The organism is Neobacillus sp. Soil_C_43, from assembly GCF_057656715.1.
In genome coordinates, this window is sequence record NZ_JBDGJV010000015.1 from 1 (window position 1) to 115,343 (window position 115,343).

104 protein-coding genes, 1 rRNA gene and 1 riboswitch (1 of these 106 running past the window's edge) are annotated in these 115,343 nt (G+C 40.8%); of the genes, 84 read left to right on the forward strand and 21 right to left on the reverse strand.

Going from position 1 to position 115,343, the window contains the following annotated elements; all coding sequences use genetic code 11:
* Positions 1–76, forward strand: a 5S ribosomal RNA gene (rrf, locus tag AC3A54_RS18285); the annotation flags it as partial.
* A 203-nt stretch (positions 77–279) separates the two neighbouring features.
* Here the strand turns inward: rrf and AC3A54_RS18290 are convergent.
* Complete coding sequence (locus tag AC3A54_RS18290; protein ID WP_487655598.1) at positions 280–1,515, reverse strand: translocation protein TolB; 1,236 nt, start codon at positions 1,513–1,515, stop codon at positions 280–282.
* Between the two features lie 113 nt (positions 1,516–1,628).
* Between AC3A54_RS18290 and AC3A54_RS18295 the strand changes: the two genes are divergently transcribed.
* From AC3A54_RS18295 to purD, 15 genes are all read left to right on the forward strand, one after another.
* Positions 1,629–2,522: a mechanosensitive ion channel family protein gene (locus tag AC3A54_RS18295; RefSeq protein WP_487655599.1), complete on the forward strand. Its 894-nt coding sequence runs from the start codon at positions 1,629–1,631 to the stop codon at positions 2,520–2,522.
* A gap of 56 nt (positions 2,523–2,578) precedes the next feature.
* On the forward strand, positions 2,579–3,121 hold the full coding sequence (locus tag AC3A54_RS18300) for a DUF2179 domain-containing protein (RefSeq protein WP_487655600.1): 543 nt from the start codon (positions 2,579–2,581) through the stop codon (positions 3,119–3,121).
* Positions 3,118–3,312 carry an NETI motif-containing protein gene (locus AC3A54_RS18305; RefSeq protein WP_308081419.1) on the forward strand — a complete coding sequence of 65 codons (195 nt, stop codon included), beginning with the start codon at positions 3,118–3,120 and terminating at the stop codon, positions 3,310–3,312. The genes AC3A54_RS18300 and AC3A54_RS18305 overlap by 4 nt, the downstream gene beginning before the upstream one ends.
* 90 nt (positions 3,313–3,402) lie before the next feature.
* A riboswitch (purine riboswitch) is annotated at positions 3,403–3,504 on the forward strand.
* 167 nt (positions 3,505–3,671) lie between these two features.
* The gene (gene purE, locus AC3A54_RS18310; RefSeq protein ID WP_308081418.1) at positions 3,672–4,154 is read left to right on the forward strand and encodes a 5-(carboxyamino)imidazole ribonucleotide mutase; all 483 of its coding nucleotides are present in this window, start codon (positions 3,672–3,674) and stop codon (positions 4,152–4,154) included.
* Positions 4,138–5,292, forward strand: coding sequence for a 5-(carboxyamino)imidazole ribonucleotide synthase (gene purK, locus AC3A54_RS18315; protein WP_487655601.1), 1,155 nt, complete (start codon positions 4,138–4,140; stop codon positions 5,290–5,292). The genes purE and purK overlap by 17 nt, the downstream gene beginning before the upstream one ends.
* Before the next feature lie 3 nt (positions 5,293–5,295).
* The gene (purB, locus tag AC3A54_RS18320) at positions 5,296–6,594 is read left to right on the forward strand and encodes an adenylosuccinate lyase (RefSeq protein WP_487655602.1); all 1,299 of its coding nucleotides are present in this window, start codon (positions 5,296–5,298) and stop codon (positions 6,592–6,594) included.
* Positions 6,595–6,980: 386 nt separating this feature from the next.
* Positions 6,981–7,694: a phosphoribosylaminoimidazolesuccinocarboxamide synthase gene (purC, locus tag AC3A54_RS18325; RefSeq protein ID WP_487655603.1), complete on the forward strand. Its 714-nt coding sequence runs from the start codon at positions 6,981–6,983 to the stop codon at positions 7,692–7,694.
* Complete coding sequence (gene purS, locus AC3A54_RS18330) at positions 7,687–7,941, forward strand: phosphoribosylformylglycinamidine synthase subunit PurS (protein ID WP_335544458.1); 255 nt, start codon at positions 7,687–7,689, stop codon at positions 7,939–7,941. Before purC ends, purS begins: the two co-directional genes overlap by 8 nt.
* Complete coding sequence (gene purQ, locus AC3A54_RS18335; protein WP_487655604.1) at positions 7,938–8,621, forward strand: phosphoribosylformylglycinamidine synthase subunit PurQ; 684 nt, start codon at positions 7,938–7,940, stop codon at positions 8,619–8,621. The genes purS and purQ overlap by 4 nt, the downstream gene beginning before the upstream one ends.
* The gene (gene purL, locus AC3A54_RS18340) at positions 8,605–10,830 is read left to right on the forward strand and encodes a phosphoribosylformylglycinamidine synthase subunit PurL (protein ID WP_487655605.1); all 2,226 of its coding nucleotides are present in this window, start codon (positions 8,605–8,607) and stop codon (positions 10,828–10,830) included. The genes purQ and purL overlap by 17 nt, the downstream gene beginning before the upstream one ends.
* Complete coding sequence (purF, locus tag AC3A54_RS18345; protein ID WP_487655606.1) at positions 10,806–12,209, forward strand: amidophosphoribosyltransferase; 1,404 nt, start codon at positions 10,806–10,808, stop codon at positions 12,207–12,209. The genes purL and purF overlap by 25 nt, the downstream gene beginning before the upstream one ends.
* Before the next feature lie 15 nt (positions 12,210–12,224).
* On the forward strand, positions 12,225–13,259 hold the full coding sequence (gene purM / locus AC3A54_RS18350; RefSeq protein ID WP_335544462.1) for a phosphoribosylformylglycinamidine cyclo-ligase: 1,035 nt from the start codon (positions 12,225–12,227) through the stop codon (positions 13,257–13,259).
* Complete coding sequence (gene purN, locus AC3A54_RS18355; RefSeq protein WP_335544463.1) at positions 13,256–13,858, forward strand: phosphoribosylglycinamide formyltransferase; 603 nt, start codon at positions 13,256–13,258, stop codon at positions 13,856–13,858. Before purM ends, purN begins: the two co-directional genes overlap by 4 nt.
* Positions 13,833–15,371 (forward strand): bifunctional phosphoribosylaminoimidazolecarboxamide formyltransferase/IMP cyclohydrolase, encoded by a 1,539-nt coding sequence (gene purH, locus AC3A54_RS18360; protein WP_487655607.1) that lies wholly within the window; start codon positions 13,833–13,835, stop codon positions 15,369–15,371. The genes purN and purH overlap by 26 nt, the downstream gene beginning before the upstream one ends.
* 15 nt (positions 15,372–15,386) lie before the next feature.
* Positions 15,387–16,658: a phosphoribosylamine--glycine ligase gene (gene purD, locus AC3A54_RS18365; RefSeq protein WP_487655716.1), complete on the forward strand. Its 1,272-nt coding sequence runs from the start codon at positions 15,387–15,389 to the stop codon at positions 16,656–16,658.
* Here purD and AC3A54_RS18370 read toward each other — a convergent pair.
* Positions 16,655–16,768 carry an EYxxD motif small membrane protein gene (locus tag AC3A54_RS18370; protein ID WP_487655608.1) on the reverse strand — a complete coding sequence of 38 codons (114 nt, stop codon included), beginning with the start codon at positions 16,766–16,768 and terminating at the stop codon, positions 16,655–16,657. The two genes, purD and AC3A54_RS18370, sit on opposite strands and share 4 nt — an antisense overlap.
* A gap of 935 nt (positions 16,769–17,703) precedes the next feature.
* Positions 17,704–18,009 carry a YgaP family membrane protein gene (locus AC3A54_RS18375; RefSeq protein ID WP_487655609.1) on the reverse strand — a complete coding sequence of 102 codons (306 nt, stop codon included), beginning with the start codon at positions 18,007–18,009 and terminating at the stop codon, positions 17,704–17,706.
* 167 nt (positions 18,010–18,176) lie between these two features.
* Between AC3A54_RS18375 and AC3A54_RS18380 the strand changes: the two genes are divergently transcribed.
* From AC3A54_RS18380 to pruA, 8 genes are all read left to right on the forward strand, one after another.
* Positions 18,177–19,925 (forward strand): adenine deaminase C-terminal domain-containing protein, encoded by a 1,749-nt coding sequence (locus AC3A54_RS18380; protein ID WP_487655610.1) that lies wholly within the window; start codon positions 18,177–18,179, stop codon positions 19,923–19,925.
* Between the two features lie 54 nt (positions 19,926–19,979).
* Positions 19,980–21,035: a DUF3048 domain-containing protein gene (locus AC3A54_RS18385; RefSeq protein WP_487655611.1), complete on the forward strand. Its 1,056-nt coding sequence runs from the start codon at positions 19,980–19,982 to the stop codon at positions 21,033–21,035.
* Positions 21,036–21,062: 27 nt separating this feature from the next.
* Entirely contained in the window at positions 21,063–21,377 is a 315-nt protein-coding gene (locus tag AC3A54_RS18390; RefSeq protein WP_335544469.1) for a YerC/YecD family TrpR-related protein, read from the forward strand.
* A gap of 334 nt (positions 21,378–21,711) precedes the next feature.
* Complete coding sequence (pcrB, locus tag AC3A54_RS18395) at positions 21,712–22,395, forward strand: heptaprenylglyceryl phosphate synthase (RefSeq protein ID WP_487655612.1); 684 nt, start codon at positions 21,712–21,714, stop codon at positions 22,393–22,395.
* A gap of 72 nt (positions 22,396–22,467) precedes the next feature.
* Positions 22,468–24,735, forward strand: a complete 2,268-nt coding sequence (gene pcrA / locus AC3A54_RS18400) for a DNA helicase PcrA (RefSeq protein WP_308081399.1) — start codon at positions 22,468–22,470, stop codon at positions 24,733–24,735.
* Positions 24,736–24,787: 52 nt separating this feature from the next.
* On the forward strand, positions 24,788–26,794 hold the full coding sequence (ligA, locus tag AC3A54_RS18405) for an NAD-dependent DNA ligase LigA (RefSeq protein ID WP_487655613.1): 2,007 nt from the start codon (positions 24,788–24,790) through the stop codon (positions 26,792–26,794).
* 12 nt (positions 26,795–26,806) lie between these two features.
* Entirely contained in the window at positions 26,807–27,967 is a 1,161-nt protein-coding gene (locus AC3A54_RS18410) for a CamS family sex pheromone protein (RefSeq protein WP_487655614.1), read from the forward strand.
* A 112-nt stretch (positions 27,968–28,079) separates the two neighbouring features.
* Complete coding sequence (gene pruA, locus AC3A54_RS18415; protein ID WP_487655615.1) at positions 28,080–29,627, forward strand: L-glutamate gamma-semialdehyde dehydrogenase; 1,548 nt, start codon at positions 28,080–28,082, stop codon at positions 29,625–29,627.
* Between the two features lie 46 nt (positions 29,628–29,673).
* Here pruA and AC3A54_RS18420 read toward each other — a convergent pair whose 3' ends face one another.
* Positions 29,674–30,486, reverse strand: a complete 813-nt coding sequence (locus AC3A54_RS18420) for a hypothetical protein (RefSeq protein ID WP_487655616.1) — start codon at positions 30,484–30,486, stop codon at positions 29,674–29,676.
* A 148-nt stretch (positions 30,487–30,634) separates the two neighbouring features.
* Between AC3A54_RS18420 and AC3A54_RS18425 the strand changes: the two genes are divergently transcribed.
* From AC3A54_RS18425 to AC3A54_RS18435, 3 genes are all read left to right on the forward strand, one after another.
* Positions 30,635–30,871, forward strand: coding sequence for a hypothetical protein (locus tag AC3A54_RS18425; RefSeq protein WP_487655617.1), 237 nt, complete (start codon positions 30,635–30,637; stop codon positions 30,869–30,871).
* A gap of 22 nt (positions 30,872–30,893) precedes the next feature.
* Positions 30,894–31,880: a hypothetical protein gene (locus AC3A54_RS18430; RefSeq protein ID WP_487655618.1), complete on the forward strand. Its 987-nt coding sequence runs from the start codon at positions 30,894–30,896 to the stop codon at positions 31,878–31,880.
* Between the two features lie 188 nt (positions 31,881–32,068).
* Positions 32,069–32,350, forward strand: a complete 282-nt coding sequence (locus AC3A54_RS18435) for a hypothetical protein (RefSeq protein WP_487655619.1) — start codon at positions 32,069–32,071, stop codon at positions 32,348–32,350.
* Between the two features lie 164 nt (positions 32,351–32,514).
* On the opposite strand, the gene AC3A54_RS18440 is transcribed toward AC3A54_RS18435, so the two are convergent.
* Positions 32,515–33,393 carry an alpha/beta fold hydrolase gene (locus AC3A54_RS18440; protein ID WP_487655620.1) on the reverse strand — a complete coding sequence of 293 codons (879 nt, stop codon included), beginning with the start codon at positions 33,391–33,393 and terminating at the stop codon, positions 32,515–32,517.
* Between the two features lie 208 nt (positions 33,394–33,601).
* Here AC3A54_RS18440 and nirB point away from each other — a divergent pair, with 208 nt between their 5' ends.
* From nirB to aceA, 6 genes are all read left to right on the forward strand, one after another.
* Entirely contained in the window at positions 33,602–36,034 is a 2,433-nt protein-coding gene (nirB, locus tag AC3A54_RS18445; protein WP_487655621.1) for a nitrite reductase large subunit NirB, read from the forward strand.
* Positions 36,031–36,351, forward strand: coding sequence for a nitrite reductase small subunit NirD (gene nirD / locus AC3A54_RS18450; protein WP_335544480.1), 321 nt, complete (start codon positions 36,031–36,033; stop codon positions 36,349–36,351). The genes nirB and nirD overlap by 4 nt, the downstream gene beginning before the upstream one ends.
* A gap of 79 nt (positions 36,352–36,430) precedes the next feature.
* Positions 36,431–37,885: a uroporphyrinogen-III C-methyltransferase gene (gene cobA, locus AC3A54_RS18455; protein WP_487655622.1), complete on the forward strand. Its 1,455-nt coding sequence runs from the start codon at positions 36,431–36,433 to the stop codon at positions 37,883–37,885.
* The gene (locus AC3A54_RS18460) at positions 37,875–38,495 is read left to right on the forward strand and encodes an NAD(P)-binding protein (protein ID WP_487655623.1); all 621 of its coding nucleotides are present in this window, start codon (positions 37,875–37,877) and stop codon (positions 38,493–38,495) included. Before cobA ends, AC3A54_RS18460 begins: the two co-directional genes overlap by 11 nt.
* A 213-nt stretch (positions 38,496–38,708) precedes the next feature.
* Entirely contained in the window at positions 38,709–40,301 is a 1,593-nt protein-coding gene (aceB, locus tag AC3A54_RS18465) for a malate synthase A (RefSeq protein ID WP_487655624.1), read from the forward strand.
* A 54-nt stretch (positions 40,302–40,355) separates the two neighbouring features.
* On the forward strand, positions 40,356–41,639 hold the full coding sequence (gene aceA, locus AC3A54_RS18470; protein ID WP_308081385.1) for an isocitrate lyase: 1,284 nt from the start codon (positions 40,356–40,358) through the stop codon (positions 41,637–41,639).
* A 548-nt stretch (positions 41,640–42,187) separates the two neighbouring features.
* Here the strand turns inward: aceA and AC3A54_RS18475 are convergent.
* Positions 42,188–43,099, reverse strand: a complete 912-nt coding sequence (locus AC3A54_RS18475; protein WP_487655625.1) for a nuclease-related domain-containing protein — start codon at positions 43,097–43,099, stop codon at positions 42,188–42,190.
* A 164-nt stretch (positions 43,100–43,263) separates the two neighbouring features.
* Here AC3A54_RS18475 and AC3A54_RS18480 point away from each other — a divergent pair, with 164 nt between their 5' ends.
* Both AC3A54_RS18480 and fosM read left to right on the forward strand, forming a co-directional pair.
* Positions 43,264–43,695, forward strand: coding sequence for a YueI family protein (locus AC3A54_RS18480; RefSeq protein ID WP_487655626.1), 432 nt, complete (start codon positions 43,264–43,266; stop codon positions 43,693–43,695).
* 85 nt (positions 43,696–43,780) lie between these two features.
* Entirely contained in the window at positions 43,781–44,218 is a 438-nt protein-coding gene (gene fosM / locus AC3A54_RS18485; protein ID WP_487655717.1) for a FosM family fosfomycin resistance protein, read from the forward strand.
* Here the strand turns inward: fosM and AC3A54_RS18490 are convergent.
* Positions 44,215–44,682 carry an OsmC family protein gene (locus AC3A54_RS18490; protein WP_487655627.1) on the reverse strand — a complete coding sequence of 156 codons (468 nt, stop codon included), beginning with the start codon at positions 44,680–44,682 and terminating at the stop codon, positions 44,215–44,217. The genes fosM and AC3A54_RS18490 overlap by 4 nt on opposite strands.
* Positions 44,683–44,780: 98 nt before the next feature.
* On the opposite strand from AC3A54_RS18490, the gene AC3A54_RS18495 reads away from it, so the two are divergent.
* Positions 44,781–45,263: a VanZ family protein gene (locus AC3A54_RS18495; protein ID WP_487655628.1), complete on the forward strand. Its 483-nt coding sequence runs from the start codon at positions 44,781–44,783 to the stop codon at positions 45,261–45,263.
* 5 nt (positions 45,264–45,268) lie between these two features.
* On the opposite strand, the gene AC3A54_RS18500 is transcribed toward AC3A54_RS18495, so the two are convergent.
* Entirely contained in the window at positions 45,269–45,931 is a 663-nt protein-coding gene (locus AC3A54_RS18500) for a lysozyme family protein (RefSeq protein WP_487655629.1), read from the reverse strand.
* A gap of 218 nt (positions 45,932–46,149) precedes the next feature.
* Between AC3A54_RS18500 and gatC the strand changes: the two genes are divergently transcribed.
* The 6 genes from gatC to AC3A54_RS18530 all read left to right on the forward strand — a co-directional run bounded on the left by gatC (position 46,150) and on the right by AC3A54_RS18530 (position 51,556).
* A complete protein-coding gene (gene gatC / locus AC3A54_RS18505; RefSeq protein ID WP_308081378.1) occupies positions 46,150–46,443 on the forward strand; it encodes an Asp-tRNA(Asn)/Glu-tRNA(Gln) amidotransferase subunit GatC in 294 nt (97 codons plus the stop codon).
* 12 nt (positions 46,444–46,455) lie between these two features.
* Positions 46,456–47,913, forward strand: a complete 1,458-nt coding sequence (gene gatA, locus AC3A54_RS18510) for an Asp-tRNA(Asn)/Glu-tRNA(Gln) amidotransferase subunit GatA (protein WP_487655630.1) — start codon at positions 46,456–46,458, stop codon at positions 47,911–47,913.
* Between the two features lie 11 nt (positions 47,914–47,924).
* The gene (gatB, locus tag AC3A54_RS18515) at positions 47,925–49,352 is read left to right on the forward strand and encodes an Asp-tRNA(Asn)/Glu-tRNA(Gln) amidotransferase subunit GatB (RefSeq protein WP_487655631.1); all 1,428 of its coding nucleotides are present in this window, start codon (positions 47,925–47,927) and stop codon (positions 49,350–49,352) included.
* A 440-nt stretch (positions 49,353–49,792) separates the two neighbouring features.
* Positions 49,793–49,993: a hypothetical protein gene (locus AC3A54_RS18520; RefSeq protein ID WP_487655632.1), complete on the forward strand. Its 201-nt coding sequence runs from the start codon at positions 49,793–49,795 to the stop codon at positions 49,991–49,993.
* A gap of 390 nt (positions 49,994–50,383) precedes the next feature.
* Complete coding sequence (locus tag AC3A54_RS18525; RefSeq protein ID WP_487655633.1) at positions 50,384–50,899, forward strand: hypothetical protein; 516 nt, start codon at positions 50,384–50,386, stop codon at positions 50,897–50,899.
* A 105-nt stretch (positions 50,900–51,004) separates the two neighbouring features.
* Positions 51,005–51,556, forward strand: a complete 552-nt coding sequence (locus AC3A54_RS18530) for a hypothetical protein (RefSeq protein ID WP_487655634.1) — start codon at positions 51,005–51,007, stop codon at positions 51,554–51,556.
* Between the two features lie 565 nt (positions 51,557–52,121).
* On the opposite strand, the gene AC3A54_RS18535 is transcribed toward AC3A54_RS18530, so the two are convergent.
* Complete coding sequence (locus AC3A54_RS18535; protein ID WP_487655635.1) at positions 52,122–52,553, reverse strand: VOC family protein; 432 nt, start codon at positions 52,551–52,553, stop codon at positions 52,122–52,124.
* Between the two features lie 126 nt (positions 52,554–52,679).
* On the opposite strand from AC3A54_RS18535, the gene AC3A54_RS18540 reads away from it, so the two are divergent.
* Complete coding sequence (locus AC3A54_RS18540) at positions 52,680–53,222, forward strand: DUF1697 domain-containing protein (protein WP_487655636.1); 543 nt, start codon at positions 52,680–52,682, stop codon at positions 53,220–53,222.
* Between the two features lie 45 nt (positions 53,223–53,267).
* Here AC3A54_RS18540 and putP read toward each other — a convergent pair whose 3' ends face one another.
* Entirely contained in the window at positions 53,268–54,758 is a 1,491-nt protein-coding gene (gene putP, locus AC3A54_RS18545; protein ID WP_487655637.1) for a sodium/proline symporter PutP, read from the reverse strand.
* A 223-nt stretch (positions 54,759–54,981) separates the two neighbouring features.
* On the opposite strand from putP, the gene AC3A54_RS18550 reads away from it, so the two are divergent.
* Complete coding sequence (locus AC3A54_RS18550; RefSeq protein ID WP_487655638.1) at positions 54,982–55,536, forward strand: thioredoxin family protein; 555 nt, start codon at positions 54,982–54,984, stop codon at positions 55,534–55,536.
* Positions 55,537–55,577: 41 nt separating this feature from the next.
* On the opposite strand, the gene plsY is transcribed toward AC3A54_RS18550, so the two are convergent.
* Entirely contained in the window at positions 55,578–56,207 is a 630-nt protein-coding gene (gene plsY / locus AC3A54_RS18555; protein WP_487655718.1) for a glycerol-3-phosphate 1-O-acyltransferase PlsY, read from the reverse strand.
* A gap of 109 nt (positions 56,208–56,316) precedes the next feature.
* Between plsY and AC3A54_RS18560 the strand changes: the two genes are divergently transcribed.
* The 8 genes from AC3A54_RS18560 (at position 56,317) to AC3A54_RS18595 (ending at position 63,692) form a co-directional block, all read left to right on the forward strand.
* On the forward strand, positions 56,317–57,096 hold the full coding sequence (locus AC3A54_RS18560; RefSeq protein WP_487655639.1) for a class I SAM-dependent methyltransferase: 780 nt from the start codon (positions 56,317–56,319) through the stop codon (positions 57,094–57,096).
* Positions 57,097–57,254: 158 nt separating this feature from the next.
* Complete coding sequence (locus tag AC3A54_RS18565; RefSeq protein ID WP_487655719.1) at positions 57,255–57,800, forward strand: RNA polymerase sigma factor; 546 nt, start codon at positions 57,255–57,257, stop codon at positions 57,798–57,800.
* The gene (locus AC3A54_RS18570) at positions 57,797–58,276 is read left to right on the forward strand and encodes an anti-sigma factor family protein (protein ID WP_487655640.1); all 480 of its coding nucleotides are present in this window, start codon (positions 57,797–57,799) and stop codon (positions 58,274–58,276) included. The genes AC3A54_RS18565 and AC3A54_RS18570 overlap by 4 nt, the downstream gene beginning before the upstream one ends.
* A complete protein-coding gene (locus AC3A54_RS18575; protein ID WP_487655641.1) occupies positions 58,273–59,355 on the forward strand; it encodes a hypothetical protein in 1,083 nt (360 codons plus the stop codon). Before AC3A54_RS18570 ends, AC3A54_RS18575 begins: the two co-directional genes overlap by 4 nt.
* Positions 59,356–59,436: 81 nt before the next feature.
* Positions 59,437–60,363, forward strand: a complete 927-nt coding sequence (locus AC3A54_RS18580) for a hypothetical protein (protein WP_487655642.1) — start codon at positions 59,437–59,439, stop codon at positions 60,361–60,363.
* Between the two features lie 174 nt (positions 60,364–60,537).
* Positions 60,538–61,479 carry a diacylglycerol kinase gene (locus tag AC3A54_RS18585; RefSeq protein ID WP_335532318.1) on the forward strand — a complete coding sequence of 314 codons (942 nt, stop codon included), beginning with the start codon at positions 60,538–60,540 and terminating at the stop codon, positions 61,477–61,479.
* A gap of 140 nt (positions 61,480–61,619) precedes the next feature.
* Entirely contained in the window at positions 61,620–62,165 is a 546-nt protein-coding gene (locus AC3A54_RS18590; protein WP_487655643.1) for a cysteine hydrolase family protein, read from the forward strand.
* Between the two features lie 63 nt (positions 62,166–62,228).
* Positions 62,229–63,692 (forward strand): nicotinate phosphoribosyltransferase, encoded by a 1,464-nt coding sequence (locus tag AC3A54_RS18595; RefSeq protein WP_487655644.1) that lies wholly within the window; start codon positions 62,229–62,231, stop codon positions 63,690–63,692.
* Between the two features lie 282 nt (positions 63,693–63,974).
* Here the strand turns inward: AC3A54_RS18595 and AC3A54_RS18600 are convergent, their stop codons facing one another.
* Entirely contained in the window at positions 63,975–64,685 is a 711-nt protein-coding gene (locus AC3A54_RS18600; protein ID WP_487655645.1) for a hypothetical protein, read from the reverse strand.
* Between the two features lie 137 nt (positions 64,686–64,822).
* Between AC3A54_RS18600 and rlmD the strand changes: the two genes are divergently transcribed.
* The 5 genes from rlmD (at position 64,823) to nagE (ending at position 70,210) form a co-directional block, all read left to right on the forward strand.
* On the forward strand, positions 64,823–66,193 hold the full coding sequence (gene rlmD / locus AC3A54_RS18605; protein ID WP_487655646.1) for a 23S rRNA (uracil(1939)-C(5))-methyltransferase RlmD: 1,371 nt from the start codon (positions 64,823–64,825) through the stop codon (positions 66,191–66,193).
* A 26-nt stretch (positions 66,194–66,219) separates the two neighbouring features.
* A complete protein-coding gene (locus AC3A54_RS18610) occupies positions 66,220–66,732 on the forward strand; it encodes a YehS family protein (protein WP_487655647.1) in 513 nt (170 codons plus the stop codon).
* A gap of 18 nt (positions 66,733–66,750) precedes the next feature.
* The gene (locus AC3A54_RS18615) at positions 66,751–67,665 is read left to right on the forward strand and encodes a Gfo/Idh/MocA family protein (RefSeq protein ID WP_487655648.1); all 915 of its coding nucleotides are present in this window, start codon (positions 66,751–66,753) and stop codon (positions 67,663–67,665) included.
* A gap of 471 nt (positions 67,666–68,136) precedes the next feature.
* Positions 68,137–68,619: a PTS sugar transporter subunit IIA gene (locus tag AC3A54_RS18620; RefSeq protein ID WP_487655649.1), complete on the forward strand. Its 483-nt coding sequence runs from the start codon at positions 68,137–68,139 to the stop codon at positions 68,617–68,619.
* Positions 68,620–68,758: 139 nt separating this feature from the next.
* Positions 68,759–70,210 (forward strand): N-acetylglucosamine-specific PTS transporter subunit IIBC, encoded by a 1,452-nt coding sequence (gene nagE, locus AC3A54_RS18625; protein ID WP_335544510.1) that lies wholly within the window; start codon positions 68,759–68,761, stop codon positions 70,208–70,210.
* Positions 70,211–70,269: 59 nt separating this feature from the next.
* Here nagE and AC3A54_RS18630 read toward each other — a convergent pair whose 3' ends face one another.
* Entirely contained in the window at positions 70,270–71,088 is an 819-nt protein-coding gene (locus tag AC3A54_RS18630; RefSeq protein ID WP_487655650.1) for a PRD domain-containing protein, read from the reverse strand.
* Between the two features lie 131 nt (positions 71,089–71,219).
* Here AC3A54_RS18630 and AC3A54_RS18635 point away from each other — a divergent pair, with 131 nt between their 5' ends.
* From AC3A54_RS18635 to AC3A54_RS18660, 6 genes are read left to right on the forward strand one after another with little or no spacing between them, the layout of a single operon-like run.
* Positions 71,220–71,819, forward strand: coding sequence for a class I SAM-dependent methyltransferase (locus AC3A54_RS18635; protein ID WP_335544512.1), 600 nt, complete (start codon positions 71,220–71,222; stop codon positions 71,817–71,819).
* Between the two features lie 25 nt (positions 71,820–71,844).
* A complete protein-coding gene (locus AC3A54_RS18640) occupies positions 71,845–72,345 on the forward strand; it encodes a hypothetical protein (protein WP_487655651.1) in 501 nt (166 codons plus the stop codon).
* A 47-nt stretch (positions 72,346–72,392) separates the two neighbouring features.
* Positions 72,393–73,490, forward strand: coding sequence for a threonine aldolase family protein (locus tag AC3A54_RS18645; RefSeq protein WP_487655652.1), 1,098 nt, complete (start codon positions 72,393–72,395; stop codon positions 73,488–73,490).
* 19 nt (positions 73,491–73,509) lie between these two features.
* Positions 73,510–74,103, forward strand: coding sequence for a histidine phosphatase family protein (locus AC3A54_RS18650; protein ID WP_487655653.1), 594 nt, complete (start codon positions 73,510–73,512; stop codon positions 74,101–74,103).
* Complete coding sequence (locus AC3A54_RS18655; RefSeq protein ID WP_487655654.1) at positions 74,075–74,950, forward strand: aldo/keto reductase; 876 nt, start codon at positions 74,075–74,077, stop codon at positions 74,948–74,950. The genes AC3A54_RS18650 and AC3A54_RS18655 overlap by 29 nt, the downstream gene beginning before the upstream one ends.
* Positions 74,951–74,995: 45 nt before the next feature.
* Complete coding sequence (locus tag AC3A54_RS18660; RefSeq protein WP_487655655.1) at positions 74,996–76,015, forward strand: DUF418 domain-containing protein; 1,020 nt, start codon at positions 74,996–74,998, stop codon at positions 76,013–76,015.
* Between the two features lie 103 nt (positions 76,016–76,118).
* Here the strand turns inward: AC3A54_RS18660 and AC3A54_RS18665 are convergent, their stop codons facing one another.
* Positions 76,119–76,604 carry a hypothetical protein gene (locus AC3A54_RS18665; protein WP_487655656.1) on the reverse strand — a complete coding sequence of 162 codons (486 nt, stop codon included), beginning with the start codon at positions 76,602–76,604 and terminating at the stop codon, positions 76,119–76,121.
* A gap of 223 nt (positions 76,605–76,827) precedes the next feature.
* On the opposite strand from AC3A54_RS18665, the gene AC3A54_RS18670 reads away from it, so the two are divergent.
* The gene (locus AC3A54_RS18670) at positions 76,828–78,294 is read left to right on the forward strand and encodes a PAS domain-containing sensor histidine kinase (protein ID WP_487655657.1); all 1,467 of its coding nucleotides are present in this window, start codon (positions 76,828–76,830) and stop codon (positions 78,292–78,294) included.
* Positions 78,295–78,785: 491 nt separating this feature from the next.
* Here the strand turns inward: AC3A54_RS18670 and AC3A54_RS18675 are convergent, their stop codons facing one another.
* Positions 78,786–79,322, reverse strand: coding sequence for a ribonuclease H-like YkuK family protein (locus AC3A54_RS18675; RefSeq protein ID WP_487655658.1), 537 nt, complete (start codon positions 79,320–79,322; stop codon positions 78,786–78,788).
* 194 nt (positions 79,323–79,516) lie between these two features.
* Here AC3A54_RS18675 and AC3A54_RS18680 point away from each other — a divergent pair, with 194 nt between their 5' ends.
* Together AC3A54_RS18680 and AC3A54_RS18685 are read left to right on the forward strand one after the other, a co-directional pair.
* Positions 79,517–79,930 (forward strand): acyl-CoA thioesterase, encoded by a 414-nt coding sequence (locus AC3A54_RS18680; RefSeq protein WP_487655659.1) that lies wholly within the window; start codon positions 79,517–79,519, stop codon positions 79,928–79,930.
* Positions 79,931–80,047: 117 nt separating this feature from the next.
* Positions 80,048–80,212, forward strand: coding sequence for a hypothetical protein (locus tag AC3A54_RS18685; RefSeq protein ID WP_309856381.1), 165 nt, complete (start codon positions 80,048–80,050; stop codon positions 80,210–80,212).
* A 57-nt stretch (positions 80,213–80,269) separates the two neighbouring features.
* Here AC3A54_RS18685 and AC3A54_RS18690 read toward each other — a convergent pair whose 3' ends face one another.
* On the reverse strand, positions 80,270–80,380 hold the full coding sequence (locus AC3A54_RS18690; protein WP_335544520.1) for a methionine/alanine import family NSS transporter small subunit: 111 nt from the start codon (positions 80,378–80,380) through the stop codon (positions 80,270–80,272).
* 1 nt (position 80,381) lies between these two features.
* Entirely contained in the window at positions 80,382–81,887 is a 1,506-nt protein-coding gene (locus AC3A54_RS18695; protein WP_487655660.1) for a sodium-dependent transporter, read from the reverse strand.
* Between the two features lie 309 nt (positions 81,888–82,196).
* Between AC3A54_RS18695 and AC3A54_RS18700 the strand changes: the two genes are divergently transcribed.
* Entirely contained in the window at positions 82,197–82,790 is a 594-nt protein-coding gene (locus AC3A54_RS18700) for a biotin transporter BioY (protein WP_335544379.1), read from the forward strand.
* A gap of 867 nt (positions 82,791–83,657) precedes the next feature.
* Here AC3A54_RS18700 and AC3A54_RS18705 read toward each other — a convergent pair.
* Complete coding sequence (locus AC3A54_RS18705) at positions 83,658–84,992, reverse strand: GGDEF domain-containing protein (RefSeq protein WP_487655661.1); 1,335 nt, start codon at positions 84,990–84,992, stop codon at positions 83,658–83,660.
* A gap of 211 nt (positions 84,993–85,203) precedes the next feature.
* Positions 85,204–86,406 carry an MFS transporter gene (locus tag AC3A54_RS18710; RefSeq protein WP_487655662.1) on the reverse strand — a complete coding sequence of 401 codons (1,203 nt, stop codon included), beginning with the start codon at positions 86,404–86,406 and terminating at the stop codon, positions 85,204–85,206.
* A gap of 316 nt (positions 86,407–86,722) precedes the next feature.
* On the opposite strand from AC3A54_RS18710, the gene AC3A54_RS18715 reads away from it, so the two are divergent.
* From AC3A54_RS18715 to AC3A54_RS18795, 17 genes are all read left to right on the forward strand, one after another.
* Complete coding sequence (locus tag AC3A54_RS18715) at positions 86,723–87,955, forward strand: allantoate amidohydrolase (RefSeq protein WP_487655663.1); 1,233 nt, start codon at positions 86,723–86,725, stop codon at positions 87,953–87,955.
* Positions 87,956–88,140: 185 nt separating this feature from the next.
* Positions 88,141–89,760, forward strand: coding sequence for an ATP-binding protein (locus tag AC3A54_RS18720; protein WP_487655664.1), 1,620 nt, complete (start codon positions 88,141–88,143; stop codon positions 89,758–89,760).
* A 337-nt stretch (positions 89,761–90,097) separates the two neighbouring features.
* Positions 90,098–93,136 (forward strand): beta-galactosidase, LacZ type, encoded by a 3,039-nt coding sequence (gene lacZ / locus AC3A54_RS18725; RefSeq protein ID WP_487655665.1) that lies wholly within the window; start codon positions 90,098–90,100, stop codon positions 93,134–93,136.
* Positions 93,137–93,300: 164 nt separating this feature from the next.
* Positions 93,301–94,482: a galactokinase gene (locus tag AC3A54_RS18730; RefSeq protein ID WP_487655666.1), complete on the forward strand. Its 1,182-nt coding sequence runs from the start codon at positions 93,301–93,303 to the stop codon at positions 94,480–94,482.
* A 67-nt stretch (positions 94,483–94,549) separates the two neighbouring features.
* On the forward strand, positions 94,550–96,034 hold the full coding sequence (gene galT / locus AC3A54_RS18735) for a UDP-glucose--hexose-1-phosphate uridylyltransferase (protein ID WP_487655667.1): 1,485 nt from the start codon (positions 94,550–94,552) through the stop codon (positions 96,032–96,034).
* A gap of 18 nt (positions 96,035–96,052) precedes the next feature.
* Complete coding sequence (locus AC3A54_RS18740; protein ID WP_487655668.1) at positions 96,053–97,111, forward strand: aldose epimerase family protein; 1,059 nt, start codon at positions 96,053–96,055, stop codon at positions 97,109–97,111.
* A gap of 3 nt (positions 97,112–97,114) precedes the next feature.
* Positions 97,115–98,107: a LacI family DNA-binding transcriptional regulator gene (locus AC3A54_RS18745; protein WP_487655669.1), complete on the forward strand. Its 993-nt coding sequence runs from the start codon at positions 97,115–97,117 to the stop codon at positions 98,105–98,107.
* Positions 98,108–99,531: 1,424 nt separating this feature from the next.
* Positions 99,532–100,533, forward strand: a complete 1,002-nt coding sequence (locus AC3A54_RS18750) for a sugar-binding protein (protein ID WP_487655670.1) — start codon at positions 99,532–99,534, stop codon at positions 100,531–100,533.
* On the forward strand, positions 100,533–102,011 hold the full coding sequence (locus AC3A54_RS18755) for a sensor histidine kinase (protein ID WP_335546260.1): 1,479 nt from the start codon (positions 100,533–100,535) through the stop codon (positions 102,009–102,011). Before AC3A54_RS18750 ends, AC3A54_RS18755 begins: the two co-directional genes overlap by 1 nt.
* Complete coding sequence (locus AC3A54_RS18760; RefSeq protein ID WP_487655671.1) at positions 101,986–103,575, forward strand: response regulator; 1,590 nt, start codon at positions 101,986–101,988, stop codon at positions 103,573–103,575. Before AC3A54_RS18755 ends, AC3A54_RS18760 begins: the two co-directional genes overlap by 26 nt.
* A gap of 237 nt (positions 103,576–103,812) precedes the next feature.
* Positions 103,813–104,874: a galactose/glucose ABC transporter substrate-binding protein MglB gene (mglB, locus tag AC3A54_RS18765; protein WP_487655672.1), complete on the forward strand. Its 1,062-nt coding sequence runs from the start codon at positions 103,813–103,815 to the stop codon at positions 104,872–104,874.
* Between the two features lie 206 nt (positions 104,875–105,080).
* Complete coding sequence (mglA, locus tag AC3A54_RS18770; RefSeq protein ID WP_487655673.1) at positions 105,081–106,586, forward strand: galactose/methyl galactoside ABC transporter ATP-binding protein MglA; 1,506 nt, start codon at positions 105,081–105,083, stop codon at positions 106,584–106,586.
* A gap of 12 nt (positions 106,587–106,598) precedes the next feature.
* Positions 106,599–107,621, forward strand: a complete 1,023-nt coding sequence (gene mglC, locus AC3A54_RS18775; RefSeq protein WP_335546251.1) for a galactose/methyl galactoside ABC transporter permease MglC — start codon at positions 106,599–106,601, stop codon at positions 107,619–107,621.
* Between the two features lie 903 nt (positions 107,622–108,524).
* The gene (locus AC3A54_RS18780) at positions 108,525–109,961 is read left to right on the forward strand and encodes a GntP family permease (protein WP_487655674.1); all 1,437 of its coding nucleotides are present in this window, start codon (positions 108,525–108,527) and stop codon (positions 109,959–109,961) included.
* A gap of 37 nt (positions 109,962–109,998) precedes the next feature.
* Positions 109,999–110,784 (forward strand): 3-hydroxybutyrate dehydrogenase, encoded by a 786-nt coding sequence (locus tag AC3A54_RS18785; RefSeq protein WP_487655675.1) that lies wholly within the window; start codon positions 109,999–110,001, stop codon positions 110,782–110,784.
* Between the two features lie 100 nt (positions 110,785–110,884).
* Entirely contained in the window at positions 110,885–112,306 is a 1,422-nt protein-coding gene (locus AC3A54_RS18790; RefSeq protein ID WP_487655676.1) for a sigma-54 interaction domain-containing protein, read from the forward strand.
* A 213-nt stretch (positions 112,307–112,519) separates the two neighbouring features.
* On the forward strand, positions 112,520–113,902 hold the full coding sequence (locus AC3A54_RS18795) for an L-cystine transporter (RefSeq protein WP_487655677.1): 1,383 nt from the start codon (positions 112,520–112,522) through the stop codon (positions 113,900–113,902).
* A gap of 85 nt (positions 113,903–113,987) precedes the next feature.
* On the opposite strand, the gene AC3A54_RS18800 is transcribed toward AC3A54_RS18795, so the two are convergent.
* The gene (locus tag AC3A54_RS18800) at positions 113,988–114,521 is read right to left on the reverse strand and encodes a phosphatase PAP2 family protein (RefSeq protein WP_487655678.1); all 534 of its coding nucleotides are present in this window, start codon (positions 114,519–114,521) and stop codon (positions 113,988–113,990) included.
* A 659-nt stretch (positions 114,522–115,180) separates the two neighbouring features.
* Positions 115,181–115,343 carry the 3' portion of a hypothetical protein gene (locus tag AC3A54_RS18805; RefSeq protein WP_487655679.1) on the reverse strand. It continues 71 nt past the right edge of the window, so only the last 163 of its 234 coding nucleotides appear in the window; its start codon lies beyond the right edge, outside the window; it ends in the stop codon at positions 115,181–115,183.

Consider the following 115,343-nt stretch of genomic DNA (forward strand, 5'->3'; position numbering starts at 1 on the left):
GAACACGGAAGTTAAGCTTCTCAGCGCCGATGGTAGTTGGGACGAAAGTCCCTGTGAGAGTAGGACGTTGCCAGGCAAATGAAAAGACAACCTGTAAAGGGTTGTCTTTTTTCATTCTTGTTAAATTGATGGAAAAAATTTCCTTTATATGGTTAAAAATACAAAACACATCAAAAACGGCACAAAAGTTTTTGAAAATGGCACAAAACCACCTAATATCTGCACAAAACCATGCAAAAATGGCACAAAACACGAATAAAACTGTCTTCAATACCGAATCTAGTCCCACCTCTTGTATAAATCAAATACCTCATCCCAATGCCACTTTTCATAATACCAGCTTGCAACAGTAACATTATTAATCCAAACCTTTTCCTTCCTTTTATCTGCTCGAGAAACAAGTATTTTAGCGGTCTTCCTATTTGTCCTTACCCAAACCAGTTGATTATGAACGATTTGTGGTGCAAAATCCCCTTCGTTTTTTAAAGGAAAGGTAACCTGGGTCACTTGTGTATCGCTAATCTTATTTAAACTTGGTAATGGGCGCTTAGCAATGTCCACTAGTTCACTTTCCTTAGAGCGTGAGACAATGAGAGTGTGGGAGTTATTCCAAAAAAAATCACGATCCACATAACCATTAGGTGTAAGTATCTCTTTTCGTAATCCCGGAATGAAGACTGTCTTTAATTGTTTATCTTTCTGTGCCTCTCGACCTGAGCCACCTATATAACCGAGCTCATTTTTCCAGGGTGACCATCGAAACCAGTTTTCATCATTTAACATTTCATCAACCTTTTTAAAAATCTGCCCGTCAAATGAAAACAAACACAAAGTATTACTATCAGCAGATAACGAAGCAGTTGGGATTAATAAAAAGCTAATCCACTTTTTGTCCGCAGACCATTTAAAGGCGCTCGTACTCACATAGTACTCATCTTCCCCGATAGGTATGGTGTAAATAGGTTTAATCTTTGGCTTGTCCTTATCGAAAACCACTTCTGAAATGATCATGTCTGAATGAAGCTCAGCCTTTTTCCTTGAGGAAATCAATAACCTTTTACCATCAGGGAACCATGAAACATTCTCTACATTTGTAGCAATAGGAGTAGCCAGATAAAGACTAGAAGGATCCGAATTGAAGAAAAATAAAGCATCATTTACAAGAAAAGTGAGTTGATTGCCTTGTGGTGACCAAGCGAAATTTTTAGATACATTTGTTTTTACTTTAAATTGCTTTTTCATTTTAATATTATAAAGCCACAAATCTCCGATGAAGAAAGTTTCATCAGCATCTTTTGCCCCCTTTAAATAAGCAATCCAATAGCCATCATGCGACCATTTTGGATATCTTATTAAGTCTCCATTTGTAATCCGCTCTTCCTTATCAACTACTTTAACCCACAAATCATTGTCTCTAATAAAAGCCGCCTGGGTGGTTGCAATCGAGGCACTCGCAAATACACTTGCATGAAAAGCTGTTAAAAAAAGTACGATTATAAGTGTTTTCTTAATCATAGGAACTCCTCAATCAATAGAATGTGTCTACCTATTATTTAGAGTGCATAAGTTTCTAAAAATTATTTTGCATTCAATTGTAAACACTATGGGTGATAAAAGAAGAAGGTGAAATGATGGATTGGTTGAATTTGCTCCATAAATATAAATTGACGAGTATTATTTTGGCTGCTGTGATTGCATGGATTTGTGTTTATATTATCAATAAACTCGTCCATGATTTTTTTAAGCGTACTCATTTTATTGAGGAACGAAAAGAACAAACGATCGAGAGTATGATCCGATCATTAACAAAGTATACCGCCACTTTAAGCTTTATCTTTTTTGCCATCTCTCAATATGTCACCCATTTTGGCAGAGTTCTTACGGGGGCTGGAGTAGTCGGAGTGATCGTCGGATTTGGTGCACAAAGCCTGATTAGAGATATCCTTTCAGGGATTTTCTTAATATATGAGAAGCAGCTGCATAAAGGTGACTTCATTACGATTAACAATACCTTCAACGGAACAGTTGAGGAAATAGGACTAAGATTTATTAAACTCAGGGAGTGGAGTGGCAAACTATTAACTATAAGTAACGGCGAAATCAAGCAAATACATAATTACAATATCAATCAAATGCGTGTCATCGAGAGAGTGGTCATCAGCTATCGGGAAAATCCTGATAAGGTATGGGAGGTTCTAGAATTGGCTTGTGAAAAAATCAATGAAGTAAACAAGCCATGCATGAAATTAGACGCGACAGAATGTATCGTTGAGCCATTTAAAGTTTACGGGATGACATCTTTAAATGCTTCCTTCAGAGGAATTGAATACACGATTACCGGATTGGTTGATGACGCTTTTTACTGGGATGCCGCAAAACAAACTAGGAGAATAATTGCCCAAACATTATACAATTACGAGATACGACTAGCCGAGGACACGATGCTTCTCAAGCAAGCAGAAGACCTGCATACTTCACAAACTCTGGAAAATTCGGGGCATATTACAACACTTAAGGACTGACCCATAGGAAATTATATGTTAAAGTGGTAGGAAGCAATCGTGGAGGAGGACATCTTGTGTTAGAAAACAGTTTTATCATGGTAGTGATTATTCTGCTCATCAATATTGTCTATGTTTCTTTTTTTACCATAAGGATGATACTAACTTTAAAGGGGCAGCGCTATCTCGCAGCATTTCTTAGTACGATTGAAGTGGTTATTTATGTGCTTGGACTGGGTCTGGTATTAAATAATCTCAATGAAATTCAAAACCTTATAGCCTACGCGGTTGGATATGGTGTCGGTGTCATTGCCGGTATGAAGATTGAAGAAAAGCTGGCTCTAGGCTATATTACTGTTAATGTAATAACAAAGGAATATGATAAAGACCTTCCTAAAATTCTAAGAGAAAAAGGGTATGGCGTCACCAATTGGGAAGCAAATGGACTTGAAGGCGACCGGATGGCGATGCAAATACTCACCCCAAGAAAATTTGAATTAAAACTATATGATGCGATAAAAAGTTTGGATCCTAAGGCATTCATCATTACCTATGAACCGAAATCCATCCATGGTGGTTTCTGGGTCAAATCAGTGAAAAGAGGGAAATTATTTTCATGAGTAAGAAGCAGAAATTTGAGGTCCAGGAAAATGAAAGTATTGAGGATTGCTTGAATAGAATGAAACAGCAAGGTTATGTTCCTGTCCGGCGTACAGAGAAACCCATTTTTCGAGAAGTGAAAAAGGGAAACGAAACTATTTACGAACCAGTCGGTCGTGAAATCGTGTTTGAAGCCCAGTTGTCGGAGTAAAACACGAACATTGTAGTATTATTTAAAAATAATGTTCGATATTATTGTTGACATACGATTGGGTTGGTTGGTAAGATAAAGCTATCAGATGTAACAATTAATCTTTACCCTCATATATCCATGGGAATATGGCCCATAAGTTTCTACCCAATAACCGTAAATTATTGGACTATGAGGGAAAGTCTATATGTTCGGCAATAAGGGGAAGTCCCCTTACGTTTATTTATGAATTCTTTCTAATGCCCGGGCAAATGGCTTTCTCTTATCGAGAGGCTATTTGTTTCGGGTATTTTCTATTTGTTTGTATTTTACCTTGATGTCCATTCGTGTGACAAGTTAAGAGAAAAGGGTGAGTAGGAATGAAAGTTGGCATCATCATGGGGAGCAAGTCGGACTGGGAAACAATGAAGCATGCATGTGACATTCTTGATCAGCTTGAAATTGTCTATGAGAAAAAGGTGATTTCAGCGCACCGGACGCCTGATTTGATGTTTACCTATGCTGAAGAAGCTAGAAACAGAGGGCTAAAGGTAATCATAGCGGGAGCAGGCGGTGCAGCGCATCTTCCAGGCATGGTAGCGGCAAAGACAACTCTTCCGGTTATCGGTGTTCCCATTCAATCACAAGCCTTAAAAGGATTAGATTCCCTGCTATCCATTGTGCAAATGCCAGGTGGTGTGCCAGTGGCAACGGTGGCCATTGGAAAAGCTGGGGCTATAAATGCAGGTCTTTTGGCCGCACAAATTTTAGCAACAGAAGATCAGAAGCTTGCTAATCAATTAGAAGCGAGAAGAGAAGCTATTAAACTAGAAGTCTTAGAAAGTAGTGATCAGCTTGTCTAAAGTGATTTTACCAGGAGCAACTATTGGCATAATTGGTGGAGGTCAGTTGGGAAGAATGATGGCTCTAGCAGCAAAGGCACAGGGCTTTCGAATTGCCGTTTTAGAACCGACACCAGACTCTCCCTGCGGCCAAGTAGCTGATGTGCAAGTGATTGGTGCATACAATAGCCGAGAGGCCATCAGTAAGTTAGCAGAGATGAGCGATGTCATTACATACGAATTTGAAAATATAGATGCAGATACGTTAGGCTGGTTATGTGAGCATGCCTATGTGCCGCAAGGTCCAACTCTACTTACAATTACACAGGATCGGATCAAGGAAAAACGAGTGATTCAGCAGGCGGGTATCGAAGTTGCCCCCTATGAGGTGATACGGAGCTTGCATGATTTATTGTTAAAAATAGATGCAGTTGGGTACCCGGCGGTCTTAAAAACAGCAAGAGGCGGGTATGATGGGAAGGGGCAGCTTGTCATTCACCATCCGGAAGACGTGTTAGAGGGTAAGGCTCTATGTGAACTAGGTCCATGTGTGTTGGAGAAATGGATTCCATTTGAAAAAGAACTATCTGTCATTGTGACACGCAAGCAAAATGGTGAAACAGCCATTTTCCCTGTAGCTGAAAATATTCATGTCGATAATATTTTACATCAAACGATTGTCCCAGCGAGGATTTCAGAGACTGTTGTAGCAGCAGCTGTTCAAAAGGCGGAGGAATTAGCAGATTCTCTTGAATTAGTGGGCACACTGGCAGTAGAAATGTTTTTAACGAATGATGGGACCATATATGTTAATGAGCTGGCACCAAGGCCGCATAATTCCGGGCATTTTTCGATAGAAGCTTGCGAGACCTCACAGTTTGAGCAGCATATACGTGCTATTTGTAACTGGCCGTTAGGAAGCACGGAGCTATTAAAACCAGCCGTTATGGTCAATCTATTAGGAGAGCATCTTGAAACCTTGTATAGAGAGATTCCTACCCAAAAAGATTGGAAGGTTCATCTGTACGGAAAAGAAGATCCTAAATGGAAACGGAAGATGGGTCATGTTACACTTTTACGAGAAACAACTGCGGACGCTCTTAAGGAGCTCGAAATGAGCAGTATTTGGAACACAGCAAAAGAAAAGATCGGGGGATAAAACATGATTGATCGTTACACAAGACCTGAGATGGGTGCCATTTGGACAGAGGAGAACCGCTTTAATGCCTGGCTGGAGGTAGAAATTCTAGCCTGTGAGGCATGGGCGGAGCTAGGTGATATTCCAAAGGCGGATGTTGAAAAATTACGCCAAAACGCGTCCTTCAATATTGAGCGCATCAAAGAAATTGAAGCAGAAACACGACACGACGTGGTGGCCTTTACCCGCGCGGTGTCCGAAACATTAGGGGAAGAGCGGAAATGGGTGCATTACGGATTAACGTCAACAGATGTGGTGGATACAGCACTTTCTTATGTTTTAAAGCAGGCGAATGCAATTTTACAAAAAGATCTAGAAAACTTTGTTGAGATTTTAAAGAACAAAGCCATGGAACACAAAATGACCGTTATGATGGGTCGGACTCACGGTGTTCATGCGGAGCCAACAACATTCGGGCTGAAGCTTGCGCTTTGGTACGAAGAAATGAAGCGCAATCTGGAACGCTTTAAGCAGGCTGCCGAAGGAATTGAGTTTGGTAAGATTTCTGGTGCGGTAGGCACATATGCAAATATCAATCCGTTTGTAGAGCAGTATGTTTGTGAAAAGTTAGGACTGCAACGGGCACCAATTTCAACTCAAACGTTGCAACGTGACCGCCATGCTCACTATATGTCCACGATTGCTTTGATTGCGACGTCCATTGAGAAGTTTGCGGTGGAGGTTCGCGGATTGCAAAAGAGTGAGACGCGTGAGGTAGAAGAGTTTTTTGCAAAAGGTCAAAAGGGTTCCTCGGCAATGCCGCATAAACGGAATCCAATTGGTTCCGAGAATATGACGGGAATTGCCCGAGTTCTACGTGGGTACATGCTGACGGCTTATGAAAATGTGCCGCTGTGGCATGAGCGTGATATCTCGCATTCTTCTGCTGAACGAATTATATTGCCAGATGCGACGATTGGCTTGAATTATATGTTAAACCGTTTCGGTAATATTATTAAAAATCTTACTGTGTATCCGGAAAATATGAAACGAAATATGGACCGGACGCTTGGGTTGATTTACTCACAGCGTGTGCTACTTGCGCTGATTGATAAAGGGTTATCACGTGAAGAGGCGTATGATACGGTACAGCCGAAAGCGATGGAGGCGTGGGAGAATCAGGTTCCATTCCGTGGTTTGATTGAAGCAGATGGTAAAATTACTTCGTTGCTGTCACCGGTTGAAATTGCCGATTGCTTTGACTATAACTACCATCTACAGCATGTAGATACGATTTTTGACCGATTAGGGTTGAATGGGTGAAGGTGTAGAAGCTAGGCTAGGGGTTCTATGAGCCCGAACTATCTTGAAAAAGGGGTTTGCGGTAACGTAGAGAGGACCTACGAGCCCGAAACAGAGGAAAAAGAGAGCAGCCGGTCGCGTAGAAGGGTTCTACGAGCCCGAAACAGTGGAAAAAAAGGGTTAACGGTCGCGTAGAGAGGATCTACGAGCCCCAAACAGAGAAAATAGAGGGTTAACGGTCGCATAGAGAGGATCTACGAGCCCCAAACAAAGAAAAAAAAGGGTTGGCGGTCGCGTAAAGCATCACAACGTGACCCCCAACCAAAAATAAACCAAGGGACATGGCACAACCAGCCTATTTACAGTCTGAAGATTCCCAATATTGCGAACAAGGAGCGAACCAATCCATGAAAGAACTTTTATACGAAGGAAAAGCGAAACGCATTTACACAACAGACAACGATAACACTGTTTTGGTAGAGTACAAGGATTCCACCACCGCATACAACGGGCAAAAAAAGGCAGACATTGCCGGCAAAGGCCGATTAAATAACGAGATTACTAGTTTGATATTTTTAAAGCTTAAAGAACACGGGATCGATTCACACTTTATCGAGCGCGTTTCAGAAACGGAACAGCTGGTGAAAAGAGTAAGCATTATCCCGCTTGAAGTCGTCGTTCGCAATGTCGCAGCAGGAAGCCTTTCAACAAGATTGGGAATCGAAGAAGGCAAAAAACTAACCACACCGATTGTGGAATTTTATCTAAAAGATGATGAATTAGGCGATCCACTCATCACAATTGACCATATTCTTGAGCTAAATATCGCTACAACAGAAGAAATCTATATTTTACGAGGAAAAGCACTCGAGGTAAATGCTATTTTATCCAGCTTCTTTTCAGAGCTAGGTATCCGTCTCATCGATTTCAAGCTAGAGTTTGGTAAAGACGAAAAGGGAAGCATTCTCCTTGCCGATGAAATATCCCCTGACACGTGCCGACTGTGGGATCAAGCAACCAACGAAAAGTTCGATAAGGATGTTTTCCGTCGTGATTTAGGTAGTCTAACCACAGCCTATGAGACTATTTTAGAGAGACTTGGAGGTCATCAGCATGTATAAAGTTAAGGTATATGTCACTCTTAGAGAAAGTGTATTAGATCCTCAAGGGAAAGCAGTCACACACTCACTGCATTCACTCAACTACAAGCAAGTGGCCGATGTGCGAATCGGAAAATATATGGAACTCACTATTGAAAAATCAGAGCAGGACATCGATGAAATAGTAAATGAAATGTGCAGAAGCTTACTTGTCAATCCAGTGATCGAAGACTATCGATACGAGGTAGAGGAGTGTGTCGCTCAGTGAAGTTTGCGGTGATCGTTTTTCCAGGCTCGAACTGTGATATCGATATGTACCATGCGATAAAAAATGAACTGGGTGAGCAAGTGGAATATGTTTGGCACGATACTGAGAGCCTAGAAGAGTTTGATGGAATTTTGCTGCCTGGTGGTTTCTCCTATGGAGATTACCTCCGCTCAGGTGCACTCGCTCGTTTTAGCAAGGTCATGAAAGAGGTCGTAAAAGCGGCCGAAGCAGGCAAGCCAGTCCTGGGTGTATGTAACGGATTCCAAATTCTTCTTGAGGCCGGGCTGTTGCCTGGAGCGATGCGCAGGAATGAGAGTCTTTCCTTTATCTGCAAGCCGGTCCAACTAAGAGTGGAAAACAACCAAACGATGTTTACTGCCGACTATCAACAAGGAGAAGCAATCACAATCCCTGTTGCTCACGGAGAAGGAAATTACTACTGTGATGAAGAAACGCTTGCGAAACTAAAAGCAAATAACCAAATCGTATTTACTTATCAGGAAAATCCAAACGGAAGTCTCGAAAATATTGCGGGAATCGTAAATGAAAAGGGCAATGTCCTTGGAATGATGCCACACCCTGAACGTGCAGTGGATGAGCTGTTAGGCGGGGCAGATGGACTAAAAATGTTTCAATCAATTGTAAAGGCTTGGAGGGAAGCATATGTTGTTAACGCTTGAACCAAATCCTACCCAAATTAAAACAGAAAAAATCTATCAGCAAATGGGTTTGTCCGATGAAGAATTTGCAATGATTGAATCGCTCTTAGGCCGTACGCCTAATTATACGGAAACAGGTCTTTTTTCAGTCATGTGGTCGGAGCATTGCAGCTATAAAAACTCAAAGCCGGTGCTGAAAAAATTCCCGATTACGGGTGATAGAGTACTTCAAGGTCCTGGTGAAGGAGCGGGGATCGTTGATATCGGCGACGGCCAGGCCGTAGTTTTTAAAATTGAAAGCCATAACCATCCATCGGCGATTGAGCCGTATCAAGGTGCGGCAACTGGTGTCGGCGGGATTATCCGTGATGTGTTTTCCATGGGCGCACGTCCTATCGCTCTATTAAACTCGCTTCGCTTTGGTGAGCTGGATTCAGCTCGTGTTCGTTATTTATTTAAAGAGGTTGTTGCCGGGATTGCCGGTTATGGCAACTGTATTGGCATTCCAACGGTTGGCGGCGAAATCCAGTTCGAGCCTTGCTATGAAGGCAATCCACTGGTGAATGCGATGTGTGTCGGCCTTATTGACCATAAGGATATTAAAAAGGGTCTGGCCCATGGTGTAGGTAATACGGTGATGTATGTAGGAGCAAAAACAGGCCGCGACGGAATCCACGGTGCTACGTTTGCTTCCGAGGAATTAAACGAACAATCCGATGAAAAACGTCCAGCAGTTCAAGTCGGCGATCCATTTATGGAGAAGCTTCTTTTAGAAGCTTGCCTTGAACTCATTCAATCCGATGCACTTGTAGGGATTCAAGATATGGGTGCAGCCGGACTTACCAGCTCGTCTGCAGAAATGGCAAGTAAAGCGGGAATGGGCATTGAGATGAATTTAGACCTTGTACCGCAGCGGGAAACAGGGATGACTGCCTATGAAATGATGCTGTCTGAGTCCCAGGAACGCATGTTGATCGTCGTTAAAAAGGGAAGAGAACAGGAAATTACGTCTCTTTTTAAAAAATATGATTTAGAAGCAGTGGCGATTGGAACGGTAACGGACGATAAGAAACTGCGCTTAATCCATAGAGGGGAAACGGTGGCAGATGTACCGGTGGATGCTCTAGCAGAGGATGCACCAGTTTATCATAAACCATCCCAAGAGCCGGCTTATTTTAGGGAGTTCCAGGCAACTGAGCAAGAGATTCCTCAAGTCGACGATTTAAAAGGCACACTAGTAAAAATTCTGAGCCAGCCAACCGTGGCCAGCAAGGAATGGGTGTATGAGCAATATGACTACATGGTTCGCACAAACACGGTTGTTTCTCCTGGATCAGATGCATCGGTTCTTCGGATTCGCGGAACAAGGAAGGCTTTAGCGATGACGGTTGATTGCAACTCACGCTATGTCTATTTGGATCCGGAAACAGGCGGGAAAATTGCCGTGGCGGAAGCGGCGCGTAACATTATTTGTTCCGGTGCAGAGCCGTTAGCGATTACCGATAACCTGAACTTTGGAAATCCAGAAAAGCCAGAGGTATTCTGGCAAATTGAAAAAGCAGCGGATGGAATCAGCGAGGCATGTCGCGTCCTCCAAACTCCTGTCATCGGCGGGAACGTGTCATTATATAACGAAACTAGCGGTACTGCAGTCTATCCGACACCAGTTATTGGTATGGTGGGCTTAGTAACCGATATTGACCATATTACTACGCAACATTTTAAAAACAGCGGCGACCTTATTTACCTTGTAGGTGAGACGAACCCTGAGTTTGGTGGTAGTGAATTACAAAAACTGATTCATGGCCGAATCTTTGGTCAAGCACCTGAATTAAATGTAATTTTTGAAAAAGAAAGACAGGATACGGTCCTAGCGGCAATTCGTGCTGGGTTGGTTCAATCTGCACATGACCTGTCTGAAGGCGGCTTGGGTGTGGCTCTCGCGGAATGTCTTTTCGCTAATGAACAACTGGGGGCAGAGGTAACCATTGAAGGAGACCCTGTCACTGCCTTATTTAGTGAAACCCAATCTCGTTTTCTATTAACGGTAAAAGAAGAGAATCAAATAGCGTTTGAACGTTTTGTAAAAGCCAAGCTAATCGGTCAGGTAAATGCTTCTGGAGCTTTACGTGTGATGAATGATAATGAATCTGTTCTCGAAGCTTCAGTAAACGAACTGAAAGCTGCTTGGAAAGGAGCCATCCCATGCTTGCTGAAATCAAGGGATTAAATGAAGAATGCGGTATTTTTGGTGTCTGGGGACATCCGGATGCGGCCCAGTTAACCTATTACGGACTTCACAGCTTGCAGCATCGCGGCCAAGAAGGAACCGGCATCGTTGTCTCTGATGGGAAAACACTCAAAGGTGTAAAAGGCGAGGGATTGGTGTCAGAGATATTTACAACTGAAGCGATGACAAAATTAACCGGTTCGGCTGCCATCGGTCATGTTCGATATGCGACAGCAGGAGGGGGCGGCTATGAGAACGTCCAGCCCCTTTTGTTCCATTCACAAAGCGGCAGTCTTGCTCTTGCCCATAATGGAAACCTAGTCAATGCCAATTCCTTGAAACACCAGCTTGAGACGCAGGGAAGTATTTTTCAAACAAGCTCTGATACAGAAGTATTGGCCCATCTTATACGAAGAAGCGGCTATCCTCATCTTAATGATCGCGTAAAAAATGCGCTCTCCATGCTAAAAGGAGCGTACGCCTATTTAATTATGACGGAAACGGAATTAATGGTGGCCCTTGATCCGCATGGTCTGAGACCTCTTTCACTTGGGTTGTTAGGGGATGCTTACGTAGTGGCTTCTGAGACATGTGCATTTGATGTGGTGGGTGCAGAATATATCCGCGAAATTATGCCTGGAGAACTGCTGATCATTAATGAAAACGGATTAACCTCTGAGAGATTTGCTATCAGTACGACCAAGGCCATTTGTATGATGGAATATGTTTATTTTTCCAGACCGGATAGCAATATTCATGGAATCAATGTGCATACAGCTCGAAAAAACCTAGGAAAGAGATTAGCACTTGAAGCCCCTATTGATGCGGATGTCGTGACAGGGGTCCCAGATTCGAGTATTTCTGCCGCTATTGGCTATGCAGAAGAGGCGGGAATCCCCTATGAAATGGGCTTAATTAAGAACCGCTATGTGGGGAGGACATTTATTCAGCCTTCTCAAACACTAAGGGAACAAGGGGTAAAAATGAAGTTGTCAGCGGTTCGCGGGGTAGTCGAAGGAAAGCGTGTCGTCATGGTTGATGATTCGATTGTCCGTGGAACAACGAGCAGAAGAATTGTCTCGCTTCTAAAGGAGGCAGGAGCAACAGAGGTACATGTGGTGATTAGCTCTCCTCCGATTAAAAATCCATGTTTTTATGGCATTGATACTTCAACGAAAGAAGAATTAATTGCCTCAGATAAATCGGTCGAGGACATTCGTCAGCTGATTGGGGCCGATTCCTTAACCTTTTTAACAGTAGATGGCATGATGCATGCGCTCGGTCAGGAAGGCACGGACGGCTATTGTCTTGGCTGCTTTACCGGAAATTATCCAACAGAAATTTATCCGGATACACTCCAATATTATTATCAAAAATAGGAAGGGAGCACTGGCATGACAAACGCGTATAAACAAGCAGGCGTAAATATCGAAGCAGGATACGAAGCGGTGGAACGTATGAAAAAACATGTCCAAAAAACAGCAAGAGCCGGTGTAATAGGCAGCTTAGGCGGATTCGGGGGCATATTTGATTTGTCCGCTCTCAACTTGAAAGAGCCAGTTCTGGTTTCAGGCACCGACGGGGTTGGGACAAAATTAAAGATAGCTTTTATGATGGACCAGCACGATACCATTGGGATTGATGCGGTTGCCATGTGCGTGAATGATATCGTCGTCCAAGGAGCAGAACCTCTTTTCTTTTTAGATTATATTGCGTGTGGAAAGGCTATTCCGGAAAAAATTGAGGCCATTGTGAAAGGCATTGCAGATGGCTGTGAGCAGGCAGGCTGCGCGTTAATCGGCGGTGAAACGGCGGAAATGCCGGGCCTTTATCGTGAAGACGAGTATGATCTTGCCGGTTTCACGGTTGGAGCATGTGAAAAGCAGCAGTTAATTACGGGTGAAGCTATAAAGCCGGGAGATGTGTTAATTGGATTAGCTTCTAGCGGTATCCATAGTAATGGCTACTCCCTTGTCAGAAAAGTATTTAACAACTGGTCATTGATTGAATATGTGAATGAACTAGAGTGTACATTAGGGGAAGAATTACTTAAACCGACTAAGATCTATGTAAAGCCTATTTTGTCCGCATTAAAGAAATTCAAGCTAAAAGGAATAGCACATATCACAGGCGGAGGCTTTATTGAGAATATTCCGCGGATGCTCCCTGCTGGTCTTGGTGCAGAGTTGATTGAAAAAAGCTGGCATATTCCAGCCGTGTTTAAGCTGATATCTGAGGTTGGACAAATTGGTTACAATGAGATGTATAATGTGTTTAACATGGGCATCGGAATGGTGGTCGCTATTGATAAGGAAGAGGTAGCAGACTTAATTCAGCATTTCCAGGAAGCTGGAGAAACGGCGTATGAAATAGGTGTAGTCACCAACCAAGAAGGAATTCGCATTAAAGGATTTGGTGAGTGGGAATGAAACGCTTTGCAGTGTTTGCCTCAGGGAGCGGAAGTAATTTTCAAGCCATCGTCGATAAGGTGCAATCAGGAGAGTTGTCTGCCGATTTAACCATGTTAATATGTGATCAACCCGGAGCGTATGCGATCGAAAGAGCAAGGAAGGCGCACATCCCCTCTTTTGTTTTTCACGCAAAGGAGTATCCTAGTAAGGCGGATTATGAAAAGGAAATTTCTTTTCTATTAAAGGAAAGAAACGTCGATTTTATCGTCCTTGCTGGATATATGCGTTTGATTGGCCCAACCTTGCTTAAAGAGTTTGAGGGACGAATTGTGAATATCCACCCTTCCCTGCTTCCTAATTTTCCCGGTAAAGATGCCATTGGTCAGGCGCTGGCCGCAAAAGCAAAATGGAGTGGGGTTACGATCCACTATGTGGATGAAGGCATGGACACGGGACCCATCATTGTTCAGGAACGAGTTCGTGTAGAAGAAAGTGAAACACGAGAAAGCCTGCAGGAGAAAATTCAAGCGATTGAACATAAGCTCTATCCATCCATTTTACAAATGTTGTTAACCAGAGGAGAGGTCATTAATGAAGAAAAAACGCGCACTTATTAGTGTTTCTGACAAAACCGGAGTAGGAGAATTTGCCAAGGAATTAGTTGCACTTGGCTTTGAAATTATTTCAACCGGCGGGACGAAAAAGATGCTTCACGAACAGGGGATTCCTGTATTGGGCGTGAGTGATGTCACTGGATTCCCGGAAATTTTAGAAGGACGCGTTAAGACGTTAAATCCATTTATTCATGGTGGTCTGCTTGCCAAACAAGATGATGTGGAACATCAAAAACAGCTGGATGAACATGGAATTGAGGCAATTCAGCTTGTTTGCGTTAATCTGTATCCATTTCAGCAAACCATTGAAAAACCAGATGTAACAGTGGAGGACGCGATTGAAAATATCGATATTGGCGGTCCAACGATGCTTCGTGCCTCAGCGAAAAACCATCAATATGTCACGGTTGTAGTGGATCCCACTGACTACCCGACAGTGATTGCGGAGTTGCAGGCGAATGAAGAAACAACAATCGAAACAAGAAGAAAGCTAGCGGCGAAAGTGTTCCGTCACACGGCAGCCTACGATGCACTCATTGCAGGTTACATGACAGATTTAGCTCAGGAAGAGACACCAGAAAAATTAACCGTTACATATGAATTAAAGCAAACCTTACGATATGGAGAGAACCCCCATCAACAAGCTGTTTTTTATAAAAAGCCTCTTGGCTCTGTGTTTTCGATTGCCTACGCAGAGCAGCTTCATGGTAAAGAGCTTTCCTACAACAATATCAATGATGCCGATGCAGCACTGCAAATTGTAAAAGAATTCACTGAGCCAGCGGCTGTTGCCGTGAAGCATATGAATCCATGCGGAGTCGGTACAGGGACAACAAGCTTGGACGCGTTTAATAAAGCATTTGCAGCAGATCCTGTATCGATTTTTGGCGGAATTATTGCTTTCAACCGAGAAGTAGATGCCGAAACAGCTAGAAAACTTCACGAAATCTTTTTAGAAATTATCATTGCACCGTCCTTTTCGGAGGAAGCATTATCCATCCTAACAAGTAAAAAGAACCTTCGCTTGTTAATCATTTCGTTTGATGGTGTGAAGAAACAGGAACAGAAAATGACAACGATCGAAGGCGGATTACTCGTTCAAGACCAGGACCGCTTTACCCTAGACGATGCTGTTGTTAAAGTAGCGACGAAAAGACAGCCGACAGATGCAGAATGGGAAGCATTAAAGCTGGGCTGGAAGGTTGTAAAGCATGTAAAGTCCAATGCCATCGTTGTGGCAAATGAGGATATGACCATCGGGATTGGTGCAGGACAAATGAACCGTGTCGGTGCGGCAGAAATTGCATTGAAACAGGCAGGAGAAAAAGCGGAAGGTGCTGCGCTTGCATCAGATGCATTTTTCCCAATGGATGATACTGTTGAAGCTGCTGCAAAAGCAGGTATTACAGCGATTATTCAGCCAGGTGGTTCCATTCGTGATGAGGATTCAATTAAAAAAGCAGATGAATATGGAATTGCCATGGTGTTTACCGGAGTAAGACATTTTAAACACTAAGTGGGGGTTTGTATGATGAAGGTCTTAATCATTGGTCGCGGTGGGAGAGAGCATGCTTTATGCCGAAAAGTAAGTGAAAGCACGTTGGTTGAAAAAGTCTTTGTCGCACCTGGAAATGACGGAATGGTGGATGTGGCTGAGTTGGCTCTTATTGATGAGTCACAGCACGAACAACTCATTCAATTTGCCGTGGAGCAGGGTGTGGGCTTAACCATTATCGGACCGGAAGTACCTCTCTTAGAAGGTCTTGCCGACCAGTTTGAGGCGGCAGGGTTACTTGTCTTCGGTCCCCGCCAAGCGGCAGCGGAAATTGAGGGAAGTAAATCCTTTGCGAAGGAACTCATGAAAAAATATCAGATTCCGACGGCTGATTATGCTGTATTTACTTCCTTTGAAGAAGCACGTGATTATATAGAGGAAAAAGGAGCGCCTATTGTTATAAAAGCCGATGGTTTAGCGGCGGGAAAAGGTGTAACAGTGGCGTTCACAAAAGAAGAAGCGATAGGCAGTTTGGAAGAAATGCTTGTTGGTGCGAGATTTGGAGCTGCCTCTTCTCGAGTAGTCATCGAGGAGTTTTTAAGCGGTGAGGAATTTTCACTTATGGCATTGGTGAATGGTAATGTGGTCGTTCCACTGGAAATTGCTCAGGACCATAAGCGAGCGTTTGATGGGGATCAGGGGCCAAATACAGGTGGAATGGGCGCTTATTCACCTGTTCCTCAGATTGGGAGGGAAACGGTAGAAACGGCGATTGAGACCGTCCTAATCCCGGCTGCCAAGGCTATGGTGCAGGAAGGCAGAAGCTTTTGTGGTGTTTTATATGCCGGGTTAATTGCTACGGCAGAGGGTCCAAAGGTCATCGAGTTTAATGCCCGTTTTGGTGATCCGGAAACCCAAGTCGTCTTACCGAGATTACAATCAGATTTGGTTCAAGTGATGGTAGAGCTATTGCAGGGTGGCTGTCCGCAGCTCGAATGGTCGGAAGAGGCAATGGTTGGTGTCGTTGTGGCAGCAAAGGGATATCCTGATCAATATGAAAAAGGTGCCGTGCTTACAGGATTGAACGATTTTACTGATGAAGTGATTACTTTTCATGCGGGTTCTTTGAAAAATGAATCTGGTGAATTTGTAACTAATGGTGGCAGGGTCCTGCTTGTTGGTGCGAAAGCAGAAACGCTGCAAGCAGCTCAAGAAAAGGTTTACCAAGAGATGGAAAAGCTTCAGTGTGATGGGATTTTTTATCGAAAAGATATTGGTGCAAAAGCAATTCAACCCGTTATTGGCTAACGGGCTCGTCTTTTACTGGAGCGGCGCATATAGGTATAGAGTAAGGCTACAATGCTGCCGATAATCACAATCACCACAAACGACATATGACTTACGTATTCCCAAAACATCATCATCGACTCCTATCAGGGAGGCTGACTCAAGTTAGGGGCTTATGCAAGCCCCTTAGCACTGAGTTAGCCTCTGTTTTTTTTAGCTTTTTTGTTTGGCTCATTCCAAATTAAGTTCTCAGTTAAAAAACTGCTTATATGGGACCGAAATCCCTCTGGAACGACAAGAAAGGTCGCGTAGAGAGGCTCTATGAACCCGAATTTCCTTTCGGTCGCATAGAGAGGTTCTATGAGCCCTATTTCCTTCTCGGAATGACGAGAAAGGTCGCGTAGAGAGGCTCTATGAGCTTGAATTTCCTTTCGAACGAAGAAAAAGGTCGCATAGAGAGGTTCTATGAACCCGAATTCCTTCTCGGAATGATGAGAAAGGTCGCGTAGAGAGGCTCTATGAGCTTGAATTTCCTTTCGAACGAATAGAAAGGTCGCATAGAGAGGTTCTATGAGCCCAATTCCTTCTCGGAATGACGAAAAAAGTCGCGTAGAGAGGTTCTATGAGCCCGAATTCCCTCCCGAACGAAGAGAAAGGTCGCATAGAGAGGTTCTATGAGCCCGTTCCCTTCTCGGAATGACGAGAAAGGTCGCATAGAGAGGTTCTATGAGCCCGTTTTCCCTTTCGAACGAAGAGAAAGGTCGCGTAGAGAGGATCTATGAACCCGAATTTCCTTTCGAACGAAGAAAAAGGTCGCATAGAGAGGCTCTATGAACCCGAATTCCCTCCCGAACGAAGAGAAAGGTCGCGTAGATAGGTTCTATGAGCCCGAATTCCCTCCCGAACGAAGAGAAAGGTCGCATAGAGAGGATCTATGAACCCGAATTCCCTCTCAAAAAACGAAAAAGGTAGCATAGAGAGGTTCTATGAACCCATTTTCCCTTTCGATACAACGAAGAATCATCACGTAAAAGAATTGTTGAAGCCCTTAAACCTGATCCAACATCTAAGACGGATTATAAGGCAGTACCTCTTCTCCATCAAAATCTTCTAAGCCTTCCATGCTATTCCTTGACTCGTTGGCAGGATCATCAACCTGCATTTTACACTGATATTGTTCATATAATGCGGTTAGTGGACAATAACGAACAATGCCCTCTGCTACTTTCATTGCACCCAAAAAGGCAGCCAATAAATAAGAATCTCTCCAAGGACGCTTTACTAGCTTCGAGGTGCTCCAAGCAAGAATAGTTAACCCAAATGTAATCCGAATTAGCGCATTTAAAATCCCGATATTTGGACGGATATTCAAGTTGTTCACTCCTTCACAATATTTTTACAATATTTATCAATTCTTTAATGCGTTAAATGATAAAATATGATAATATAGTATCTAAAGAAATTTTGTAAGGGCTTTCTTTATGATTAAATCAAGTTTTTAACATAGATATAGTTTGTTTGAAAAGGGAGGGATATGGTATGCTAGAACAACGCTACCGCTGGAAAAACAAAAACTTACGCATGCATGTATCCGTTTTAGATGGGAAAACTTCTCCAACAATCCTATTGAAAAACGCCTTATATTTAAATCAGACGTTCCGTCAATGGATGAGAGCGAATATATGGATTTACGACGATCGAATTGTCTATGTCGGCGAAAACCTGCCTGCACATTTGGATGAAAAATGTGAAATCATTGATTGCACAAATGAGATTTTAGTTCCAGGCTATATTGAACCACATGCGCATCCGTTTCAATTATATAATCCCCTAACATTTGCGGCCTATGCATCGCAGTTTGGGACGACAACATTAATTAACGATAATATGGCACTTATTTTAAATTTGAAAAAAAGGGAAGCGTTTTCATTGTTGCGTGATCTCCGCACAATTCCCTCAACCATGTTTTGGTGGTGCCGCTTTGATTCACAAACAGAAATCCTGAATGAAGAGGAAAAATTTTCGCATAGTAATATTAAATCGTGGCTCGAGCATGATGCCGTACTCCAAGGTGGAGAACTGACCGGATGGCCAAAATTGCTTGATGGCGACGATATGATGCTTCATTGGATTCAAGAAACGAAAAGAATGCGCAAAAAAATCGAAGGTCATTTTCCAGGTGCGTCTGAAAAAACGTTAGCGAAAATGATGCTGCTAGGTGCAGATTGTGATCATGAAGCCATGACGGGAGAAGAGGTTTATAGTCGCTTAATGCAAGGCTATATGGTTTCCTTAAGGTATTCCTCTATTCGCCCAGATCTTCCGCAGCTATTGGACGATATGAAGCGTTTAGGCATTGAGGCGTATGATAGATTACTATTTAATACAGATGGCTCATCTTCTGCCTTTTATGAACAAGGAATCACGGATCACATGATTCAAATGGCTATTGAAAAAGGCGTGCCCATTATTGATGCGTATAATATGGCAACTGTTAATATAGCAAGATATTATAATATCGATCATTTATATGGGAATATTGCCACTGGCCGAGTGGCTAATATTAACTTCCTATCAAGTATTGAAAATCCAACGCCTGTATCTGTTTTAGCAAAAGGAAAATGGGTAAAACGTGATGGTGTGAAGGTGGAAGAGGCGTATCCTGGGGTGGATTGGAAGAACTACGGCTTGAAGCCCATGGAGTTAGATTGGGAGTTATCCATGGATGATTTACAGTATTCGATGCCGTTCGGAATTAAAATGGAAAACTCCGTAATTACAAAACCATACTCCATCTCCATTGATGTCTCAGGCGATGAACTTCCACCAGATCACGACGAGTGCTTCTTTACTTTAATTGACCGTAAAGGAAAATGGAGAATTAACACCCTATTAAAAGGCTTTGCAACAAAGCTATCCGCATTAGCAAGCTCGTTTTCTAATACTGGTGACATTATTTTAATAGGAAAAAATAAACAAGATATGCTTCATGCTTTTAATAGAATGAAAGAATTAGGCGGAGGCATTGTGGTGGTAGAGGAAGATAACGTGGTTTGCGAGCTCCCACTTTATTTAAGTGGAATCATGTCAGATCTTCCGATGGAAGAGTTAATGCAGCAGGAAAAGGGATTGTTTACAGTCTTAAAGGATAGAGGCTATTCTTTCTCCGACCCGATTTATAGTCTGCTATTCTTTTCTTCCACCCATTTGCCGTATATTCGCATTACTCAGCAAGGAATGTATGATGTGATGAACAAAACAGTACTCTTTCCTTCGATAATGCGTTAAACTGTAAATAAGTAAAGAGTTAAAGTGTGAAAGCAAAATAGGGGTGTTCTATACATGAAAAAATGGGCTGTTGCCATGGCAGCTGTCCTGTTACTGTTCTCAGGCTGCAGTAATAAGGAAAAAGAAAAAGTACAAGAACCAGTTAAAAAAGAAAAAGTGGTTGAAAAAGTAGAAAAAAAAGAGCAAGAGAAGCAGGAATACCCTTATTATTATCCATTAACAGGCATTGGGTCTACAACCGAAACGGATGGAAGAGCGGTTGCTGTTATGGTAAATAATCATCCGAAAGCCAGACCACAATCAGGTTTAAATAAGGCGGATGTGGTGTATGAGGTGCTTGCAGAGGGTGATATTACTCGATTCCTTGCCGTTTTTCAAAGTGAAAAGCCGGAAAATATCGGACCTGTCCGCAGTGCACGGGATTATTATGTTAATCTTGCCAAAGGACTGAATGCTCTTTATGTAGCTCATGGCTGGAGTGAAGAGGCAAAGAAGATGCTGGAAGGAAATGTTGTGGATAATTTAAACGGAATGGTTTATGATGGTACCCTGTTTAAGCGATCCAAAACACGAAAAGCACCTCACAACTCCTATATTACGTATGAAAATATTTTAAAAGGCGCTGAGCAGAAGAAATATTCGATGGAAAAAAGTCCCCCGAGTTTTACATTTATGTCTGAGGATGAGAGAAAAAATGTAACCGGGAATGAAGCCACATCGGTGAAGGTTACGTATTCAAAGGGTGGGATTTCGGACTCTGTATTGGAATTCGACAGTACTGTTGGCAAATATAAGCGCTTTTCAGGTGGGGAGCAGACAGTTGATTCAGACACCAATGAACCAGTTTTACTGGATAATGTATTTATTATTGAAGCCGTTCATAAAATCATTGATTCATATGGCCGCAGGGATATTGACCTGCAGTCAGGAGGAAGAGCCTACCTCATCCAGATGGGGAAGGTGAACGAAGTAGAATGGGCTAATCGGAATGGACTAATTGTTCCCATGAAAAATGGGAAAGAGGTTCCTTTGGTTCAAGGAAAGACTTGGATCAATGTGGTCCCAACAACTCCTGGAATGGAAACCAGTGTTTCTTTTAACGTCAAATAAACAATTTATCTTAAAGGGGTAAACAATATGCAAATTAATAAATTACGTGGAAAAGAGCTTGACCAGTTGTTCCAATCAGTTCTTTCATTAAAGGATTTGGAAGAATGCTATCGCTTTTTTGATGACTTGTGCACAATCAATGAGATTCAATCGTTAGCACAACGTTTGGATGTAGCGAGAATGCTGCGTGAAGGAAATACGTATCACAAGATTGAAACGGAAACAGGTGCAAGTACAGCAACGATTTCTCGTGTGAAGCGCTGCTTAAACTTTGGAAACGATACGTACGAAATGGTCCTTGAACGTATTAAAGATGAGAATAGTAAAACAAGTAACGAATAAAAAAACCGAAGAGGATAATCTTCGGTTTTTTCTTTTTTATATAACGTGTTGATAAAGCATACTGTTGTTTTAGACACCCTGTTGATTGGAGCGGAAGGCGCGAAGACTCCTGTGGGAGTAGCTGGTCACGGGAGACCCCGCAGGAGTGAGCGACGAGGAGGCTCCCGGACCGCCCCACGGAAAGCGAAGTGCCTGGAGAGGAAATCAACAGGAATGTTAATGTGAAATACAAACTGGATATGATTTCTATAATTACTATTACTGTTTTGTTTTTTTATCGAAAGGTCAAATGCTATAATGGTGTAATGGATTACTGAATGGGAGGATCTTTGGGATGTATGATTTTCGCGAGTGGCGGCATGTCTTTAAACTCGATCCAAATAAAGAAATAACAGACGAGCAATTGGAAAAAATTTGTGAGTCTGGGACGGATGCAGTGATTGTAGGAGGAACGGATGGAGTAACACTCGAGAACGTTCTTGATCTAATGGCAAGAATTCGCCGTTATACAGTTCCATGTGTCCTTGAAGTTTCAAGTATCAATACGGTTACACCAGGTTTTGATCTTTATTTTGTACCGACCATATTAAATAGCAATGATCCAAACTGGATTACCGGTTTGCATCATCAAGCAGTTAAAGAATATGGTGAAATCATGGATTGGGAAGAATTCGCCATGGAAGGGTACTGTATTTTAAACGAAGAATGTAAAGCGGCTAAACTGACATCAGCCAACGCTCAATTAACAACCGAGGATGTTAAGGCCTATGCAATGATGGCAGAAAAAATGTTTCAGCTACCAATCTTCTATTTAGAATATAGCGGTAAATATGGGGATCCTGCTGTAGTAGCGGAAGTTAAAAAGGTTCTTGAACAAACTACGTTATTCTATGGTGGGGGAATCACTACCGCCGAACAGGCAGTTGAAATGGCCAAGCATGCCGATGTCATTGTAGTCGGAAATGTCATTTATGACAATTTTGATCAAGCATTGGAAACCGTAAAAAGTGTCAAATAGATATTTGCTTCAGAGCAAAATTAACGATATGATAAAAATAAGAACAAATGTTTGTAGATGGTGGTGGATAGAATGCAATTTTTAACAGACAAGCTATTAAACGGGCTGAACCCGGAACAACAGAATGCCGTAAAAGCAACAGACGGACCACTTCTTTTAATGGCAGGTGCCGGAAGTGGTAAAACAAGAGTACTAACGCATCGAATCGGTTACTTAATAGTAGAAAAGCGCGTCAATCCTTATAATATTTTAGCAATTACCTTCACGAATAAAGCGGCAAGAGAGATGAAAGAACGTATCGGAAAAATGATGGGTGGTGCCGCTGAAGAAATATGGATTTCTACCTTTCACTCCATGTGTGTAAGAATTCTGCGCAGAGATATTGACCGCATGGGCTTTAACCGCAATTTTACTATTCTTGATACAACAGACCAACAATCCGTAGTAAAAGGGATCTTGAAAGAAAAAAACATTGACCCGAAAAAATTTGACCCTCGTGCGATTCTGGGCTCAATTAGCTCGGCTAAAAATGAACTCATTGACCCAGAAGAGTTTAAAAAGACGGCAGGCGGGTATTTTGAACAAGTGGTCAGTGATGTGTATGAAGAATACCAAAAACGGTTACGTAAAAATCAAGCACTTGATTTTGATGATTTAATTATGATGACGATTCAATTGTTTACACGTGTACCGGAAGTGCTTGAATTTTATCAGCGGAAATTCCAATATATACACGTGGATGAGTACCAGGATACGAATAGGGCCCAGTATATGCTTGTTAAACTATTGGCTAATCGTTTTAAAAACCTGTGTGTCGTAGGAGATTCAGACCAGTCCATCTATAAGTGGAGGGGAGCGGATATTGCCAATATCCTTTCCTTTGAAAAGGATTATCCGAATGCAACGGTTATTTTACTAGAACAAAACTATCGTTCAACCAAGAGAATTCTTCTCGCAGCCAATAAAGTAATTGAGAACAATATGAACCGCAGAGCGAAAAATCTGTGGACAGAAAACCCGGAAGGAAACAAGCTCGTTTATTTCCGTGCAGATAGTGAGCAGGGAGAAGCGCAGTTTGTTGCGGGGAAAATTAAAGAACTAACAAGAGATCAGAATGTGAAGCTGTCAGATATTGCGATTCTCTATCGTACCAACGCACAATCCCGTGTAATGGAGGAAGTGCTGCTGAAATCCAATATTGAATATAGCATTGTCGGCGGCATTAAGTTCTATGACAGAAAAGAAATTAAGGACATGCTCGCTTATTTACGTCTGATTTCAAACCCAGACGATGACATCAGCTTACAGCGTGTCATTAACGTGCCGAAACGTGGAATCGGCTCCACTTCGCTTGATAAAATTGCCGATTTTGCAGCGATGCATGACCTTTCCTTATACCAAGCGTTAGACTCGATTGAATTAATTGGCTTAAGTCCGAAAATTACAAAAGCAGCAAGAGAGTTCCGTGATTTAATTAAAAATTACACGAATATGCAGGAATTCCTTTCTGTAACAGAATTAGTGGAAGAAATCCTGGATAAGACTGGATATCGCGAGATGCTGAAGGCGGAAAAGTCACTTGAAGCACAAAGCCGTCTTGAAAACCTTGAGGAATTATTATCCGTTACGAAAAACTTCGAGGATTCTAGTGAGGATAGAAGCTTGGTTGCATTCTTAACGGATTTGGCACTTGTTGCTGATATTGATTCACTAGATGAGGATGGTGAAAAGGCTGATACCATCACACTTATGACCTTGCACTCTGCAAAAGGCTTGGAATTCCCAGTGGTTTTCCTCATTGGCCTTGAAGAAGGTGTATTCCCGCATAGCCGCTCCCTTATGGAAGAAGCGGAGATGGAAGAAGAGCGCCGTCTTGCCTACGTCGGAATCACAAGAGCAGAGAAGAGCCTATTTATAACCAACGCTCAAATGAGAACATTATTTGGTAGAACAAATATGAACCCTGCATCAAGGTTTATCGCTGAAATTCCGGAGGATCTAATTGAAGGAGTAGAGCCGGAAAAACGTATGAATACGCCATTTAATTCTGGCGGAGGTAGAAGTTTTGGAGGCTCAGGGTCTTCCTTTGGACAAGCAAAAAGTACATTTAGTACACCAACTACCCCAAGAAAACCAGTGATGCGTCCAGTTTCAGCTGCTTCTGGCGGAGAGGATGTCGGCTGGAAGGTTGGCGATAAAGCAGAACATGGTAAGTGGGGAATTGGAACGGTTGTAAGTGTGAAAGGGCAGGGAGAGGGAACAGAACTTGATATTGCGTTTCCAAGCCCAGTAGGTATCAAACGCCTATTAGCTAAATTTGCACCAATTAAAAAAGCATAATCCTTCATGCTATAATCCATGAGTGAAATACCTTTATGAAAGGGCTGGATATATGGACCTTCTAATGGCTGAACAGAAAATCACGGAAGTAAGAAGCTTATTAAATCAATATGGCTATGAATACTATGTGCTGGATCAACCATCTGTGCCAGATGCTGAATATGACAGGCTAATGCAGGAACTTTTAGAGCTAGAGGAAAAGTTCCCAGAGTTAAAGACACCAGACTCTCCTTCGGTGCGTGTAGGTGGTGCGGTTCTTGACGTATTTGAGAAGGTCGAGCACCGTACACCGATGTTAAGCTTAGGTAATGCCTTTAATGAGCAAGACTTAAAGGATTTTGACCGCAGGATTCGTCAGGCTGTAGGAGACGATTTTTCCTACGTCTGTGAATTGAAAATTGACGGCCTTGCTGTTTCGTTGCGCTATGAAGACGGTTTGTTCATTCAAGGGGCAACCCGTGGGGATGGAACCATTGGTGAGGATATCACTGCTAATTTAAAGACGATTCAATCGATTCCGCTTCGTCTACGTGAAAATGTTTCACTCGAGGTGCGCGGAGAAGCCTATATGCCGAAGCGTTCGTTTGAAGCTTTGAATGAGAAGAGGGCGGAGCGCAGCGAGGAATTGTTTGCTAATCCAAGAAATGCTGCTGCAGGCTCATTAAGACAGCTCGATCCCAAAATTGCTGCCTCAAGAAAGCTGGATGTGTTTTTATACGGAATTGGCAATGTTGGTGAAACCGGGGTTGTTTCCCATAGTGAAGGCCTTGATTTTTTAGACCATCTTGGCTTTAAAACAAATAAAGAACGAAGAAAATGTGCCACCATTGATGAAGTAATAGAGTATGTAAACAGCTGGGTAGAAAAACGGCCTCATCTTCCTTATGAAATCGATGGGATTGTCATAAAAGTGGATTCTCTCGAGCAGCAGGCGGAGCTTGGAACAACAGCAAAAAGTCCGCGCTGGGCGATTGCTTACAAGTTTCCTGCTGAGGAAGTAGTCACCACTCTGCTAGATATTGAGTTAAGTATCGGTAGAACAGGGGTAGTGACACCAACGGCTATCCTTGCACCTGTTAAAGTAGCGGGCACAACTGTACAGCGTGCATCACTCCATAATGAAGATTTGATCCGTGAAAAGGATATTAAAATCGGCGACCAAGTGGTAGTGAAAAAAGCAGGTGACATCATTCCTGAAGTGGTCAACGTGTTAGCTGATCAACGAACAGGAAATGAAGTGGATTTCCATATGCCAACACATTGTCCGGAATGTGAAAGTGACTTAGTCCGTCTAGAAGGTGAAGTAGCCTTACGCTGTATCAACCCGAAATGTCCGGCACAAATTCGTGAAGGGCTAATCCACTTTGTCTCTCGTAATGCGATGAATATCGATGGCCTTGGAGAAAAAGTAATTAGTCAGCTTTTTGCGGAGAAATTAATTAGTGATGTAGCTGATATTTATAAACTTACCCAAGAACAGCTGTTAGCCCTAGAACGTATGGGTGAAAAATCTGTTTCCAATCTGTTAAAGGCAATCGAAACTTCTAAAGGCAATTCTCTTGAAAAACTTTTATTTGGCCTGGGGATCCGACATGTTGGGGCAAAGGCAGCTAAAACGCTAGCCCAAGTATTTGGTTCGATGAATAAGTTAGCCGATGCTTCAAAAGAGGAGTTAATTGCGATTAACGAAATTGGAGATAAAATGGCTGACTCGATTGTTGCCTATTTTGACCAAGAAGAAGCGAAGGAGTTAATGGAAGAATTAGCTGCCGTAGGTGTCAATTTGGAATACAAAGGGACAAAGCCAGTCTCTGCTGAGGAATCCGATAGTATTTTCGCTGGAAAAACCGTCGTTCTTACAGGAAAGCTTGAACAGCTATCGCGCAATGAAGCGAAGGAGAAAATCGAAGCGCTTGGTGGAAATGTGGCAGGCAGTGTAAGTAAAAAGACACATCTCGTGATAGCAGGTGAAGATGCAGGCTCCAAACTAACCAAGGCACAAGAACTAGGAATCGAAGTATGGGATGAGGAGAAGCTTGTAGAAGAATTAAATAAGTAAGAGGTGTTCGACATGAGAAAACTCTCAATAGTCGCTCTCTCCCTTGTCTTTTTGCTGAGTGCTTGTGCACCCAATTTTCAAAAGCAAAATGAAGTGGTCCAAACAAAGGAGAAAGACAAAGGGAAGGCGATTATACCAAAATATAATATTTCTAATAAATATTATCGGACCATCCTGCCATTTGTCCCTGGGGAAGCGCGCGGATTGGTAGTTAATAATATAAATACAAGATACGACTTAAACGAATTTGAAATGGGCTTGATGAGAATCGCTCAGAACAGCTTTGATACAGAGAAGTATTACTTTCGTGAAGGTCAGGAAATTAAAGGGAAGACCATCAGAGGGTGGTTAAACCGACAATATACAGATGCACAGCTAAAAGAAAACAAAATGAAGCCTGCAGATAATATTGGCTTAAATCCTGTCAATACGGCTGCTCCTGGTGCTGAGCCTTCATCCCCTATCTATTTGGCTCATATTTTAGAACATGATTATTTAACCAAAGATGATAAGGGGAATGTAACACTTGCTGGTGTTACGATTGGTCTTGCGTTAAACTCCATCTACTATTACAAATTAACAGAAGGTGGAGATACGTTAGAGAAGAAGATTCCTTTTGCTGAAATGGAAAAGGAAGGAAAGAAGTTGGCAGAGGAAGTGGTGAAGCGGACTCGTACTATTAAGAGTCTAAAAGATGTTCCTATTACCATCGCTCTTTTTGAACAAAATAGTAAATCTGCAGTTGTTCCAGGAACGTTTTTCACTTATACAACTGTTGATAAGGGAAGCGCGAATGTAAATGATTGGGAAAAGGTAAATGAAAAATATTATCTATTTCCTTCAAACGATGCTCAAGAGGATCATCGGGATGATTCCATCGCCTTCCTTAACTTCAAGCAGGACGTAGAAAATTATTTTCCAAACTTTAATGGGGTCATTGGAAGAGCCTATTATAATGGTGACCAGCTCCAGGATTTAGATATTACCATTCCTATTCAGTTTTACGGTAAAACAGAAGGGATCGGCTTTACGCAATATGTAACAGGTTTGGTAATGGAGCATTTTCCAAAGTACCTATCTGTATCTGTTAGTGTAACCTCAGTTGATGGTCCGGAAGCACTCATAGTCAAAAAGGCGGATGACACTGAACCGTTCGTTTATATTTACCAATAAGAGGCGTTTAATCGCCTCTTTTTTCTAGTTCTCAAATCATTGAGCCCTGAAATGAAACATGTTAGAATGAACAGTGGATGTAAACGTTTTAATACATAGGAGGGTTTAAGTAATGGTACAACCTTATAAGCACGAGCCATTTACAGATTTTACGATTGATGAAAACCGTCAAGCATATCTTCAAGGTCTTAAGACCGTTGAAGGGTATCTAGGCCAAGATTATGCTCTTGTAATCGGTGGTGAAAGAATCACAACGGAAGATAAAATCGTTTCCTATAATCCTGCGAATAAAGAAGAAGTGATCGGCCGCGTGTCTAAAGCTAGCCAAGAGCTTGCTGAACAAGCAATGCAGTCAGCGGTAGAAGCTTTTAAAACATGGAAAAAAGTAAAGCCAGAAGTACGTGCAGACGTTTTATTTAAAGCAGCGACTATTATTCGCCGCCGCAAGCATGAGTTTTCTGCTCTTTTAACAAAAGAAGCAGGTAAACCGTGGAGAGAAGCAGATGCAGATACTGCAGAAGCAATCGATTTCCTTGAATATTATGGACGCCAAATGCTAGCTCTTAAAAATGGTGTACCAGTTAACAGTCGACCAAATGAATTTAACCGTTATGACTATATTCCACTAGGCGTGGGAATTATCATTTCCCCATGGAATTTCCCGTTAGCGATTATGGCAGGTACAACTGTTGCTGCAATTGTTTCCGGTAATACTGTACTATTAAAACCTGCATCAACGACTCCAGTGGTTGCAGCAAAGTTTGTAGAAGTAATGGAGGAAGCAGGTCTTCCTAAAGGCGTCTTGAACTTTGTACCAGGTAGCGGCTCTGAAGTAGGCGACTATTTAGTTGACCATAAAGATACTCGTTTCATCAGCTTCACAGGTTCACGTGATGTCGGTCTTCGTATTTTCGACCGTTCTTCAAAGGTGAATCCAGGTCAAGTATGGATGAAGCGTTTGATTGCAGAAATGGGCGGAAAAGATACGATTGTGGTTGACTCAGAAGCAGATCTTGAGCTTGCCGCACAATCCATTGTTGCAGGTGCGTTCGGATTCTCTGGTCAAAAATGTTCTGCATGTTCACGTGCTGTCATCGTTGAAGATGTATACGATCAAGTATTGAACCGTGTGGTTGAATTAACAAAAGAATTAACTGTGGGTGACCCTACAGAGCAAGGCACTTTCATGGGTCCAGTGAACGATAATAATGCATTCAAGAAAATCATGGAATATATTGAAATTGGAAAGAGCGAAGGTAAGTTAATGGCTGGCGGCGAAGGAGATAACTCTAAAGGTTACTTTATCCAGCCGACTATTTTTGCAGACCTTACGCCAACTTCCCGCATTATGCAGGAAGAAATCTTTGGACCAGTTGTTGGTTTAACAAAGGCGAAAGATTTCACTGAAGCAATTGAAATTGCTAACAACACTGAGTATGGCTTAACAGGAGCTGTTATCACTAAAAACCGTGCTCACTTAGAGCAGGCTCGTGAAGATTTCCACGTAGGTAACCTGTACTTCAACCGTTCTTGTACAGGAGCGATTGTTGGCTACCAACCATTCGGTGGATTCAACATGTCTGGAACGGACTCAAAAGCAGGCGGACCGGACTATTTATTACTTCACATGCAAGCTAAAACAACATCTGAAATGTACTAAATAATAACAAGTTAAAACCCCTTCTCAACTTGAGAAGGGGTTTTTGCTATTTTGGTACGTTTATTACAAATGGAACGGTGAATACTTTTCCTTTGTGCTTAAATTGCCCCCAAATTTTATAGATGCCTTTTTCAGGAAAGATAGTCATAAATGTAACCTCTGGTCCGTTTCCATCCGTTGTCATTGGATGAATATGCAAGTACTTTTCTGCATCCGCACTCATGGCAACAGTATGACCCAGTGCTCCTAAATAGGGCTGCAAATCTTTTATCGGCTTATTTGTTTTTGCATCATTAATCGAAAACGTCAGGTGTATCGTCTTTCCTGCGATAAGTTGATCAAAGGAAAGCGCCACTTTTTTCCCCTCTATAACATGTATCAGGTTCTTATCAGGCACTAAAGGTACAGTCTTTCCTTCCTCCCCTTCAACCTGGAGCCAGTGAGTTTCTACGCTGCTGTCTCCTCCACCCTTAGGGGTAAACTCGGAAATAAGCTTATACTCACCACTACTCGGGAAGGAAGCAGTAAATTCAAAAAGACCATTTTCTTTAAAGGTAGGATGGATGTGAGCAAAATAAGCTAAATCCTTACTAACAATAAATAAATGCATTTTTTTCTCATGAACAGTTTCAAAAGATGTAATGGGTTGATTAGAAGAATCTTTAATTAATAGCGAGATGGGAATCTGTTCTTTCGCTTGTGGATGATCAACCCCCACCCGCCATTCAGATGTCGTAGGCACCACATCTGTTGGTATAGCACTCATTTTATGCCCCATCGTTGTTTTTGGGACTTTAAGCGGATTACACGCTGATAGAAATAAGGATAATAGAAGGAAAGCACTAATATAATATTTCAAAGGGAGTTCTCCTTTCATGCCCTATTATTCATTTACTCTACATTACCTATTTGACCCATTGCAAGAATTTTATGTAAATTAACTAGTCATAAAGGTCTAATTAAATGGTAAGATAGAAAGGACCATGTCAAAAATCCACTTTGGAGGTATGGAGCATTTGATACCGTTATATTTATTTCATGTAACTACGGTAGAGCACAGTGAAAGCACACTTTGGACTTTTATTATCTGCAACATCTTCGTTGTTTCATCTGGAATTATATTTATGTACAGATTATTTACACAGAAAAATGTCAGGGTCGCAGGGTTAATATTTGGCGCGGCTTTGCTAATTAATTATATCCTTATTGCCATCTTCGGGGATATATTTGATTTGCTTGGATAGGGTGAGAAAGGAGATGATGTAGTTGAAATATTACCGTTTATGGGTGATTGCTTTTTTACTAAAATTTATTGGCTCTGCCTGGGATGCTTCATATCATTTTAAGTATTTATTTGAGGAATATTCCATTCCCCATATTGTTAACACAATTGGTTTCGCCTTAGGGGCGTTTTTGTTAATAAAAGAGTGGCGGCACTCACACTACATGGACCACTTTTCAAGAAATTTAATTACGATTGGTTATGTGTTATTCCTGATTGGAATCCCATTAGATTTTACGTATCACATCGCTTATGGTATTGACTTAACAACATGGAGTCCCACTCATTTTGTTTACTATATTGCAACTGACATTATGATATTTGGTGTTTGGCGCGGATACTATAGGTATACTCTTGATATTGCACCAACCTGGAAATCGATGCACACCTGGTTTGCGATGTTTCTCCTCGAATGCTTCATGTTTCCAAACATGCAGCAGGAAAATGGAGCGATTTCCTATGACCAGTACATTCAAGGGAAATCCATTGCTTCACAGGAAATCTTAGATTTGATCTCCGACCCTGCCTCACAAATATTTGGTGGCATTCCGGATTGGGTGTATCCGATTTATTCTGTGTTAATGGTTGCATTGTTAACTGTTTTGATCATTCGATTTTGTCGGGATTTTACGATTCCTTTCATGGCAGCTGCACTATATATCGGTTTTCGATTTTTGGGAAAAGCCATTTTTGCCGCGGTTGAGTATCCCACATCCTATGTTCCAATCACGCTATTATTTATTCCTCTTGTATTTTTATTGTTTAAAAATATCAGCTGGTGGTGGGGCCTTATTGGTAGTGTTGTCTATTTCCTAGCCCTATTCGCCATTCATAAGTCAGGAATTCTGATTACACCACCATTAGAACTTTGGGAACTTGCCCCCGTTGCCATCATTGGTGCACTTGTTCCTATTTTGAATTCAATGGTTAAGGGCTCATCTATTCCTAAAAAGGAAAAGCAAGTAATCTAAAAAAGGCGATTGTTTAGGCACTTACTAATTATGGTAAGTGTCTTTTTGGCATGGATGTCAGATGTAATTGTTGATACACACATTAATTTTTATACGGTGTGATTCTTGTCCATTTCCAAGTTATCAATAGTGAATAAAATAGGGAGAGCATCTTAATGTGCTTATGTACAAAAAGGAGGGTTGATATAATGAAAAAACCAAAAACAAAATCTAAAACGCAATCAATAACAAAATCAAATCAAACTTATTCAAACCGTGTTATAAGGGCAGAGTTTGATAATAACTGGAAGACTACGATTACCTCAACAGGCTATGTCAAATATACCGCTCTGGAAGATAATTCCGAAGTGAAAGTTTTACTTTCTGATAGTTCAACTAGACTTGTAGTTTTCCCGAAAAATGGTTACGTACTAGTTGGTAGCGGGGGAACGAGTCACTTCAGCAAGCCTCATGTGACCATAACTCTTTAAGTATGCATATTGTGAGTCATTAGTTGACGAAGGTTCGTAATAAATACAGGGAATAGCACAGTTCATTTCATTTTCAACTGTGCTATTTGATTTGCACTTTTAGGTGTAAATTCCCTTTTTACGATAGGAAACGGAATCTGTTAGCCTTTTTAATATTTAAGATATTAATAATGTAATTGTAAAAAGTCTTCGATATCTTTGTTTATTTTTGTTAGGTACTTTTCAGAGGGGAAGTGCCCCATATCATATGTTTTGTAGTTTGTAAGGTTCGGTATGATTTCCTTCGCTGTTTTTTGAATCCTTTCTTCAGGAAAGAACACGTCCTTCGTGCCGGTAATGACCATGGTGGGAGAGTGATAGTTGACTAGTTCACTTTTTTCGGTGAGCTTAGGCATCTCCGACTCTAGTTTGACATCCTTAAATATACTGGCAATAATGTCTCGATCCATTTCTTTCATGCTATAATCTGACATCGTATCTGCTATTTTATTCATCTGCTTTCGGGATCCGTTAGTTTTAAAAATGAGTAACGGAACAAGGATTTTTCTAATCATTTCTACCTTAGAACCGAGCTGGATGCCTGCAGGTGCCATTAAAATCGAACAAGCAATTCTTTCAGGCATAAACGTAGCAACTCTAAGGATGATTCCGGCTCCATAGGAAGGCCCTAAAAAGGCTGTTTTTTCGATATGAAAATGGTTCATTAATTCTGTAGTCCACCGGGCAAAGCTATCATCACTTGCAGAGATCCGATTTTCTTCACTAAAGCCAGGGTGACCAATGGTATCCGGCGCGTAAATTCTATAGTTTTTAAAAAGGGGCTTAAACCAAGATAATGTCATTGGATTAATACAGTTTCCACCTTGAAAAATAAACAAAGGCTTTCCTTCTGTAGGACCCGACACTAACACATGGGTTTTTCCAAATGCTGTATCTACATAAACCCGATCAAAATCAGTTTTAAATTCTCGTAGATAATTTTCATAGAATCTATCTATAGTCGCTTTCCCTTCCTCACTTTTATAAATCGTATGTTTTCCCATGTAACACCCCGACTTGTCATATTATTCCAACTTTATAATTATTATCTAGCGAATAGAGGTTTATGACAATAATGTGAAATCATTCACATATATTATTTTGAAAGTGACGAACGTCACAATTTTTATATGGGCAGGGATTTACAATTTAACTATAAAGAAAACCTTACTAACTAACATTAAGAATTCAATATATAGGGAGCGACCCACGATGAAAAAATTAGTGATGATCGGAAACGGAATGGCTGGTGTAAGAACAATCGAAGAAATACTCAAAACAGCACCTGAGCAATTTGAGATAACTATTTTTGGACAAGAACCATACCCAAACTACAATCGGATTAAGCTATCCAATATTCTTCAGGGCGATACCAACTTTGAAGATATTATTATCAATCCGCTAGATTGGTATAAAGAGAATAATATTGAGCTATTTACAGGTGATGCGGTAACAAAAATTGATGTAGAACAAAAACGTGTGATTTCTGAGCAAGGCAGGATAATAGAATATGATGAGTTAATTATTGCAACAGGATCGAATTCTTTCATTCTACCGATTCCAGGTGCAGGCAAAATCGGTGTCACCGGATTTCGTGATATCAAAGATTGTGAAATGATGATCAAATCGGCGAAGCAGTACAAAAAGGCAGCCGTCATTGGAGGTGGGCTGCTCGGACTGGAAGCTGCAAGAGGACTACTTAACTTAGGCATGCAGGTGGATGTGGTTCATCTTATGCCGAACTTAATGGAGCGCCAGTTGGATCCGATTGCTTCTTCCCTACTGAAAACGGAGCTGGAGTCACAGGGCATGAACTTCTTGATGGAAAAAGAAACCGTCGAAATCCTTGGGGATGAACAGGTCAAAGGCCTTCGTTTTAAAGATGGCTCCGAGGTAGAAGCAGACCTTGTCGTTATGGCCATTGGGATTAAATCGAATACACAGGTAGCGAGGGAAAGCGGCATTTACGTGAATCGCGGAATTGTCGTGAGTGATTTCATGGAAACTAGCGTGCCAAATGTGTACGCAGTTGGTGAGTGTGCAGAGCATAGAGAAATTGTTTATGGATTGGTTGCTCCACTCTATGAACAAGGAAAAGTACTGGCAAGCCGGATTTGTGGAAATGTGGGTGAACCGTATCAAGGGTCTGTTACAGGAACACAATTAAAGGTTGCTGGTGTGGATCTATTCTCTGCTGGAGAGATTTTTGAAGATGGATCAACCAAATCCATTATGGTTTACAACGAATATGACGGCGTCTATAAAAAGATTTTAACAAGAAACAACGTCATTGTTGGTGTGGTATTATATGGAGATACGAAGGATAGCACGAAGCTGTACCGAATGTTAACGAAAAAAGAAGATATCAGCGGAATGACGAGCATTTCAGTGCTTCAATCGGAATGCACTGGTGAAGGAGGAAGCGATGATGTTGCTTCCATGCCAAATGATGAATTGGTTTGCGGCTGTAACGGTGTCACAAAAGGTGCGATTGTGGAAGCCATCAAAACCCAAGGATTAACCACACTGGATCAAGTGAGCCATTGTACAAATGCAGGCCGCTCTTGCGGACGCTGTAAACCAATGGTCAGCAACATTCTTGCCTATACACTCGGTGATCAATTCGATGCGGCTGCTGCCCAAAAGACAAGCATTTGCAGCTGTACAACCATAAGCCGTGAGGAATTGGTGGAAGAGATTAAGGTTAAAGGCTTAACTAGCGTGAAAGAAGTTATGAACGTGCTGGAATGGAACAATGAAGAAGGCTGTACAAAATGTCGCCCGGCCATTAACTATTACCTTGGCATGATTCATATGGATGAATATAAAGATGACCGTGATTCCCGACTGGTGAATGAGAAAATGCATGCGAACATACAGAAGGATGGGACATATTCCGTTGTACCAAGAATGTACGGTGGGGTCACAACAGCGGCTGATTTGAAAAAAATTGCTGAAGTAGCTGAAAAATACGATGTACCATTAGTAAAATTAACGGGTGGACAGCGGATTGGGTTGTTCGGTGTGAAAAAAGAAGACCTGCCACAGATGTGGGAAGAGCTTGATATGCCATCTGGGTATGCGTACGGAAAGACACTGCGCACCGTTAAGACCTGTGTGGGCGCTCAGTTCTGCCGGTATGGTACCCAAGATTCAATGGCACTTGGCATCGAATTGGAGAAGAAATTCGAACGTCTTGATACACCTCATAAAGTAAAAATGGGTGTGTCAGCCTGCCCAAGAAACTGTTCCGAAGCAGGAATCAAGGACATTGGTTTCGTAGGAATCGACGGCGGTTGGGAGATTTATGTGGCTGGAAACGGTGGCGTAGACCTTCGCCCTGGTGACCTGCTGTGTACGGTGAAAACGCAGGAAGAGGTTATGGAAATGACAGGTGCTTACCTGCAATACTACCGTGAAACAGCCAACTACCTGGAGCGGACGTCTAAATGGGTAGAACGAATGAGCTTAGAGCATGTGAAGGAAGTATTGGCTGATGAAGCGACACGAAAAGCCTTAAATGAGCGAATGGATCAGACATTGAGAAAGTATATTGAGCCTTGGAACGAAGCGATTCAAAGTGAAGAAATCCAAGATAAATATTATGCAAAACGTATGATCACAGTTGGGAGTGAATTCAAATGATTGAAACACTAACTCGCATTCCAGTCGTACACTACTCCAATCTGAAGGGTAGAACAGGGTATTCTATAAAAATCGATAATCAAGAAATTGCTCTATTTAAAGTATCAAACGGCGGTGTCTATGCACTTGAAAATCGCAGTCCCCATCCGAAGGGCGGAGTCCTCTCCGAAGGGATGGTCAGCGGAGACTATGTATATTGCCCAGTTTACGATTGGAAAATTTCATTAGTGGATGGAAAAGTTCAGGCACCAGACCAAGGTCAAGTAAAAACCTTTAAAGTAGAAATAAAAGAAGATATTGTGTTCATCATAGTATAAAAGGGGGGGACAGTCCCCCGCTGCTTTAAAGCAGCAGGGGACTGTCCCCAACAAAGCATAGTGGAAGGATGGCTGCAGGATGAAGAAGGGGAAAGTGTTTTTAGTAGGAGCAGGGCCAGGGGATGTTGGTTTAATAACGGTTAGAGGGTTGGAAGCAATCAAGCAAGCCGAAGTTATTCTATATGACCGGCTTGCAAATCCTAAACTGTTAGAGTTTGCACCGGAAGATTGCGAACTCATTTATTGTGGGAAATTACCTGACCGCCATATTTTACGCCAAGAGAACATCAATGATCTTTTAGTGGAAAAGGGGCTGGAAGGTAAAATTGTAGTCCGCTTAAAAGGCGGCGACCCCGGTGTGTTTGGCAGAGTCGGAGAAGAAGCGGCAGCCCTTGCCCAATATCAAATACCCTTTGAGATCGTCCCTGGCATTTCATCAGGGATTGCAGCCCCCCTGTATGCTGGAATTCCAGTAACACACCGTGAACATGCAGAGTCCTTTGCTGTTGTCACTGCCCACGATAAGTCTCAAAACGGCAAGCCGAAGCTCGACTGGGAAGGTCTTGCCCGTGGTGTGGATACGATTGCTTTTTACATGGGAGTTGGAAATTTACCATTTATCTGTGAGAATCTCATGACCCATGGAAAGCCGGCAACGACACCTGTTATATTGATCCAATGGGGAACATTCGGCCGTCAGAAGACCCTGCAAGGAACATTAGCAGATATTTCGGAAAAGGTCTTGGAAGCCAAATTCAGTAACCCAGCAATCATTTTAGTGGGGGAAGTCATTTCTCTTCGTGAAAAAATAAGCTGGTTCGAGAAAAAGCCATTATACGGACGACAAATCCTGCTTGCAAGAACGAGTGCCAGTCCTAGTGAATTAGCTAGTGAATTAATGACTCAAGGAGCAGATATCATTGAGTTTCCGAAATGGAAAAAGACGGCCTTGCCTTTAGACCTAACAAATATTACTGCATATGAAAAAATTGTATTCGCTTCACCTGAAAGTGTAGCGGAATTTTTTAAGGCTGTGGTAGAACAGGAAATCGACATTCGGAGCATTCGAGCAGGCTTTTTCGTTGCTTCCATTAAATCGATGAAGGCATTAAAGGACCGCGGATTTTTAGCTAAACTCACAGAAGAGATGGTCGATTCGGAAGATATGCTTATTGTCGGTGATGCGAGTATCTTGAAGAAAGGCTTTGTGAAGGCTGAATTGATGGTTACAAGCCAAAAAGAACTAGACGTACAATTCCTGCCTATTTTTAAACGTATGCTCGAAGAAGCGGATGTAAATACAGTGGTGTTCCCGAGCAGTTCATCGGTTGAAACCTTTGTCGATGCTTTAAGTGAATGCGGGTTCGATACTGTATCTCTTTTAAGAGAAATGCAGGTAGTCAGCATGGGCCTACAAACTCAGGCGGCAGTCATAAAAGCGGGTCTTCCAACAACCGGGATGCCGGCTCAAGCGACAAAAGAAGGCCTGGTTGCCTATCTGGCATTGCCGGTTGATAAAGGGTGTGAAGCGTAAGGAGATGACTACTAATTATCCGATTATGCTGCGCTTAAATGGGAAAAAAACAGTGGTTGTTGGCGGAGGAAAAGTAGCGGAGCGCAAAGTGAAGGGGCTTCTCGGCACTGGTGCTCTTGTTTCCGTGGTGAGTCCTGAATTAACTGATGATCTTTTAAGGCTTGCAAGGGATGGTGACATCATCTGGCTGGAAAAAACTTTTTCGAAGGATGATATTCAGGATGCGTTTCTGGTCTTTGCCGCTACAAATGATGAGGGTGTAAATCAGTTTGTGAGAAGTGTAGCGAAAAACCATCAACTCGTCATGGTTGTGGATGATCCTGAAGGTTCCGATTTTCATGTCCCGGCGCAGGTACAAAGAGGCCGATTAAGTATAACTGTGTCCACAGGCGGAGCGAGCCCTATCCTTGCAGGGAAGATTAGGGAACAACTAGAACAGCAATTTGATGAGCAATACAGTGACTATCTCGATTTTCTTTTTTCAAAAAGGCAATGGATTTTAAAAGAGGTGAAAGATTCCTCTCTAAAAAAGAAACTGTTAACAGCCATTGTAAGTGAGGAATTTTTAATAAGTGAAGATAGGGAAGAGGATTTTCAGCGTTTATTATAGATTGTGCGTAGGCATATATACCTAAATTTTATTTTGTTAAAAACAAGTCTGGATTGTCATTCAGGCTTTTTTTGTGTTTAAAAAATAGAATGTAAGGGATTATTTACCTATTTTTATAAAATTTTCAGAAAAGTGGTTCCATTTTTGAAAAACGTGTTATATAATACAAAACGAGGATAGATACTGTATTATAACAAAGAGGTGATCAAGTTCATGTCAACGCAAACGACTGGTATTGAAGTGGTTGGGGCTCTAAAAGCCCAGTATGATGAGATTTTAACACCTGGGGCATTGAATTTTATTGAAGAGTTAGAGAGAAAGTTTGGCGGAAGAAGAGTAGAACTGTTGCAGTACAGGACAAAACGCCAAGAGGAAACTGACAATGGTAAATTGCCAGGCTTCCTCCCTGAGACAAAACACATCCGTAACGGAGAATGGACAATCGCTCCGCTACCAAAAGACCTTCAAGATCGCAGGGTGGAAATTACAGGACCGACTGACCGGAAAATGGTTATCAATGCTTTGAACTCTGGTGCAAAACTATTTATGGCAGATTTCGAGGATGCCACTTCACCCACTTGGGAAAATGCCGTCGAAGGACAAATCAACCTTAGAGATGCAGTAAAGCGGACAATTTCATTTGAAAACCCGAATGGGAAGAGATACGAACTGAAGAAGGAAACAGCCGTCCTCATTGTAAGACCTCGAGGACTCCACCTAGAGGAGAAGCACGTGTTATTAGATGGCAAGCCTATCTCCGGAAGCTTTTTAGATTTTGGTTTGTACTTTTACCACAATGTGAAGGAATTACTTGCAAGAGGCTCTGGACCATATTTTTACCTGCCGAAGCTTGAAAGCCATTTAGAAGCAAGGCTATGGAACGATGTCTTTGTTTACGCCCAAGAAAAGCTAGGTGTAGACCAAGGAACAATCAAAGCAACTGTATTAATCGAAACCATTATGGCTGCCTTTGAAATGGATGAAATTCTTTATGAATTAAAAGAACACTCAGCCGGCTTAAACTGCGGAAGATGGGATTATATTTTCAGCTTCATTAAAAAGCTTCGTCATCAGAAGGATGTTATTCTTCCTGATCGTTCTCAAGTGACGATGACCGCACCGTTTATGCGTTCGTACTCCTTACTTACCATTCAAACTTGTCATCGTCGGAAAGCGCCGGCAATGGGAGGAATGGCAGCACAAATACCGGTTAAGAATAACCCGCAGGCCAACGAAGAGGCCTTTGCCAAGGTAAGAGCAGATAAAGAGCGCGAAGCACGTGACGGACACGATGGTACATGGGTTGCCCATCCAGGACTTGTTCCGGTGGCAATGGAAGTGTTCAATCGTGAAATGCCGACACCAAATCAAATCCATACATCGAAGCAGCAAAAAATCACGATCAATGCCCAAGATTTATTAGAGGTACCAGGCGGAACCATTACAGAAGAAGGGGTACGCACGAACATCAATGTGGGCATTCAATATGTGGCTTCCTGGTTATCAGGCAGAGGCGCAGCTCCAATTTACAACTTAATGGAGGATGCGGCAACGGCAGAGATTTCACGGGCGCAGCTTTGGCAATGGATTCGCCATCCGAAAGGCATATTAAAAGATGGCAGAAAAGTAACCTTTGAAATGTATGAGGAATTGAAGGTAGAAGAATTAGAAAAAATCAAACAAGAAATTGGGACTGTAGCTTTCGAAAACGGACGATTTGATGAAGCAGTGAAATTGTTTGATGGGTTGATTTTCAATGAGGAATTTGCAGAATTTTTAACACTCCCTGGATATGAACTGTTATAGATTGTTGTGTTTATTTTTATCAAAAAAATAATAGATTACTAGGAGGAAATGAAAATGACAGATCAAAGAGTTGCTGGGTTACAAGAAAGCTGGGAAATGGATAGCCGTTGGAAAGGGATTACAAGACCGTACACAGCTGAGGATGTTATCAAGCTGCGCGGTTCAGTTGATATCGAACATACTTTGGCTCGCAAAGGGTCTGAGAAGCTATGGAAGCTTTTACATGAAGAGGACTATGTGAATGCACTAGGTGCCCTAACAGGAAATCAGGCAGTACAGCAAGTAAAAGCAGGGCTTAAAGCCATCTACTTAAGCGGCTGGCAAGTAGCAGCCGATGCAAACCTTTCCGGTCATATGTATCCGGACCAAAGCTTATACCCAGCGAACAGTGTTCCAAGTGTGGTTAAGCGAATCAACCAGGCGTTACAGCGCGCCGATCAAATCACTCATTCGGAAGGAGACAACTCGATCGATTGGTTTGCTCCAATTGTGGCCGATGCTGAAGCAGGCTTTGGCGGACAGTTAAACTGTTTCGAGTTGATGAAGGGTATGATTGAAGCGGGTGCTTCCGGCGTCCATTTTGAAGATCAGCTTTCCTCCGAGAAAAAATGCGGACACTTAGGTGGTAAAGTATTGCTTCCAACTCAAACAGCGGTTCGCAACTTAATTGCTGCTCGTTTGGCGGCAGATGTTATGGGCGTTCCAACCGTATTAGTTGCCCGTACGGATGCGAATGCAGCGGATTTAATCACAAGTGATATTGATATGAATGATGCACCGTTTATTACGGGAGACCGTACACCAGAAGGATTTTTCCGAGTGAAAGCCGGGATTGATCAAGCGATTGCTCGCGGTTTAGCTTATGCGCCATATGCAGACTTGATCTGGTGCGAGACTTCTGAGCCGAACATTGAGGAAGCAAGACAGTTTGCGGAAGCGATTCATGAGCAATTCCCTGGCAAACTTCTCGCTTACAACTGTTCACCATCGTTTAACTGGAAAAAGAAATTGGATCAGGAAACGATTGCTAAGTTCCAAGTGGAGCTTGGAAAAATGGGTTACAAGTTCCAGTTCGTAACGCTTGCTGGTTTCCATGCTTTGAACCACAGCATGTTCGAGCTTGCCCGTGGCTACAAGGAGCGCGGCATGGCGGCTTACTCTGAATTGCAACAATCTGAGTTCGACAGCGAGCAATACGGCTACACTGCAACTCGTCACCAACGTGAGGTTGGTACAGGGTACTTTGATCAGGTATCTATGGTGATTACAGGTGGAACATCTTCGACAACGGCGTTGAAGGGTTCTACTGAGGAAGAGCAGTTTACTGGGAAGAAATAAGTTTGTGGCCGTGGCCATGTGGTTTGTGGTATGGCTTGGGCGGGACCCTTCTCTCCTTTTTGGGGGGGAGGGTTTTTGTTGTTTTATATAAAGATAGACTGGTGTTTTCATGTTAATTTAGAAGATGAAAGACAAAATGAAGTAGATTAAGATGAAAACTGTCCTTCATCGGGTGGATGAAGGACAAAATGTAGTAGATTAAGCTGAAAACTGTCCTTCATGAGGTGGATGAAGGACAAAATGAAGTAGATTAAGATGAAAACTGTCCTTCATCGGGTGGATGAAGGACAAAATGAAATAGATTCAGATGAAAACTGTCCTTCATGAGGTGGATGAAGGACAAAATGAAATAGATTCAGATGAAAACTGTCCTTCATGAGGTGGATGAAAGACAAAATGTAGTAGATTCTAACGAATTCTGTCCTTCATGAGGTGGATGAAGGACAAAATGAAGTAGATTCAGATGAAAACTGTCCTTCATGAGGTGGCTGAAGGACAAAATGAAATAGATTCAGATGAAAAATGTCTTTCATTCAAAAAAACCAAGATTACTCATAATAAGCCCATTGATGAACTCCGGTCACACTAAAATGTCGACTTAGAACCCTGCTGATTCTCTTTTTTGACCCAGCACCCTCACACCACTCATAAACTAAATTGGTAGTAATTCCTATACCTGGAAACAGAAGCTGCAATTCCCCTACACCTCGCAAAATTACCGATTCCACCAACTCTTCGCACCCACAATCATCACACACAAACTTCTTACCACAAACGGAGAGCGAAGAAGAGTGGCACATTTGGCATGTTGGTCCCTTTTTTAGCTCCTCATACTTGTATGGACGGATTCGTGTATAGGGAGATTCTATCTGGTGCAAAGCTACAAGCTTGTCTGCAAGTTCTTTATCTTGTTTAGTTATTTGGCAGCGGAGATCATTTAGTTTTTTCATAAAACGATTCAATTGGGATAAGTAGATAATGGGTTCATCTTTTGGGGATTGATAAAGGGTAAACGAGGGATTAATAAAAACAACATATCCCTCAACGTTATAATGATATCCTAGGTTCTGAAGTAATTGTCGCAATAAGGATTTAATTCGCTTTAGTTGATCTAGAGGATTTTTAATTTCCTTTCCCTTTCCATAAAGAGCAGAGAAATTGCCATTTTCGTAAATATAGTCACCTTCGATATTTTTGACTTCAAAAACATATATGGTCTTTGGAAACATAAGTGTGGAATCAATCTGAAATTTAGATTTGTTACTTTCGAGGAGCAAATCATTTAGTATCAAGGGCTTACTCTGGAGCTTCTCCGTGTACAAATCAAACTGGACTTCACCGGCAAAGCCTTTTTCGAGATATAAAAAGTTCTTCTGCTCATCAACCGTGAGATGCATGCGACTGTTTAAAATCCTCCAAATCTTTATCTCATCTGATTCAATTCTAACTTTATAAGGCATACTCCACATCCTTTCTTATTCTCTAAGTTAATCTTATAAAAAATAGCGAGTGAGAAGTATGAACATTTTGTTAATTTTACGGCCAACCCCCACATTTTTGGTAAGTAACGTTTTATAGGGTATTATCATACATAGTAATAGCCTTTTAAATGGAGTTGAATTATTTGAAAAAGCCTACGGTTGATGAAGTGTTGCAGCAGGGGATTTATGGAGCGATAGAGACAAAACCGGATGAGCGGCGCAAATACTTAGGGACTTTACGAGAAAGGATTATTGTCGCCATGAAAAAGAGCCAAGTAGCCGAAACAGAAGTTTATCCGCAGATAGAACAATTAATGAAAGAAAATCCACAGGCTCACTTATTTTTAAATGGAAATATGAGCTATGAGGATCTTTCAAAGTATGTAAAAATGGCGAACAAACAAAAAATAGAGCACACGATCGTGACCAATAAAGAACACGATTCAGAAATAGGATTAGTGTTAGCGATGGATCATGCGATCGATAAGGAAGAAATCTATATAACAAAGAAAATAGCGGTACAAGAAGAGGCTAAAAAAAGTAAGGGTTTTTTTGCTAAACTCTTTAATAGGTAGCAAAATCAAAAGGCTCGTAGTCACTCCACGATACTAAGGGCTTTTTTTATGTTGTATAATAATGGAAAAAAGAAGTGGTGATCGTATGTCAATAAAAGGAATCAACCATTTGCTATTTTCAGTTTCAAACTTAGAGAAATCGATTGAATTTTACCAGAATGTTTTTGACGCTAAGCTACTTGTGAAGGGGAGAAGTACGGCTTATTTTGAATTGAATGGTCTCTGGCTCGCGCTTAACCTTGAAAAGGATGTTCCCAGAAATGAAATTTGCCAGTCCTACACCCACATTGCCTTTTCAATCGAAGAAGAGGACTATACAAAAATGTACCAGAAGCTACAAAAATTAAAGGTCAACATTCTACCTAGTCGGCCAAGGGATGAAAAAGATAAAAAGTCAATTTACTTCACCGATCCGGATGGTCACAAATTTGAATTCCACACAGGGACACTGCAAGATAGACTAGATTACTATAAAAAGGAAAAACCACATATGGAGTTTGGGGACAGTCCCCCGGCGCTTTAGCGCAGTGAGGGACTGTCCCCGCTTTTGATTACAGATGCATGCAGCTCAATTTCCACATTTCCTTTGATGGCGCGGCTGATCATACAGGAGGTTTCTGCTTTTTTGGCAAGTGTATAAGCCAATTCGATGTCTTTTTCAGTAGCATCGTGGTTCAGTACGATCAGCGGTCGGTGAATAATCTTTTTATAGGTAATGACGCCCATTGTTACATCGACAATTCCCACAGATTCCATCGTGAGGTTTTCTTTTTGCAATTTACTGCGTTCCATCATCGCTGCAAGGGTAATGATATAACAGGTGGCAGCGGCGCCCAAGAGCATTTCATCAGGGTTAGTTCCCACTCCCGGTCCATTCATTTCTGGTGGAATGGATACTTTGGTTTTTAAATTACCTGCTTCAATTTCTCCTACGTCATTGCGTAAACCTGGCCAGTTTGCGTACAAATGGAAATGATGTTCTGCCATGAAAGATTCCTCCTAGTTAATTAAAATAACGGTACACTCTATTAAAAAAATATGGTACCGTTAAGTGGTGTTGTAAATTTTTAGGGAGTATTAAATGAATGAAAATTATCTTTAAACTATTATTAATAATCATACTTTGCCTATATTTAGCCGTCCTAACGAAATTAATATTATTTAAATATATCGCTTTAACAGAAATCATCCATCATTTCAATTTCACTTATGACGAATATCATTGGCGTTCAAATAACTTTGTCCCGTTTAAAACAATCTTTTTTTATCTCTACATAGCGGATGTTAACTTGAATATTCGTATTGAGAACTTAGCAGGGAATGTGATTGGTTTTATCCCGTTCGGTTTTATCTTACCATTGCTGATGAAAAAGTTTCAAAGACTTAGCGCTGTGATGCTTGCTTCCTTTTGCTTGAGTTTGACATTCGAGATTCTACAATTATTATTTGAGTTTGGCAGTTTCGATGTAGATGACCTGATTTTAAATACATTTGGCGGAATGTTGGGGTATATTCCAGCTAAACTTCTCTTGCGTATTATTAATTTTAGAAAAAAAACCAACCGATGAATCGATTAAAAAGATCCACTGGTTGGTTTTTCGCTTTCCGAGCCGGTGACTGGAATACTATCAGCCAATAATTGAATATTTTTTGTAACCTTTGTGCTATAGGTAAAATCGCCATAGCAGTAAGGATAGCGGAAATTATTTTTATTTCCCCCGCATGTATAAAGAGTTGGCTTCTTTTTTACTTGAAGAAGAGAAAATTGTTTTGCTAACTCTTCACTATGTTTGCCGCCGTGCTCCGCCACGTAATCCACATACCCGATGCCCATATTGTAGGCCTGTATAATAGTAGGAAAATCTACTTTTTTCTGATTGCCATAAGTGAATACCCGTTGAAAATGCTTCACCCCGACTTGAATACTTTGCTTCGGGTCGGTAATCGAGTTTCTGGCTAAACCGGCTGATTCAGAGGCCTGCATCGGATCCCCGCCCTTCCCATGGCTTTCCTGCTGCATGAGAGCAATAAGAACGTGGGTCTGACTTTCAAGATGATATTTTGCTAGTTCTTGTTGGATCAAGGGACTATATTTTTTTACATCAGCAAATGGATCTTTTTTATCTATAGGGGTTGAAATTGGTTTTTGAAAATAATTTTGAAACATCGCTAAGGCGCAAAAAACTAAAAATAGTACGAAAAAGGTTTTGAACTTCTTCCGTCTTCGCTTCTTCATTCCATAACTCTCCCAGTTCTTTCTTCTGAGAACATTATAAAGGATATGGTATTACCTGTCAGTGTCGTAAGTATGAAAAACAAAGATTATTTGTGGAACCAATCTAAAACTCTATTCTTTTGTTAATAATGATGAAGGAATCATTGCGGTAAAGCGGAAAAGTTTGGTATCATCAATATTAAAATAATAACGAAAATTGGGATTGGAGGTAATCTGAGATGTCACGAATTTCAAATGAGCAGGTGAAACATGTGGCGAACCTGGCACGGTTAGCAATCACCGAGGAAGAGGCAGAAAAGTTTACAAAGCAGTTGGATGCCATTATTTCTTTTGCTGAACAGCTGAATGAATTAGATACAACAAATGTAGAGCCAACTTATCACGTGCTTGACATGAAAAATGTATTGCGTGAGGATGTTCCACAACCAGGACTGCCTCGTGAAGAGGTGCTAAAAAATGCACCGGAACATCAAGATGGACAGATCAAGGTGCCATCGATTTTGGGAGAGTAAGGAGGGAAAAAAGTGAGTTTATTTGATTATAAAGTTTCAGATTTGCATGAGCTTTTACATAAAAAAGAACTAAAAGTTTCCGACCTCGTCAATGAATCGTTCACACGAATTGGTCAGGTGGAGGAAAAGGTACAAGCCTTTTTAACATTGGACGAAGAGCGGGCAAGAGCAACCGCCAAAATGATGGATGATAAGCTAAACTCCGGAGCCGAAAAAGGGTTGCTTTTTGGCATGCCGATCGGTTTAAAAGATAATATGGTGACAAAAGGACTCCGCACCACTTGTGCGAGTAAAATACTAGAAAACTTTGATCCTATCTATGATGCGACCGTTGTTCAGAAACTGCAGCAAGCGGAAACTGTGACGATCGGTAAATTAAACATGGACGAGTTTGCCATGGGTTCCTCGAACGAAAACTCTTACTACAAAAAAACACGTAATCCATGGAATCTTGATACAGTTCCAGGAGGATCATCAGGTGGTTCAGCGGCATCAGTTGCTTCCGGAGAGGTTCTCTTTTCGCTAGGATCTGATACTGGTGGTTCGATCCGCCAGCCTGCTTCTTTTTGTGGAGTAGTTGGGATGAAACCAACCTATGGCCGTGTGTCCCGATTCGGTCTTGTGGCATTTGCCTCCTCACTTGACCAGATAGGACCAATTACTAGAACGGTTGAAGACAATGCCTTTCTCCTGCAAGCAATTTCTGGGTTAGACCCGATGGACTCTACTTCAGCAAATGTGGATGTACCAAACTTCGCTGGCGCTTTAACTGGTGACGTAAAGGGTCTGAAAATTGCGGTTCCAAAAGAATATCTCGGTGAAGGTGTCAGTGAATCTGTCCGTCAATCGGTACTAGACGCATTGAAGGTACTTGAAGGTCTTGGGGCTGTTTGGGAAGAGGTTTCGCTTCCACATTCCAAATACGCACTTGCAACCTATTACTTGCTTTCATCTTCTGAAGCATCAGCGAACCTTGCCCGATTTGATGGTGTTCGTTATGGCTATCGTGCACAGGATGCGGAAAGCTTAATCGATTTATATAAAAAGACGCGGGCAGAGGGCTTTGGGGATGAAGTCAAACGCCGGATTATGCTAGGTACGTTTGCGTTAAGCTCTGGATATTATGATGCGTATTATAAAAAGGCGCAGCAGGTTCGAACACTCATCAAGAAGGATTTTGAAGATGTGTTTGCAAACTATGATGTCATTATTGGACCAACTACACCAACGCCTGCTTTTAAAATTGGTGAAAACATCGACGACCCACTAACGATGTATGTGAATGACATTTTAACCATTCCGGTAAACCTTGCGGGTGTTCCAGGAATCTCCGTTCCATGTGGATTTGATGCGGGTCTGCCATTAGGCTTACAAATCATCGGTAAGCATTTTGATGAGACGACCATTTACCGTGTTGCCCATGCATTTGAACAGGCAACCAACTTTCATAAACAGAAGCCAGAATTGTAGGGGGTGAAATGATGGAATTTGAAACAGTCATTGGACTTGAGGTCCATGTAGAGTTAAAAACGGAATCAAAAATTTTCTCAGCGAGTCCAAACCATTTTGGTGCGGAGCCAAATTCAAATACAAGTGTCATTGATTTAGGCTATCCTGGAGTTCTTCCTGTCTTAAATAAAAAGGCAGTTGAATTCGGTATGAAAGCAGCTATGGCTTTGAATTGTGAAGTAGCTACTCACACGAAGTTTGACCGAAAAAACTACTTTTACCCAGACAATCCGAAAGCCTACCAAATCTCCCAATTTGACAAACCAATTGGAGAGCATGGCTGGATTGAAATTGAGGTAAACGGCTATACGAAAAAGATTGGTATTACAAGAATCCATCTGGAAGAGGATGCAGGTAAGCTAAATCATGAAAAAGGCTATTCACTTTGCGATTATAATCGTCAGGGAACGCCGCTTGTAGAAATCGTTTCCGAGCCGGATATCCGCACTCCTGATGAAGCATATGCCTATCTGGAAAAATTAAAGTCAATTATTCAATATACAGGTGTTTCTGATTGTAAAATGGAAGAAGGTTCACTCCGTTGTGATGCGAATATCTCCATTCGTCCTGTGGGGCAAGAGGAATTTGGAACAAAGGCGGAGTTAAAGAACTTAAACTCATTCAATTTTGTTCGCAAAGGTCTTGAATACGAAGAGAAGCGTCAGCGAGAAGTGGTTTCATCAGGTGGGACAATTGATCAGGAAACACGCCGCTTTGACGAGGCGACGGGTGCAACCCTTCTCATGCGTGTAAAAGAAGGCTCAGATGATTATCGTTACTTCCCAGAGCCGGACTTACTGGATTTATATATTGACGAGGACTGGAAGGCACGAATCCGTGCTGAAATCCCTGAACTGCCAGACCAGCGTCAGAAACGATATATCGAAGAACTAGGTCTGCCTGTCTACGATGCCAAGGTATTGACCGTGACGAAAGAAATGGCTGATTTCTTTGAGGAAACAGTAGCTGGTGGAGCGGATGCCAAGCTTGCATCGAACTGGATAATGGGAGACGTTTCTGCCTATCTGAATGCGGAAGGGAAAGAACTTGATAAAGTTGCGTTAACTCCAGAAGGGTTAGCGAGTATGATTAAGCTGATTGAAAATGGCACAATTTCTTCTAAAATCGCGAAAACTGTTTTTAAAGAGTTAATTGAAAACGGTGGCGATGCAGAGCAAATCGTTAAGGACAAAGGACTTGTGCAAATTTCCGATGAGGGCACTCTTCTAAAAATTATAGCAGAAGTACTTGATGCCAATCCGAAATCAGTAGAGGATTTTAAGGATGGAAAAAGTAAAGCAGTTGGCTTCCTTGTTGGTCAGCTGATGAAAGCAACAAAAGGACAGGCCAACCCACAACTGGTCAACCAATTATTGCAACAGGAATTGCAAAAAAGATAAACAGAAGCTGGCAGAATCAAGTTAAAGGGTTCCGTTTTCGGGTGCTTTCTTATTAAAAGACACAAGAATTGACGTATGAATTGGCATACGTCTTTTTCTTTATTTATCAAGGTTTCTACGAAATTTCATTAACTTTGACATAGCGATTGACATCATTATTATTATGGTCAATAAGTATTGTACAATTAAAAAAGAGGGTCAATACTTCTGTCATTTGCAGTGCCGTTTTGAGTTATAAGCTGGTCGATAAAAAGCTGCTGATTCCCGCTTCTAGGATCAAGAGGGTCCGCACTTATCGGTTGGGGGATCAGGTTAACCACTCGATCTGATAAATAGACGGAAAAATCTCGCTTAATTAGTAATTATTATTAAAAAAATCTTAAATAGACGGAGAGATTCCGCCTATTGACTCGAAAAATTCGAAAATGGGAGATTTTGCTTTGTATAATCGGAAAAACTCCCCTTATATACCACGAAACGAGCTCCATTCTGCATCTAACCGAAAAATCTCCGCTTATTTTACTTTTGCTGGTTACTCGATTAAGGACAAGACATCTTATTTAAAAGGGAGTGAGTATATCTCGAAAATCCAAGAGAAGCTCATTTTGATGGATTCCGGTGAACTGTATCACAATATATAAATAAGGTTTTTGTATACCAATAACGATGCCAATACGACTGTCATTTCGGCACATATTTTAAGAAAAGCACCTCAAAACGGAACTTGAATATGAGTTATCTCTTAACGAATTTCAAAGGGGAAACAAATACATTGATGGTTTACATACCAATTCAAATTACACAGCTCTAGCTCATCTTTGGTTGATAAAACAAACTCTTCATTCCAAGAAATGGCGATTTGTATCCGATGAGGACGAAACGATAATGAAGTCTATTTATCGTGTATTCAACGAGGAGATTCAATTAGATAATGTTCATCATTTTTATGTAAAACAGACCGGGATAAGACACTTCAAGATGCATTCCGTGAACATATTTCGGCTGCTTTGAAACTAAAGGCGTGGGGTGAATTGAACGGATTTGAAGAACAATCTCTAAACAAATTAGCCACAATAAAAGTTTCACTTGAATTAAAAAGAAAACCGTTGTACAAAGTCTTATCTGATGGCAAACAGAATTATAAAGTTTGGGCAAAGAAACCGATTGAACATCCTCTTCCCCCTTCAGATCAAGGGTACTTTACTGTAGATTGTACAACGGATATAAGTTCCTATTCGGATGAATATGTCGCCTATATGCTATTAAAAGTCACTGACAGACCGACAAGCAATTTTATGCAAATGATTCGAAGAAGGTTATCAGTACTTGAAAGACCGTTGGTAACGGCGAGAGGAAGTGGCAAAAGCTACATTTATGCAAACTTTAATCCAAAGTATGCTCAAATGGATGTCACCATCCTACGAACCTACTACAATTTTTGTTCGAGAACAAAATCAAAAGGAAATAACAAAAAGTTAACTCCGGCTCAACACCTTGGTATTGTGAACAAGCAATTTTCACTCAACGATATTTTGTATTTTAAATAAATTAGCGCTTGGAAATTGTATTTATAAGTAGAAAAGGAATTTCCGTAATCGATATAGAATCCTTAATTGGGCAAGTAATCTTCCTAAAATGAAGGGAAATGTTATATGGAAAAATCAAAAAATGTTTTTGATGCTTTTAATAAATCTTTACCTAAAGACCAATCTATATCTGAGCGAGAAAGAAAAAACTTAGAAAGTGAATTAGATAGGGCTGATAAGATATTTAAAACTTTAAGTAGTAAAAATTTTTTATCAGAATTTAAAATGAATCTTAACAAAGCAAAAACCGAGAATGATATTGAAGAGCTTATCAAAAAAACGGTAAATATAATTACAAAACAAATTAAGCAAATGAAAATAAAAAATGTAATTGATTCAATTACATTAAGAATTGAAAATTATGAGTATCCCTTTCCACCGACCATTATTATTTCAACTGATAGTGATGAAATAGAAATGGAGACAGAGCTTATTAAACCAAAAGAATTACATTATGAATTTGATGCAATTAGTGCTGACTATAACTTAATAAATGCAAATAATATTGATAGTATTTTAGAAACTTATAATAAAATTCTTACCAAACTCATTGAGTATAATTGGATAACTATTTGTAAAACATCTAAACAATTTGTAGTTAAATTAGTTAAACCTTGATGTATCATTGGACAATTTCTTTATATAAATAGAAAACACCGCGAATTTGCGGTGTTTTGTTGTGGTGGTACTATTATGTGAATTGTTATGTGATTAGCTGTGTTAAAAGTCGGTGAAATAGTATGTAATTTATATATGCTTTTTAAAGTTTTGCACCTCACAAGTAAACCCGTTAGAATCAAGTCTGCCGGCTTTTTCTTTGAATTATAAGAATGTATAAAATTCGCTTCGAGAATTGTCCAGCTCCAGCGCCTAGCCCCTCAGGTCAAATAACCTTCGGCAATAAAAGTCAAAAGGCGGACTTTTCTTGCCGAAGAACATTTGCCTGTCGGGGCTGAACAAGACGCTTTCGCTTTTCTTATTTTTGTCGAAACGTTTTTCGACATTCCTCGCTTCATTTCCCGGGAAAAAACCCTTTGTTTAAAAGGGGCTTAGGTGGAATTAACCAAACGTTTGATTGATGATGAACCGTAGGGGAACTTGTCGAAGCGTGCTTTTTTTGACACGAAAGAACAATATCCCAATAAAAAAATGCCAGGCAATTGCCTAGCGCCATACTTGAAAATTAGAAAGAAATCATTGCCCCGCGTTCATCGAAAACTGCTGAAGGATTCCAAGCGACTTCCCAAAGATTATTTTCTGGATCTGCAAAATATGCTGTCCGTCCGCCCCAAAAAGCATCACTCGGTTCTCTGACAATTTTTGCTCCAGCCTTTCGGATTTCCTCAATGACAGAGTCAACCTGCCCTGGCTCCTCCAAATTAATTGCAAAGGTTACCCCACGAAAAGCTCCAGGCGATTGTGTAATTTCAATATTCGCATCCTTGGCAAGCTCCTTAATTGGAAATAAGGAAAGCAACACACCGGCTGTTTTAAAAACGGCATAGGTATCTGAACTAATACTGGTTTCTTCCCATCCTAATGACTGATAAAAAGATCGAAGTGCTGGTAAATCATAAGCGCCTATAGTAATCAAACTAACTCGTTGTGGAACCATTATTTATCCCTCCAATAAAATGTCTGTACCTTTATTTCTACAAATCAATTGCCTTCTCCTTCAATCTGGTAGTTTAGTTCGAATAGAAAATGGTAAGATTTAGAGAATAGGGAAAGAGGGATCTCAATGACAATATATATTGCACTATTAAGGGGAATTAATGTAGGCGGTCATAATATTATTAAAATGGCTGAATTAAGACAGCTGCTTGAAAGCATGGGTTTACATAAGGTGAAGACTTATATTCAAAGTGGGAATGTTTTATTTGAATCTGAGGAGGGGGCTACACAACTCACCCAACGATTAGAGGAAGAAATCAGAACTACTTTTGGATTTTCTGTCCCCGTTATCTTAAGGACTGCGGAAGAATTGACACGGATCATTCAGGATTGCCCCTATTCGTTAGATTGTTTAAACGAAGGAGAAAGTGTTCAACTGGCCTTTTTGGCAAGCAAACCTTCCCAGGAGGGCATCGAATATGTAGAAGGTTTTCAAAGTGAACTGGATGAATGTCGAGTTATCGGTAGGGAAGTTTATTTATTCTTTCGTCAAAGCATCCGTGATTCAAAGCTAGCGATTCAGTTGCCAAAGCTAGGCGTTCCTGCAACCGTACGGAACTGGAAGACAGTGCTTAAGCTGGCAACATTAGCAAAAGAGTTGGCTAAATGAAAGAAAGCCCGGATTATGAATCATCCGGGCTTTTTCAATAGTCTATTATTGTTTTAATAAACGAACACTTTCAGTGAACTCTTTTTCGATTTCATCATTTTTCTTATAAGTGAGTAAGCTGACAATGTAAGCCACAACCAGGTTAAGTACGAAGCCTGGAACGATTTCATAAAGCGATTCGCCAAAAATGACTTTACCAAGGTCCGCATTTTTCCAAACGATAACGGTAACAGCACCGACGATCATTCCGAACAGGGCTCCCCAGTTGGTTGTCTTTTTCCAGAATAAGCTTAATAGAATGATAGGACCAAATGATGCTCCGAAACCTGCCCACGCATAGGCGACAAGGTCTAAAATTGTGTTGTTTTGTTGGAAAGCAAGTGCAGCTGCAACAACAGCAACAAGGAGCACGGCCATTCTGCCTAAGAAAACTAACTGTTTATCCTTCGCGTTTTTGTTCATTACTACTTTATATAAATCTTCAACTAGTGCACTTGAGGTTACGATCAACTGAGAAGAGATCGTGCTCATGATGGCAGCCAGAATAGCGGCCAATGCAAATCCTGCAAATAAAGGATGGAAGAAGATTTGACTTAACGAAATAAAGACAGCTTCTGGATTCTTTAATGAAAAATCAGCATTATTATGGAAGAATGCCAGGCCGATAAATCCAGTAAGAATGGTCCCAACTAAAGAAATAATCATCCAGCCCATTCCGATGCGACGGGCACTTTTTGTTTCTTTGATTGTTTTAATGGCCATAAACCGAACGATGATATGTGGCTGTCCAAAGTATCCAAGGCCCCAAGCCATTGCAGATACAATTCCAATAAAAGTAGTTCCTTTAAATAAATCTAGTAAGGTAGGGTCAATTGCACGAATCGTATCAAACGTTTCCGCTGGACCACCTGTATGGAAAATACCAATCGCAGGAACTAAAAGTAACGCAATCAGCATCATTAACCCTTGAATGAAGTCTGTATAACTTACTGCCAGGAATCCACCAAATAAAGTGTAGGCAACAACAACGCCACCAACGATATATAGACCTGTATGGTAGCCTGTTCCAAATGAACTTTCAAAAAATACTGCTCCCGAAACCATTCCTGAAGACACATAGAAAGTAAAGAAAATAAGTATAACGATACCTGATACAATGCGGAGTAGTTTCGTTTTGTCTTTAAAGCGATTTTCTAAATAACTTGGAATTGTAATAGAGTCATTGGCTACCTGCGTATAGGAGCGCAGACGAGGTGCTACCAATAACCAGTTTAAATAGGCTCCAATTGTTAAACCGACAGCGATCCAAGCATCCGCTAAACCGCTTACATAAATTCCGCCTGGTAAGCCCATTAATAGCCATCCACTCATATCAGCTGCGCCAGCACTCAAGGCGGTTACTGCAGGTCCTAAAGACCTTCCCCCGAGCATGTAGTCCGTCAGATTGCTAGTTTTTCGATAAGAATACCAACCGATGAAAAGCATCATGGCGATGTAGATTCCAATCGAAACTAATTGTAGTGTCTCGTTTGACATACTTTTCCCCCTTTATTATATTGGAAATTACTTATAATAATATTTCCTATATATGAAATATTCTATCAACTTATTAAATTCATTTCTAGTACTAATTTATTGCTTTATGAAAATAGTAATAAGTGCTTGTAGAATACCATAAGAAAACGTTTCAATGCAGTTCAATTGTAACGTCTGACTAAAACGACTATCATATAAGAAAATCGGAAGGGGTGTAGTTGGGATGGATTTAAACATTTGGTTTCAAAAAGGAATGACAGTGGATGAATATATTAATGCAATGACTAGTAATAAAGAAGAGATGCTATCCATTTGTGAGCATTTCACCCTATCGGCTGAAGACACCAAGAAGCTAGAGGAATTAAGGGAGAAGCAGTTACGAGTCATCGTTATATCAGAGGATTGGTGTGGGGATGCACTCTTGAATAATCCAATTTTACTCAAAATTGCTGAAGCTAGCGGGATGGAGGTTCGGTTTGTTCTTAGAGACCAAAATCTAGAGTTAATAGACCAATACTTAACAAATGGCACATCAAGGGCCATTCCCATTTTCATTTTTATCGACCAAGAGGGGAATGAAGTGGGGGTTTGGGGTCCAAGAGCACCAGAAATGCAGGCACTTGTGGAAAATGAACGTGCAGCCCTGCCTGAAAAGGATGCAGTTGATTTTCAGGAAAGACAAATGGAAATGTATAAGCGCTTGAGAACATCTTATCAGCAGGACGCAGCCATTTGGCAAACAGTAGCAAGCAGCATAATAGCGACAATATTAAAATGAAAATGAGGCTGACTCAGAGTATAGGAGTCAGCCTCATCTTTTTATAGTTTAAAATTGCCGCCGCCCTTCGGGGGAATGCGATCTTTACTTAAATTTTTATCATTAATCTTTGGTTCGATCCCAAGAATGAAATTACGGATATTGGACCGATGGAGATAAATTAAAAAGAATGAAAAGAATAAAAAGATGAGTTCTAAATCTAATTCAGGTGAATAAAAGGAATAGGCAAGCATGCTTAATCCAACAGAAATTGATCCGAAAAACACATACTTGGTTAAAAAAATTATGGCAAAAAAGGAAAGATAGGCAATGACCAACAATGGGAGATTGGCTATTAATAATGCACCAGCGGTTGTGGCAATAGCTTTGCCACCTCTAAACCCTGCAAAAATGGGAAAGCAATGGCCGACCACGGCAAGTAATCCAAAATAGATGGGGTCTACATCCACTTGAAAATATATAGGCAGATAAGTTGCTAAAGCACCCTTTGCAAGGTCGATCAGAAGGACGAAAATAGCAGACTTTTTTCCAAGAACCCGTAACGTATTTGTTGCTCCCGGATTTTTACTTCCAAGTTCCCGGATATCGACACCAAAGAGTAGTCTGCCCACAATCAAAGCAGTGGGAATACTTCCAATTAAATAAGAAGCAAGAAGCAATAACCAAACCACATGCATCAGTCCCTCACATATAATTTTTAATTCTAATAGCATTCTATCACATTTAAATGGTATTATTTTGTTAATATCTCAATATTAGGAAGTGGAGGGGGAAGCTAACATGAGTAAAATTGATTTTGGCCAAGTTGCTTATAGCTATGCCCGATCAAGAGAAGATATTCCCGTCACTTTAATGGAAAGCTTGCAACTGCGCAATATATTTTTTGATGGAAAAATGATCGCTGACCTTGGAACAGGCACAGGTGTACTTGCAAGAAAAATAGCGATGAGAAAAGCAAATGTAGTTGGTATTGAACCATCACAGGAATTGTTAAATCAGGCTGTCTTATTGAATCAAATGAAGAATTTTAATATTCCCTATCTACTGGGAACAGCGGAAGCCACAGGTTTAGAAGATTCTCAGTTTGATATTGTGACGGTAATGAGGGCGTGGCACTGGTTCGATCGTCCGAAGGCTATTCAGGAAATCAAAAGGATTTTAAAAGCAAAAGGGACATTAATTATCATTGATTCTGGATTTCTCTCAGGACCGGATGTGGTGGAAAAGACCTTAAAGGTTATTGAAAAATACGTAGTGAGCGGTTTAACACCGGCTGGTTCAAAAGCGGACTCTAAAATGCGAATTAATGGCTTTCCAGTTGAGTGGTTTGAAGAGTGGAAAAAGGAAGGATTTGAAATTAGAGACTTCTACAAGCTAAATTACACTGTTAGCTTTTCGAAAGTAGAATGGGTGGAACGAGTAGAGTCGATCTCCTGGCTAACGGGGTTAGATGAATCGGTTCGAAAGGAAGCATTAAAGGAATTAACGGACTCTTTACCGGAGGGGGGATCTTTTGAGATTCCTCATGACTGTAATGTTTGTATCTTGCGATTAGAATAAGCAATCTTTTTAGGCGTGCGATCCGTTTCGCACGTTTTTTTATGATGGTCTTCAAGAGAGCATGATAAGATAAAAAATATTTATATAAAAGTGTAGGGGTTTTTGATATACGTTTCGTCTATTGATATGAAAGAACAGAGAGAAAGGGGGAGAGAATCATTAGCGACACTGTATTAATAGAAAAAGTGCGGGAGGGCAATGAACATGCCTTTCGACTTTTGGTTGAGAAGTACAGCAATGACGTGTTCCGGACTGTCTTTGCTGTTCTTCGTGACCAAAAGGAAGCAGAAGATGCCGCACAAGAAGTGTTCATGAAAATCTATACCTCTCTCTCCCAATATGAAAATCAAGGGTTTAAAACGTGGATGACACGAATTGCTGTCAATCATGCGATAGATGTAAAACGAAAACAGGCAAGAAGAAGAGAGGAAGTTGTGGATGCCCTCGAACAACAGGCATTAGGGACACCGAGGGATAGTGTAGAAAAAGAAATCATTGAAAATGATCAACGCAAGCTTGTTAGGAAAAGGCTTGATGAGTTGCCAGAGAATTACCGCGAAGTCATTTATGGGTTTTACATTGCGGAAAAAAGCTATCAGCAAATGGCTGAGGAACAAAAAGTACAGGTGAAGACGATTGAAACCAAGCTGTACCGAGCCCGAAGCTGGATGAAAAAGAATTGGAAGGAGGACGATTTTTCATGAAGCATTACACCTACGATGAATGGCTGCAATATGTAAGGAATGAAATCACTGGTAAGACCCGTGAAGAGTTTGAAAATCATCTTTATACATGTGACCAATGCCTTGAAGTCTACTTGCAAGCAGTAACAGTAAATGAATCATCTCTCCCAATTCTATCAAATGAATCTAGTTTTACCGATGCCGTAATGGCAGAAGTCTCTAAGAAACAAGGTACGGTGCCTGACACCAAACTGGAAGAACAAAAATCCAACAAGAAGAAGCCGTTTTATAAGCAGGCTGCGTTTCATTATTTATTGGCAGCGGCTGCGACGATCTTGTTAACTTTTACTGGAGCTTTCCAATCGCTTGCAACTTATGCAAATTCATTAGAAACAAATCAGGTTCAGGAAAAAAGGCCTTCGATGACAGAAGGGATGATGAATAAAACATTCGCATGGATGGATTCACTAGAAAAAAAGGAGGCAAATAAGAAATGAAAAATCCGACAAAGGCGCTAACATTAAATCTTATTCCTGGTCTTGGTCATATTTATAACGGCAAAGTTTTTCGTGGCTTATTTTATCTTATTGCAGTTGGTATAGCAGCATTTGCAACACTGATTGGTGCAATGAATTATGCAGGAGGAGAAGCCTTCTTAGCCTTTTTAGGAGGGGCTGTCTTCTACATTATTAGCTTTATAGATATGGGACTGCAGATTTCAAAACATAAGGCGGCATTAAAGGCCGCTAATCCGGATGATAGCCAAAATCAAGACTCCGAACGGTTTTATACAATTGTCTTGTCTTTTGTCCCAGGTCTGGGGCACTTGCAGATTGGTCTGATGAATAGAGGCTTGACCCTTTTAGCGGCGTTTTTGGGTCTTGCCGTCATGGTTATTTTTGTAACAGCTATGTCTAATCGTGGCGAGTTTATGGTGTTCTTAGCAGGTTTGCCGATTATCTGGGTGTACGGATTTTTCGATGCTGTCCAACAGGTCAATAAAAAGCAACGTGGTGAGGAGCTAATAGATAGAAGTATTTTAGAGGACTTTGAAATGAGGAAAGAAGACGGAAAGAAGAGTAAATCCATTGCGACCTTTCTTTCTATCTTCCCTGGAGCCGGCCACCTCTATTTAGGCCTACAGCGCAGAGGGATTCAGTTAATGGCTGCGTTTTTATTTTCCATATATATTTTAGATGTTTTACGATTAGGAATCTTCTTGTTTTTAATACCGATTATTTGGTTTTACAGCTTTTTTGATGGACTGCAAAAAGCATCTAGGTACGGTGAGGAAACGATTGAAGATGTGCCGATCATTGCCTATTTCCTTAATCACCAAAAATGGGTGGGTATTGGGCTTGTGATCATGGGAGTGTACTATTTAGTGATGAACGTCTTGCTTCCAGCCTTCTCACCCGTGTTCTCAAGACTATTGGATATTGATGTGATGTACTGGGTTCAAGGTTACTTCCAGCCGTATTTCCAGACAGGTCTTGTTTGTCTGTTATTAATCGGAGGGGGAATCAAGCTATTATCTGGTAGTAAAAAGAAGCGGGAGGTAGAAAGCCATGAGTAAGTGGGGAAAAACGATAACAGGGGTGGTCCTAATCGGAGCCGGAATTGGGTTCCTTTTTAGAAAAGGAAAGGAGGATGAGGCATGAGAACCTGGCGTGTAGGTACATTTTCAATGGGAGGTTCGCTCCTATTTCTTGGTCTTTTCCTCTTTTTTTCAAGGTTTCTTGGGTTTAGTATGGTTCAGGTGATGAGCGCGTGGTGGCCGATTTTATTAATCGTGTTAGGTGTCGAAATTTTACTCTATTTATTTTTGTCACGGCAAGAAAAGCCGATGTTAAAATATGATTTTCTTAGTATTTTCTTTGTGGGACTGATGGGGACGACGGGAATAGCGTTTGCCGTTATTAGCTCGACTGGTCTGATGGACAAGGTGGAGGAATTAATTGCGAGGGAAGAGCGGTCGTTTGAGCTTCCTGCATATTCCTATCAAATGGATGATAGTATCAAACGAGTGGTAGTCAGAACTGTAGGCTATGATATGACGATTGAGGCGACAGAAGAAAAAGAGGTTTCTATGTTTGGTACGTATCGGGTTCAAACAGCGAAGAAGGATAAGCTGTTAAAAACAGCAGAAGATTTGATTTCAGCAAACAAAAGAGGCGATACGTTATATCTGAATGTGAAGACCTTGCCAAATGAGGTGGGGCCGTTTGATGTACAAGGGAATATTGCGGCAACGCTTCTTGTACCAAGTGATGTGAAGCTTGAGGTGATCGGTAACGGCAACGAGCTTACGTTAAAGCCTAGGACGCTCGCAAATGATTGGAATATTGAGAGTGCTTCATCGGTTATGGTCGATGTTGCGAAAAATAGTGATTTGAAGGTAGCGGCAGTTGGAGTCGAAGATGTTCGCGGAAAGGATGGCGAATGGAAGGTATCGGAGGATACGGCTTCTTCTGAAGGCATAGAGAATTCATCTGTGTTGAAAAATGCGGTTTATCAAGCAGGAGAAGGCAAACACCGTATCAATATAGTTAATGCGTATAATGTAAGTCTAAATAGCAATTAGTAGGAAACATCATCTTATTTTTTGCAAAAAAAAATAAAAAGATTATGATAGAAGGTGGACTCTGGAGAGAGAATAGTACTTATGGCCTCGCGTTATGTTTGTAAGCGAGGATAATAATTGGTAGAATATAGAATTGACAGAGTCGTTGTTATTTAAAAAATTAGGATGATGATGATGAAAAGAGCAAGACTAATTTATAATCCAACTTCAGGACGTGAGTTGATTAAGCGTCAGTTGCCGGAGATACTTATGAAATTAGAGGCGGCTGGCTATGAGGCCTCATGTCATGCCACAACCGGAGCAGGCGATGCAACAAATGCGGCGCGCATAGCTGTCGAGCGCAAGTATGACATAGTCATTGCTGCTGGTGGAGATGGAACCATTCATGAAGTGGTTAACGGCTTAGCTGAGCAGGAGTATCGTCCGAAATTAGGTATTATTCCAGCTGGAACAACGAATGATTTTGCCCGTGCGCTTCAAATTCCAAGGGATATTGGAGCCGCTGTCGACATAATCACAAAAGGGGAATTAATACCCGTCGATATTGGTCGTATTAATGAAAAGTATTTTATAAATATCGCAGGTGGCGGAAGGCTTACTGAGCTTACATATGAGGTCCCTAGCAAATTAAAAACAATGCTTGGTCAGCTTGCCTACTACCTAAAAGGAATGGAAATGATTCCTTCAATTAAATCCTCACATTTAAAGCTTGAATATGATGGGAAGCTGTTCGAAGGAGAAGCCATGATGTTTCTTGTTGGCTTGACGAATTCCATTGGAGGATTTGAAAAGCTTGCGCCTGATGCCTCTATTAATGATGGACTGTTTTCATTATTAATTTTGAAAAAGGTCAATTTAGCAGAGTTTATTCGGATATCAACTTTAGCCGTCCGCGGGGAGCATGTGAATGACCCCAATGTCATTTACACACAGGCAAATCGCATTAAAGTGTATTCCGATGATAGGGTGCAGTTAAATTTAGACGGAGAATTTGGCGGACTGCTTCCAGCAGAGTTTGAAAACCTATACCGCCATTTAGAAGTGTTTGTGCCACTTGACCATATTCGCCCGCTAGACAGACCGACAGATTGGGAGCCGGGTAAAAGATATAGCTAACAAGAAGTTCGTTCCATATGGAGCGAGCTTTTTTTCGTAACGTGGAGGTTTATATAGGAGGAAAAACCGGATTAGCTCTAGAATTAAGGTATATAATGGGGTAATAGACAACAGTCAAGACAAATAAGGGGTGTGGGGATATGAAGGCATTGATCAACATTGACTATACAGTTGACTTTGTTGCAGATAGTGGGGCGCTAACGTGTGGAAAACCAGGTCAGGTCATCGAGGAGAAAATCACTCAACTAACGAACGAGTTTATTGAGAATGGTGATTACGTGGTCTTTGCTATTGATGTCCATGACCAGGGGGATGAATACCATCCGGAAACCAAATTATTCCCACCGCATAATCTTCGCGGTACATCTGGAAGAGACTTATTTGGAGCATTAAAGGATGAATATGAGAAAAGTAAGGGCCAAGAAAATGTTATTTTTATGGATAAAACAAGGTACTCCGCCTTCGCTGGTACAGACTTGGAAATCAAACTAAGGGAGCGTGACATTACGGAGGTTCATTTGGTGGGGGTTTGTACGGATATTTGTGTGCTGCACACGGCGGTAGATGCGTATAATAAAGGTTTCAAAATCGTTGTTTACAAGGACGCTGTTGCCTCATTTAATCAAGCAGGACATGAATGGGCACTAGGACACTTTGAACAATCGCTTGGTGCTATGGTGAAATAGTCTAATTAATGATATTATTGTTTGTAATAGTGAGAATCTGTAATAGTATTTCGGAGGGCGATTATGAAACACATTTATCAAGATGATAGTTATACTCTTCATACCGATCTTTACCAGATTAATATGACAGAGACATATTGGAGAGATGGTATACATAATAAACGTGCGGTCTTCGAATTATTTTTCCGCAAGCTACCGTTTGGGAATGGCTATGCTGTTTTCGCTGGTCTTGAAAAGGTCATTCAGTACATTCGAAAATTCCACTTTACGGAAGACGACCTTGAGTACTTAAAAAATGAAGTAGGTTATCAGGAAGATTTTCTTGAATATCTAAAAAATATAAGGTTCACTGGAACCATACGTGGCATGAAAGAGGGCGAACTCGTTTTTGGCAATGAGCCGATTTTACGAGTAGAAGCGCCTTTGGCTGAAGCACAGTTAATTGAAACAGCTTTGCTCAACATTGTGAATTACCAAACATTAATTGCGACGAAAGCTACAAGAATCAAACAAGTTGTGGGCAATGAGGTTGCAATGGAATTTGGGACAAGACGTGCCCAGGAGATGGACGCAGCTATTTGGGGAACGAGAGCGGCTTACCTTGCAGGTTTCGAAGCAACAAGTAACGTGAGAGCAGGGAAATTGTTTGGGATTCCAGTCGCTGGTACCCATGCTCATTCTATGGTTCAAGCATATAAAGATGAATATACAGCATTTCGTAAGTATGCGGAGTCACATAAAGATTGTGTTTTCTTAGCTGATACGTATGATACACTCCGTCTCGGCGTGCCGAATGCGATTAAAGTGGCAAAAGAGATGGGAGATCAAATTAACTTTATTGGGATTCGCTTAGATAGCGGAGACCTTGCGTATCTTTCTAAAGAAGCACGTAAGTTATTGGATGAAGCTGGATTTAAGAATGCAAAAATTTACGCCTCCAGCGATTTAGATGAGTATACGATTATTAACTTGAAGGCGCAGGGTGCAAAAATTGATAGCTGGGGAATTGGTACAAAGCTAATTACTGCCTATGATCAAGCTGCACTTGGTGCTGTTTATAAAATCGTTTGTATTGAAAATGACAAGGGGGAGCTGGAGGATACGATTAAAATTTCCTCTAATCCGGAGAAAGTAACTACTCCAGGCCTGAAAAAAATCTATCGCATTATTAATAATACGAATCACCATGCAGAGGGTGATTATATTGCGATGGAGGATGAGAAACTTCCTGAAAAGCGTCTAAGAATGTTCCACCCCACTCATACGTTCATTAATAAGGTGGTTACAAACTTTACGGCGAAACCACTTCATGAAGATATTTTCGTTGATGGCGAGCTTGTGTATGAGCTTCCGTGTTTGGAAGAATCCCGTGATTACTTGAAGTCGAATTTAGATTCACTATGGGAAGAATACAAACGGATTATGAACCCAGAAGAATACCCAGTCGACTTAAGCCAAAAGTGCTGGGATAACAAAATGAAGAATATTGAAGAGGTAAAAGAGAAAGTAGCTGCGATGAAGGAATAACAGATAGTTGGGCGTCCTGAGAAGGGCGTCTTTTTGGTATTTGTTAAGAAAGAAAATCCGATGAACGACAAAAATAAGAGAATACGGAAAGAAATGTCCTTCATAAAGCCGATGAAGGACAAAACATAAGAGAATATGAGAAGAAATGTCCTTCATATGGCCGATGAAGGACAAAATATAAGAGAATATGAAAAAAACTGTCTTTCATAAGACCGATGAAGGACAAAATATAAGAGAATAAGAAAATAACTGTCTTTCATAAAGTCGATAAAGATCAAAGTCTTAGGATGAAATCTTCAAAAGTGCCAAAAACTCCGGCTCGGGTTTTATTGTTTTTGTCCCCTTCTCTGACCAAAGAATAATCTCCTCATTCTTTTTATAATTGAAGTACACATCAAAGGTTCCAATATCTATTCTACCTTCATTTTTTTGAGCCGGTGCTTTTTCTTTTGAATCATATGCATTGTTAATAAAATGAATAATGGCCTTTATTTCATCAGGGTCAGTAACCTTCTCACAGTCTGACCTTAACGCCTCAGCATGAATGCATAGGCTTTCAGGTGCATGCTCAATCCAAGTGGCAGAATGTAGAATAGGTCTTTGATCGAACATGACTTCTGTTTGCTTGTCCCCTTGATTGTAGCTTGCAGAAACCCATAAATTGACCCCTTTTTTGGTCCACTCTGAATACGCTCCCGACCAATCGTTATCTGGGTCCTTATCATCAAGTGCGGAGCCCTTTAAAGTTAACGTCCAACCATGCTTTGGCAGCTGTTTTTCATAAAATGCAAAAACCTCCCGCCAAGAATCGCCTTCCATCACATACTCACTTCTTGTTGGTTCTAATCCGGGGTATAAGGGGATATCCTTATGCTCTTCAGGAATGATAGACATGCCTTCATAGGTATCGTCAGTCGCAGTTTGATATCCATACCAGCCTGCTGTAAATAATAGAACAATCAAGCAAAGGTAAAGCCAATTTCTTTTTTTCATAGTGGCTCCTCTCAAAACAAATAACGCTATAGGAAAATTTTAGCATAAAACTCATCTCGCATGGGGCCTTGTTTCGTATTCTTCCTCAGAATGTGATACAATTCTTCTAGTCAAAAACGGAGCAAAGGACGAAGCAAATGAGCAGAACAGTACCGGTAAATAAGAACGATTATATAGATGTCATTTTTGAAGATATAACCCATGACGGAGCCGGAGTTGCAAAGGTTGAGGGTTATCCGTTATTCATCCCCAATGGTCTACCTGGTGAAAAAGCGAAGATTAAGGTAATTAAGACCGGTAAAGGATATGGAATAGGCCGGTTAATCGAGCTATATGAAAAAAGTCCGTACCGTGTCGAAATTTCCAGTGATGAAAAACATAAATACGGCGGCTGTCAGCTTGAGCACATTAGCTATGAAGGGCAGCTGAAATATAAAGAAAATCAAGTTCGGCAAGTACTCACTCGGATCGGCAAATTAGAGGATGTGGTCGTACATCCGATTCTAGGGATGGAAGAACCGTTCCACTACCGCAACAAAGCACAGGTACCAGTCGGAGAGAAAGATGGTAAACTGATTGCTGGATTTTTTAAGCCAAGAAGCCATGAAATTGTTGATACCAATGAAAGCTTGATTCAGTTACCTGAGGTGAATGAAGCGGTCCAGGTTGTAAAGGAAATTTGCAGCGAGCTTGGTATTCCTGCCTACCAGGAAGAAAGCCATAAAGGTGTAATTAGGCATATTATGGCTCGCTATGGTAAACAAACGGAAGAACTCATGGTTGTCATCATTACAAGAACCACGGACCTGCCACAGAAAAATCGGCTGGTTGAGGAAATGGTCGCTCGATTGCCTAAGTTAAAATCAATCGTTCACAATGTAAATTCCAAACGAACCAATGTGATCATGGGGGAAAAAACCAGTGTTTTATGGGGGAACGAGGTCATCTATGATTATATTGGTGATGTAAAGTTTGCGATATCAGCTCTATCGTTTTACCAGGTAAACCCTGTACAAACAAAGGTCTTGTATGACAAAGCATTGGAATATGCGAATCTAAGTGGAGAAGAAAATGTCATTGATGCCTATTGTGGCATTGGAACGATTTCTTTATTTTTAGCACAAAAGGCCAAAAAAGTATTTGGTGTAGAAGTGGTTCCTGAGGCGATTGAAGATGCGAAGCGAAATGCGGAATTGAATGAAATAACGAACGCAGAATTTGCTGCCGGAGAAGCAGAGGTTGTGATTCCAAAATGGTACAAGGAAGGAAATACGGCCGATGTTTTAGTAGTGGATCCACCGCGCAAAGGCTGCGATGAAGCATTACTGCAAACGATTATTGAAATGAAGCCGAAGAAGGTTGTCTACGTATCTTGCAACCCAGGAACGTTAGCAAGGGATCTGCGGATTTTAGAAGACGGAGGCTACAGGACAGTAGAAGTCCAACCGGTTGATATGTTCCCAATGACGACGCACGTCGAGTGCTGTGCATGGCTTGTGAGAAAGTAGAAGAAGTATGGAGGGTTCTATTCTAAATGGAAAATAATGATATATTAATACGATTAAGATATGCTTTGGATATAAAGAATACAGATATGGTTGAGATTTTTAAGCTTGGTGGCGTTGAAGTTACAAAAGAGGAAGTCCTTAAAATCCTTACAAAATCAAATGATGATGTAGAGTATGAGGAAGACAATGAGGAAGACAATGAGGAAGACGTAATAAAGTGCAATAATAAGATGTTTGAGTCATTTTTAAATGGCCTTATTACCTTTAAGCGAGGCAAGCAAGAGCCAAAACCCGGCCAACCTGATAGACCGCAATTCTCTAAGGAAAGTGTGAATAATATCCTTTTAAAGAAATTGAAAATAGCACTAACCTTAACTAGTGAAGATATGATTGATATATTTGATAGTGCAGGGATTACGATCACAAAAGGTGAATTAAGTGCTTTATTAAGAAAAGTAGGCCATAAAAATTATAAAGAGTGCGGTGACAAATACGCTAGAAACTTCTTAAAAGGACTAGCTATACAATACCGGGATTAAGTTTGAAGGGGGAACAAAATGCTTAAATTAGGTGTCATTGGTCTAGGGGATATTGCGCAAAAAGCATATCTGCCGGTCTATAGCGGCATGGAAGAGATTGAGTTTCACTTTTATACAAGAAATCAAGAGAAGCTAAGGTCCATTGGCAGCAAGTATCGGTTTGAACATCTTCATTCTGACATGGAGTCCTTAATGAAGAGTGGCATTAGCGGGGCATTTGTTCACTCCTCTACCGCTTCCCATGAGGAAATTGTGGAGGCACTCTTAACACGTGGTATTCATGTGTTTGTTGATAAGCCTATTTCCGATCACTATGATGGAGCGAAAAGGCTTATCGAGCTGGCGGAGGAAAAGGGACTCATTCTTATGACGGGGTTTAACCGGAGATATGCACCTTCTTATACAAAATTAAAAGAAGTGCAGGAGCCAAATATGGTCGTGGTTCAGAAGAACAGAAATAGTTTACCAGGAGAACCGCGGACGTTTATTTATGATGATTTTATTCATGTAGTAGATACAATGAGATATCTATTTCCGTACCCCATTAAAGATTTGATTGTCAACGGAAGAATGGTTGAAGACGCTCTTTATCATATAGTGGTTCAATTCATTGCTAGTGACGGCAGGTCGGCCATTGGCATCATGAATCGGGATAATGGGACGAACGAGGAAATAGCCGAGGTGATGGGGCCGCTTGAAAAAAGAACAGTCCACAATGTGTCCAAATTGACTATTTTAAAGAATATGGAAACAGTTGATGTTCGGAGCAGCGACTGGGAGCCAACCTTATTAAGACGTGGGTTTGAACAGATGGTAGCAGATTTTGTCCAATCGGTACAAACAAATGCGACCCCAGGGATTTCTGCACAAGATGCGCTTAAAACACATGAAATCTGTGAAAAAATCATCCATGAGTTATTGAAAAAATCATAGCGTTAAGAAAATGTTTGCGCTTACATATTGTAATCTTGCAGAAAAATGATATGATAGGGTTATTATTAATAATGATCACATGTTACTGATACGATCAGGCATGGTGGTAAAATGAAAGGCATTTTCATGTCCTTTTATTATGCCTCCATGCCTTTTTTATTTTACTCAGAAAGTATAAAACTCGACTTCGAGAATTGTCCAGTTCCAGCGCCTAGCCAGTTTTCACCCAGAATAATCTACCTTGAGTATCTTGTAACAATCATGGCTTGATAAAGCGATGATTGTTACAGCTCGGGTCAAATAACCTTCTGCAATAAAAGTCAAAGAGCGACTTTTCTTGCAGAAGAACATTTGCCTGTCGGGGCTGACCAAGGCGCTTCCGCTTTTTTTAGTACTAGGAGTTAATACAAGACCGTAAGATAATAATAGGGTTAGATGGACATTTAACCAAGAAAAAAAGGAGTAAAGAAGATGAGATTCAACATATTTAAAAAGGAGAAAGATTCTATTTATGCACCTGTAAATGGAGAAATCCTTCCGCTGAGCGAGGTTCCAGATCCGGTTTTTAGTCAAAAGATGATGGGTGAGGGCATCGCTATGATCCCTGAAGCGGGAAAAGTTTTTTCGCCTGTAAAGGGGAGCGTCATTCTCATTGCAGAGACTAAGCATGCGATTGGTATTCGTGCGGTAGATGGAACCGAAATTCTCATTCATGTCGGTCTCGAAACGGTATCTTTAAACGGGGAAGGATTTACGATTGCGGTCAATGTGGGGGATAAAGTATCTACCGGTCAGCTGTTGATGGAATTTGATTTGGATACGATAAAAAAACGGGCAAAAAGTATCATAACACCTATTGTTATTACAAATAGTAATGAAAATGGCAAACAGTACCGTTTTACACAAGAGAAAAAAGGCATTAAAGGGGAAACCGTTATTATTTATGAGACTTAAAGGAGGTGATGGTGGGGAGAGTAGACTGACAAAACAGCGGCTATTTTGCATTTTTTTAGGAAATTATTTTATTTTTAGTTCGTATTTTGTATGATTGTTGTTTTGTTAGTAGGTCGTCATTTTAAGAGGAGGTTAGATAATGAAGAAATATTTACAGAGAATTGGTCGTTCCTTGATGCTGCCGGTAGCTGTATTACCAGCTGCTGCGATTTTAATGGGTATCGGTTACTGGATTGACCCTACTGGCTGGGGAGCAGACAGTGCGCTCGCCGCTTTCTTAATTAAAGCAGGGGCGTCGATTATTGATAATATCCCAATCCTATTTGCAGTTGGGGTAGCACTTGGGATGGCAAAGGAAAAAGATGGGTCGGCTGCGCTGAGTGGTTTGGTCGCCTATCTAGTTGTTACTACCTTGCTTTCAACCAATACAGTGGCTTTATTACAAGGCATTGATCCAGCAAAGGTAGACCCTGCGTTTGGAAAAATTGGAAATGCGTTTGTAGGGATTCTTTCAGGTATTGTCGCGTCAACGATGTTCAATCGTTTCAGTCATGTGAAATTACCGGATGCATTGGCATTCTTTAGCGGCAAGCGATTAGTGCCAATTATGACGGCGGTTTCGATGTTAGTGGTTTCAGCTGTATTATTTTTCGTATGGCCAGTCATTTTCACTGGATTAGTTTCTTTCGGTGAAGGAATTTCAAAATTAGGTGCGCTTGGTGCCGGCCTATACGGTTTCTTCAACCGTCTATTAATCCCAACAGGCTTACACCATGCATTAAACTCGGTGTTCTGGTTTGATGTGGCTGGTATCAATGACATTGGGAACTTCTGGGCAAGTAAAGGGGAAAAAGGCGTAACAGGCATGTACCAAGCAGGATTCTTCCCTGTTATGATGTTTGGCCTTCCAGCTGCTGCGTTAGCAATGGTTCATACAGCAAAAACAAAGAAGAAAAAACAAGTAGCTTCCTTGATGTTAGCTGCGGGCTTCGCAGCCTTCTTTACAGGTGTAACGGAACCAATTGAATTTGCCTTTATGTTTGTTGCACCAATGCTTTACCTTGTACATGCGATTTTGACAGGTCTGTCATTAGCCATTGCAGCAGCGTTCCATTGGACAGCTGGTTTCGGCTTTAGTGCGGGTCTAGTCGACTTTGTGCTAAGCTTAAGAATACCAATTGCCAATCAGCCATATATGTTACTAGTTCAAGGTCTCGTATTTGCGGTAATCTACTACTTCTTATTCCGATTCATTATCGTTAAGTTCAACTTAATGACTCCTGGTCGTGAGGAAGATGATGACGAGGCTGAAGCTGGCGAAGTGAGTGTTGCTACAGGTGAAAGTAAATTTGCAGTAATGGCAGCACAGATTTATGAAGGATTGGGCGGCGACGCCAATGTGGTTTCTGTCGATAACTGTGTAACACGCTTACGATTAGAAGTAAAAGACATGGATGTTGTGGACCAAAAGAAAATTAAGGCAACCGGTGTTCCAGGGATTAATATCGTTGGAAAACAAAGCATTCAAGTCATCGTAGGAACAAATGTCCAGTTCGTAGCGGATGAAATCATGAAGATTCGCAAGAAATAATAATCATATGGTATGAGAAAACGCTTAGACGTACGAATGGTCTAAGCGTTTTTTTGTCATTATAAAGTTCGTAATCTCTCGATATGAATAGTGATGTATCCCAGTTCGTGTTCGGGAAGGTGGATGCTGTATTGTTCTGTGAGAAGCTTCGCGACGTTTTTTGCACATTGATAGGAGACTGCGAACTTCTTTTTGATCATGGTCAGCATTTCATCGTCCATTACGGGCTGCCCAGAATGGCTGCTTCTAGAAAGTGTAAAACGGAGATGGGTCAGTAATCGTTGATACGATAGGTCTTCCTCCTCAATGGATACGTGAAGACACGCTTTAATCGCATGTATCATTTCGCCAATAATCGCCGTTTGCCGCAGTGTTTGCTTCATATCTCCACCATGCAGTTTAGCTGTATGAATGTGAAGTGCCAAATAGGCTGCCTCATCAACAGGCATTTTGATAGTGGTCCTATTCTCAATATGTTTGATGGCCCACATTCCGATATCAAACTCTTTTCTATAGAGCGTCTTTATTTCATGGAACAGTTTGTTTTTCAACTGGATGCCTTGAACCACCCTTTCAATTGCAAAGGATAAGTGATCGGTAAGGGCAATGTGGACATGGTCATTTAATTTGGACCCAAGAGCTTCCTCTGCATATGTGATGATTTCCTCAGCGAGGGCAAAATGTTCCTCAGGAATTTTAAGCAGTAGCTGCTGAAATTTCTCGTTTTCTTTCATGATGAATAGCTTTTCAATTTTATTTGGATTAATAATGTCATTTCTTTTCTTTTGAAAAGCGATGCCTGCCCCGATAGCAATTTTCTCTTCATTGTTATCAGAAACCACAACAGCATTATTATTTAAGATTTTTTTTATTTTCAAAAGGGCGTCAGCTCCATAGTAATCCGATTTATTCTACATTTCTACATGGTTCTCCTTTTTCCTTCTTTGATATGGGATAATATGAAAAGAGGTTTGATTTTATTGAGTTTTTTAATAGGTAGGAGACAGCCATGAAGGAACATTATTATGATAAATTACTAAACATAAAAACAAAAGAGGTACAGCAGGGATTTCATAAATCTTTGCACTATCATCGGTATGAACCGACACCTTATAGTGCACTTGAGGTGTTATTTGAAAAATATAAGTTAAATAACCAAGATCATATTGTGGACTTTGGCTGTGGAAAAGGACGTCTTAATTTTTATATCCACTATTTCTTCGGTGCTTCGGTGGTAGGGGTGGAAATGGATAATGAGCTCTATCAGGCTGCAGTTCAAAATCAAAAAACATATTCGAAAAAGACTAGTAGGGAAAAGGTTCACTTTCTTTGCTGTTTAGCAGAAGAGTACGAAGTGCAGCAAGAAGACAATCGATTTTACTTCTTTAACCCTTTTTCTGTTCAAGTATTTAGAAAGATTATTAATAATATTTTGCGTTCCTATGAACAATCACCACGGGAAATCGAGCTGGTTTTATATTATCCAGCGGAAGATTATATTTACTTTTTAGAAAAGGAAACAGCTTTTGAATGGATCGAGGAAGTGGTTCTGCCGTATGTTTATGAAAAGAATCCGAATGAACGATTTTTAATTTATCGATTAGGATAGTAAGCGAAAGGAGTGAGGCACTTTCATGTATCACCGTATCTGGACGGTAGCCAACATTTTATTAATTGTTCTATCGGTTGTGTATATATGGTTATTCCGCCCGCATGATAGTACATTAGTTGTAACAGGTCAAACATTAGCACAGTTGGGTGTCATTTTGTTTTTGATTAATATCAACATGTATTTCATATTTCTAGTTATCAGAAATACATCCATCCGTAAGGTGAAAATACGCCTTGCAAAGTTTTCCCGATACTTAATGAAATGGCATATTAAAATTGCTTTGTTAGCAACAACGATCATCTTGGGACACGTATGGATCAACCTATATGAGTTTAGTCGAATACTGGGGTTCAATCATGTGAAATTGTTAAGTGGATACCTGGCGTTGGTATTCCTGGGTATTACTCTCGCTGCCGGGTATTTGCGTCATAAAAAGGCTTCAGGGTTCAGGAGGAAATTCCACCTTATATCGGCGATGATTTTCCTTGCAGCCTTTGTGCTTCATATGTTTGTATTAGTTTAAGTGAGTGTATTTTATACATGGGGAAAAAGTAGGGAAGGACGTTGACTATGAATGAAAATAAGACATTATTAGATGCATTTAAAGAGACGGAATATCAATTACCTGGTCACGGAAATCGAGACATTCAGGTCCTAAAAGAGGCTTTTGCGAATGTGGATGGGGATTTGGAAAGTGATATGTATGGGAAAGGCAAGATCATCGAGGATTTCCAAGCGAAAATAGCAGAATATTTAGGGAAAGAAGCGGCTGTGTTTTTCCCAAGTGGAACGATGGCGCAGCAAATTGCCTTACGGATTTGGTGTGATCAAAAGGGTGTCAAAAAGGTTGCTTATCATCCATTGAGTCATTTAGAAATCCATGAAGAAGATGGTTTAAAGGAATTGCATCATATCGAGCCTGTATTGCTGGCAGATAAAAGTAGAGTTATTAGTTTGGATGATGTCGTTGGTATGGATGAGGATATTGCTTGTTTATTGCTAGAATTACCACAGCGTGAGATTGGCGGTCAATTGCCGGATTATCGAACACTTGAGGAGATATCAGCTTACTGTCGTGAAAAAGGCATCAAATTGCATCTAGATGGGGCAAGACTCTTCGAAATTATTCCTTACTATCAAAAGTCGGCTGAGGAAATATGTTCTCTTTTTGATAGTGTGTATGTCTCTTTTTATAAGGGGATTGGAGGCATTGCTGGAGCCATTCTTGCAGGTGAAAATGCCTTTACAGAGGAATCAAAAGTGTGGAAAAGACGCCATGGAGGGGATTTAATAAGTCTTTACCCTTACTTAATCAGTGCCGATTATTATTTTGATCAAAGGATTCCTAAAATGGCCCAGTATTTTGAGGAAGCGAAGGAGCTGGCAGCACTTTATAATCAATGCCAGGCAGTCGAAACCAAGCCGGCAATACCGGTTTCTAATATGTTCCATGTGCATGTACATGTTTCCAAACAAGAACTGGAGCCGATTCTTTTAGCTGTATATGAGGAAACAGGGCTAGGATTGACCAGCTATTTACGAGAAACCCACGCGGAGGAATGCTACTTCGAGGTGAATATAGGCGATCGATTTGCGGCTGTTCCCAAAGAGAGACTCAGAAAGACCTTTGAAGTTCTTGATGAAAAAATAAGAGCAATTAGAAAGTAGAGTTTGGGGGGAGGAATGGATGGCTCGAAGGATTTATGTGGTCAGGCATTGTGAGGCGGAAGGGCAGCCAAGGGAGGCTCGCTTAACGGATAAAGGCGTCCAGCAGGCATCTGAGTTAGTGGAATTTTTTTCGGAAATTGAAATCAACCGAATTGTTTCCAGTCCATTTATACGAGCGATTTATTCCGTGAATCCGCTGGCTGAATTGAAACAAATCGAAGTGGAAACGGATGAACGGTTAACTGAGCGAATCTTGAGTACAAAGGTATTGGAGGATTGGCTGGAAAAACTACAAGCCACCTACAATGATTTGGAGTTAACATTTGATGGAGGCGAGTCGACCCGTGAAGCAATGGCGAGGGTTGTAAGTGTGGTTGAAGAGGTATTAAATGGTGAAGTTGAAAATACCCTCATCGTCACACATGGGAATTTGATGTCTTTACTACTGAAAAACTATCAGTCTGATTTTGGTTTTGTACAATGGCAAAAGCTTAGTAATCCGGATGTCTTTCTTTTGGAGTTTGATGAAAATGAAGTTTTGCTGAAGCGATTATGGCAGGAGAAAGAGGTGATCGTGGCTTCTCATGATTTATCAAAAACTAGGAAAAACTGAGGTTAACATTCCAGTTCTAGGTCAGGGCACTTGGAAATATGGAGAAAATAAGCATGAAGCAAAGGAAGAAATCAAAGCATTAAGATTCGGAATAGAAAATGGAATGACTTTGATTGATACGGCTGAGGAGTATGCCAAGGGTGGTGCGGAACGGATTGTCGGTGAGGCCATTCAAGACTGCAGGAAGGATATTTTTCTAACGACAAAGGTGTCTGCGAAAAATTGCTCCTATCAAGGTGTGATTGAAGCCGCTGAGGCAAGCTTAGAAAGGCTAAAGACCACTTATATTGACTTATACCTGCAGCATTGGCCGAGTGCGCAACATGAGGTAGAGGAAGTAATGCGAGCGATGGCTTACCTAGTAGATAAAGGACTAGTAAAATATATCGGAGTGAGCAATTTTACTCCGGAGTTAATTGATGAAGCCCAGGCGGAGTTGGGTAACCGTTTGCTCGCATGCAACCAAGTGGGCTATCATTTAAATGACCGGCGGATTGAAAACAATGTCCTTCCTTACTGCCAGGCGAAAGGGATTACTGTTATGGCCTATTCTCCTTTTGGTTATGCACCAATGTTTTTTGGTAATCAGGGATTCCCGCAACCAGGATCAAAAGAGCGGATAGCACTAGATGAAATGGCTGCCAAATACGAGAAAACCGCCTACCAATTAGCTTTAAACTGGATTCTCAGAAAAGATGGGCTTGTGGCAATCCCGAAGGCAAAAGATATAACTCACATAAAAAGTAATTTAGAAGCATTGGGATGGGAATTATCTGCTGAAGATGTAGAACAAATAGAATGGCTGTTTCCTAAACCAAAAGAAGGTTTACCCTTACAAAGGTATTAATAGAGTTAAAAGTATGAACGGTGTCAGGCACCATAGGAGTAAAAGATGAATTCAATAGAGTTAAATAAACGGTTGGATGTGCTCGATTATTTGCGGGGGTTTGCTTTATTAGGGATTATTTTAGTGAATATTATTCCGTTGTTGTCTGTTAAGCTCCCTGAACCTGGCACCATGGATGCTTCTTACTGGCGATTTCTTTATTTATTTGTTGAAGGTCGCTTTTATACCATATTTACTTTTCTATTCGGTGTTGGGTTTTATATATTTATTTCACGTGCCGAGGCGAAAGGGAAAAAGGGAACCATGCTGTTTTTACGACGCATGTTTGTACTTTTTCTTTTTGGGTTGATTCATGTAAAGTTTCATCCTGGAGAAGCGTTGACCATTTATGCCGTTAGCGGCTTCATTATATTACCTTTTTATCGGGCACCTAAGTTGGTCAATTTTTTATTTGGCCTAGCAATGCTGCTCGCTTTAAGTCTTTTTTCGGCTAAAGTTTTTATGGTAGTTCCACTAATGCTCTTAGGGATTGCAGCTGGACAGTATCAAGTGTTTGAGGGGATCTCGCAACAGTGGAAGAAGGTAGCTATTTTCACAGGGATTATGTTTGTATTAAGTATGGTTGGCCTCTTATATCAATATCAACTTAGCCCGACGGTGTTTGAACAACTAGGTTACAGTCATTCCTACAAAATGAGGCAGTTTATTAATTTCGGTATTACCATCGGACCAATTGTGTCTGCATTCTATGTGGGACTGCTGGTGTTGTTGCTACAAATTCCACCCGTTCAGAAAGTGCTAACGCCACTAAAAAGCTATGGTAGGATGGCCCTGACAAATTATATTTTACAAACGGTTTTCATGTTATTGGCTGGAAAGGTACTAAACCTATACGGGCAGCTGTCATATACTCAATCATTTTACCTTTGTTTAATTATTGTAGTCATTCAGTTGACCTTCAGTAGCATTTGGCTCTGCTTTTTTCGGTTTGGACCGCTCGAATGGCTGTGGAGAATGGCGACGTATTTCGAGCGACTGCCGATTCGGAAACGTGATTCAGTCTAGGCGAAACTGATGGAGACCAATCAGTTAAAGAATAAGGCCGGTACTCCTCTTTGTAAAATCGGAGGGGGAACCGGCCTTCCTTGTTTCATGAAATCATCTGCTGTTATTTCTTAATTTCTACATCATGTTCTTTTGCTAGTTTATCAAGCTTATTCTGATAATCGCGAATATGTTTTCTTGCATCTGCCAGCATGTCGTTCGCTTGTTGAATGAGGGCTGGGTCCTGTTCTTCTAAAGCCTGTTTAATAGTAGTAAAGGCTTTAAATTGGATGTCCGCGCCTTCGATATAAATCTCGTGAATATCCTGTAATTCCTCCGTTTCGATGTTAACAGAATCTAGCTCTTTAATAAACTCGTTGTAATTAGGGATAACGTCCTTGGTTAATGCATCATACATCGTTTGATCATCGGTATAATTTGCCCCAGAAACGCCCTCATAAGCAGAAACGGCCGCACTTTCCAATTTGCCTGCTTCTTTCATTTCTTTATTCACATAATTAAGCAAATCATCATGTATAGGATCCCCGCCGCATCCTGATAATAAAAAAATAAATGGTAATAAAATCAATGCCAATAGACCTTTTTTCAATTAGCCACCCCCTTAATTCAAAATTTATGAGGGTAAGGAAGTCCAATATGATAGGGAGAACAAATTAAATATTGTAGTTTTGAAGAAAATGTCCGTGTGGAATGGATAAATCGCAAAAAGTATCTTTCTTTGGTGCCTGACACCCACCAAAAAATACTTCTTTTCTTTGTCGCAAAGTTCTGTAAAATGGAAGGTAGAGATTAATGTGTTTGGAGAGATATTTGTGGCTAAGAGTTTCCCTATTTTTGGAAAAGAGAATGAGTCTGTTGTCTATAATCCTGATGAATTAATCGATCTTTTTCTTAATTGTACGGCTGATGGAATCTGTATTGTTGATATGGAGAATCGGTTTATTCGAGTGAATGGCATGTATACGAAAATTTTCGGCTATACAGAGGAAGAGATCCTTGGGCGGAGATTTGAGGAATTCCCCAACCCTGACGTTGTGAGTGGAATAATAAGCGCGGTAAAACAAGGGGAGTTTTTCCATGACATTGTGACTCAACGTTATCATAAAGATGGTCGAGTGCTTGATATAGCTGTGTCCTATTCTCCTTTTCGAAACGTAGCGGGGGATATTATTGCCGTAATAGCCATTTACCGTGATATCACGGAGCATATAAATACAGAAAGAGAATTAAAGAGAACACGTGAACTGTATCGATTAATTACCGAGAACACTACAGATATGATTAAGCTTTATTCCAAAGATAAAGAGATCCTCTATGCAAGCCCTTCTCATGAAAAAGGGGTTGGTATTAAACCAGAACAACTAATTGGTCAAGATGTGTATGATCTCATCCTTCCGGAGGAAAAAGAAAACTTTGAACAAGTATACCAAAGGTTAATGGAAACAGGTGAACCTCAACTACTTCAAGTGAAACTAAAGACGGGCGATAATAAAGTAATAGATTCCGAGACTACAATTACGCCTATCTTTAATGAGCATAATGAGGTAGAATGCTATGTTACAGTTGGACGAGATGTGACGGACAGGGTAAAAAATGATGATGCTTTACGGAATTTAGACCGACTTTCAATTATTGGTCAATTAGCAGCCGGGGTCGCGCACGAGATACGTAATCCTTTGACATCATTAAAAGGATTTTCCAAGCTATTAAAAAGTACACCTAATAAAGAGAAGCAGGATAATTATTTGTCCATTATAATGAATGAGCTTGACCGGATTGATATGATCGTCAATGAGTTTATGTCACTAGCAAAACCACAGGCCATTCAATTTGAAAGGAAAGGCCTACATTCCATTTTAGATAGTACGATAAATATTTTGCACCCGCAAGCATTATTGCATAATGTTCAAATCATCAACCATGATATTAATCAGGCAGATGATATTGAACTATTATGCAGCCCTAATCAACTGAAACAAGTCTTTGTTAATTTTCTTAAGAACGCCATCGAATCCATGCCGAGTGGAGGGAATGTCCATGTTTATGTAGAAAAATTAACGGGGAAAAGAGTTCAGATTAGTTTTGCTGATGAAGGCATTGGGATTGACTCGCACGTAATGGGATATTTAGGAACGCCATTCTATACAACCAAGGACAAGGGAATTGGGCTTGGTCTAACCGTTAGCAACAAAATCATCCAAGAACACAACGGAACCATGAAAATTGAAAGTGAACCAGGCAAAGGAACGACAGTAAAAGTTCAACTCACCTATATTTAATTAGGCTCTTTTCGTAAACTTTTGAGCCATCTATCATTTTTGTTCCTGATTCAAAACCAACTTCGGACAGAGTAGGCTGAGAAAGCAGAAACATTGTCAGAAGACAGGTCAACTTCGGACAGAGTAAGCTGAAAAATCAGAAACACAGTCAGAAGACAGGTCAACTTCGGACAGAGTAAGCTGAAAAAGCAGAAACACAGTCAGAAGGCAGGTCAACTTCGGACAGAGTAGGCTGAGAAATCAGAAACATTGTCAGAAGACAGGTCAACTTCGGACAGAGTAAGCGGAAAAACCAGAAACACAGTCAGAAGGCAAAGCAACTTCGGACAGAGTAAGCTGAAAAAGCAGAAACACAGTCAGAAGGCAGGTCAACTTCGGACAGAGTAGGCGGAAAAAGCAGAAACACAGTCAGAAGACAAAGCAACTTCGGACAGAAAAAGGGTGTCAGGCACCGCTCATGGACAAAGGTCCTTGTGTAGTGCCAGGCACCCTTATTTTGTGTATCGGTTCGCATAGCTTGAGGCGACGAAGGCGTCCGGCTTGATTTTAGGCTCTACTCCCATGGATTCTATTCTAGTGACCATTTCTCTGACAAATTCACTCGTTTTATTCCGTTTTCCGGCCCCGATATCAATATGGCCTTCCATAGTAAAAGTAGCTCCATGGTATAAATGAGGAAGGACAATAGAGATTAATTCATTTTTTCTTTCTTCCGTGAACAGAGAGACGATCTCTTCTGTTAAAGACAACTCCAGTGATATACGTTCATGGAGATGTGTCATTTTTCGGGGAACAACCACTTTTCTAATACAAGCCCATACACCTTTACCCTCATTCTGAATCACAATTCCGGTAATAAAGACCGTATTCGATTTGTGGACCTGTGAGTCTGTCCCTACCATCAGGCGGTAGTTTCCGTTTGGATCGAACTGCATAAATGTAATAATCCGTAGAAATACCTGTTCAAATGTCATTCCAGTCTCTTGAAGGTTCTGAAATGAAGGGGAATGAACTGAATAGTTTTTCATAAAAAAGCACCACATCTTTCCTTTCCGTTTGAAAAGTTTAGACTCAACTCTTATTGCTATCTTATGGGAAGCGGTGTGTTGTCGTGCCATCTTTAGTGAGGTAGTGTGGAAAGGGCGGGCAGGTATCCATCTATTCTGCAGCGAATTATTGATAGGTGGTTTCTTATCAATTGAGGAGGGGGAGGGATGAAAGTTTGGCCTATTCAGAGCTATTCATCGTAGCGGAAGCCAACCGGGGTCACGTAAGTAATGTAAAGCTATTTGAGTATTTAGATGAGGGGCGCAAGTGGTGGTACCGATATTGTGTCTCTCTCGGGGTTGAAGCGGTGGTTGTACATATTGGGGTCGATTATAAAAAAGAAGTATTCAATCATGATCGATTATGGGTTCAAACGTCTCTGGAGCGGATAGGAAATACAAGTTTTACACTGAAGCAAACGATGACGAATGAGCAGCAAGAGGGAATGGTAGCTGCGGAAGTAGTTCTTACAACGATTAATCGTCAAACAAGGCAGAAGGTGCCAGTACCTGATGAGATTCGTAATCTGTTAAATAGCGATTCTAATTTGACAGAGGAATATACTGCTGGGAAGAATGAGAAGGGATAGCGCTTTTCCCAGTTCGTCCGAAAGTTCTTCTTAAAAACAATTATATGCCTATCAATCTTTGTGCCAGTCCAACATTAGATAAAGAAACAAGAGATTTCTAGATAAGGATGATGGAAAATGGCAAAAAGAAATAGGGGAAAAACGATTAGTTATCTGCCTTCAAATGGTCGTGGGACATGCCCATTGTGCAGTAGGACGGGAGTAAAGCTTCTTTACACACAGAAGACAGAAACAAACCAAACCATCAAAGTCTGTAAGTTTTGCCGTCCAAAAAAATATTGAGCGAACGGCATGAAAAAAGGATTGAGCAGCAGAACTGCTCAATCCTTTTTGTGTGTATTAGGCCTTTGCCTTTTTTGATACTCTGACTACATTGAGGATGCTAGCTGCTAGACCGCCCCATAAAATGACCATCCCAACAATCATCATAGTAAGTGCACTTCCTGACATATTAAGCAACCCCCCTTTTTTCTTCTGTATTGGCAGATGCTTTCCAACCTTTAAGAGATAGTAGGATACCAATAAGAATTGTCACTGCCACTACCAACAGACCTGCATACATAATAAGCTCTGTAGGATAATTTTCGTAATTTTGCTTTAAGTTTTGACGAATGTTATCAAACATCATATAACCCAAAACAAGTGGTGTAACGACACCAAGGCATACTTTCCACCAAGTACCTACACGTAGGTCAGAAATTTCATTTGTATGTTTTTGTAAACCGGTTAACCCTTTGAAGAACCAAGCAACCAAGATTACTTCAATAAGTCCAGCAAATACAATTCCAAAGTTGTTAATGAAATAATCAACCACATCTAGTAAATACAATCCGCCGTGTGTTGCGAAAAGAAGAGAAATAACCGTTGCTGTTAGTCCGCCAGTTAAGACTGCTTTTGTACGTGATACATTGAATTTATCCTGAACAGCAGCTACAAATGTTTCTACGATGGAAATAAGTGACGTCATTCCAGCAAAAACTAAAGATAGGAAGAACAATACACCGAATAATCCATTTAAGCCAGGGAACTCGTTGATGATGCTTGGGAATACAACGAAGGCTAGTCCAATTCCACTGCTAACCACTTCATCAATTGGTACTCCCTGTTGCTTTGCCATAAATCCAAGTGCTGCAAACACTCCAATGCCAGCAAGTAATTCAAATCCAGAGTTGGCAAAAGCTGTGATGAATGCATTGTTATTAATGTCTGATTTTTTTGGTAGATAACTAGAGTAAGTAATCATGATGGCAAATCCAATAGATAAGGAGAAGAAGATTTGTCCATAAGCGGCAATCCAAACTTTTCCGTTTAAAATCATATCCCAATTCGGTTTGAAAAAGGCATTTAATCCACTAGCTGCACCATCAAGAGTTAAAGCACGAACGACGATTACTAAAAACATTACTACAAGAGTTGGAAGGAAAATCTTATTAAGCCTTTCAATTCCTTTTGAAACTCCACGAAATAAGACAAAAAGAGTAACTGCCCATACAAAAAGTAATGGAGTGACAATTCCGGAAACAAGTCCTCCAATTTCACCTGGTTTATCAGATAACTGTAGAACTTTTCCAAATAAGAACTTGCTAGGATCTGATCCCCACTGAGTACCAAATGAATAAATCGTATATTTGATAGCCCATGCGATGATAACAGAGTAGTAAGTACAAATAACAAAGGCGATTAATACCTGCCACCAACCAAGCCATTCTGCTTTTTTGTTCAACCGGAACAATGATAGTGGTGAGGAACCTCTGTATTTTTGACCAATTGTGAATTCTAAAATTAAGATGGGAATTCCTGCTGTTAAAATGGCGAATAGATAAGGTAGGAAGAAGGCTCCTCCTCCATTTTCATAGGCAACGGCTGGGAATCTCCAAATATTCCCTAAACCTACTGCCGAACCAACTGCCGCCATGATAAATCCGTATCTTGACCCCCACTGCTGACGTTTTTCCATACTATGTTTCCCCCTATGTGAATATACTTTTATAAAATTCAGATAATAATTTCGTTATCTTAATATACCTTTAAAAAGGTAGTTTGTCAAAATATTTTTTGAAAATTTTATTTAATTAAAAAATAAAAGCTACCTAATAGCGTTTTGGAAGAAGCCATAAAATGTAATAGTTAAATAAGAGTTTTCCTTTATTAATATAGAAGCGATAAATTTATTGTAAACCAATTTTAATATTTGGTTGACAAAAGGTTGTCTTACCATTTATTTTAAATTTAAGACATTTATATTGTAGGGTGGGAGAGAACGTAAATGAAAAATTTAAGAGCACTTGATTTAACACTATCAGCTATGTTTGTGGCATTGATGGCCATTGGTGCAAATATCAGTACCATTGCTCCATTTTTACATGTTGGTGGGGTACCGATTACACTTCAAACCTTTTTTGCTATTCTAGCAGGAGCCATTTTGGGAAGCAGATTAGGATCTATCGCAATGACCGTTTATATGTTAGTAGGATTGGTAGGTGTTCCTGTTTTTGCTGACTTTTCTGCAGGATTATCAATCATTATTAAACCTACCTTTGGCTTTATTCTTTCTTATATCTTCACAGCCTTTATTATTGGAAAAATAGTAGAGAAGAAAAAAGGGGTGGCAACTTTTATTATTGCTGCTTTAATCGGAATGGCTGTAAACTATGTCTTCGGAACCAACTGGATGTACTTTGCTTATAAACTTTGGGCAGCTGCTCCTGAGGGCTTCACCTATAAAATGGCTTGGTTCTGGATGCTTGCTCCACTGCCAAAGGACATTGTTCTATCTGTTCTAGCAGCCATCATGGCACACCGCCTTGAAACAACCGTTCTATCAAAAGGACAATTCAAACATCTAAAGCGTGTATCATAAATCGAATTTGGGTGTCAGGCACTACTCGTGGACAGTTTTCCATGCGAGGTGCCTGACACCTTTTTTGATGGAATTGGAAATAATAAAAAATGCTCTTTGTGTAAACTTTGTAGTTATCTAACATTTTTGTTTCTGTTTTGCAAGGTAGGTCAACTTCTGACATAGTTGGTAGAAAAGGGAGAAAGATAGTCAGAAGTTAGAGCAACTTCTGACAGAGTTGGTAGAAAAAGAAGAAAGATAGTCAGAAGTCGGAGGAACTTCTGACAGAGTTGCCATAAAAAGAAGAGAGATAGTCAGAAGTCAGGTCAACTTCTGACAGAGTTGACAGAAAAGGGAGAAAGATAGTCAGAAGTCGGAGGAACTTCTGACAGAGTTGGTAGAAAAAAAAGAAAGATAGCAGAAGTCAGGCCAACTTCTGACAGAGTTGACAGAAAAGGGAGAAAGATAGTCAGAAGTCGGAGCAACTTCTGACAGAGTTGGTAGAAAAAGAAGAAAGATAGTCAGAAGTTAGAGCAACTTCTGACAGAGTTGGTATAAAAAGAAGAGAGATAGTCAGAAGTCAGGTCAACTTCTGACATAGTTGGTAGAAAAGGGAGAAAGATAGTCAGAAGTTAGAGCAACTTCTGACAGAGTTGGTAGAAAAAGAAGAAAGATAGTCAGAAGTCGGAGGAACTTCTGACAGAGTTGGTATAAAAAGAAGAGAGATAGTCAGAAGTCAGGTCAACTTCTGACAGAGTTGACAGAAAAGGGAGAAAGATAGTCAGAAGTCGGAGCAACTTCGGTCAACAAAAAGGGTTGGATGGGAAATTTAACACCAAATAAAAAAGAAGCGGCCAAAACCGCTTCTTTTTACTGGTTTGCAATTAGTTATACGACTACTGCTTTTGCTAGACCGTTAACCATGGAAGCTCTGTTCTTTCCTAGATCCTTGGAACGGAACAACAGCTGGTCAGCCATAATATAGGCTTTTTCAATAGAAATTTGGTCGTTTACCTTGTAGTAATAAAGGCCAAACGAAGCAGTATAGGATATGGAGACGTGTTCACCCTGATACTCAACATTTACTGCGTTGTTTTCAACGCCCCTCAGAATCTCATTCACCAGATTCCGTGTTTGATCATAATCTCTTTTTCTGAGACAAAGAGTAAATTCCTCTCCACCACTACGGAACAAATAATCATCTTCATCAAGATAGCTTTTTAGCGTAGAAGCAAAGTGCTGAATAACTTTATCGCCTACTGCGTGATTGTAATTGTCATTGATTCGTTTAAACTTATCGATGTCGCATACGACAATACCGATATGTTCTTCCGTTTGATTAAGCTCAGCCATTTTTTTATCCATAAATGTACGGTTATGCACGCCAGTCAGGAAGTCTGTATAGGCCATTTGCTCGAACTTGTCCCTCTCCAGCTTATGTTGAGCGCTTTGAGCCTTCGAGAAAAAGGAACGGCTTACCACGTAGTTTAAAATAAATAAACTAATTAACATATCCCATTTCCCATCTTTTAAAAACAAGAAAAGCAATCCGTTGGTGATGGCTACTTTCCCATAATCAAGCAAACTTCTACTTTTAAAAACAAAGTCTACACCTTCTTTAAGGGTTTTAAGATCACCCATTATGTAAAAAGCAGTAACTAAGAAGGTAGCGGAAAGAAGGGAGGCGATACATGTTAGTAAAAACAACGAAATCCAAAAACCATAGGGATTGTGCTTAAAATCAATGAACGATTCTAGTTGTAGATACAAGAAGTAGGCTATTGAGTTGGTAATAACAAAGGCACCAATATTATATAAAGTGTCTGTAAACTCACTGGGGTCAGCGGTCTTTGTCCACTTTCTATAAGCATACACGGTAAAGCGGTAGATCGTTTCAAATATGAATAAGCCAAGAGGACCAGTAAACAAAACAAATGACAAGCAGTAGCTAATACCATATTCAAAATTAGTGTTGCCGTTTTTTGAAAAAACTCTAAGGTGATAATACAGACTGGAGAATACCCAAAACATAATTAATGCCTTAAAAAACTCTGATGTAGGTATTAATACATGTTTGGAGCTAATTGCTATGGCAAGGGCAATAAGAAAGATAGATATGTCATACAGCCTAGCTTTTAGCATAATCGTTTCGGTTCCTTCCTGAAAAATCGCAATTACGTTCACCCTTAAATTAGTTTTTCTTTTTAAAATTGGTAGGACCATTTTAGCCCTACTTCTATTTTACATAATTTCATTAGATATAACGACCTATTTTTTTACAATATTACGATTATCCTAAACTTTTAGAAAAGTTGCTAGAAAAGAGAAGGATTTCTACAAATGTCTAGTAAACGGGAAATCCCATACATTGTAAACATTCCTTGAATTTGGACAGTGTAAAAGGCATCATCCAATTGATGATGCCTTTTTGCTGTCAATTCTCTTGTTCGACCATACGAGACCGCTTGTGTCTAGCGTAGAAGAGTGTGGTTGTGATAATGGATAATACTCCGAATAGGACGCACATGAGCTGTAACCCAATCAGGTCTAGAAGAAAACCGCTGATTAGTAGGACAATCTGAAAGGAAATTCGGTCCAGCATATTACGGAAGGAAAAGAACCGTCCGTGATACTCCTTTGGCACTTTTGTTTGGAAAATGGTAGCGGCTGTTGGAAAAAAACAGCCTACGGAAAAGCCAAATAAGGAAAAGGCCAATACACTTAACACAGGAACATTCGCTAAATAAAGGAACAACTCTGAGCCGCCGATTAAAAATGAACAAAAAAACAAAATGATATAAGGTGATACCCTGTCAGTGATCAGCTTAATAATAAAGGCACCAAGCATGAAGGAAATCCCTTCAGCAGTGTAGATCCAACCTTTTATCGCTGAACTATGCTGGAGTTCACTGATATTAATGACTAACAGGTTAAACCCGCCGAGAAAAAGTACCGGTACAAGTGTCATAATAAGTGTCATATAGACAATCGGTAGATTTTTAATGATGGGAAAAACATCTTTAAAACTATTCTTCTCTGAAGACTTGTTCTTCATCTTTTCTGGTTTATCTAGTTGTCTTTCATCAAAATTCAAGAACCAGGTAAGGATAAAGAGCCCCACATATCCTACAAGCGAACCTACATAGAGCATGGATAAGGGCAGAACCACCAGCAAGACTCCAGCCAGTGCGGTTCCAATAATCCGTGACAGGGTAGAGACGTTCATATGAACCCCGTTTAACTGAAGCAAATCTTTATCAGTCACAATAAGTGGAAGTGCTGCCTGAAGTGCTGGAAAATAAAAAGCAGCTGATATTTGCAGTAGAACCAAAAACAAGGCCATCCACCAAATGGAGCCGGTATGGATTGCAATCAGCATAAAAATCACGCTAATAGCACGTACGAAACCAGCTATCAACATTACTCTTTTCTTACTGGCTTGATCGGTTAGCCGGCCAGCATATGGTCCGACAGCAATCCCGGCAAGTAACCCTCCTGCTAAAAGTAATGACTTTAAGAAATCCGAAGGCAGTTTCGCCTGCATAAACTCTAAGTTCCCAATAATGCCCAGCCACAACCCCAGGCCCGCAATAAACTCCCCAGACAGTAAAATCCAAACATTCCTGTTTCTCCACATAAGATGTGCCTCACGTTTCTGATCTATATATTTCCTTCAAAGATACAATAATTTCTAATTTAGTAAAAGAAAAATATGAAATCATACAAACTATAAAACAATTGCTTGGAAAGATTTGATGTTTTGTCTAATGACTGTGGCTGGTAGTATTGTATAATAAACTTATTGACTGAATTTTTACATAATTAAACAGATAACTCAATCCTTTTCCATCGGCTTCAACTAAACCATCCTAAGCTTTTCATCTCCATGAGATTCAATAATACAGTAATGGAAACAGACGTAATCTCATTATTTAAAAAGGGGAGTGTTCAGTATGCAAAAACAAAAGCTATTGATTAATGGGGAAAGACTGATGAAGGAACTGGAACGATTTGCAGATTTTGGTCGGACAGAAAACAATGGGGTTACAAGATTGTCATTATCAGAGGAAGACCGTCGCGTTAGAGATTACTTTCGTTCCTGCTGCGAAGAGTTAGGCATGTCGGTCAAGATCGATGATATGGGATGTATGTACGCCACACTTGAAGGGACCGAAAATAAACCGCCTATTTTAATAGGGTCCCATTTGGATACCGTGAAAAAAGGCGGGCGCTTCGACGGTGTACTAGGAGTAGTTACCGGCTTAGAAGTAGTTAGAACACTTGTAGAAAATAACATCAAACCCAAAATTCCAATTACCATTGTTAATTTTACAAATGAAGAAGGGGCAAGATTCGAGCCTTCTATGATGGCTTCCGGTGTCCTATCTGGGAAATTTGATAAATCAGTTATGCTGAAAAAGAAAGATGCAGAGGGTACCACATTTGGAGAGGCCTTAAAGGCTATTGGTTATGAGGGTGAGGTAGACAATCGACTCAAAGAAGCGACTGCCCTTTTAGAGCTGCATATTGAACAAGGGCCTATTTTAGAAAAAGAGGCACTCACCATTGGTGTTGTCGAGTGTGTGGTAGGGATGTGCTGTTATGAAATAGAAGTAACAGGAGAATCCGACCATGCAGGTACTACACCAATGGATATGCGAAAAGATGCTCTTTTTGCAACGAACAACCTTATTAATGAAATCCGTCAACGTTTAGGCAGCCTGGATGAAGAGTTAGTATTTACAATCGGTCGAATGAACGTATATCCAAGCATTCATACCGTTATCCCAAATAAAGTAATTTTTACTCTTGAGGCAAGACATAAAGATATGGAAATCGTCAACACCGTCAAAGATTTCATTCATGGGCTTCCTCAGTTCGCAGAAAATGAAGGCTGTGAGATCAAGACTACTAAACTATGGGAACGGGATACGGTTTGGTTTGAGCCGGAAATCTGCGAGCTTTTAGAGCAGTCTGCCCAGTCACTTGGATACTCCAATAAACGAATGGTTAGCGGTGCAGGGCATGATGCTCAATTTATTGCCAGCTATGTTCCGACCGCCATGCTGTTTGTGCCAAGTATCAATGGAAAGAGCCATTGCGAGGTAGAACTGACGACGTGGGAAGACTGTGAAAAAGGTGTAAATGTTATTTTAGACACCGTGCTTGCTTTATTATCAAAATAGGTTCACTTATAAATATCTCATAGACTTTTTCGCAGCGGCGGAAAGGTCTTTTTCTTTTTTTTGACCATTTATATTAAATGGACAAAAATACCAACCAAATATATATTTTCCTTATAGCAATAGTGGATATTCTAGTTTAATATAATAGAAAATAGTAAGATTTTAACAAGGGATAGGTGGAATCAGTGATCCTTTTAGACTATATTATGAATCTCTCAATATTTTCACTCATGGTTAGTTTGCCACTGGTAATACGCTCGTTTATCAATCATAGACCCTTTAAGAAAGTTCAACTTTGGGTGGGATTATACGGGGGAATTGTTTCAATCATTCTTGTCCTATTATCCATTCACCAGGATGGTTATTCGTACGATATACGGTACGCTCCTGTTATCCTGGTTTTCGCCTATCTCGGACCGATTGCAGGGTTCATTACTGGGATTTTTTCATTGCTCATAAGATTGTATTCAAGTGGTCAATGGATGCCGGCTATTCTTGGCTGGTCCATTATTATGATTAGTTTTTCGATTATCCATGTGTATATTTCGCGGTTGACCGCGATCAAAAAGAGTGCCATTTTCTATGCATCCTATTTGGTCATCTACATAGTAACCGTTCCATTTCTTTTCAATGTATTTAGAGACAAGCCAGTCTTTCACCTTCAATATATATTATTTGTCATGTTAGGAGTGGTCATTGGTGCTTTACTCATTGAGTCCTATGTAAAGCTCCACAGGTTGAATAATAGGCTGTCTGATATGTATAAAATGTTAGAAGAAAGTGAATCAAAATATCGCCTCATCGCGGAAAATACATCCGATCTGATTATAGTGATGAATAAGGATCATTCGATCAGTTACTTTTCACCTTCTCATAAGGTCGTTTTAGGTTTTCAATGTTGTGAACTAGAAAAATTTGAATTATGCAAGTTCATTCATGTAGAAGACGTCGTTGATTTTAAACAAACAATTAAGACAATAATTGAACAGAAGGAATCGCAAGCACTGGAATTCCGATTGAAGCACAAGGAAGGTCATTATATAGAATTTGAGTCCCGATGTATGCCTGTTAAAGGAGAAGGACAATCAGTCGAGCATATTGTTATTATCAGTCGAGATGTTTCTGAACGGAAAAAAGCAGAGGAATTCCTACTGCAATCAGAGAAGCTTTCTATTGTCGGGGAACTGGCTGCGGGAGTAGCCCATGAAATTAGAAACCCTTTAACAACAATCAAAGGATTCCTACAACTCTATCGGGGAGAGAATACCGCAATTGACCGCTTGCTTCTTACGGAATTAGAGCGGATAGAGGGGATTACCAGCGAATTACTCTCTTTAGGCAAGCCGCAGGCAGTGCAATTAAATCGGACCGATTTGCGAGATTTACTAAAAGATACATTAGAGTTACTTTCCCCAGAAGCGCTGATGAATGGTATTCAAATTAATTTAAATGTGGAAGATACTGCTTTCTTTATTACTTGTGAAAGGAATCAATTGAAGCAGGTATTCCTCAATATTTTAAAAAATGCGATGGAGGCCATGAAGGATGGCGGAGAAATTAGCATTGGCCTTCGAAAGAGTGCAGAAGGGGAGTGCCTGATTTCCGTTCAAGACCAAGGTTGCGGTATTCCTGAAGAGCTTCTTCCTCGTCTAGGCGAGCCATTCTATAGCTTAAAAGAAAAGGGAACAGGCCTAGGAATCATGATTTGTCATAAAATACTTAAGCAACACCATGGCAGTATATCTTATAAGAGTAAAATGAATGAAGGAACACTAGTAGAGATTACACTGCCATTGGCCAGTTAAGGACATCGTCACACTTTAATAAATAGAGGTAGCATAAAGACCTTTTCGCTCCCAGCGGAAGGGTCTTTTCGTTTGCTTTTAATAGGATTAGCTCTGTTATTCTTCCTTGTCAGATGGTTTAGAAGAAAAGCAAGAGCTTCTTCCATGCAACAATTTAATGATACACCGTTTATGGGTTCACATACATCTTTGGCTATGTTGAATTAGGAAAAGGGAGCACTTTCACTGTTCGGATTCCTCAATAAGTAAAAGTGTTTACTAAAAAGTAAAACCGTTTTCACATGGAATGTTGTATGATTTAAGTAAAATTTTAATAAAAGAGAGGATATTGCTAACAATGACTGTCATTCCAGAGGTTAATTGGCTCTCAGATTTAAATGTATTTGCCGTCAACCGACTTTCCGCTCATTCCGACCACTATTATTACGAAACTATGGAGGAAGCGAGAAATGCTTCTCCAATGAAACTCCGTCATAGTTTAAATGGTCATTGGAAATTTGCCTATAGCATAAACCCTGAATCCCGTCCGAAAACCTTCTTCAAGCCTGACTTTCATACGGCAAGCTGGGGTGACATTACGGTGCCTGGACACATCCAGCTTCAGGGCTATGGGAAACCACAATATGTCAACACAATGTACCCATGGGATGGTCACAACGACATCCGTCCTCCTGAAATTCCGATGGACGATAATCCAGTAGGAAGCTATGTGAAAATGTTTACTGTGCCTGTTCATATGATAGACAAACCGCTATACATATCCTTTCAGGGTGTTGAGTCAGCTTTTTATGTATGGCTAAATGGAAAGTTTGTCGGGTACAGTGAAGATACCTTCACACCTGCCGAGTTTGAGCTTACTCCATTTTTAATAGAAGGAGAGAATAAATTAGCGGTTGAGGTTTACCAGCGCAGCACAGGTAGTTGGCTGGAGGACCAGGATTTCTGGCGTATGTCCGGCATTTTTCGCGATGTATATCTTTATACGGTACCGGAAATTCATGTGTACGATGCTTCTATAAAAACAGAATTAGAGGCTGATTTTAAAAAAGGAACGCTGCTAGCTGACCTCAAGCTGCAATCCTTTGGTACTAAGAGCATCTCAAAAATAACGGCCGAATTGTATGATAGAAATGGCAATTTAGTAGCTATGAATCATGTGGTGGAAAAGGACGGAGAGTGGACCCTGTCACTTGAACTCGATCATCCAAAACTATGGAGTGCAGAGAATCCTTACTTATACAAGCTTTATATCCAAGTGTTTAACGAAGAAGGTAGATTAGTAGAAGTAGTTCCGCAAAAAGTGGGTTTTAGAAGATTCGAGCTGGTGGATAAAATCATGCGTATAAATGGGGAACGGATTGTGTTCAAGGGTGTCAACCGCCATGAATTTAATTGCCGGACAGGCCGTGCGATTACAAAGGAAGACATGCTGTGGGATATTCAAACCTTAAAGCGTAATAACATAAATGCCGTCCGTACCTCGCATTACCCGAATCAAAGCTATTGGTATGAGCTTTGTGATGAATACGGGATCTATGTGATTGATGAAATGAATTTGGAAACGCATGGATCGTGGCAAAAAATGATGACGGTTGACCCTTCATGGAACATTCCAGGGAATAAACCGGAATGGGAAAACATTGTTATGGACCGGGCGGTGTCCATGTATGAGCGTGACAAGAATCATCCCTCGATTTTGATTTGGTCCTGTGGGAATGAATCCTATGCTGGTGACGTCATTCTAAATGTTTCAAAATATTTTAAGAGAGTCGACCCGAGCCGACTCGTGCATTACGAAGGGGTTTTCCATAACAGAAAGTATAATGACACCAGCGATATGGAAAGCCGGATGTACGCAAAGCCAGCTGAAATTGAAAAGTATTTGAGTGAAAATCCAGAGAAACCATATATTAGCTGTGAATATATGCATGCCATGGGAAATTCGCTTGGTGGTATGTACAAATATACGGATTTAGAGCAGAAATATCCAATGTATCAGGGGGGCTTTATTTGGGATTACATTGATCAGGCCCTGATAAAAAAGAACAGGTATGGAGAAGAGTTTTTAGCATACGGCGGTGATTTTGGCGACCGTCCGACGGATTGTGGCTTCTGTACGAATGGAATTGTGTATGCCAATCGAGAACTGTCACCAAAGATGCAGGAAGTCAAATTTTTGTATCAAAACTTTAAGCTTCTTTCTGATGAGAACGGTGTAACCATTCGAAACGAAAGTTTTTTCTCAGATACTTCCGATTATGTTTTGGAATGTATCGTGTACCTAGAGGGCAAAGAGCTGCATCGGGAGCAGCATTATGTGGTTGTAGCTCCGCAAAGCGAGGGGCGAGTTGAATTTGAGTGGCCTCCTGGAATGGTAGAAGAGGCCGGTGAGTATTGTATTCATACCACTTTTAAGCTGAAGGAAAGCACGGCATGGGCAGATGCTGGTTATGAGATGGCATTTGGACAATATGTATTTAAGGTGAATGGCGCTGAGGAACTCAAAGGTATAGGTGGTGATCTATGGGTTGTCAACGGGGATGTGAATATCGGTATTCACGGCCAGGATTTCAAGGTTATTTTTTCAAAAGCGGTAGGAAGCTTGGTATCGTTGAACTACGCAGGAAAAGAAATGATTGCCCTGCCACCTGCACCACTGTTTTGGAGAGCCACAACGGATAATGACAGAGGCTTTGCTCAAGGCTTCAACTCAGGGCTTTGGTATGCAGCAAGCCTAGCACGAAAATGTGTGGCAATTGACCTTGTAGAAGAGACAGACCAAGTATCGGTGGGTTTTACCTATAAACTATCCATTCATAACGATGTAAAAGTATTTATTAGGTATACGGTTTTGGTAGATGGTAGTGTGATAGTAAAGTCTGTCTATCAAGGAGCAGAAAATCTCCCGCAACTGCCGATTTTTGCCGTATCCTTTAAGGTTCCAGCGGATTACGATCAGCTCGAATGGTACGCCATGGGACCGGAAGAGAACTATTCTGACCGTGCGATGGGGGCAAGGCTTTGTGTATTTAAGAATACGGCTTTGAGCAATGTTTCTGAGTACGTTGTTCCGCAAGAATCGGGGAATCGTACAGGAGTACGCCGCGTAGAAGTAATGAATCACCGTGGTCAGGGAATAAGAATATCATCTACATCCGAGCCGGTCGAATGCAATGTTTCACCATATACGGCATTTGAGCTGGAGAATGCAAATCATCTCTATGAGCTGCCAAAGGTTCATTATACGGTGGTGACAGTGGCAGGACAGCAGATGGGTGTCGGCGGTGATGACAGCTGGGGTGCACCTGTACAAGAGGAACATTTGATTCCTGCAAATCAGGAGTTAGAATTCGAATTTAAAATTCAGAGAGTATAAGAGTGAAAAGGACGAATGGATGCACATTCGTCCTTTTTACTTATTTTTAGTAAAAATTTTAGTAAAAGTATTTGAAGATTTTTACTTGAGAGAGTAAAATTATTATAGAGATGAAAAGGATTACAAAGACGGAATTTGCAGACATAGTTGGAGGGAATTTTAAAATGAACGTCACAACGTTGAATAAAACATTCTTAGACTTGTTCCATAGCTTGCCTAGACAGGCATTTTTTGCTCCTGGCAGGATCAATTTAATTGGCGAACACACGGATTATAATGGCGGCCATGTTTTTCCATGTGCGATTACATACGGGACCTATGCGGTAGCAAGAAAGCGTAAAGACCAATTGGTACGCCTGTACTCGGTTAATTTTCCTGATAAAGGAATTATTGAATTTGATTTAAAGCAATTAGATTACGAAAAACAACATAACTGGGCGAACTATCCAAAAGGGATGATTCGCTACATCGTTGAAGCAGGATATGAAATCCCATCAGGATTCGAGTGTGCGATTAATGGCAATATTCCTAATGGAGCTGGTCTTTCATCCTCTGCATCCATTGAATTATTAACAGGCGTATTAGTGAATGGACTGTTCGGATTAGAAATCCCTCGTCTCGAATTAATTAAGCTTGGCAAGCGAGTGGAGAACGAATTTATTGGTGTGAACAGCGGAATCATGGATCAATTTGCGATTGGAATGGGCAAGGCGGATACTGGGATTTTACTAGATTGTCAGACACTTCAATATAAGTACGCGCCGATTCAGCTTGAAAATCAGAAAATTATTATCATGAATACAAACAAGCGCCGTGAATTAGCCGACTCGAAGTATAACGAGCGTAGAGGAGAGTGTGATGAGGCGTTGTCACAGCTTCAGGAAAGACTCCCAATTGAAGCGCTTGGACAGCTTTCAGAAGCGGAGTTTGATGAGAATCAATTCTTCATTACTAATGAGATCGTCCGCAAACGTGCGAAACATGCTGTATATGAGAATCGTAGAACTTTAAGGGCGCTGGAAGAGTTAAAGGCCGGAAACCTGGAAGCATTCGGACAGTTGATGAACCAATCGCATGTGTCATTACGGGATGATTATGAAGTGACAGGTATGGAGCTTGATCGTTTAGTAGAAGCTGCATGGAATCAGCCGGGAGTCCTAGGCGCACGAATGACAGGGGCAGGCTTTGGGGGCTGTGCCATAGCGATTGTTGCTAATGAAGAGGTTGACAACTTTATTGCAAATGTTGGTGCAACCTATGCGGACAAAGTTGGCTATCAGGCAAATTTCTATGTAGCTAGTATCGGTGATGGGGCCAAGGAAATTGAAATGGAGGAATCGATTTAAGTGAGCATTTTTGCGTTAGGGGGACATTTTCGGTGACCCTAATGGATCAAAAATAGAGGTGAAAAAAATGATTAATCAACTAGTTCAACATTTAATCGACCAAGCGCTGGCTGTCCAATTAATCGAGCGGGAAGACGAAATCTATGCACGAAATCAAATTCTTTCTTTGTTAGGTTTAACGGAATTTAAAATAGAGGATTTTGCAGAGGAAAACAGCATGGAAATCCCGGATTTACTTGATGCTATCGTGGATTATGCCTGCGAGCAAGAAATCATAGAAGATATGTTTGATGCGAAGGAAATATTCTCGAGTAAAATCATGAACTGCTTGATTGCCCGTCCATCAACCGTTAATCAGATCTTTATTGGAAAATATAAACAAGACCCAAAGGCAGCAACAGAGTATTTTTATGAATTAAGTAAGAATAGTAACTACATCCAAATGAAGCGAATTCAAAACAACGTTGAGTATAAGGCTGCAACGGAATACGGTGAAATAGATATTACGATCAATTTATCAAAGCCGGAAAAGGACCCGCGCAGCATCGAGCTTGAGAGAGCGGTGAAAAAAGTCGACTATCCTAAGTGCTTACTTTGTGTGGAAAACGAAGGCTATGCAGGAAGGGTTGGTCATCCAGCACGCTCGAATCACCGCATGATTCGTTTACAGCTTCTAGACAAGACCTGGTATCTACAGTATTCGCCGTATGTGTATTACAACGAACATTGTATCGTATTATCAGAAACACATACAGATATGAAAATCAGCAGGGAGACCTTTGTGCGTTTATTAACCTTTGTCGAGCAATTTCCGCATTATTTTGTCGGCTCCAATGCAGATATCCCGATTGTGGGTGGGTCGATTTTGTCGCATGATCACTATCAAGGCGGCCATTATGAGTTTGCGATGGCAAAAGCGGAAGATGATTGTAAGTTCGAGTTGGCTGGCTTTCCACAGGTGGAGGCCTCCATTGTGAAATGGCCAATGTCTGTCATCCGACTGCGTTCTGCACAAATTAGCGAGCTTGTAGAGGCGGGAGCTTATGTTTTAGCCAAATGGAAAAATTACAGTGATGAACAGGTCGGAATTCTGGCATGGACGGGTGAGACACCGCACAATACCATTACGCCGATTGCTCGTAAAAAGGGCGATACCTATGAACTCGATTTGGTTCTTCGTAACAATCGGACAAACGAGGAGCATCCAATGGGGATTTTCCATCCACATGCAGATGTTCATCATATTAAAAAAGAAAATATTGGCCTGATTGAAGTCATGGGACTCGCTGTTTTACCAGCCCGTTTAAAGGATGAGCTTGTAAAAGTCGAACAATTTATTCTCGGTAAAGGCGGCGAGGTTGCGGACTATCATCAAATTTGGGCGGAAGAATTAAAGGAGTGTTATGAAGGGGTAGCGAGTGAAGACAATGTGGAATCTCTGGTAAGAGAAGAAGTAGGGAAGAAGTTTTTAAAAGCATTAGAAGATGCAGGCGTCTTTAAGCGAGATGAAGAGGGAACGGAAGGATTCAAGCGATTTATCCAATCTTTATAGAGTGGTGAGTGAGGGAAAATGGAAATACTAGAAAGATGGGTTGGTCAGTATCAGGATGAAATGGTGAGGGAATATACCCTTGTGAACGATTCAGGTATGACGGTTTCATGCCTGAATTTTGGGTGTGTGATTACGAAAATCATGGTTCCTGACCGTCATGGCAACTTTGAAAATGTGGTGCTTGGTTTTGATGAGTTCGTGGATTATTTGGACTTGTCGCCATATTTTGGAGCGGTTGTAGGCCGAGTTGCGGGGCGTATTCAAGGAGCTAGATTTGAGCTTGACGGGGAAGAATACCAGTTGGCAGTAAATAACCCACCTAACCATTTACATGGGGGGAAGAGGGGCTTTAATTCTGTAGTTTGGAAAACGGAAAAAATTGTGGAAGAACATGCAGTTGGTCTGAGATTTTTCTATTTAAGTCCAGATGGGGATGAAGGATATCCTGGAAACCTGGAAACAACAGTCACTTATCTTCTAAATAATAAAAATGAGCTGAGTATGACCTTCAAAGGGAAAGCGGACAAAAAAACGTTAGTAAATTTAAACAATCATTCCTATTTTAATTTAAGCGGAAATCTTAAAAGGGATTGTTCTGAGCACATTCTCCAATTAGAAAGTGACCGCTTCTTGGAGTTAGGGGCTGATTTGATTCCGACCGGGAGATTACTAGCTTCTCGAAATACACCATTTGACTTCCAGTATGGCCGGAGACTAAGTACGGGGATCCAATCCTCTCATCCACAAAATGTTCTTGTTGGAAAAGGCTACGACCATCCGCTTGTTTTTACAAAAGAGGGTGAGAATACGGTCATGTTAAGTGATGAGGAAAGTGGACGCTCATTGCTGGTGACGACCAATCAGCCGTGTGTCGTGGTTTATACAGCGAACCATTTAGAGGGTCCGTATTCTATATCAGGTGTTCGTGCAAGAAATTATTTAGGCGTTTGCCTGGAAACACAAGGATTTCCTGATGCTATTCATCATCCAGCATTTCCAACTGTCATCTTGGAGCCGCAAGATTTATACTATTCTACAACGACGTATCGTTTTTTTGCTAATACACTAGGAGTTTGATTTATGGCAACCATTAAAGATATCGCACAATTGGCGGGGGTTTCGATTGCTACCGTGTCACGAGTATTGAATTATGACACCTCGCTTTCTGTCAGTGATGAAACAAAGAAGCGAATTTTTGAAGTAGCAGAGGAGCTTTCCTATAAAAAGAAGTCCGTTCGAAAACAGGAGTCAGGGAAAATTGCGCTCCTGCAATGGTACACGGAAAAAGAGGAACTCGAAGACCTTTATTATATGTCCATTCGTCTAGGCGTCGAAAATCGCTGCCGTCATCATGGAATTCAGGTAGAAAAGTACTTCCAGGACAATATTGAGGATTTAAAGAAAGCGGAGGACATTCAAGGGCTTATTGCAATTGGAAAGTTCAGTAGCAAGCAAGTGAGTGAATTGGAAAAACGAACAAAGAATCTTGTGTTTGTAGATACATCTCCCGATGAGGAACGCTTTGATTCGGTTGTGATTGATTTTGAAAAGGCAACTAAGAATGTGCTTGATCATTTAATTGATAAAGGGCATAGGGATATTGGTTATATTGGTGGAAGAGAAGTGTTTAAGGACAAGACTTCCGCAATTGAAGATGCAAGGGAAAAGACGTTTAAACAGTATTTAGCAGAAAAGGATTTATTGAACGAAGCAGTGATGTACAATGGCACCTTTTCCGTGGATGGAGGCCATTCGTTGATGAAGAGGGCAATCGAGGAACACGGAGACCAACTGCCAACTGCCTTTTTTGCAGCGAATGATTCGATTGCTGTCGGCGCATTGCGAGCATTGCTAGAGGAAGGAATTGCTGTCCCGGAGCGAGTGAACATCATTGGAGTCAACGATATTAGCATTTCGAAATATGTGTTTCCGTCATTAAGCACGGTAAAGGTATACACGGAGCTCATGGGTGAAACTGCAGTCGATACCTTGCTTGAAAGAATCGAAGGCAGGAAAATCGCCAAGAAAACCTACATCACAACTAAGCTTATCCTAAGGAACAGTAGTTTCTAAAACAAACTCACCATATTACGTGGTGGGTTTTTTGTTGTTGTGTCGAGGTATATTGGGTATTGTTGGTCGGAATCTGTCGGGCATCCGAACAGATTGAGATAATAATAGAAAAGACTAGTCCGAGTGTGGGCAACTTCTGACAGAGTAGGAAGTAAAAGGCGAAACATTGTCATAAGGTAAGGCAGCTTCTGACAGAGTTGTAGGAAAAGTCAGCAACATAGTCAAAAGGTAAAGAAACTTCTGACAGAGTCAGCGGAAAAGTCAGCAACACTGTCAAAAGGTAAAGAAACTTCTGACAGAGTCAGCGGAAAAGCCAGCAACACTGTCAAAAGGTAAAGAAACTTCTGACAGAGTCAGCGGAAAAGTCAGCAACACTGTCAAAAGGTAAAGCAACTTCTGACAGAGTCAAAGGAAAAGCGAGCAACATAGTCAGAAGGTAAGGCAACTTCTGACAGAGTCAAAGGAAAAGCGAGCAACATAGTCAGAAGGTAAGGCAACTTCTGACAGAGTCAGCGGAAAAGTCAGCAACACTGTCAGAAGGTAAGCGAACTGACAGAGTCAGCGGAAAAGTCAGCAACACTGTCAGAAGGTAAGCGAACTGACAGAGTCAGCGGAAAAGTCAGCAACATAGTCAAAAGGTAAAGCAACTTCTGACAGAGTCAGCGGAAAAGTCAGCAACATAGTCAGAAGGCAAAGCAACTTCTGACAGAGTCAGCGGAAAAGTCAGCAACACTGTCAAAAGGTAAAGCAACTTCTGACAGAGTCAAAGGAAAAGCGAGCAACATAGTCAGAAGGTAAGGCAACTTCGGACAGAGTCAAAGGAAAAGCGAGCAACATAGTCAGAAGGTAAGGCAACTTCGGACAGAGTCAGCGGAAAAGTCAGCAACATAGTCAAAAGGTAAAGCAACTTCTGACAGAGTCAGCGGAAAAGTCAGCAACACTGTCAGAAGGTAAGCGAACTTCTGACAGAGTCAGCGGAAAAGTCAGCAACATAGTCAGAAGGTAAAGAAACTTCTGACAGAGTCAGCGGAAAAGTCAGCAACATAGTCAAAAGGTAAAGCAACTTCTGACAGAGTCAAGGGAAAAACCAGCAACACTGTCAGAAGGTAAGCGAACTTCTGACAGAGTCAGAGGAAAAACCAGCAACACTGTCAGAAGGTAAGCGAACTTCTGACAGAGTCAGAGGAAAAACCAGCAACACTGTCAGAAGGTAAGCGAACTTCTGACAGAGTAGGCGGTAAAAACAGCAACATAGTCAGAAGGCAAGGCAACTAGGACATACCGATCGTGAAAAAGCAAAGAATGGTCCGAATCCGTAGAGTTTCTTATTGTGGTGCCTGACACCATATTCTTTTCATTGTCGATTTTTGGAATGTTCCGTATAATAGCGGTAGTTAGAGTGGCATCGAGAGTGGGGAGATAGATTGAGCAAGTTATCTTTGGTAGCGTATACATTTGGTGTTTTATTATTTATTGTGAGTTGCTCCTTGTCGGTTTTTTATGGCTATAAGGTGGTTACCCATCATTTGCCCGTCGAAAAGAAAGTACCTGACACCTATAAATATCATTTTGTCCTTGTTCCGGAAGAGCTAGATAACGAGTATTGGAGACTCGTTGAAAGCGGGGCAAAGGATGCCGCCAAAAAATATGGTGTGCTACTGGAATACTCGGGGCCGAAGCAGGCAAATATAGACGACCATTTAAAGACCATTGAAATGTCCGCAGCTTCTAAAGTGGATGGGATTTTAACGCAGGGATTAAGTGACGAACAATTTACGCCGTTAATTAATCGAGTCATCGCTGACGGAATTCCCGTGATTACAGTAGATACAGATGCCGCAAACAGTCTCCGATTAGCCTATATCGGAACAGACAATTATTACTCAGGATATTTGGCTGGAAAAGCCTTAATTACCGATACAAACGGGAAAGCCAATGTTGCCATTATTACCGGAACTTTTTATGCGAACCATCAGCAACAGCGTGTGAAGGGATTTCAGGACGCGGTAAAAGAAGCACCTGGAATACATATTATTGATATCCAGCAATCCGAAATCAGTACGGTAAAAGCGGCAGAAAAGGCCAATCAACTCCTAAAAGACCATCCCGAAATCAATGCCTTTTATGGAACCAGTGCCCTCGATGGGATCGGAATTGCACAGGTCATTGAAAAGTACAAAAAACAAAGAGATGTGTATGTAATTGGATTTGATACGCTACCTGAAACCCTGGACTATATTCGAAGAGGAACAATCAAGGCAACCGTAGTCCAACAGCCCTATGAAATGGGGTACAGAGCAGTGAAAATGATGATTGACATAATCGAAGGAAAAACAGTTTCTCAGGTTGTCCATACAGAAACAAGAATTATGAGAATAGGAGACTTACCCGTAAGTGTGATGCATAACAAGGAGGACAACAACTGATGTTATTTAGAATTCGGTCCAAATTGCTTCTTTATTTCATCGTACTGGTCGTTTTGCTATCCTCAGTCGGCTTCTTTTTTTATCAAAGCAGTGAAAATCTCGTCGTCGAATATGATGATAGCTTTGAGCGTTTTCTCCTTCTCAATGATATATCCAAAAGGACAAACTTAGTGGCGGAAAAACTGCATGCGTATGTTTTAGATAAGGAAGTTTCGTATCTAAGAGACTATCAAAGAGAAAAGACCAAGCTCCTCAAGGATCAAAGTAGCCTTTATGAGGAACTAGATACGAATGATATCAAACTCATTAATTATAAAAATATGATCGATAGTTTTTTGGAAGAAAGTGATGCAACTATTTTGGCCTTCCAAAAGGACGATATTAACCAATATTCCTATCATTTTAATGAAGTGATGAAAATTGCCTCCTTCTTGCAAGAAAGTACACTTGGTCTGTTGAACAATAAACTCACTGATTATCAAGAATTCTATAATCAGATGGAAAGACAAAACCATTATTATAAACTCATGTCGATTTCTCTTTTCGCCGCAGCTTTTTTCCTAAGTACCTTGTTGGCATTATGGATTTCGGGCGGGATTACTAAACCGATTAGTTTGTTGTCGCAAGCAGCTAAGCAAATCTCAAAAGGAAACCTGTCCGGGGAAGATATTAAAATCACAACAAAGGATGAATTAAAGCCGTTAACGGAGACATTCAACCAAATGCGTACAAACCTAAGGCAGCTAGTCACGGAAATCAAACAAAAGGGTGAATTAGATAAGCTGTTAAAAGAATTGGAGTTAAGGAGTCTTCAAAACCAGATTAATCCTCACTTCTTATTCAATACTTTGAATACGGTTTCAAAGATGGCCTATTTAGAGGAAGCAGAGCATACCTCGCGCTTGATAGAGGCAGTTGCTGCTATTCTTCGCTATAACTTAAGTGATTTCGATAAAGCCTCGACCCTAAGAGATGAAGTACGAATTGTAAAAGAGTATTTTTATATTCAACAGACTCGATTTGGTGAACGGATTCAGTTTGTCACAGAGATTGAGGAAGATTGTCTAGATATTGAAATTCCTAGTTTAATCCTTCAGCCATTAATCGAAAATGCCTTTATTCATGGCGTCGAAGCCTATGAGGCAAATGGAGAAATCCGTCTTCATATTTATCGTCATCAGGACCGAATCTACGTAGAAGTAATCGATAACGGAGATGGAATGAACGAGTCGGTCAAAAAAAGACTGCTTCAATATGTGGATGGGACTGCGGGAGCTGACGAACCACCTGATAAGGCAAAAGATCATTCAAATGGAATTGGCGTCAAAAACGTCATAAGAAGACTGCAGCTTTTTTATCAGAGAAATGATGTGGTTGAAATTGAATCAGACCTTATGAAGGGAACCAATTTTAGACTGACCATTCCTATTGCGGAAAAAGGGGGAAGCGAGCTTGTTAAGTATTCTTATAGTGGATGATGAAGTGATTGAGCGGAAAGCATTAACGAAAATTATTAACAGCTCCTTAAAGGACGTAAGGGTCATTGGGGAAGCTCCCAATGGCAGGAAAGCAATAGAAATGGCTGCAGAACACAGGCCTGATATTATTTTTATGGATATTAAAATGCCCGGTGTGGATGGAGTTCAGGCTGTTAAGGAAATTAGAAAAATGGACCCAGGGATCCGCTTTATTATGGTTTCTGCTTTTAATACATTTGAATACGCCAAGGAAGTGATGCAGCAGGGTGTCAAAGAATATATCCTAAAACCGAGCAGTAAACAAGATATCTTGGAGGCAGTTGCACGTGTTTCTAGTGATATATTAGTGGAACGGAAACTTAGAGAAGAACAGCAAAGCTTAAGAGAAAACCTCGAGCGTGCCGTATCTATCGCTCAAAAAGAGTGGGTATCTTCTCTATTAGTTAATTCGGTTCGAGATATTACGTTCGATGAGTGGGGCGAATTATTAGGGGTAGAAATTACCTCGGGATTTATTATGCTTCTCTCTCTTCAGCCAAGGGGGAATGCCGAGCTTTCAATCAGCGATAGGCAGAATTGGTATATGTGGCTGAAGGAAGTCCAAAAATCAGTAGTGAAAAATGAAGAGATGATGATTGGGCAATTAACCGACGCACAAGTACCAGTTTTATTTTTATGTAAAAAGACTGAGGAAAAACCAAACTTTAAAACGAGTGTACAGGTGATCGTTGAGAGGCTGCACAACTTGTTTCAAAAAGAATCTTTCCAGGCTGAACTACGTATAGGGGTGGGACTCCCTTATAATCATGCCCATGAGTTAAATCAATCCTATCATGAAGCCGTATTGGCCCTAAAACAGCTATTAAAAACACCGAATCGTAAGTATATCATTGGGGTCAAACAAGGGTCATCCCAAGAAAACCCGGAAAATGGTGTACTTGAAGTAGAGAAAAAATTGTTAGAGGCGGTCCGTCAGGGGGACGTCAATCAAGTTTTATATATTTTTGATATGTTTGTTGCCAAGCATGCAGATGATAAAAACGTAAAGGCAGTACTAGTGAAAAAGTCATTCGACGAATTGTTTATTCTGCTGTCGCGTATGCTTCATGATTTAGGTATCAGCTATGAACAAACACCGACTATTGATGTATCAGAGGATAGAAATGTGATTTTTGAAAAAGGAAAATCTCATTTATTATCAGTTGTCCATCATGTGCAGGTGTGGAGAAATAATCATGCTAAAGGTATGCTACATAAAGCCAAGGAATATATTGAGAAGCATTTTGCCGATTCGATTACGTTAGAATCAGTGGCTGAATTTGTGGAATTGAGTCCGTTTTATTTAAGCAAATTATTTAAAGACCGATTTGGGATGACATTTATTGATTATCTGACGGAGATTAGGATCCAGCACGCCAAAGCAGAAATGGTGGATCCGGGGAAGAGCTTAAAGGAAATATGCTATTCCGTTGGCTACAAAGACCCTAATTATTTCAGCCGCGTCTTTAAAAAACAAACCGGCTTATCACCGTCAGAATTCCGCAAGGCAACCGTTAGTCAATAATAAGAATGTGAGGCGGACTCCAAGCAAAGGAGTCCGCCTCACATTTTTTTATAAAATTAGGATTTAACTATCAGAAAATTGTAATCGTTTGCAAAAATGTCTAGGTATTCACAAAAATGTGCTATAGTTTGGAACTATTGCAGTGGTTCTCCTGATGCTAACATATGTGTAAGGGCTTACACGCAGGCTAGTTAAGCACCGTTAGTCTTTATCAAAAGGAAAAAGGAGAATGATCACATGCTTAAGAAGAAAAAAGGGTTGGTTCTATCTTTAACAATTGCATCTAGTATTCTATTAGCAGCAGGATGCAGCAGCTCAACAAGCGGTTCTGATTCTGGCAAAGGTAAGGACGGCGGTCTTCCAGCTGTTGGTGCAACAATCTACAAATTTGACGACAACTTCATGTCCTATGTACGTCGTGCAATGGAAAATTCAGCAAAAGGTAAAGTAAACCTAATGTTGAATGACTCTCAAAACGACCAAGCAAAACAAATTGAGCAAGTAGATACATTGATTGCAAAGGGTGCAAAATCTCTAGCTATCAACCTTGTAGATCCTAAAGCAGCTCAAACCATTATTGATAAAGCAAAACCAAAGAATATTCCAGTTATCTTCTTCAATAAAGAGCCAGATGCAAGTGTTCTAGCAGGCTATGATAAAGCTTACTATGTAGGAACAACTTCATCAGAATCTGGTATCATCCAAGGTGAATTGATTGCAAAAGCTTGGGAAGCGAACAAAGATAAGTGGGACAAAAATGGTGACGGCAAACTTCAATACGTACTATTAAAAGGTGAGCCAGGACATCCAGATGCAGAAGCACGTACAAAGTTTGCAGTTGATACTGTAAAAGAAAAAGGCATCCAAGTAGAAGAATTAGCAATGGACACAGCGATGTGGGATGCAACAAAAGCAACTGAAAAAATGGATGCTTGGTTAGCAAAATACAATGACAAAATTGAATTCGTTATCGCTAACAACGATGGTATGGCATTGGGTGCGATTGCATCTCTTGAAAAGGGTGGCTACTTCTCTGGTGACAAGTTTATGCCAGTTGTAGGTGTTGACGCAATTCCTGAAGCATTAGAAATGATTGAAAAAGGCAAGATGGTTGGTACCGTGTTAAATGACGCGAAAAACCAAGGTAAAGCAACGATTGAACTTGCTACGAATGCTGCAAACGGTAAAGACGTATTAGACGGAACAGAGTGGAAGCTTGACGACAAGAAAGCGGTTCGTGTTCCTTACGTAGAAGTAACAAAAGACAACATCCAAGTTGGTAAGGATGCATATAAGTAAGATTTAGTCGAAGCGCTGGTCCAGGGCTGATCCTATTCAGCCCATGGCGCTCTTCGAACGAAGGAAAGGAATATTCTTTTCCTTCGTTCGGGGTAATGCTGCAATAAATTGGAGCGGGACACCGTGGTATCTGAATTTTTATTAAACATGAGATGCACAACGCTGGTGCTTCTCTTATTTTAAATAGTTAGTAAGGAGGTTCGCTCATGTCAGAATCCAGTACTACCAATCTATTAGAAATGCTCAATATCACAAAAAGATTCCCTGGAGTACTTGCATTGGACAATGTTTCCTTGAAAGTGAAGCCCGGTTCTGTACATGCCTTGATGGGCGAAAATGGTGCAGGAAAATCCACATTAATGAAATGCTTATTCGGCATTTATTCGATGGATGAAGGTAAAATTCTGTTTGATGGAAAAGAGGTTTCATTTGCCAATTCAAAGCAGGCACTTGAAAACGGCGTTTCCATGGTCCATCAAGAACTAAACCAGGTCCGCCAGCAAAATGTCATGGATAATCTTTGGCTAGGACGTTATCCGAAAAAAGGTATTTTCATCGATGAAAAGAAAATGTACGAGGATACAGCAGCTATTTTTAAGAGCCTAGATATCAACATTGACCCACGCAGTAAGGTGAGCACGTTATCCGTTTCGGAAATGCAAATGGTGGAAATTGCAAAAGCTGTTTCTTACCATTCAAAAATTATCGTAATGGACGAACCGACATCTTCTTTGACCGAGACAGAGGTCAATCATCTCTTTAGAATCATCCGAAGGCTTCAAAGTGAGAATGTGGCGATTATCTATATTTCTCACAAAATGGAAGAGATCTTAAAGATCTCTGATGAAGTGACGATCATGCGTGACGGTCAGTATATTGCGACAAAGAGCGCAAAAGAATTAACAACCGATGAAATCATCAAGCTGATGGTTGGCCGTGACTTATCACAGCGTTTTCCTGCTAAAGTCAACGAACCGGGTGAATTGATTTTAAAGGTTTCTGATTTCACAGCGGAAACACAGCCTTCTTTTTCAAATATTAACTTCGAGCTTCGTAAAGGTGAAATCTTAGGGATTGCTGGATTAGTAGGGTCAAAGCGGACAGAGGTTGTTGAGGCTTTATTTGGAATTCGCGGGATCTCATCTGGAACGATAGAATTGCATGGCAAGGTGATTCAAAACCATTCGCCACAGCATGCCATTAGGAACGGCTTTGCACTCGTTACGGAAGAAAGAAGATCAACGGGGATATTCCCAGAGCTAAGTATCAGCTTTAACTCGATTATTTCTAACATGAAGCAATATAAAACGAAAAGTGGGTTCCTGTCTGACAAGAAGGTAGAACACGACACCCAATGGGTGATTGATTCGATGAAGGTAAAAACGCCTTCACAAAAAACGTCCATTGGCAGTCTTTCCGGCGGTAACCAGCAAAAGGTTATTATCGGGCGTTGGCTATTAACCAAACCAGATATTTTATTACTGGATGAACCTACGAGAGGAATCGACGTGGGGGCGAAGTTTGAAATCTACCAGTTAATTAATGAATTAGCAGCTGAAGGCAAGGGAATTATTATGATTTCTTCTGAAATGCCAGAGCTTCTAGGTGTAACCGATCGAATTTTAGTAATGAGTAATGGTAAAGCAGCAGGTATCGTTGAAACAGCTAAAACGTCGCAGGAAGAAATCATGCGATTAGCAGCTTTGTATTAGGAGGAGATGCAAATGAAAAATTCAGCTACACAAAAAAGCAGTATTACCAAACTGCTCTTTGATAATGTGATTTATGTTTTCTTAATCCTACTTGTTATTGGAATCGTGGTCGCTTCTCCTGACTTCCTATCAGTTACAAACTTAATTAATATTTTAAGTCAATCCTCCTCCCGTATCATCATTGCACTAGGGATGGCAGGAATTCTGATTACAGCTGGTACGGACTTATCCGCAGGACGGATGGTCGGACTTGCAGCCGTTATTTCTGCATCCATGCTGCAAGCGGGTGATTACGCTTATAAAATGTATCCTAATTTACCGGAGTTACCGTTGATTGTTCCAATTATTATTGCAATGATTGCGACAGGTCTAATTGCAACAGTGAATGGTGTTATTGTATCAAAATTACACGTTCCACCGTTCATTGCTACCTTAGGTATGATGATTGGTGTGTACGGTTTAACTTCCATTTATTTTGACCGCCCGCCATACGGGGCGCAGCCAATTGGTGGATTAAGTGAAAAGTTTACAACCTTTGCCCAGCGTGGCATTCCAGTTGGATCCTATGAAATTCCGTATCTTGTTATTTATGCCATTATTGCTACTATTGTTATTTGGGTAATTTGGAATAAAACGCAATTAGGGAAAAACATGTACGCCATCGGTGGAAATCCTGAAGCAGCAAAGGTTTCGGGTGTTAACGTTGCAAGAAACATCATTATTATCTACATGATTGCAGGTCTTTTATATGGATTCTCTGGTACGCTTGAAGCGGGTCGTGTAGGTAGTGCGACAAACAACACAGGTAACATGTACGAACTAGATGCCATCGCAGCCTGCGTGGTCGGTGGGGTATCTTTATCAGGTGGTATTGGAACGGTACCAGGCGTTGTTACTGGTGTTCTTATATTCCAAATCATCAACTACGGTCTGGCTTTCCTTGGAGTTAGCCCATACATCCAATTCATCGTGAAAGGCTTAATTATCGTAGTAGCGGTTGCCTTTGACATGAGAAAGCATGCGAAGAAGAAATAAGAGAGTTTTTTAGGGCAGTCCTATTTAGGGGCTGCTCTTTTTGTGGGGGCATCTTTTGGTGTCAGGCACCACTCGTGGACAGGTGTCCACGGGCGGTGCCTGACACCTATTTGCATAGTGGTGAGTAGTGGAGGGGAAAATGGTGGAGCGGTTACTAGTCGTGGAGATTCGTGTCCGTGCTGGAGAAAAAGGAGAGGGAACGGTAACTAGTCGAGGCGACTAGGGCCTGTGCAGGAGAAAAAGGAGAAGGAACGGTAACTAGTCGAGGCGACTAGTGCCCGTGCAGGAGAAAAAGGAGAGGGAACGGTAACTAGTCGAGTAGACTAGTGCCTGTGCAGGAGAAAAAGGAGAAGGAACGGTAACTAGTCGAGGCGACTAGTGCCCACTCCGGGAGAAAAAATAGTAGAACTGTAACTAGTCCGAGTGACTAACGTCTTTGCCATTTAAAGAAAAAGCAATTCGCTGATAAATGCCTTCGATTCGCTGATAAACCCGCAAATTCGCTGATATATTTGTATATTCGCTGATAAGTATACAAAATTCGCTGATAAAGGAATTGGAACCATGAGTTATTCTTAAATTCGATAAATATAAGTGATTTTTATAGCAATTTTTCAAGAAAGAACTGGATTCAACGGACAAGATTCCGTAAAAATGGAAAATTCCGCAATAGCGGAAACGAATTGTGGTAAATATTCCGCAATTCCGGAAAGTAGTTTAAGAGGAATGGTGTGATTATTTTATTAATAACGTGAAAAAATGAGAAACCAAAGGAATTAAGATAAATTATTTAAAAATTTATAATTTTGGCACAAAACTTGCAAATATATAAACGAGCTTCATAATGAAAACGCTTTCCAATAAAAACAGAAGCTTATCCAAATTATCCAAAGGGGGATTTTCATGCAATTATTTATCATTCTTTTGTCGCTTGGGCTATTAATGTTCGTTGCGTACCGTGGTTTCTCTGTTATTTTATTTGCTCCGCTCTGCGCACTTTTAGCCGTATTACTTGTTGACCCAAGCCATGTATTACCGTTTTTCTCCGGTGTATTTATGGAAAAAATGGTCGGATTCATTAAATCTTATTTTCCTGTCTTTTTACTAGGCGCGATTTTTGGAAAAGTAGTTGAAATGTCAGGCATCGCAGAATCAATTGCAAAAACCATTGTCCGTTGGGTCGGTGCGAAACGTGCCATGCTCACCATCATTTTACTAGGTGCTATCTTAACCTATAGCGGCGTAAGCTTATTCGTAGCTGTATTTGCCATTTATCCATTTGCTGCTCAAATGTTTAGAGAAGCAAACATTCCAAAACGTTTGATTCCTGGAACCATCGCTCTCGGTGCTTTTACCTTCACGATGGATGCTTTACCAGGAACACCGCAAATCCAGAACGTTATACCAATTAACTTCTTTAAAACAGATATCTACGCAGCACCCACACTTGGTATTATCGGAGCCATCTTCGTCTTGGGTCTAGGACTTCTCTATCTAGAAACAAGAAGGAAAAAGGCAGAAAAAGCGGGTGAAGGCTACTATGGCTTCGGTGCAGAAAATGCTTCCGCTTTGGAGTTGGCCAAATCAGAGGAAAATGAAGTAGTACCTGATTTAAAGTCACATCAATCTGTTTTACGCCAAATCATGGCGTTCGTGCCTCTTGTACTTGTAGGAGTGACTAATAAACTATTCATTACCTACATTCCAAAATGGTATCCGAATGGATTTGATTTTTCGGCTATCGGCTTAAAAGCATACACGGTGGATGTAACTGCAGTTGCTGCTATTTGGGCAGTTGAACTGGCTCTAGTAGTCGGAATCGTCACATCTCTTGCATTTGATTGGAAGCGTGTAACGGTAAACTTTAAGGAAGGTTTAAACCTAAGTATTGCCGGAGCGTTGCTTGCGACCATGAACACCGGTGCGGAATACGGCTTTGGAGGAGTTATTTCATCTCTTCCAGGGTTTACAAAAATCAGTGATGCGATTTCTAGTACATTTACCAACCCGCTTGTTAACGGTGCTGTAACGACCAGTTCCCTTGCAGGTATTACAGGCTCTGCATCTGGGGGAATGGGGATTGCGCTAGGGGCAATGGCGGAAAAATACAATCAAGCGATTGCTGCAGCGCATATCCCGCCTGAAGTTATGCACCGTGTGGTAGCGATGGCATCAGGTGGGATGGATACACTTCCACACAATGGAGCCGTTATAACCCTTCTTGCAGTAACAGGATTGACTCACAAGCAGTCATACCGTGACATTTTCGCTGTAACAGTGATTAAAACAGTAGCTGTATTCTTTGTCATTGCGATTTACTCTATGTTTAACATCATTTAACGATTCATAATGTACTAGATTTAAAGGAGGATCTCGTATGAAACAGTCATTAGAAGGGAAAACAGCATTTATTACTGGATCTGCAAGTGGAATTGGATTAGAACTCGCAAAGACTTTTGCACAGGAAGGCGCAAAGGTAGTTATTTCAGATTTAAACGCGGTCAAGAGCGAAGAAGTGGCAGCTGAGTTAAGGGAGCAAGGATTTGAAGCACTAGCAGCTCCCTGTGATGTAACAGATGAGGAAGCTTTTAAAAATAGCCTAGAGCTAGCCTACCAGACATTTGGAAGCCTTGATATTTTAGTTAATAATGCCGGGATGCAGTATGTGTCTCCCATTGAGGAGTTCCCAACTGAAAAGTTTGAGTTACTAGTTAAAATCATGTTAACGGCACCGTTTGTTGGCATCAAACATGTTTTTCCACTTATGAAAAAACAAGGATTTGGAAGAGTCATCAATATGGCTTCCATTAACGGTGTCATCGGCTTTGCTGGGAAGGCTGCTTACAATAGTGCCAAACATGGAGTCATTGGTTTAACGAAGGTGGCAGCACTAGAAGGCGCAGCTGACGGAATTACTGTAAATGCGTTATGTCCCGGCTACGTCGATACCCCGCTTGTGAGAAACCAACTGGGGGATTTGGCGAAAACTAGGAATGTCAGCTTAGATCGTGTACTTGAAGATGTGATTTTCCCGCTTGTTCCGCAAAGGAGACTTCTGTCTGTCTCGGAAATTGCCGATTATGCTGTCTTTTTAGCAAGTGATAAAGGAAGAGGAATAACCGGTCAGGCAGTCATCCTGGATGGTGGCTATACAGCCCAATAATGTAAAAAGGGGTCAGGAACCACATGTTTGTGGGGTCTGACCCCTTTGTCAGTATATTTGGTATAATTAATATATCTAGTGTGGTAAGGGTGTGAAAAGAATGTACCAAGGATTTGAGAATATCCCCTATAATTGGCATGAGCAAATTATTAATCTATTAGCGGAACGAATTGTAGTGGTGGATCGAGAGGGTATTATTCTTTATATTAATGAGGCGTATTGCGAGTTTTTGGGGACGACAGTGGAGGATGCCATTAACCGGCCTGTGGAAGAGGTAATTGAAAATACCCGCATGCATATCGTTGCCAATACAGGACAAAAAGAGCTTGCTTCGTTGCACCCCATCAATGGTAGTGAAATGATTGCTAACCGCTATCCTCTCATCGTGGATGGAGAAAGGGTCGGAGCCTTGGGAACCGTCATGTTCCGTACACCAGAGGAATGGCGGATGTATAAAACGAAAATACAAAGACTTGTAGAAGAACTGAAATATTATAAAACAAAAGTTGAAAAAGAATTGAAAAGTAAGTACCAGTTCTCCGATTTAATTGGGAATAGCCCGACTTTTTTAGCAGCGAAAAAACTAGCAGAAAGAATATCTGAGAGCAACTCATCGGTCTTATTGATCGGTGAATCTGGGACGGGTAAAGAGTTATTTGCCCACGCCATACATAATAATAGTATGCGAGAATCATTGCCTTTTGTTGCCATCAACTGCGCTTCGATCCCTGAACATCTACTAGAATCGGAGTTGTTTGGATATGAAGAAGGTGCCTTTACAGGAGCAAAAAAAGGTGGGAAGAAGGGACAGTTTGAAATTGCCAATAATGGGACCCTTTTTCTTGATGAAATTGGGGACATGCCCCTCTCGATGCAAAGCAAGCTTTTGCGAGTCTTACAGGAAAAAGAGGTGCAGCGGGTCGGAGCTCAAAAGTCCACTCCTGTTGATGTTCGAATCATAGCGGCAACCCATCGGGATTTAGAGAAGCTGGTGGAGGAAGGGAAGTTTCGTCAAGACTTATATTACCGATTGAATGTCATAAAAATTGAAATTCCTCCTCTTAGAAAAAGAAAAGAGGATATCCCACAAATCTCCATCAGTTTATTGAAAAAACTGGAGAGGAGATTTTATCGTAAAGGGATAGAGTTGTCAGCTGGGGTAAAAGGAAGATTAATGGAGCATGCCTGGCCGGGAAACATTCGTGAGCTTGAGAATGTGTTGGAGCGAACGATCAATGTTCTAGATGGGAAAACCATTGAATTGGTTCACCTGCCATTATATATACGTGAATTGGAACCGGAGAGCCCCTCTGAGATCGAGAGCCGTACGGAAAGCAATCAGCCTTTGGAGGAAATTCCCTTACCGGTGGTTCCTTTAAAAGAAACACTGGCTCAGGCAGAAAAGAAAGCCATTCTAAATGCGCTCAACGTAACCAACGGAAATAAGCAAGAAGCCGCCAAACTCCTGGAAATAGGAAAAACCAGCTTCTACGAAAAATGCAAAACATATGAGATAAAATAGCAGGGTGTCAGGCACCGCTCGTGGACAAATGTCCAAGGCCGGTGCCTGACACCTTTTTTTCGTGCTTGGTATTTAATGTCCTGACAGTACATATGTATGTAATATCAAACGTTTGATGGTTTTAATGGTTAGTGGATTGTTCATTTGTAATTCCGACTTGACTCATTGGAATGTATGTGTTGGAAAAATTTACAAATTCAGAGGAGGAGTAAAATGAACGCCCTTCTTATTATCGTTAATATCCTCGTTTTGTTTGCGCTCATGTTTGGTCTTTTTAGGATGCAAAAAAAACATGTCTCTTTTTCTAAACGTGTTTTTACAGCATTAGGATTAGGTATTATTTTTGGTTTTATCATCCATCTGATTTATGGCACCACACATGAGGTGACAACAGGGTCCATCGATTGGTTTAACATTGTAGGAAATGGTTATGTTAAGCTACTGCAAATGGTAGTTATGCCGCTGGTTTTCATTAGTATCGTTGCCGCTTTTACTAAATTAAAATTAACAAAAAACATCGGAAAGATTAGCTTTCTTGTGATTGGAATTTTGCTTGGTACGACAGCTATTTCTGCAGCCGTTGGAATTGGGTCTGCATTAGGGTTTGGTCTTGACGGGATTCAGTTAAACGCGGGAGATGCCGAGAAAGCTAGAAATGCTCAACTTGAGGAAAGGGTTGCCGGAGTAGAAAACATGACACTTCCTCAGCAGATTATTGAGTTAATTCCGAGTAATCCATTTCAGGATTTAACAGGTGCACGGCCAACTTCTACGATTGCCGTTGTTATCTTCGCTGTCTTTATTGGGGTTGCCTATCTTGGAGTCAAACGAAAGGAATCTGAGCACGGCGAGTTTTTCGCGCGGATCATAGATACGGCGTATTCGATTGTTATGAGGGTAGTAACATTGATTCTTCGCCTCACACCGTATGGCATTTTAGCAATTATTACAAGGGTAACCGCCACAAGTGATTATGAAGCCATTGCTAAATTAGGAAAGTTTGTCGTTGCTTCCTATGTGGCGCTCATCGTTATGTTTATTGTCCATCTATTACTGTTATCGTTTGTTAAACTAAACCCAAGAAATTATGTGAAAAAGGGGCTTCCTACCTTAACCTTTGCCTTTACTTCGCGTACAAGTGCGGGAACGTTACCAATGACGATCAAAACACAGACAAAAGATTTGGGCGTTTCTGAGGGGATAGCAAACTTTGCAGGATCATTTGGACTTTCCATTGGTCAAAACGGCTGTGCGGGGATTTACCCAGCCATGCTTGCCGTTATGGTTGCTCCTGCAGCAGGGGTCGATCCAACCAGTCTCTCCTTTATTCTTACGCTTATCTTGGTCGTAGCGATTAGCTCCTTTGGTGTTGCTGGTGTTGGCGGTGGTGCTACCTTTGCAGCCCTCATCGTACTTTCTATTATGAACCTGCCAATTGCCATAGTCGGTTTGCTTATCTCAGTAGAGCCACTCATTGACATGGGCCGTACAGCACTAAACGTCAGCGGAGCCATGACTGCAGGCGTCCTAACAAGCAAAGCAACAGGCGAATTCGACCAAGAGACCTACCAACAACCAAACATTGTAGAAGCATAAAAATAAAAAGGTGTCAGGACCACAAATGTCCGTTGTGTGAGGACAAATGTCTTTTTGTGGTGCCTGACACCATAATTTGTATTTCTCAGATACATAAAATGCAAAAAGTGATAACTCCAGTTAGTGTTCCGAGAAAGGCACCTGCTAGGACGTCTGATGGGTAGTGCAGGCCGAGGTATATTCTTGATATGCCCACAAGTACTGCAATAGGGATTAAGATAAAGGATAGGTTGGGTACAAATAAGATGTAGGGTGTTACAACGGATAAAAAAGCTGTTGTATGCCCCGAAGGAAAATAAGGGTCTTGTAATGGATTTTCATGAGTTTTTGTTTTTTCAATCTTTACATATGGTCTTCTCCGCGGGAGTACCTCTTTCAAAATATGGACAGGTATATGACTCGCTGATAAAGCTAGTGCGCTGCTGATGGCCGTTAGTTTAGCCTCCCCTGATGATAAAAGCATGAGAATCAACGTCGAAGCGATTGTAAGATCTGCTCCTCCTAAACGTGTGACCAAACGAAAAAAGAGATTTAATAGCTTTTTATCAAAATGGTGATTTACCTTCTGCAGCACTCGACAATCAAAGCCATAAAACAATTCAAGTAGTTCTCTAGTCATTTTCCGCCCCCCTTTACTTTAATTGTATTAAAAATAAAGAGGGGATTTCTTAACCTTATGTTAAGAGCGTGTAAAGATTATATATAGTAAAAGCCCGGTTATACAGCAATGTTGTAAAAGGTCCGTAAGAAGATTATACGTGCCCTAATAGGTACCAAAAAGAGGAGACAGTCACGTAGGGAGGTTCTACGTGACTCAAACAGAAAAAAGAAGAGGCAGAGGGTAACGTAGGAAGGTTTTACGTGCCTGAACCAGAAAAAAGAAGAGGTAGAGGGTAACGTAGGAAGGTTCTACGTGCCCGAACCAGAAAAAAGAAGAGGTAGAAGGTAACGTAGAAAGGTTCTACGTGCCCGAACCAGAAAAAAGAAGAGGCGATGGGTAACGTAGAAAGGGTCTACGTGCCCGAAACAGATAAAAGAAGGGGAGAGGGGTAACATAGAAAGAGTCTACGTGACCCAAACAGAAAAAAGAAGAGGCAGAGGGTAACGTAGGAAGGTTTTACGTTAATCAAACAGTAATAGAACCGAATAAAGGGTCACGAAGGAAAAGGCCATACGTGACCAATGTGATGAAAGAATGTAAAGAGCTAAATCAGGTATTCCTAAAATAACACCAACCGTTAACAAAGAAACAGTAAAAAAGTTAGGAAGGACACAACCCTATTGTCCAAAAAATCCTAAAGCATATTTAATACCTTCTTCGACCTCACTTGTTTCATATCCTTGTAAATCCTCATGGGTAATTTCTAATTTGGTTCTTGTTAATGAATACCCACTATCTAAGTTAATATCAAGCAGTACATCATAGCCATTTGCAGTTGAT

What these genes read in the sequence shown, in the direction of transcription:
- AC3A54_RS18290 (WP_487655598.1), bottom strand. Translation starts at nt 1,515, where the DNA reads ATGATTAAGAAAACACTTATAATCGTACTTTTTTTAACAGCTTTTCAT.
- AC3A54_RS18295 (WP_487655599.1), top strand. Translation starts at nt 1,629, where the DNA reads ATGATGGATTGGTTGAATTTGCTCCATAAATATAAATTGACGAGTATT.
- AC3A54_RS18305 (WP_308081419.1), top strand. Translation starts at nt 3,118, where the DNA reads ATGAGTAAGAAGCAGAAATTTGAGGTCCAGGAAAATGAAAGTATTGAG.
- purE (WP_308081418.1), top strand. Translation starts at nt 3,672, where the DNA reads ATGAAAGTTGGCATCATCATGGGGAGCAAGTCGGACTGGGAAACAATG.
- purB (WP_487655602.1), top strand. Translation starts at nt 5,296, where the DNA reads ATGATTGATCGTTACACAAGACCTGAGATGGGTGCCATTTGGACAGAG.
- purC (WP_487655603.1), top strand. Translation starts at nt 6,981, where the DNA reads ATGAAAGAACTTTTATACGAAGGAAAAGCGAAACGCATTTACACAACA.
- purS (WP_335544458.1), top strand. Translation starts at nt 7,687, where the DNA reads ATGTATAAAGTTAAGGTATATGTCACTCTTAGAGAAAGTGTATTAGAT.
- purL (WP_487655605.1), top strand. Translation starts at nt 8,605, where the DNA reads ATGTTGTTAACGCTTGAACCAAATCCTACCCAAATTAAAACAGAAAAA.
- purF (WP_487655606.1), top strand. Translation starts at nt 10,806, where the DNA reads ATGCTTGCTGAAATCAAGGGATTAAATGAAGAATGCGGTATTTTTGGT.
- purM (WP_335544462.1), top strand. Translation starts at nt 12,225, where the DNA reads ATGACAAACGCGTATAAACAAGCAGGCGTAAATATCGAAGCAGGATAC.
- purN (WP_335544463.1), top strand. Translation starts at nt 13,256, where the DNA reads ATGAAACGCTTTGCAGTGTTTGCCTCAGGGAGCGGAAGTAATTTTCAA.
- purH (WP_487655607.1), top strand. Translation starts at nt 13,833, where the DNA reads ATGAAGAAAAAACGCGCACTTATTAGTGTTTCTGACAAAACCGGAGTA.
- purD (WP_487655716.1), top strand. Translation starts at nt 15,387, where the DNA reads ATGAAGGTCTTAATCATTGGTCGCGGTGGGAGAGAGCATGCTTTATGC.
- AC3A54_RS18370 (WP_487655608.1), bottom strand. Translation starts at nt 16,768, where the DNA reads ATGTTTTGGGAATACGTAAGTCATATGTCGTTTGTGGTGATTGTGATT.
- AC3A54_RS18380 (WP_487655610.1), top strand. Translation starts at nt 18,177, where the DNA reads ATGCTAGAACAACGCTACCGCTGGAAAAACAAAAACTTACGCATGCAT.
- AC3A54_RS18385 (WP_487655611.1), top strand. Translation starts at nt 19,980, where the DNA reads ATGAAAAAATGGGCTGTTGCCATGGCAGCTGTCCTGTTACTGTTCTCA.
- AC3A54_RS18390 (WP_335544469.1), top strand. Translation starts at nt 21,063, where the DNA reads ATGCAAATTAATAAATTACGTGGAAAAGAGCTTGACCAGTTGTTCCAA.
- pcrB (WP_487655612.1), top strand. Translation starts at nt 21,712, where the DNA reads ATGTATGATTTTCGCGAGTGGCGGCATGTCTTTAAACTCGATCCAAAT.
- pcrA (WP_308081399.1), top strand. Translation starts at nt 22,468, where the DNA reads ATGCAATTTTTAACAGACAAGCTATTAAACGGGCTGAACCCGGAACAA.
- ligA (WP_487655613.1), top strand. Translation starts at nt 24,788, where the DNA reads ATGGACCTTCTAATGGCTGAACAGAAAATCACGGAAGTAAGAAGCTTA.
- AC3A54_RS18410 (WP_487655614.1), top strand. Translation starts at nt 26,807, where the DNA reads ATGAGAAAACTCTCAATAGTCGCTCTCTCCCTTGTCTTTTTGCTGAGT.
- pruA (WP_487655615.1), top strand. Translation starts at nt 28,080, where the DNA reads ATGGTACAACCTTATAAGCACGAGCCATTTACAGATTTTACGATTGAT.
- AC3A54_RS18425 (WP_487655617.1), top strand. Translation starts at nt 30,635, where the DNA reads ATGGAGCATTTGATACCGTTATATTTATTTCATGTAACTACGGTAGAG.
- AC3A54_RS18435 (WP_487655619.1), top strand. Translation starts at nt 32,069, where the DNA reads ATGAAAAAACCAAAAACAAAATCTAAAACGCAATCAATAACAAAATCA.
- AC3A54_RS18440 (WP_487655620.1), bottom strand. Translation starts at nt 33,393, where the DNA reads ATGGGAAAACATACGATTTATAAAAGTGAGGAAGGGAAAGCGACTATA.
- nirB (WP_487655621.1), top strand. Translation starts at nt 33,602, where the DNA reads ATGAAAAAATTAGTGATGATCGGAAACGGAATGGCTGGTGTAAGAACA.
- nirD (WP_335544480.1), top strand. Translation starts at nt 36,031, where the DNA reads ATGATTGAAACACTAACTCGCATTCCAGTCGTACACTACTCCAATCTG.
- cobA (WP_487655622.1), top strand. Translation starts at nt 36,431, where the DNA reads ATGAAGAAGGGGAAAGTGTTTTTAGTAGGAGCAGGGCCAGGGGATGTT.
- aceB (WP_487655624.1), top strand. Translation starts at nt 38,709, where the DNA reads ATGTCAACGCAAACGACTGGTATTGAAGTGGTTGGGGCTCTAAAAGCC.
- aceA (WP_308081385.1), top strand. Translation starts at nt 40,356, where the DNA reads ATGACAGATCAAAGAGTTGCTGGGTTACAAGAAAGCTGGGAAATGGAT.
- AC3A54_RS18475 (WP_487655625.1), bottom strand. Translation starts at nt 43,099, where the DNA reads ATGCCTTATAAAGTTAGAATTGAATCAGATGAGATAAAGATTTGGAGG.
- fosM (WP_487655717.1), top strand. Translation starts at nt 43,781, where the DNA reads ATGTCAATAAAAGGAATCAACCATTTGCTATTTTCAGTTTCAAACTTA.
- AC3A54_RS18490 (WP_487655627.1), bottom strand. Translation starts at nt 44,682, where the DNA reads ATGGCAGAACATCATTTCCATTTGTACGCAAACTGGCCAGGTTTACGC.
- AC3A54_RS18495 (WP_487655628.1), top strand. Translation starts at nt 44,781, where the DNA reads ATGAAAATTATCTTTAAACTATTATTAATAATCATACTTTGCCTATAT.
- AC3A54_RS18500 (WP_487655629.1), bottom strand. Translation starts at nt 45,931, where the DNA reads ATGAAGAAGCGAAGACGGAAGAAGTTCAAAACCTTTTTCGTACTATTT.
- gatC (WP_308081378.1), top strand. Translation starts at nt 46,150, where the DNA reads ATGTCACGAATTTCAAATGAGCAGGTGAAACATGTGGCGAACCTGGCA.
- gatB (WP_487655631.1), top strand. Translation starts at nt 47,925, where the DNA reads ATGGAATTTGAAACAGTCATTGGACTTGAGGTCCATGTAGAGTTAAAA.
- AC3A54_RS18530 (WP_487655634.1), top strand. Translation starts at nt 51,005, where the DNA reads ATGGAAAAATCAAAAAATGTTTTTGATGCTTTTAATAAATCTTTACCT.
- AC3A54_RS18535 (WP_487655635.1), bottom strand. Translation starts at nt 52,553, where the DNA reads ATGGTTCCACAACGAGTTAGTTTGATTACTATAGGCGCTTATGATTTA.
- AC3A54_RS18540 (WP_487655636.1), top strand. Translation starts at nt 52,680, where the DNA reads ATGACAATATATATTGCACTATTAAGGGGAATTAATGTAGGCGGTCAT.
- putP (WP_487655637.1), bottom strand. Translation starts at nt 54,758, where the DNA reads ATGTCAAACGAGACACTACAATTAGTTTCGATTGGAATCTACATCGCC.
- AC3A54_RS18550 (WP_487655638.1), top strand. Translation starts at nt 54,982, where the DNA reads ATGGATTTAAACATTTGGTTTCAAAAAGGAATGACAGTGGATGAATAT.
- AC3A54_RS18560 (WP_487655639.1), top strand. Translation starts at nt 56,317, where the DNA reads ATGAGTAAAATTGATTTTGGCCAAGTTGCTTATAGCTATGCCCGATCA.
- AC3A54_RS18570 (WP_487655640.1), top strand. Translation starts at nt 57,797, where the DNA reads ATGAAGCATTACACCTACGATGAATGGCTGCAATATGTAAGGAATGAA.
- AC3A54_RS18575 (WP_487655641.1), top strand. Translation starts at nt 58,273, where the DNA reads ATGAAAAATCCGACAAAGGCGCTAACATTAAATCTTATTCCTGGTCTT.
- AC3A54_RS18580 (WP_487655642.1), top strand. Translation starts at nt 59,437, where the DNA reads ATGAGAACCTGGCGTGTAGGTACATTTTCAATGGGAGGTTCGCTCCTA.
- AC3A54_RS18585 (WP_335532318.1), top strand. Translation starts at nt 60,538, where the DNA reads ATGAAAAGAGCAAGACTAATTTATAATCCAACTTCAGGACGTGAGTTG.
- AC3A54_RS18590 (WP_487655643.1), top strand. Translation starts at nt 61,620, where the DNA reads ATGAAGGCATTGATCAACATTGACTATACAGTTGACTTTGTTGCAGAT.
- AC3A54_RS18595 (WP_487655644.1), top strand. Translation starts at nt 62,229, where the DNA reads ATGAAACACATTTATCAAGATGATAGTTATACTCTTCATACCGATCTT.
- AC3A54_RS18600 (WP_487655645.1), bottom strand. Translation starts at nt 64,685, where the DNA reads ATGAAAAAAAGAAATTGGCTTTACCTTTGCTTGATTGTTCTATTATTT.
- rlmD (WP_487655646.1), top strand. Translation starts at nt 64,823, where the DNA reads ATGAGCAGAACAGTACCGGTAAATAAGAACGATTATATAGATGTCATT.
- AC3A54_RS18610 (WP_487655647.1), top strand. Translation starts at nt 66,220, where the DNA reads ATGGAAAATAATGATATATTAATACGATTAAGATATGCTTTGGATATA.
- AC3A54_RS18615 (WP_487655648.1), top strand. Translation starts at nt 66,751, where the DNA reads ATGCTTAAATTAGGTGTCATTGGTCTAGGGGATATTGCGCAAAAAGCA.
- AC3A54_RS18620 (WP_487655649.1), top strand. Translation starts at nt 68,137, where the DNA reads ATGAGATTCAACATATTTAAAAAGGAGAAAGATTCTATTTATGCACCT.
- nagE (WP_335544510.1), top strand. Translation starts at nt 68,759, where the DNA reads ATGAAGAAATATTTACAGAGAATTGGTCGTTCCTTGATGCTGCCGGTA.
- AC3A54_RS18635 (WP_335544512.1), top strand. Translation starts at nt 71,220, where the DNA reads ATGAAGGAACATTATTATGATAAATTACTAAACATAAAAACAAAAGAG.
- AC3A54_RS18640 (WP_487655651.1), top strand. Translation starts at nt 71,845, where the DNA reads ATGTATCACCGTATCTGGACGGTAGCCAACATTTTATTAATTGTTCTA.
- AC3A54_RS18645 (WP_487655652.1), top strand. Translation starts at nt 72,393, where the DNA reads ATGAATGAAAATAAGACATTATTAGATGCATTTAAAGAGACGGAATAT.
- AC3A54_RS18650 (WP_487655653.1), top strand. Translation starts at nt 73,510, where the DNA reads ATGGCTCGAAGGATTTATGTGGTCAGGCATTGTGAGGCGGAAGGGCAG.
- AC3A54_RS18655 (WP_487655654.1), top strand. Translation starts at nt 74,075, where the DNA reads ATGATTTATCAAAAACTAGGAAAAACTGAGGTTAACATTCCAGTTCTA.
- AC3A54_RS18660 (WP_487655655.1), top strand. Translation starts at nt 74,996, where the DNA reads ATGAATTCAATAGAGTTAAATAAACGGTTGGATGTGCTCGATTATTTG.
- AC3A54_RS18675 (WP_487655658.1), bottom strand. Translation starts at nt 79,322, where the DNA reads ATGAAAAACTATTCAGTTCATTCCCCTTCATTTCAGAACCTTCAAGAG.
- AC3A54_RS18685 (WP_309856381.1), top strand. Translation starts at nt 80,048, where the DNA reads ATGGCAAAAAGAAATAGGGGAAAAACGATTAGTTATCTGCCTTCAAAT.
- AC3A54_RS18690 (WP_335544520.1), bottom strand. Translation starts at nt 80,380, where the DNA reads ATGTCAGGAAGTGCACTTACTATGATGATTGTTGGGATGGTCATTTTA.
- AC3A54_RS18695 (WP_487655660.1), bottom strand. Translation starts at nt 81,887, where the DNA reads ATGGAAAAACGTCAGCAGTGGGGGTCAAGATACGGATTTATCATGGCG.
- AC3A54_RS18700 (WP_335544379.1), top strand. Translation starts at nt 82,197, where the DNA reads ATGAAAAATTTAAGAGCACTTGATTTAACACTATCAGCTATGTTTGTG.
- AC3A54_RS18705 (WP_487655661.1), bottom strand. Translation starts at nt 84,992, where the DNA reads ATGGTCCTACCAATTTTAAAAAGAAAAACTAATTTAAGGGTGAACGTA.
- AC3A54_RS18710 (WP_487655662.1), bottom strand. Translation starts at nt 86,406, where the DNA reads ATGTGGAGAAACAGGAATGTTTGGATTTTACTGTCTGGGGAGTTTATT.
- AC3A54_RS18715 (WP_487655663.1), top strand. Translation starts at nt 86,723, where the DNA reads ATGCAAAAACAAAAGCTATTGATTAATGGGGAAAGACTGATGAAGGAA.
- lacZ (WP_487655665.1), top strand. Translation starts at nt 90,098, where the DNA reads ATGACTGTCATTCCAGAGGTTAATTGGCTCTCAGATTTAAATGTATTT.
- AC3A54_RS18730 (WP_487655666.1), top strand. Translation starts at nt 93,301, where the DNA reads ATGAACGTCACAACGTTGAATAAAACATTCTTAGACTTGTTCCATAGC.
- galT (WP_487655667.1), top strand. Translation starts at nt 94,550, where the DNA reads ATGATTAATCAACTAGTTCAACATTTAATCGACCAAGCGCTGGCTGTC.
- AC3A54_RS18740 (WP_487655668.1), top strand. Translation starts at nt 96,053, where the DNA reads ATGGAAATACTAGAAAGATGGGTTGGTCAGTATCAGGATGAAATGGTG.
- AC3A54_RS18745 (WP_487655669.1), top strand. Translation starts at nt 97,115, where the DNA reads ATGGCAACCATTAAAGATATCGCACAATTGGCGGGGGTTTCGATTGCT.
- AC3A54_RS18755 (WP_335546260.1), top strand. Translation starts at nt 100,533, where the DNA reads ATGTTATTTAGAATTCGGTCCAAATTGCTTCTTTATTTCATCGTACTG.
- mglB (WP_487655672.1), top strand. Translation starts at nt 103,813, where the DNA reads ATGCTTAAGAAGAAAAAAGGGTTGGTTCTATCTTTAACAATTGCATCT.
- mglA (WP_487655673.1), top strand. Translation starts at nt 105,081, where the DNA reads ATGTCAGAATCCAGTACTACCAATCTATTAGAAATGCTCAATATCACA.
- mglC (WP_335546251.1), top strand. Translation starts at nt 106,599, where the DNA reads ATGAAAAATTCAGCTACACAAAAAAGCAGTATTACCAAACTGCTCTTT.
- AC3A54_RS18780 (WP_487655674.1), top strand. Translation starts at nt 108,525, where the DNA reads ATGCAATTATTTATCATTCTTTTGTCGCTTGGGCTATTAATGTTCGTT.
- AC3A54_RS18785 (WP_487655675.1), top strand. Translation starts at nt 109,999, where the DNA reads ATGAAACAGTCATTAGAAGGGAAAACAGCATTTATTACTGGATCTGCA.
- AC3A54_RS18790 (WP_487655676.1), top strand. Translation starts at nt 110,885, where the DNA reads ATGTACCAAGGATTTGAGAATATCCCCTATAATTGGCATGAGCAAATT.
- AC3A54_RS18795 (WP_487655677.1), top strand. Translation starts at nt 112,520, where the DNA reads ATGAACGCCCTTCTTATTATCGTTAATATCCTCGTTTTGTTTGCGCTC.
- AC3A54_RS18800 (WP_487655678.1), bottom strand. Translation starts at nt 114,521, where the DNA reads ATGACTAGAGAACTACTTGAATTGTTTTATGGCTTTGATTGTCGAGTG.